This is a genomic window from Halorubellus litoreus (assembly GCF_037081675.1).
GTDB classification, from domain to species: domain Archaea; phylum Halobacteriota; class Halobacteria; order Halobacteriales; family Natrialbaceae; genus Halorubellus; species Halorubellus litoreus.
Genome location: NZ_JAZAQL010000005.1, coordinates 1 through 113,118, shown reverse-complemented (window position 1 = coordinate 113,118; position 113,118 = coordinate 1). Strand labels below are relative to the sequence as shown.

Genomic DNA, 113,118 nt, shown 5'->3' with positions numbered 1-113,118 from the left:
GCGTCACGCCGGCGTCCGCGTACGCCTCCTCGGCGGCCTCGTCCGCCGCCGGCGACCGCGCGAGGTACTCGCGGTCGTGGAGCGCCATCAGGTCGCCACCCTGGCCGGTGCCCGTGATGGCGACCGACGCGTCCAGGTCGTGCTCGGCCGCGAACTCGTCGCTCACCAGGACGACCGCAGCCGCCCCGTCACTGATCGGGCAGGAGTCGTACAGCCCGAGCGGCTCGGAGACCATCGGCGCGTCGATGACGGTCTCCACGTCGATCGCGCGCTGGTACTGCGCTTTCTCGTTGTTCAGCGCGTGCTCGTGGTTCTTCACCGCGATGGCGGCGAGGTCCTCGCGCGTCCCGCCGTACTCCGCGAAGTACGCCTGCGCCATCAACGCGTACGCCCCCGGGAACGTCATCCCCGCGCGGACCTCCCAGAGGTCGTCCGCGGCGATCGCGAGCGCCTCCGTCGCACCCGCCGTCCCCAGGTTCGTCATCCGCTCGGTGCCACCGACCACGAGGACGTCCGATTCGCCGTTCCGGACGCGCTTGACGCCCTCGCGGACCGCGACCCCGGAGGACGCACACGCCGCCTCGAAGCGCGTCGCCGGCGCGTCGATACCCACGGCCTCCGCCATCAGCGGCCCCTGATGGCCTTGGTGTTCTGCGAGCTCTCCCATGAAGTTCCCGTAGAGGAGCGCCTCCACGTCGTCCCGGTCGACGCCAGCGTCCGCGAGCGCGTCACAGCCAGCCTCCGCGAAGAGGTCCCGGCCCGTGCGTTCCGGGGACGCGCCGAACGCCGTCAACCCGACGCCAGCCACTCGTACACCTGACATGGCCTGAACTTCGCCATCGACCACTTAATATGTCGTGGTTAACGGCGCGACGACCGCACGACCGCCACGTGCCGCGAGCGACCTCGGTGCCGTCGGAACCGGCGCCTGTGGCGTTCCGTGACGTGTTTATGCCTGAACCTCCAACGGCGACGTATGGCAAACGAAGGGGTCGACGACGGGGCCGCGAGCGGCGAGGGGAATCGCGCCGTCACCGACCACAAGCCCTCCGCGAGTCTCTGGCCGATGTTCGTCGCGTTCGGGCTCGCCATCGCCGAGGTCGGCGTCGTCGTCGGCGTGTTCGTGTTCACGGTCGTCGGATTCCTGATGTTCACGGGCGCAGTCGCGGGCATCCTCGCCGAGGCCGGGTACGTCGAACGTCCCTGGGTGACACTGGGCGTCCTCGGAACCGTCGTCCTCGCGCTCGGTATCGCCGTGTTCGCTGCGTTCGGCGGCGTCGTCGGCGGCCCCGAACTCGTCGCCGTCCCGAACGCCGTCGCGTACCGCGGGCTGTCGATGATCTCCGCCGGCGCACTCACCATCCTCACCGCGGGCGTCGGCTCGGTCCGCGGCGAACTCGCCTGAGGCCCCACGACGCTCGTCCCGCCAGGAGCGTCCCCATCCCGCTACCGCGAACCGACAACCTATTTGGGCGTCACTCGAAAGCCCCTGATAGCAATGGCACAGCGCGTCTTCACGAAGGACACGATGCTCGACCTCTTGGTGAACATCATCCCACTGGGCATCATGGCCTTCTTCATCGGGTTGTTCGTCCTCTGGGGTCCGTTCAGCTGGGACCCGCTGTACAGCACCCTCATGCTCGGTATCATCGGCGGGTCGTTCGTCCTCCTCGCCATCCTCACGTACGTCTCCGCGGTCGCCATCGAAGGCGACGCCATCAAGAGCGAGGAAGCCGGCCGTGCGGCGCACGCCGAAGCGGAATCCGAGGTCGTCGACACCGCCGAGACGAACGCGACGGACACGTCCGACGAGACGCCGGACGCGACCGGCGACGACGGCACCGACGAACGCAAGGAATCCCCCGAAGAAGCCGTCTGACGTTCTCATCTCACCGTCAAGGACCGGACGGAACTCGACCGACCCCTTCCAGCGGCCGTGCTCGGACGACCGCCGTTCGCTGACGGACTGAAACCGCCAGCGAGATACCGACGCGGCGACGAACCCGAGCCTTTCTTTAGGGTGCAATCCTGACCGTCTTCTATGGGTCTTAGCGGAGAGCTCGCACTAACACTCCTCACGGGCATTCTCGTCCTCGTCGTCTTCGCGCTCGCCACGCGCTTCGACGACTGGCGGACGTACACGCCGCTCGCCGGCGGAAGCGCGCTCGGAGGAGAGACCGGGTACGGACACGACGAGAAGCCCGGTGGTATCGTTCGCTGGTTGACGACTGTCGACCACAAGGACATCGGCATCCTGTACGGCGTCTACGCCATCATCGCGTTCGCGTGGGGTGGCCTCGCAGTCATGCTCATGCGGTTCGAGCTGGCGACGCCCGCGATGGACGTCCTCGGTGGCGTCGGCGGTCGCGCGTTCTACAACCAGCTCCTGACGAGTCACGGCATCACGATGCTGTTCCTGTTCGGGACGCCGATACTCGCCGCGTTCTCGAACTACTTCATCCCGCTCCTCATCGGCGCGGACGACATGGCGTTCCCGCGCATCAACGCCATCGCGTTCTGGCTGCTGCCGCCCGGCGCAGTCCTCATCTGGGCCGGGTTCTTCCTCGCGCCGTTCTTCGACGGTATCGCAGCGTCGATGACGTCGTGGACGATGTACCCGCCGCAGGCGGTCGCACAGACTGCCGCCGGACAGGACGCGATGTCCTACGAGTACGCGGGTCGCGTCATCGCGTCGTCGGAGATCGATACGACCGCGCTGAACGCCGGGACGGACCTGATGCTGCTCGGGCTCCACCTCACTGGCGTGTCGGCGACGATGGGTGCGATCAACTTCATCGCGACCATCTTCACGGAGCGCGGCCCGGACGTCGGCTGGGACAAGCTCGACATCTTCTCGTGGACGATCCTCACGCAGTCCGCGCTCATCCTGTTCTCGTTCCCGCTCCTCGGGAGTGCACTCGTCATGCTCCTGCTCGACCGGAACTTCGCGACCGGGTTCTTCGCGGTCGAGGGCGGTGGAACGATCCTCTACCAGCACCTGTTCTGGTTCTTCGGGCACCCCGAGGTGTACATCCTCGTGCTGCCGCCGATGGGTATCATCAGCTACGTCCTGCCGCGGTTCTCGGGCCGGAAGCTGTTCGGGTTCAAGTTCGTCGTGTACTCCACGCTCGCCATCGGCGTCCTCAGCTTCGGTGTGTGGGCGCACCACATGTTCGCGAGCGGTATCGACCCGCGGCTGCGCGCCGGCTTCATGGCGGTGAGTCTCGCGATTGCGATACCGAGCGCCGTGAAGACGTTCAACTGGATCACGACGATGTGGAACGGGAACATCCGGTTGACGACCCCGATGCTGTTCTGTATCGGATTCATCGGGAACTTCATCATCGGTGGCGTCACGGGCGTGTTCCTGGCGGCAGTCCCCGTGGACCTCGTGCTCCACGACACGTACTACGTCGTCGGGCACTTCCACTACGTCATCATGGGCGCTATCGCGTTCGCGGTGTTCGCGGGCGTCTACTACTGGTTCCCCATCGTCTCCGGGCGCATGTACCAGCGGACGCTCGGGAAGGCGCACTTCTGGACGACGATGGTCGGGACGAACCTGACGTTCTTCGCGATGATCCTGCTCGGGTACGGCGGGATGCCGCGTCGGTACGCGACGTACAACGGCGTCACGGTCGAAGGTATCGTCGGGTACTTCACGAGCCTGCACGTCATCGCGACCGTCGGCGCGTTCATCCTCCTCGTCGGCCAGCTCATCTGGGTGTGGAACATGGTCCAGTCCTGGCTCGAGGGGCCGGTCGTCGGTCCGGACCCGTGGAACCTCAAGGAGGACGGCCTCCCGAGCCGCGAGTTCGACTGGCACGCTGACCGCCTCGAGACGACGCTCGCCGACGGTGGCGAGCCCGCCGAGGACGAACCGATGACCGACGGTGGCGAACCGGTCGACGCGGACGACGACGACGCTACCGGCGACGAGTAACGCGGCGTTACGGTCGGTCTTCTTTCTCGCGTTCCAGTGCTGCTCGTTTCCGACTGGAACGCTTGGTCGTGTGTCGAGCGTCGAGCTGTGACTGTCGGTTCGGGGGCAACGAGAGCTAGCGGCGTGGGTCGTGACGCGTTTCGGTTCGCGCGGGTCGGTACGACCGGTGGATTCGAGGGGGTCGCGGTCAGACGGTCGCGAGCACGAATCCGGTGGTGAACATCATGATGGCGACGAGTGCGAGGACGACGAGCAGGAGCTCTTTCTCGCTCATGAACGGGGGTTGGAGCCGGAATGCCAAAGGCTAATCGTTGCCGGTGCCAAGCGACCGGTGTGACTGAGAACGTTCGCCTGTCGGCGGTGCTCTCCGGGAAGCGCGTGGTGGCGACCGTCTACGTCGGGGTCGTCGCGCTCGCGGGCGTCCTCGGGTACGTTCTGGGTATCATCCTGCCCGCACAGAAGAACGTCGAGATGGCGGAGCTCGGGCCGATCACGTTCGAGATAACGCCGGTGTCGTTCGCGCTGTACGGGATGGTGATGCTCGCACTCAGCCTCGGCGTCCTGCTCGCGCTCGTGCAGGTCGCGAGTCGAGTGGACGACGCGGCCTGAATCGATAATCGAGGCGGCCGTGTACTCGGTATCGTGAGTGTTGCTGCGGGAGGCTCTTCTCGGTGTCAGTCGCCCGCGTCGACGGCGGCCTGGATGTCCTCGACGACGTCTGGGTTCCGGAGCGTCGAGGTGTCGCCGAGGTCGTCGCCGTTCGCGACGTCGACGAGGAGGCGACGCATTATCTTCCCGCTCCGGGTCTTGGGGAGTTCGGGCGTGAAGACGACGCTTTCGGGGCGGGCGATGGGGCCGATTGCGTCCTCGACGCCCTGGATTATCCGCTCGCGGAGCGCGTCGCCGGGGGTGGCGTCGTCCTCGGTGATGACGTACGCGTGCACGGCCTCGCCTTTGACGTCGTGGTCGGCGCCGACGACGGCGGCTTCGGCGACGCCTTCGACGCCGACGATGGCGCTCTCGATCTCCATGGTGCCGAGGCGGTGCCCGGAGACGTTGATGACGTCGTCGACCCTACCGAGGACGGTGATGTAGCCGTCGTCGTCTATCTTCGCACCGTCTTCGGGGAAGTACGTCCAGTCGTCGGGGTCGTCGCTGTCGACGTCGGAGTACTCGCGCCAGTACTCGTCGATGAAGCGCTCGTCGTTCTTGTAGAGCGTGCGGAGCATCCCCGGCCACGGCTTGTTCACGGTGAGGTAGCCGGCGTTCCCTTCGTCGACGGGGTCACCGGCGACGTCGACGACCTCGGCGCCGATACCGGGGAGTGGCGGGCCGGCGCTCCCGGGTTTCATGTCGCCGACGCCGGGGAGCGTGGTTATCATCATCCCGCCGGTCTCGGTCTGCCACCACGTGTCGACGACCGGGCAGTCCTCGTTCCCGATGTGCTTGTAGTACCACTTCCACGCTCGCGGGTTGATGGGTTCGCCGACGGTCCCCAGCAGGCGCAGCGAGGAGAGGTCGTGCCGGTTCGGGTACTCGGTGCCCCACTTCATGAACGACCGGATGGCGGTCGGTGCCGTGTAGAGCTGGTCGACGCGGTACTTCTCGACGAGCTCCCAGAGCCGGTCGCGTTCGGGGTAATCGGGCGTGCCCTCGTACATCACGGTGGTCGTGCCGAGTGCGAGCGGGCCGTACACGATGTAGGAGTGGCCCGTGATCCATCCGATGTCGGCGGCGCACCAGTACGTGTCCTCGGGTTTGACGTCGAGGACGTTCTGGGTCGTCCACGCGGCGTAGGAGAGGTAGCCGCCGGTGGTGTGTTTGACGCCCTTCGGTTCGCCCGTCGTCCCCGACGTGTACATGAGGAACAGCATGTCCTCGGCGTCGCGACTCACGGGTTCGACGTGCGTGCCTTCGTGGCGGTCGACGAGTTCGCCGTAGTCGTGCGCGTGGTCGCCGAGGAAGTGCGTGAGCTCGTCGCCGAGGCGGTCGACGACGACGGTCTCGACGTCGTGGTCGACGCCGCGGAGCCCCTCGTCGGCCTTCCCCTTGTGGTTGAGGGCGTCGCCGCGGCGGTAGTAGCCGTCGCACGTGACGAGGTACTCCGAGTCGGCGGCGTTCATCCGCGTCGCCAGTGCGTTCGCGGAGAACCCGGCGAAGACGACGCTGTGGGGCGCGCCGATGCGAGCGCACGCCAGCATCGCGATGGGGAGTTCGGGGATCATCGGCATGTACAGCGTGACGACGTCGTCCGCTTCGACGCCGAGGTCGCGGAGCCCGGCGGCGAACGCGTTCACCTCCCGGTAGAGGTCCTGGTACGTGTACGTTCGTTCCTCGCCGAGTTCGCCCTCCCACTGGATCGCCGCGCGATTCTTCGCGCCGTTCTCGACGTGGCGGTCGAGACAGTTGTAGCTCGCGTTTAGCGACCCGCCGGTGAACCACTCGAAGAACGGCGGGTTCGAGTCGTCGAGCACGGTGTCGTACGGTTCGTCCCAATCGACGAGCGCGGCCGCGTCCTCCCAGCAGTCGGGCCAGTCCTCGGCGAACTCGTCGTAGATGCCGTCGTCGGCGACGTTCGCCTGTTCGACGAACGATTCCGGCGGCTCGAACGTGTCCTGTGCGGCGAGTCGCGCTTCGAGTTCCACCGCGTCGTCGTCGGTATCGTCGGCCATGGTTCGTCTAGGCCGTCGACCGGACGTATGCTAAGCTTTCCCCCGGCGTCGGTGGTCGGTTCGCGGTGGATGGGCAGTTCGCGTCGGTCGGTAGCTCGCGCCATTGTGAGCGTGCGCCGGTCGCGGCGCGAGCGACAGGTACTCGTGGGTCGGGCGAGGACGTCGGCGAGAAACTCGTCGCGTTCATGGACGAGCACCGCGACGTCCCCGTCGAGTGGTCTCACGAACGCGCGGGCTTCGACCTCGGCGACACGACCGAGATGGACTACCTCTAGAGCCGTCGCGACGCACCTGTATGCCAGTTCCGCCGACCGCGTCGTGCTGGCCGGCTTCTGACCGGTTAGCGTTGCGGTGAAGGTGCTACTCTCTCGTCCTCAGGAAAGCAACAGAAGGGAGCGAGTAGGGCGGAGATACGACAGTCCATAATACTATAAATAAGTAAGCAGATTTAATAAGTTACAGAGAAAAATCAACGGGTGCGCGCATGGACTACGGCCCACGGTTCAGGCTCTTGCCAACCGGTGAACAGCGAGAGATGCTGGGCTGGCAACGTAACACCGTGCGCCAAGTCTACAATCACGCACTCCATCGACTCGACCAACTCCCCGACCAACCCGACAAAACCGTCCGCCAACGTGTCTGGCAAGTCCGCGACGAACTCCCAGACTGGAAAGACAAATGGGCGGCGTGGACCAAGGTGTACTCCACCGTCCTCCAAGCCGCCGTCGAGCGGATCTACCACAGTATCACTAGCCTCGCTCAACTCCGCGACAATGGACACGAGATTGGGGAGTTGAACTGGAAGAAACCACGGGACTTCAAGAGCTTCACGTACCGCCAGAGGGGCTTCGAACTCGACGAAAAGAGTGGTCCTGACGGCCGTGGACTTTTGAACCTCAAGAAAGTACGTGGTGAGACGCTCGAAATCCCGATCCGCCTCCACCGCAGCCTTCCCGACGACGCCGACATCAAGCACGTCTCCATCAAACAGGAGGCAACCGGCGCGTGGTACGCCTCCTTCAGTGTCGAACGAGACCAACCCGAGAAGCCGGACATCCAAGATATTGATCCCGAAGAGGGGGTGGGTCTTGACCTCGGTGTCCTGAACTTCATCTATGATTCGGATGGACGGTCAATCGACCGCCTTGATCTGTCCGATGATCGTGAACGCCTCGGGCGCGAGCAACGGTCGCTGTCACGTAAGGAGTACGAGTCGAACAACTGGGAAAAGCAACGCCGCCGTGTTGCGGAAGTCCATATGGATATGCGGAACAAGAAGCGCGACTTCAAGCACAAGCTCGCGCACTTCTACACCACCGAATATGACGCCGTGTTCGTCGAGGACCTGAACGTGAAAGGGACGTTGGAAGCCGACAGCAACGCCAGAAACAAGGCGGAGGTCGGCTGGCGCGACTTTATCCGAGTTCTCAAGCATCACGGTCGAAAGCACGCGTGTCACGTGGTGAAGGTCGAACCAGCGGGAACGACAAAAGACTGCGCATCGTGTGGTGTTGAGGTGGAGAAACCGCTGTGGGTTCGGATGCACTCGTGCCCGTCGTGCGGGTTCGAAGCCGATAGGGACCACAATGCAGCGTTCAACGTTTTTTTGTCGCGGTCTGGAGGAGCTAGGAGTGGTTCACTCCGAAGAGACGCCCGTGGAGAATACGACCGCTGCGGACACCCTGGAGGTGTCTGCAAGTTGCGTCGTCGAAGCGGGAAGCTTCTGCCTCAAGGAGTCGCCGCAGGTGGCGAGTAGGCAGGAGTAGTTCACCCACGTTCAAGTACGTCGCGTGGACAGTTCGACCAATGACAAGAAGATTCGCGACGGTGCTCGTCGTCGCGCTCGTCGTCCTCGCCGGCTGCAGCGGTGGCCCGGGGACGTCGACCGCGCCGGGAGACCAGACCGACGCCCCGACGGACGCGGGATCGACGGCGACCGACGGCGACCGGAACCGCGTGACGGTTCCCTCGAACCTGATGGCACCGGGTGCGTCCCAGCGCGGCATCGCGAACCCGCGAACGCTCCTGCGCGCGAACGCTCGCGCGCTGTCGAACGTCTCGACGGTATCGTCCACCCGCTACACGGCACTGGGGCCGAACGCGACGGGAACCGTCGAGTACGCGCTCACGCGAACGGCCGGCGGCGACTACGTCTCGTCGCGTCGGAACGTCGGGAACGGGACGCCGACGGGCACGGACGTGTACTTCGCGAACGGCGTCGCGACGACCCGGTCCGTGCAGCCGAACGGGACGACCTACCAGTACGCGGTCGGGCCGACGCGCACGCGCTTCCAGTACGCACGACCGAGTCAACCGCTCTCGAGCGTCTCGCTCCTGTACTTCTCGCTGAGCGACGGGATGCGCGCGTCCGACTTCGGGACGCTGAACGGCCAGAAGGTCGTCAAGTACGAGTCCACGGGCGTGAACGAATCGCGCTTCCGGCAGTTCCGTGGGGCGCTGGGCGTGCCGAACGCGACCGTCGAGGACCTCTCGTTCACGGTGTTCGTCGCGGCGAACGGCGTCGTGCACGACGCGGACGCGACGCTGACCGTCGAGACCGGTTCGGGTGACCGGAAGGAGTTCGTTCTCGAGCACTCCATCGATTCGTACGGGGATGCGTCGCTCGCGACGCCGTCGTGGGCCGACGCCGCGCCGCGAGTGAACGGGTCGTTCGTCGCGAACGGGACCGCGGTCGAACTGGAGAACGTCGGGTCGGCGACGGTGTTCGACCACACCGTCGGCGTCGCGGGGAACGTCACCGGGTCGACGTCGGTCAACGAATCGTTCGCGCCCGGCGACACGCGGTACGTCTACGTCACGACCAGCGGGAACCGGACGACGGTGCACGTCACCGACGAGCGCTCCGCGGTGCCCGCGAACGCCGAACCCCTTCCGCGGCGGAAGACCGCGTCCGTGTTCATCGGGTCGCCGAACGTCAGCATCTCCATCGGACTGATCGCCGACGCGACGACGGCGAACGCGACCGCTGGTGCGAGCGTCGACGGACCGGACGCCATCTTCGGACCGACGAGTCGACGTCTCGTCGACGAACCGACCGCAGCGACGCTCGACGTGCGGGCACGAGCCTAGAATCGAACGAACCGCGACCGAAAGCGTAGAATCGAACGAACCGCGACCGAAAGCGTAGAATCGAACGAACCGCGACCGAAAGCGTAGAATCGAACGAACCGCGACCGAAGCGCGGTCAGGCGAGCCCGATCTGTTCGCTGTACGCGCCGTACGCGTCCTCGAACACTGCCATTATCTCGCCCATCGTCGCGTACTCCTTGACGGCGGCGACGATGGCGGGCATCACGTTCTCGTCGTTCTCGATGGCGTCCTCGAGGTCCTCGAGCGCCGCGTCGACCGCGTCGTCGTCGCGGTCCTCTTTCGTGCGCTCCAGGCGGTCGAGCTGGGTCTGCTCGGTTGCCTCGTCGACCTTCAGGATCTCCGGGCTCGTGTCCTCCTCGATGCTGTACTGGTTGACGCCGACGACGACCTCCTCGCCGGCTTCGACGCGCTCCTGGTACTCGTAGGACGCTTCCTGTATCTCGCGGAGGAAGAACCCCTGGTCGATGCCTTCGAGGATGCCGTCGCGCACGGAGCCGTCGCCCATCTCCTTGATCTCCTCGATGTACGCCATCGCTTGCTGTTCGACCTGGTCGGTGAGCGCTTCGATGGCGTAACTGCCGCCCATCGGGTCGACGATGTCCGCCGCGCCGGACTCCTCGGCGATGATCTGCTGGGTGCGGAGCGCCACCCGGACGGCTTTCTCGCTCGGAAGGGCGAGCGCCTCGTCGAAGCTGTTCGTGTGCAGGCTCTGGGTGCCGCCCATGACGCCCGCGAGCGCCTGCACGGTGACGCGAACGACGTTGTTCAGGGGTTGCTGGGCGGTGAGGCTCTGCCCGGCGGTCTGCGTGTGGAACTTCAGTCGCTTCGATTCGGGTTTCTCGGCGTCGTACCACTCGTCCATCACGCGAGCGTAGATGCGGCGGGCGGCGCGGAACTTCGCGACCTCCTCGAAGATGGAGTTGTGCGAGTTGAAGAAGAACGAGAGGCGTGGCGCGAAGTCGTCGACGTCCAGCCCGCGGTCGATGCCGTCCTCGACGTACCCGAACCCGTCCGCGAGCGTAAACGCGAGTTCCTGGACCGCGGTCGACCCGGCTTCGCGGATGTGGTACCCGGAGATGCTCACGGGGTGGAACTTCGGCGTCTCTTCGGTGCTGTACTCGATGGTGTCCGTGACGAGGTCGAGGCTCGGCTCCGGTGGGATGACCCACTCCTTCTGCGCGATGAACTCCTTGAACATGTCGTTCTGGAGGGTGCCACGGACCTCCTCGCGCGGGACGCCCTGCTGGTCTGCGAGCGCGACGTACATCGCGTAGATGACGGGCGCGCTCGGGTTGATCGTGAAGCTCGTCGAGATCTCCGCGAGGTCGATGCCGTCGAACAGCACCTCCATGTCGCGGAGGGTGTCGACGGCGACGCCCTCCTTCCCGACCTCGCCCTCGCTCATCGGGTCGTCGCTGTCGATACCCATCAGCGTCGGCATGTCGAACGCGGTCGACAGCCCGGTCTGGCCCTCGTCGAGCAGGTAGTGGAAGCGTTCGTTGGTCTCCTCGGCGGTCCCCATCCCGGCGAACTGCCGCATCGTCCACGTGCGCCCGCGGTACATCGTCGGGTACGGCCCGCGCGTGTAGGGTTCCTCGCCGGGGAATCCGAGGTCCTCGTCGTAGTCGAGGTCCGCGACGTCCGTTGGGTCGTACACGCGGTCGACCTCGAGGTTCGACACGGTCGCGAACCGGTCCTTGCGTTCGCCGTAGGAATCGAGGACGGGGTCGAGGGTCGCCGATTCCCACGCCTCGCGTGACTCGCGGATGTCCGCGAGGTCGTCGTCGTCGTACATGCGCGTAAGTATTGCCGGACCCGCCTATAATGGTTCGGTCGCGGCCGACGTCGCCGGCCAGCGGTCCTCGGTGGGCCGCTCAGGTGTCGGCGACGGGTATCGTGACGACGAACACGGCCCCGCGCGGGTCGTTCGGTTCGACCTCGACGTCGCCGCCGTACCCGGTGACGAGCTGGTCGACGAGGTAGAGCCCCATCCCGGTACCCGGGCTGTCGACGCCCTTCTCGCCGCGCCCGAAGAGGGAGTCCTGCATCGAGTCGGGGATACCGGGCCCGTCGTCGGCGACGCGAACGACGACGCACTCCCCGTCGTCGCCCTCGGTTCCGGGCTGGTGCACGGAGAGCGTGACCGTCGGCGTCTCGCGGTCGCTGTGCACGATCGCGTTCCCGAGGAGGTTGTCGAAGACCGAGGAGAGCATCTCGTTCGCGACGACGTGCACGCTCGGGACCGCGCCGTCGACGACGACGCTCGCGTCGGGATACTTCGTGCGCGTCTTCTCGACCTGCTGGTGGAGGACGCGGTCGAGCGCGATCGGTTCGACGGGCATCTCGCCGCCTTCGGTGAGGACCTCCGCGAGGTCCCTGGCTTCACGCGTCAGTTCGATGGTGTGCGCGACCGCTTCCTCGACGTTCCGGAGGGCGTCGTCGTCGACGGTTGCTTCGAGTTCACCGAGCCAGCCCTGCACGACGTTCATGTCGTTCCGGATGTCGTGCCGGAGGACGCGATTCAGGACCTCGAGCTGGTCGTTGAGCGACTCGAGGCGCGCTTCGCGTTCGCGGGCGTCGGTGAGGTTCCGGAGGATTGCGACGACGTACCCGTCGTGGCGCGCGTACCGGACGTCGACGGGAACCGGGTCGCCGTCGACGTTCCGGAGTTCGAACTCGGCTCGGGCCGTGCTCGCGCGTCCGTCCGCGACCTCGCGGTACGCGTCGCGGCCCGCGTTGGTGGAGCCGTCAGCGCCGTATTCGTCGAGGAGGGACTGGTGGGTGACTCCGAGGAGGTCCGCGGTGGGGAGTCCGGAGACCTCGCCGACGCGTGCGTTCGCGTCCACGAGTTCGTCCGCCTCGTCGAAGACGTACACGGCGTCCTCGAGCGAGTCGTGGAACGCCGAGAGGACGCGTGCAGGACCTGTCATGAAGAACCGATACTCGCCTCGTGCCGATATCACTTGCGGGCGTCAGTACTGGCCGAGGAGGCCGTCGCGGCGCGCGCGTCGTTCCGCGAACCGGAACGCGACGACGCCGGCCGCGACGTACCCGACGGCTGTCGCGACGAGGATGGCGAGGTCGAGGACGGGGAGGTTCCAGATGGCGACGCCGTCGGTCATCGCGCGCTGGAGGAGCGTGCTGCCCTGGGAGAGCGGGAGCACCGCGAGCCAGGGGTACTGGTCGGTGGGGGCGGCGATGAGGAACAGCAGCCCGAAGTTGAGGAGCCCGAAGATGTTGTCGATGCGCTTGTAGACGAGTGCGAGTCCGGCGAACACGAACCCGATGCCGAGCGCGCTCGCGACCGTGAGGACGACGAGCGGGACGACCGTGAGGACGTCGAGCGTGAGCGACTGGCCGGTGGTCGCGAGCATCGCGGCGAGGATGGCGCCACCCCACGCGAACGACTCGAGGAGGCGAACGACCGCGTTCGCGGCCATCACTCGCTCGAACCCGTACGGCGACATGTAGAGCTGTTCGAGCGTGCCCCACTGCGCGTCTTCCATGATGGAGCGGGCCGCGCCGGCGAACGCCGTTATGGCCATCGTCCAAACGAAGAACCCGACGATGATACCGGGGAGGCTGTCCGTGATGGCGGCGCCAGCGACCGCCCTGCCACCGAAGAAGATGCCCGCGAAGAACATGTACGTGACCGCGAGCTGCGTGAGCGTGTTCACGGGGTACTCTCGGAGGATGACGTAGCGCTTCCGCGCGAGCGCCTCGACGAGCGTCAGGTAGCTCATCGGTCGTCACCTCCGTCGGTCACCGGCGGGCGTGATGGCGGTCGCTCGCGGTCCCCGCCTTCAGTCGACCTCGACGGCGCGCCGTCACCGCTCGTTATCTGGACGAACACGTCCTCGAGGTCCGGGTCGATGCTCTCGAACGCTTCCAGGGCAGCGCCGCTCTCGCGGACGGCGTCGACGAGGTCGTAGAAGGCGTCCTGATCGGGGAGCACGACCTCGAACCGAGCGATACCGTCGCGCTCCGTCCAGGACTCTATCGTCCCGGCGCGAGCGACGGCGTCGCGAAGGCCCGGTTCGGCGCTCGCGCGGACGCGGTACGCTTGCGTGGCGAACACCTCGACGAGGTCCTCGACGCGCTCGTCGGCGGCGACGCGCCCGTCGGCGAGGATAACCACGCGGTCGCAGACGCGCTCGACGACGTCCATGTCGTGACTCGACAGGACGACCGTGACGCCGTCCTCGCGCGCAAGCCGCCGGAGTTCGCGCTGGAGGTCGAGCGAGCTCTCGACGTCCAGTCCGAGCGTCGGCTCGTCGAGGAAGAGGACGTCCGCGCCGCGAGCGAGCGTGCACGCGAGCGCGACCTTCTGCTTCTGTCCACGGGAGAGCTCGCGGACGGGGACGTCCGCTTTCTCCGCGATACCGAGCGTCTCCAGGAGGTCGTCGTGGCGGTCGCGGACCTCCCCGGGGTCGGCGCCGCCGATGGCCGCGAAGAACCGGAGGTTCTCGCGGACCGACAGCCGCCAGTAGACGTTGCGCGCGCCCTCGAGCATCGCGCCGACGCGCTCGTACGCGCGCCGTGGATGCGCCTCGACGTCGACGCCGGCGACGGTCGCCGACCCCGCCGAGGGCGTGACGAGCCCGAGCAGCATCTTGATGGTCGTCGTCTTCCCGGCGCCGTTCGGCCCGAGCAATCCCACTATCTCGCCGCTGTCGACGCCGAACGAGACGTCGTCGACCGCGAGCACGCCGTCGTCGCCACCGTCGCCGTACTCCTTCCGGAGGCCGTCCGCGGATACGGCGACGTCCGTGCGGCCGTCTCCGGAGCGGGGACTCGATGTCACGTCTCCATCGAAGGGCTCGACGAAGTTCAACGTTTCCTGAAGCGTCGTCCGATTCGAATACTGATAGCTCGGAGGCGGACCGTCACTGCAGTCGCTTCGTCGTCTCCACGAGCGGATGGCGAGCGTAGTCGACGACGTTCACGTCCTCGAGCGACCGCAAGCCCTCGCGTTCGGCGGTCTTGGCCATCCCGAGGTCGATACGTTCGCGGATGACGATGACGTACGCGTCCATCGTCTCCATCCCGAGGCGGTCCGCCGCCATCACGCGATGGTGGCCGTCCGCGAGCAGCATCTGGCCGGCGTTGTCGATGACGACGAGCGGCTCCGCGAGCCCGCGCTCCAGCTCGTACCGGCGTCCCTCCAGTTCGTCCGCGTACACCTTCGTCTGCGTCGGTACGAGCCCCTCCAGGTCGACCTCGCGGCGCTCCTGCTCGAGCGTGATACCGTGGATGTTCTCTAAAGTCCGGCGGAGCTTCCCGACCTTCTCCGGGGTAGCGCGCTCTATCTGACTGCGGATGACGTCCGCGTTCGAGATGATACCGACGAGATTCCCCGCGTCGTCCACGACCGGGAGCTTCTGGATGCCAGAGCGCAGGATGACACGCGCCGCGTCCGTCACCTTCATCTCGGGGTGCGCGACGATGAGGTCCGTCGTCATCATCTTGAAGATGGGCTCGTCGTCGTCCGCCAGCAGGAGATCGCGCGCCGACACGAACCCCTCCACGCGCCGTCGTTCACACACCGGGAACCCGCTGTGCTCCTCGCTGCCCGCGATCATCTTCGAGACCTCCTCGACCGTCTCGTCGGGCGACACCGTCACCACGTCCTGGGTCATGTAGTCCTTCACGTGCGGCGTCCCCCGCCCGTCCCCGTCGTCGCCTTTCATGCGCCGGCCTTCGGCGCGCGCGAACAAAAGCCTCTGGCTACGGGCCAGACCGGACTCCCGGGACGAAAGGCGAGCTCTCCTCGCCCGGGAGCGTCGTTACGGCCAGTCGTCCACGTTCCCGATGGCGTCGTTCAGCGTCGACTTGATGTCGTCGTACGCACCCGTCGTTCGTCCGCGGGCGTTGAACAGCACGGCGACGTCGACGCCGTCCCCGCGCTGATGGAGCATGCTGTGTGCACCGGGAATCGACCCGAACGCGGTGAGCCCGGGGTCGGCGTCGCCTCGTGGCTCGCCTCTGGTCGTGTAGTCGTCGCTGAACGAGAGGAGCGTGCGCGTGTTCGTCACGAGTTCGCCGGCGCCGCCGACCGACTCGATGGGATACCCGCCGTCGGCGCACGGGACGGTGTCGTACTCCTCGAGCGTCATTGCGTTCGGGCAGTGGCCGTTGCTGTGGTACGCGACTTCGCGCTCGGGGCGGTCCGCGGGGAGCGTACTCCCCTCGTAGAGTCGGTTGGAGACGTCTCCGTCGAAGCAGATCGACCTGACGGCCTCGGGGAAGGACTGTCCAGTGGCTCGTTCGACGAGGACGCTGAGGACGAGGTACCCGAAGTTCGAGTACACCGACTTCTCGCCCGGTTCGAACTGGAGTGGTCGTGCGAGCATGTACCGTACGATGTCTCGACTCGTCGCCGGACGGTCCAGGTCGAGCGCGTTCGCGATGGCGAATTGCTCGAAGGTCGGCATGAATCCGGACTGGTAGTAGTCCCAGCCCCCCTCGTGCTCGAGGAGGTGCGAGACGGTGATGTCGTCGAGACCTTCGGTCCGGGACTCGCTCTCGGGAACGGCCAGGTCGAGTATCTGGAAAGGGCGGTCGTCCATCGCCAGTTCGCCGTCGTCGACGAGTGACCGGACCACGGCGGCCGTGAACGACTTCGTGATACTCGCGATGCGGAACGTCGCGTCCGGCCGAACTGGGGCCGTCTGCAGGGGGTCGCTGTGCCCGTATCCGCGCTCGAAGACGACGGTCCCGTCTTTCGCAACGCCGAGCGTCCCGCCAGGGACCTCGTTCTCGACCATGAACGACTGCATCGCGTCGTCGATGGCGTCGAGTTCGGGGACGCGATCACCGGTCGTCGGTCGATGGAAGTCCGCATGGTCGTTCCCGCCGAGGTTCGTGCACCCTGCGAGCGTCGCAGTCAGCGCTGTGCCACCCAGGGACTGGAGGAGTCGTCGTCGTGAACGGCGTCCAACCATCTGTAACCCAGAGGCCCTCGCCTTCGTTCATAAATCGACCGGTCCGAAATTTGACTCGAAACGGCCGGGGGTGGCGACCGTTGCGAGCAATCGACCGAGTCAGTCGTCGTTCACGTCCAGCATGTTCTCGAACCCGAACCCGACGGAGGCGTCGTCGTCCACGTCGGTCCCGCGCGGGCGCTCACGGAGCGCGTCGAAGAACGCCTCCGTCACGACCTCGCGGATCGCCGCCAATCGCTCGTCGTCGGTCTCGAACTCGCCGAACGCGTCCGTTATCGGGACCTGCGCGCCAGCCATGTCCGCGTGCCCGCCGGCACTCCCGATGTGGTCGAACGCGATCCGGAGCGTCTCCCCGAGGTCGACGTCCCGACCACGCGCTCGCGCCGACATCAGGACGTTATCCTCCAGCACGCCGTACACGAGCACCGTCGTGATACCCTCCATCGTCAGGAGCTTGTCGGCGGCCTGCGGGAGCGCGTCCCGGTCGTTGATCGGGCCCGCACACGACACGAGAACGCTCCCGCGGACCTCGCGGTCCTCGATCGCCGCCGCGAGCGTGTTCATCGTATCGCCGCTCACGCTCGGCGACTCCATCTTCGCGAGCAGCGAGACGTCGACGCTCGGCAAGATGGACGCCGCTGCCTCGAAGTCGAGCGTCGACACCTCGCGCGCGAAGTCGTGCGTGTCCACCTGAATGCCGTACATGAGTGCGGTCGCGACCGTCGACGACGGCGTGATACCGTACCGATGCAGATGGTCGAGTACGAGCGTGCTCGTCGCCCCGACGTCCTCGCGGAGGTCCGTGTACCGCGCCGGCACCGCACCACGCGGCGGATGATGATCGACGACGACGTCCACCTCCAGGTCCGGCGGCAGCTGGTCGTTCACGCCCGGACGCGAATGGTCGACGAGCGCGAACCCACCGAACCGCTCCAGGGCCGCCTCGCCGCTCGCGAGGTTCTCCAAGTCCAGGTCGAGGAGGTTCACCATCGCGCGGTTCTCCTGATGACTGATATCCCCGAAGTAACACGGGACCGCGGGCGTCCCGAGCGCCTCCGCGAGCGTCGCCAGCGCCACCGCACTCCCGATCGCGTCCGGGTCAGGGTTGTCGTGCATCACGACCGCGAGGTCGCCGTCGACGTCACGGAGCACCTGCCGGAGGCGGCGCGTATCCTCGGCGCGCTCGCCGACGACCTGCCCGCCGACGGTCTCGACGAGCACCGACGTCGGGTCGACGACCGCGTCCGCCACCGACGCCAACGCATCCCGCTGTTCGCTCGTCGCCCGACTCCCCGCGTACGCCAGCACGAACACGTCACCGTACCGCTCCCGGACCGCGCGAACGATGTCGTAGTTCGCGACCGCATCGTCCGTCGCGACGACCACCGCCGTCGCCCCCGGCAACTCCGCGAGCACCGCCGCGTCCGTCGGGTCGCCGGCCGTCGCCGAGACGTTCTCCGACCGGAGCGCGTCCACGCGACTCTCGCTCTCGCAGACGACCGCGGCGACCCCGCCACGGTCCGCCAGGCGCGCCACCAGGCGCTGCCCGACGGCACCACACCCGAGAACGACCCGCGAAACCATACCCCGGCTACCTCCTCCGGACGCTAAAACCTACCGACCTCGAAAGAACGAAAGAACCGCTGAAACAACCGAAATCGGGCGCCAGGGCGTTCACTGGAAGACAGCCACGGGAGCGGCCGTGCAGTCGGTCAGCCGAAGAACGCCGTCGTCGTGTCGCCCGCGTTCGGCAGCACCGCGTTCGCCGCCTCGATAGCGGTCTCCGCGATGGGGAAGAACCCGGGGAGCAGCAGAACCGTCACGACCGCTGCCGCGACGACCGCCGCGTACAGTCCCGTCGGGCGACCCTGGAGCTCGTACTCCTCGCTGGGTTCCTCCACCCACATCGCCTTCACGACGCGCGTGTAGTAGTAGAGGCTCAGCGCGGAGTTGATCGCCCCGACCGCCGCAAGCCACCAGAACCCGGCGCTGACAGCACCGAAGAACAGGACGTACTTCGAGAGGAAGCCCGCCCCGACCGGGAGGCCCGCGAGCGAGAACAGGAACACCGTCATCGCCGCACAGGCGACCGGCGCCTTCCGTCCGAGACCAGCGTAATCCTCGAACGTCCGACCGACGCCCCAGTACTCGACGAGCGCGATGAACAGGAACGCGCCCGTGTTCATGAACCCGTACACGAACAGGTGCATCATGCTCGCACCGAGGACGGTGTCGCCCTGCGAGGCGACGCCACCGAGCGACGCCAGCCCGATGAGAACGTAGCCCGCGTGCCCGATAGAGGAGTACGCGAGCATCCGCTTGACGTTCTCCTGGGTCGCTGCCGCGAAGTTCCCGAGCGTCATCGTCACGACCGCCAGGATCTGGAAGACGAGCACCCAGTCGATACCGAGGCTCGCGAAGAACCCGGCGGGCGTGAACGCGACCGTGAACACGCGGAACGCGATGACGAACCCGGCCGCCTTCGACGCCGAGGAGATGAACGCACTGATGGGCGCGGGTGCACCCTCGTACGCCTCCGGCGCCCAGAAGTGGAACGGGACGCTCGCGGTCTTGTACGCGAACCCACCGACGAGCATCAGCATCCCGATGCCGAGCATCCCGACGAACTCCGTGCCGCCCGAGAGCGAACTCGCGACCGCTTCGAGCTGTAGCGAGCCCGTGGTCGCGTACACGAGACTGATACCGTACGCGAAGAAGCTCGAGGAGAGCGCGCCGATGAGGAAGTACTTCAGCCCCGCTTCGACGCTCCCACGGTTCTTCTTGAGGAACGCGACGAGCGCGAACGACGGCAGGCTCGCGAGCTCCATCGCGACGAACACGGTCGCCAGCGAGTTCGCGGCCGCCATCAGGCTCATCCCGGTTGCGGCGAGCAGGACGAGCGCGTAGTACTCCGCCTGGTACGCGTGGCCTTCGAGGTAATCGTAGGACGCGAGCGCGACGAGCGCCGTCACGCTGGCCGCGATAGCCATGAACAGCAGACTCATCTGGTCGACGATCAGCTGGTCGCCGAACAGGAGCGCGGCCGACGCGTCACTCGTCGTCGCGAAGTACGCCAGGTAGTACGCGGCGTTCCCGAGCGAGAACACGGCGCCGGCGACCGCGACGGACGCGACCAGCAGCCGGTTCGACCCCTCCGGGTCGACGAGCCACACGAGGAACGCCACCGCGAACGCGCTCGCCGCCGCGAACGCGTGCGCGCCGACACCGAGTCCGAGGAGCGTCCCGCCGGTGAACGCGGCGACCGCAGCCGCGCCACCCGCCGCGACGCCGAAGGTCGCGGACCCGAGCGCGAACGGGAGTCGCGTCGTCCGTCCGACGGAATCGAGGACGAGCACCATCAGGCCCGCCGCCGCGAGGTACAGCGCCGGTCCGAGCGCGAACAAGGACGCGTGACTACTCATCAGGCACCACCTCCGATGCTCGCAACCGGCTCAATCGCCGTCTCGATCATCTCCATGAACAGGTCCGGGAACACGCCGAGTGCGATGACGAGCAGGAGCAGGACGAAAAGCGGCGCGACGTCGTGGAACGCCGCACGCTCGACCTCGTAGTCGGTGTCCAGCCGGAACTCGCCGAACAGCGTCTTCTGCATCGCCAGCAGCAGGTAGCCGGCGACGATGACGATACCGAACATCGCCGCGCCCGTGAACATCGGGGCAGAGGGCAGCACCGTCGACTGGAACGACCCGACGAACACGAAGAACTCCGCGGCGAACCCGCTCATGAGCGGCAGGCCCATGTAGCCGAACGCACCGGCGACGAAGATGCCGACCGTCACCGGCATCTTGTCCGCCATCCCGGACATGTCCGAGACCATGCGCGTGTGCGTGACGTTGTAGATGACGCCGACCGCCATGAACATCAGCCCCGAGATGAGGCCGTGGGAGATCATCTGGAACGTCGCGCCACTGACCCCGATGGTCGTGTACGCGACGAGCCCGAGGATGACGTACCCCATGGAGCTCACGGAGGAGTACGCGACGATGCGCTTCAGGTCCGTCTGCGCGAGTGCGAGCATCGCACCGTAGATGACGGAGACGACCGCGAACACCGCGATGGGGACCGCGAGGTCCGTCGCGATGTCCGGGAGCATCGTGAAGTTGAATCGGAGGAGCGCGTACGTCCCCATCTTCAGGAGGACGCCCGCGAGGAGCACCGACACCGGCGTCGGCGCCTCGACGTGGGCGTCCGGCAGCCACGTGTGGACGGGGACGACGGGCACCTTCACCGCGAACCCGACGAACATCGCGAGGAACGCGAACAGCTTCAGGGCGTCAGCGCCGACGCCCGGCAGGCCGTCCGGTGCGACGCCGCTACGGAGCGCCTGCGTAATTTCGGGCAGGCCGAACGTTCCAATGCTGTCACCGAGGCCGAACACGAGCGCGACGAACCCGATGAACAGCACGAGGCTCGCGACGTTCGTGTACACGAACATCTTGATGGCGGCGTACTTCCGGCGCGGGCCACCCCAGACACCGATGAGCAGATACATCGGGACGAGGACGGCCTCCCAGAAGACGAACCACACGAAGAAGTCCAGGGCAGTGAACACGCCCAGCAGCGACGCCTCCAGGAACAGGACGAGCCCGTAGAACTGGCTCTGGCGTTCGCTGATCGGCGTCCACGCGCTCACGAGCGCGAGCGTCGTCAACACCGTCGTCAGCACGACCAGGGGCATCGCGACGCCGTCGACGCCGACGAACCACTGGAGCGTGATACCGCCGAGGTCGAACCACTCGACCTGACTCATGTACCCGATGGCGGACTCGCCGTCCACCAGGGCGTTCCCGGCCGGCTCGAATCCGCTCCACAGCACCAGACTGCCTGCGAGCGGCAACAGACTCAGCGCTGTCGCCAGCTTCGCGGCGTACCGGTCGGGCGAGACGAGCACGGCGAACGATGCGACCAGTGTTACCGCGAGTAGCGCTTCGATAGCTCCGTTGATCATCTAGAACCACCCTCCTATGGCCGCCATGGCCACCAGTAGCACCAGGAACCCGAGCGTCAACAGGAGCGCGTAGTTCGTGACCAACCCGGTCTGCACGCGCTTGACGCGACGGCCCGAGAACAGGCTCACGCTGGAGACACCGTTGACCGCGCCGTCGATGACGCTCTGGTCGAACGTGTCAGCGGCCTTCGCGAGCGGCATCGTGACGCGCTCGGCGAGGAACACCTGGAACTCGTCCTGGTAGTAGTTGTTGTACAGCACGTCCTTCGCCGCGCCGAGCTTGTCCGTGTGCTCGACGGGCTCCGGGACGTTGTAGAGGCGATACGCGAGCCCCGCACCGGCGAGCGCGAGCGTCAGCGAGACCGCAGCCGAGATGAGGACCGTCCCCACCTCGCCACCGGCGAGCGTGCCGGCAGCGTAGTGCGCGCCCTCGTGGAGCAGGCTCGTGTCACCGTCCGTGTAGTGCGCGACCGACGTCTGCGCCTTCAGGGATTCCGGTCCCTTCAGCCACTTGTGCAGGAAGTCGATGTTCGCACCGGTGACCTTCTTCACCGGCACCATGTTCACGAGGCCGGCGACCGCCGCGAGGATACCGAGGACCGCGAGCGGGCCCTTGACGTTCCAGCGAACGCCGTGGGGGTCCTTCGCGGTGTCACTGCGCGGTTCGCCGTGGAACGTGAGGAACACCATCCGGAACGTGTAGAACCCCGTGAAGAACACGGCGAGCAGCCCGAACGCGTACGCGACGAGCAGGAGCGTGCCCTGCGTCCCCGCGGTCCCGAGCCCGTGGACGAACGCCTCGTAGAGGACCTCGTCCTTCGACCAGAACCCGGAGAACGGCACGATGCCCGCGAGCGCGAGCGAACCCGACAGGAACGTGTAGTACGTGACGGGCATCTTCTCCTTGAGACCACCCATGTCCCACATGTTCTCGTTGTGGTGCATCGCGATGATGACCGACCCCGCCCCGAGGAAGAGGAGGGCCTTGAAGAACGCGTGCGTCATGAGGTGGAAGGTCGCCGCGACGTACCCACCGGCGCCGAGCGCGAGCATCATGTACCCGTACTGGCTGATGGTGGAGTACGCGAGCACCTGCTTGATCTCCTTCTTGACGACGCCCATCGTCGCCGCGAACAGCGCCGTGAACCCGCCGACGAGCGCGATGATACCGAGCGCGGTCGGCGACAGCAGGTAGAACCCGTACATGCGAGCGACGAGGTACACACCGGCCGCGACCATCGTCGCCGCGTGGATGAGCGCGGAGACCGGCGTCGGACCCTCCATGGCGTCCGGAAGCCACGTGTGCAGCGGGAACTGCGCGGACTTCCCGACGACGCCACCGAGGACGAGCAGGCCCAGGATGGTGAACCACAGTTGCGGGTCCATCCCACCGGGGATGACCGCCGTCGCGGTCCCCTCGGTCACGCCGAGGACCTTCGCCGCCTCGACGGGGAACGCCGCCGCGGCCGCGTCGCCCGCGACCGCGAACCGGCTCGTGCCGAACGTCGCGATGATGCCGACCACGCCGATGAGGAAGAAGTAGTCCCCGAACCGCGTCACGAGGAACGCCTTCTTCGCCGCACTCGGCGGCGCGTCCTCACGGAACCAGAACCCGATGAGGAGGAACGAGCAGAGGCCGACGAGCTCGAAGAACATGAACGCCTGCAGGAGGTTGTCCGCCATGACGAAACTGAGCATGGAGAACGTGAACAGACCGAGGCCGGCGTAGTACCGCGGGAGGCCGGTCTCGCCCTCGTCGTTCATGTACCCGAGACTGAAGACGTGCACGAGCAGCGCGATGAGGCTCACGATGATGAGCATCATCGCCGACAGCGGGTCGAGCAGCAGCCCGAAGTGGAGGGTGATGTCCCCGAGCGCGCCACCCGCGTCGAGGATCGTCCACGTGTGGATGTCCTGCACGTACGCGCTGCCACCGGAGACGGTGACGAACACCCACAGCGAGAGCAGGAGCGACCCGGCGGTCGCGAGGATGCCACCGAGCGCACCGCCCTTCGGCATCCGGTCACCGAACGCGAGCGCAATCAGGAACGATACGAACGGGAGCACCGCGATAGCGGGTGCGAACTCGAACGCGAAAGGTGTAGTTCCTGTCATCTTACCATCTCATCCCCGTTGCGTCGGTCACGTCCACGTCCCCGAAGTTCCGGTAGAGGACGAGGATGATGCCGATACCGATGGCGACCTCCGCGGCCGCCAACGCCATCGTGAACAGTGCGAACGTCTGGCCCGTGAGGTTCCCCCAGTAGAGACTGAACGCGACGAAGTTGATGTTCGCCGCGTTCAGCATGAGCTCGACGCTCATCAGGAACATCAGGGCGTTCTTCCGCGTGAGGATACCGGCGAGCCCGATACAGAACAGGCCCGCGGACAGCACGAGGTAGTACTCGGCAGGTACCGCCATCAGGCGTCACCTCCGTCCGTGGACTCCTCGGCGACGTCCGGTTCGCTGCCACCGTCCGCCGCGACCGCACCGCGCGGCGCGGCGTCCTCGGACGACGTGAACAGCGTCACGACCGTACTCAGGCTCTCGCGTCGCGCGAGCGTCACCGCACCGACGAGCGCCGCGACGAGCACGAGGTCGATGATCTCGAACACCGCGAGGAAGCTCTCGCTCTTGAGTTCGTCGGGGAGCTGACCGGACAGCCCGAACATCGCGTACCCGATGGTCTCCGTGATGCTCACCGGCTCGGAGACGACGCCGTACGTCTGTCCACCGGCGGTGACGATCGTCGCGTTCACGCCGGAGTCCTCGGTGAGCAACGTCGACTCGTTCCCGCTCGCCGTCGACACCTGCGCGAACGTACCGTTAGCCGTCGTCTGGATGCTCGCGTTCGATGCGACGCTCGCGTCCCCGATGGACTCGTTCGCCACCTCGGCGTTCTGCGGGAACCCGGCCGCGTCCCCGATCGGTGCACCGAGGAACACTGCCGCCATCACCACGAACAGCCCGACCGCCGCCACCGCCGGCAGCAAACCGCTTGTGTCGCGTAACTCAGGTCTGGTCGTCATCTCTGTACCACCCCGCCTTCAGTATCGCTCTCGCGCGTCAACATCACGGCGAACGTGATGAGGATGAGAACCCCGCCCACGTAGACGAGGACCTGCATCGCCGCGAGGAACTCCGCTTGCAGCATCACGAAGTGAACCGCGACGCTGAGGAGGCTCACCCCCACGAGGAGTGCGGCGTGCCACACGTCCTCGACGAGGACGACCCCGGCCGCCGCCCCGAGGGTCACGACGGCGAACAGCGCGAAAGCGATGGTTTCTGCTAGTGCCATTGTTTCGTTTGCTTACTGATAGTCGACTTCGCCATCGCCCTCACCGATCCACGCACCACGGTCGGGTTCACGGGATTCGAGGGGGTCGATGTCTTTGTACCACGGAACGCTCTTCAGCTGTTCCTTGTTGTACACCAGTTCGTCCTTCGTGTCGCCCGTGAACTCGAAGTTCTGCGTGAGCAGGATCGCGTCCACCGGACACACCTCCTCGCACAGCCGACAGTAGATGCACTGTCCGATGTGGAGGTTGTACTGTTCGCCCTGACGCTGGTCGTCGGTGACGATGTGGATGGTGTCGTTCGGACAGACGTTCTCGCACTGCCGACACCAGATGCATCGTTCCTGACTGAACTTGTGTACCCCACGGAACCGCGCGGAGACCTCCGGCGTCTCCTCGGGGTACTGGACGGTGAACTTCTCACCGTCGAGCGCGTGCTTCATCGTCGTCGCCATGCCTTTCAGGATTCCAATCATGCTATCACCCCGACGAGAACGGCGGTGAGGAGCAGGTTCGCGAACGACAGCACGAGCATGCCCTTCCAGCCGATCTCGATGAGTTGGTCGATGCGGACGCGCGGGACCGCGGAGCGCGCCCACTGCGTGAGCAGGAAGAACGCCCAGATCTTGATCGTGAACCAGATGAATCCGGGGAGGACGGGTCCTGCGGGCCCGCCGAGGAAGAGCGTCGCCGCGATGGCGCCACCCAGGAAGATGTGGAGGAACTCTCCGAGGTAGATGAGGACGAAGTACACGGAGGAGTACTCCGTCTGGTACCCGGCGACGATCTCGGTCGGTGCCTCCGGGATGTCGAAGGGGTTCCGGCCGACCTCGGCGATGTTCGCGATCGTGAACAGCACGAACGCGAACGGGTTCACGAACGCGAACCACGGCGGAATCTGGAGGCCGGCGACCGAGAGCAGCGGCTCCGCGCCGCCACTGATGGTCTGCGCGGCGACGATCTCGCTCATCTGGAGCGACCCGGCGAAGATGACGACCGAGGCGCCCGTGAGGACGAGCGGGATCTCGTACGCGATGTTCTGCGCGATCGCGCGCAGCGACCCCATGAACGAGAACTTGTTCGAGCTCGCGTAGCCGGCCATCGTCAGTCCGAGCGTCGCGATGGACGCGACCGCGAACGCGTACGCGAGACCGGCTTCGGGGTCAGCTATCTGCATGTTGATGCCGAACAGCGACCCCATCGGGATGACCGCGAACGCGAAGAGCGCGGACCCGGCGACGACGAGCGGCGCGAGGTCGAACGCAGGCCGGTCGACGCGCTCGGGGATGATGAGTTCCTTCGAGAGCAGCCGGATCGCGTCCGCCGGAATCGTCAGGAGACCGAACGGCCCCATCCGGTTCGCCGCGTACCGGTCGGTGAACGCCGCCGTTATCTTCCGCTTCGCCCACGGCCCGGCGATACCGGTGTACGTGAGCATGATGGTGCCGATGATGCCGGCACCGACGATAGCGGCGAGGAACTCGCCGGCGACGCCGAAGTTCCCGAGTCCGGTTACCTGACTGATGAACTCGGGGAGCGTCTGCGTCGCCATCAGCGGTCCACCTCCCCGAGGACGATGTCGAGACTCCCGAGGCTCGCGATGAGGTCAGGGACGTACTCGCCCTGCGCCATCTCGGGGAGCGTCTGCAGGTTCGAGTAGCACGGACTCCGGATCTTGAACCGCGCCGGCTTGTCCGTCCCGTCCGCGCGCATGTAGATGCCGAGTTCGCCCTTCGCCGCCTCCACCGCACGGTAGACTTCCGTGTCGTTCTCCGGCTTCAGCGTCCGCGGGACGTTCGACTGGATGGTGCGCTCCTCCTCGGGCCACTCCTCGAGCAGGTCCACGCACTGCTGGATGATCTTCGCGGACTCCTCGACCTCCTGCATCCGCGTGAGGACGCGCGCGTAGTTGTCCATGCCGTCCTCGGTGACGACGTCCCAGTCGAGTTCGTCGTAGTACCCGTAGGGGTCGTCGCGCCGGAGGTCGTAGTCGACGCCGGACGCGCGAGCGACCGGCCCGGTCGCACCGTAGGACTTCGCGACGTCCGGCTCGAGGATGCCCGTGTCGACGCAGCGAAGCTGGAAGATCTCGTTGGACGTGATGAGGTCGTGGTACTCCTCGAGCTTCCCGGGGAGTTCGTCGAGGAAGTCCCGCGTCAGCTCGAAGAACTCCTCGCGGGGCTCGGGGAGGTCCCACGCCACGCCACCGAGCCGGAAGTAGTTGAACATCATCCGCTGGCCGGTGAGTTCCTCGAGGATGTTCTGGACGACCTCGCGGTCCCGGAACGCGTACTGGAAGATGGCGGTGAAGTCGCCGTAGACGTCCAGCGCGAACGTCCCGAGTGCGAGCATGTGCGCGGCGATACGGCAGAGTTCCGCGCCCATCGTCCGGATGACCTGCGCGTACTCCGGGACCTCGATGTCCGCGAGGTCCTCGGCGGCGCGCGCGTACGCCCATTCGTTGAGGAGGCCGGCGGAGACGTAGTCCCACCGGTCGGGGTACGGCATGATCTGGTGGCGGTACGTGCCGTTCTGGCACACCTGTTCCTCGCACCGGTGCAGGTACCCGATGTCGGATTCGACGTCCGCGACCGTCTCGCCGTCGAGCACGGTCTTGACGTGGAGGACGCCGTGGGTCGCCGGGTGGTGCGGACCGATGTTGAGGAACATCGTGTCGTTCTCCTCGTCCCGGTGGTCGTCCTTCAGCGGGTTGTCGTGCTGGCCGAGGGTGACGACCTGCGGGCGGTCCTGGTCGTAGTCCATCGACAGCGGGTGCCCCTGCCACGTCTCGGGCATGAGGATACGCCGCATGTCGGGGTGGTTCTCGTACTCGATACCGACCAGGTCGTACGCCTCGCGTTCGTGCCAGTCGCACGTCCGGTACGCGGCGTTCCCGGACTCACTCACGGGATTGTCCTTCGTTGCAGGGACGACGACGCTGACCTCGTTCGTCGGGTCGTCGTACTGCTTCAGGTGGTAGATGGACTCGTAGCGGTCCTCGTACTCCTGGGCGGTGACGAGCGAGCAGTGATCGAATCCGGCGTCGTCGCGGAGCGCGAGCAGCGTCTCCTCGACGGTGTCCGGGCGAACGACGACCGCGAGGTCGGCGTTCAGGTGCTCCTCGGTGTCGAGCACGCGGTCCCCGAGCAGGTCCAGGATCGCCTGCGGGTCGACGTCGCCGTTCGCGTCGAGCGTGTCGTCGCGTACGGGTTCCAGGCTCATGGCGAATCAGCCCAGTTGTACCGCATCGCGAGGGTTTCCTCGTCGATCTGGTCGGCGAGCTGGTCGACGACCTCGTCGCGCTCCATGTCCCCGAACTGCTCGAGCTCGTAGGGCTTGACCGTGACGGGACTGGATTCCCCGTTCGCGATCCGCTCTTGGAGTTTCGCGACGCCGTAGATGAGCGCCTCCGGGCGCGGCGGGCAACCCGGGACGTGGATGTCGACCGGGATGACCTCTTCTGCGCCCTTCACGACGTTGTAGCCCTCCTGGAACGGTCCACCGGAGATCGTACACGACCCCATGCCGACGACGAACTTCGGTTCGGGCATCTGGTCGTACACGCGCTTCATGCGCGGCGCGAACTTCGAGACGATGGTCCCGGGGACGATGATGACGTCCGCCTGTCGCGGGCTCGCCCGCGGCACGCCGGCGTGGAACCGGTCGAGGTCGTGCTTGATGGCGTACGTGTGGATCATCTCGATGCTGCAGCACGCGATACCGAACTGCAGCATGAACATCGACGACCCCCGCACCCAGTTCATGAACTTGTCGAACTTCGTGAGGATGAACGGGGAGGCGCCGAAGGCCTCGCGGAGCTTCGAGTTGAAGCGGTCGTCGAGGCCGGCTCCCATGCGTGCCTCACGCGTCTTGGTCAGTGCGTCTGTGCTGCCGCCGTCCGTGGTGTTGTCGGAACTCATTGTTTGACGGGGTTACTGTGTCTCGCTCGCCTGCGGGTCGCGCGCCCACTGCACGGCGCCGTTGTGCCACGCCCAGGCGAGCCCCACGACGAGGACGCCGATGAATACGAGCATCGGCGCCAGTACGGTCACGAGCCCGACGCCGTCTTCGAGAGCAGACCGATAGATGACCGTCCAAGGGAAGATGAGGACGGTCTCGATGTCGAAGACGACGAACAGGAGTGCGACCATGTAGTACTGGATGTTGAAGCGGATGCGAGTCCCGCCGGTGGGGACCTCACCGCTCTCGTACGTGGTGCGCTTACTGTCTTCTGGAACGCTCGGCCGCAACAGCGACGATACCAGCATCATACTCAGCGGTATCACCACTGAAACGACCCCGAGCGCCCCGACTGCTATCCATGGATTCATACCGTATACTCCGTATCATCCGTCGGTTTGAAGCGCTCCCATATAAGGGTTGATTCTTGTGGTTTTCGGGTTCTGGCCGGGGTGTCCGTCCGGAAGACGGAGGAATCGACGTGAGGCCGGTTCCCTGGGTTGTTTTGTTTCACCGAGCGCTTGCGCGCACGCGAGAGCGGGGTGGATTGAGTTCTGAGCGCTACGTCTGTCGTGGCTGGTCGCGTCTGTCGGTCGTGGCTAGTCGTGCTTCTCGCGGAAGCCCGGGGTCCCGAGCGTGTGGAGGTCGTGGGAGACGTCGGCGACGTCGGCTTTGAGGCCCTCGTGGTAGTCGACGAGGCGGTCGCGGAGGTCGTCGTGCTCGCGGGCGAGTATCATCGCGGCGGAGAGCGCGGCGTTGAAGCTCTTGCCGGCGTCGACGGCGGTGAGCGGGGCACCCGTGGGCATCCCGATGACGGAGTCGACGGACTTCTCCTGGACGGGGACGCCGACGACGGGGACGGGGTACGCGATGCTCGCGGTCATGTTCGGGAGGTCGGCGGACTTCCCGCCGGCTCCGGCGATGACGACGTCGAGCCCGCGTGCTTCGGCGGTCTCGGCGTACGCGTACATGAGTTCGGGCGTCCGGTGGGCGGAGACGACGAACGTCTCGAACGTGAAGCGCGCGTCGGGCGCGTCGTGGTAGTCGGTCTGTTCGGCGAACCCGAGTTCGTCGACGAGTGCGTCGTACGCGCCCGCCGAGTCGTCGGTCCCCATCATGACGTCGAGGTCGGAGTCCGACCCCATGACGATGCCGACGTCGGGCGTCTCGTCGCTGGGTCGGTCGTCGTCGGCCTGTGCGTGGAGGTCGTCGATGAGCGCTTGCAGTCTGTCTGTCATTGGTTGGTGTGAGGCTTCGCTGGGTGTGGGTCAGTCGAACGCGATGCTGTCGCGGAGGGTGCGGGCGCCGGCGAGCAGGTCGCCGACCGATTCGTCGGCCGTCTGGACGCACGTGACGTGACCCATCTTCCGGAGCGGGCGCGTCTCGCGTTTGCCGTACCAGTGGAGGTTCGCGCCGGGCGCTTCGAGGATGGCGTCGACGTCCGCGATGGCGGCGTCCCGCGAGTCGGTGCCGTCGCCGAGGAGGTTCGCCATCGCGGTCGGGCCGCGGAGGCCGGTGGCGGCGAGCGGCCATCCGAGGACGGCGCGGACGTGCTGCTCGAACTGGCTGGAGTGCGCGCCTTCGATCGTCCAGTGCCCGGAGTTGTGCGGGCGGGGTGCGATCTCGTTGACGGAGATGCTGCCGTCCGCGTGCTCGAAGAGCTCGATGCCGTAGACGCCGCGGCCGTCGAGGACGTCGAGGACGTCGAGTGCGACGTCGCGAGCGCGGTCGCGGACGTCGTCGCTCGTTCGGGCGGGGACGACGGTCTCGCGGAGTATCTGCTCGCGGTGAACGTTCTCGCCGACGGGGAACGCGGCGGTCCCGTCGTCGCCCTGGACGGCGATGACGGAGAGTTCGCGCTCGTAGTCGACGAACGATTCGACCATCGCGTTCCCTTCGCCGCCGACCTCGGCGAGCGCCGCGGCGTGGTCGGTGTCCTCGTCCACTGGGATGTTCCCGCGACCGTCGTACCCGCCGGTGCGCGCCTTCAGCATCGCTGGCGCGCCGAGGTCGTCGAGCGCGTCAGCGACGTCGCCCGGTGATTCCACCTCGCGGAAGTCCGGGACGGGGACGCCGGCGTCGGCGAGCGCGCGCTTCTGGACGAGCTTGTCGTGGATGAGATCGAGCGTCGCGGGCTTGGGGTGACAGGGGACGCCCGTGTCGCGCTCGATGCGTTCGAGCGCGTCCTGGTCGGCGAGTTCGATCTCGAACGTGAGGTAATCCGCGCGTTCGGCGAGGTCGCGGATGGCGTCGGTGTCGTCGAACTCGGCGACGATCTGGTCGCGCGCCGGTGGCGCGGCCGGACAGTCGGTTGTCGGGTCGAGAACGAGGACGTCGACGCCGAGGGGCGAGGCGGCTTCGGCGAGCATCCGTCCGAGCTGGCCGCCGCCGACGACCCCGAGCGTCGGGCCGGGCGTCGAGAGCGTGGTCATCACGCGAGGGGTTCTGGGGGCCGGCGCTTAACGGTTCCTCCTTTCATGCGCGCGACCGGCGGCCGTGATGGCCGCGCGGTCGGTCGCGTTCGTCGACCCGCCGACTGCTGGCTCGTCGAGCGCGCCGGCGACATCGGTGTCGCGGTCGACGAAGACGGTGACGGTGACGTTGCGCTGGGTGAGGTTGAACGTCGTCCGGTCGTAGCCGCCACCGAGTACCGTGGAGACGTTCCCGGCGAGCTGCGAGCGGACGACGACGACGGGCGGGTCGGTCGCTGCGAGGTCTTCGAGGCCGGCGAGCGTCCGCGCGCTGTCGGTCGTGGCGTTCATCGCTTCGGTGTACCACGGGAGCGGCAGGCGGTTGTACCAGCCTTCGTTCGCTTCGACGAGTTCGTACTCGCCGTCGTCGCGCTGCGTGTAGACGTCGCCGACGGGGAGGCGGTCGACGCGGTCGGGGTTCTCCAGGTAGAAGTACGCGCCGTAGTAGACGACGTCCGGGCCGTCGTCGTTCGCCGCGGCTGCGGCGTCGACGCGTTCGAGGGTGTCGCGGACGTCGTCGGCGGGCTGGCCGTACTGGACGAGCGGGTTGTCCTGGCTCTGCGGGTGGAGGTACGCGGTGCCGGCGGCGGTCGTGAGGGGGACCGCAAGCGCGACGCAGAGGACGATGGCGGCGACGCCGGCGACGCCGGGGTCGCGGTCGCGCGCTGCCGTCGCGAGGCGTCTGGCGACCGCGGCGAGGGCGACCGCGGCGGGGATGGCGAGCGGGACGACGACGTGGACGGCGTGCCAGGGAGCGTTCACGAGCATCGCGAGCGGGGTGACGAGCGCGGCGAGACCAGCCCAGACGAGTGCGAACTCGACGAGTTCGTCGCGCTCGCCGTAGCGGTTCGCGAGGAACCCGAGGACGCCAGCGGTGACGACGGTGAGGCTCGTGACCGCGAGCGTCAGGAGGAGCGGGAGCGTGAACGTGAGGTAGTCGTTGTGGTTGCTCGCGACCCAGACGCCGTAGTAGTCCGCGAGCGGATGGACGAGCCCGGCTTCGACGAGCGCGGGGAGCGCGAGCGGGTCCGCGAGCGAACTCCAGAGGCCGAGGCCGTCGGGGTTCCGTGGTGCGAAAAGGAAGAGCGTCAGCACGAGGAACCAGACGGTTGCGAGGACGCCGGGCGCGCGCCATCGGCGGACGCGCGCGCCGAGGTCGGTGCCGCGGAGGAGGACGCCGACGATGCCCGCGGCGGCGGCGACCCACGTGAGCGCGAACGCGACGTCGCGGCTCCCGGTCGCGAGCGGCGACCCGAGGAAGCCGGAGGCGCCGACGTACGCGGCGACGACGCCGCCGACGAGCCAGACCGCGTTCCGGTCGACGATGCGGTCGGCGTCCTGGAGCGCGAGTCCGGCGAGGAGCGCGACGACGGCAACGAGGATGGCGACGACGACCGTCGAGAACGGCCCGAACGCGAGGACGACGACGGGGTTGAAGACCGCGACGACCGCCATCTCGGGCGTGCCGCGCGCCCGGACCGCGGCGACGAGTTCGCCGCCGCGGCGATGGTCGAAGACGGGTCGTCGGGCGACGGCGCGGAGGAACGCGCGCTGGTCCGCGACGACGAGCCCAGCGGCGACCCAGAACGCGACGTAGAGGAGGGCGTTGGCTTTCGACGCGAACGCGAGCGCGCCGAACGTGCTCGCGGCGTACAGGTACCGCGGGTTCCCGCTGTGTCGCGTGCGGACGAGGAACCCGAGCGCGGCGAGCGCGAACGCGGCGACGAGGACGTCGTTCCGGAGGTATCGCGAGTAGTAGACGAGCACGGGGTTCGCGGCGAGGAGGACGCCGAACGCGAGCAGTTCGCTGTCCCGGAGGTGGTCGCGGAACAGCCACGCCGCCAGCGGGAGGAGGCCGCCGACGACCGCGACGGGGAGGCGCGCGACGAGGTCGGACGCGCCGACGAGTTCGAAGAGGACGCGGTCGACGTGGTAGAGCAACGGGCCGTGCGTGACCGGGCGGTACTCGAAGACGCCGGTCGCGGCGTACCGGAGGACGTCGTACCCGAGGCGCGCCTCGCCCCAGGACGCGATGCGGTCGCCGAGCGCGAGCAACCGGGCGAGCGTTCCGGCGACCGCGAGCGCGAGCAGCGCGGCGAACGTGCCGCGTCGGTCGGTCCGACGAGAGGTCATCGTCCCCCACCTGTTCCCCGGAGGGTAAGGGCTTTGCCAATCCCCGTGACCGCGGACCGCGCGCCCGAAGCGATTCGCAACCCACGATGCTGTGGCAACGTTTGCTCGGGCGTCCGGTCCCGGTAGGTTCTTGTGGCGTCTCGGCAACCGGTGGTGTATGGCACGGCTCGGACTGGTGGTTGCCGAATTCAATCGGTCGGTCACCGCGGAGATGGAGGACGCTGCGCTGTCGGCGGCCGAGGCGCGCGACGCCGAGGTCGTCGACGTCACGTCGGTCCCCGGCGCGTACGACTCGCCGCTGGCGGCGGACCGACTGGCGCGACGGGACGACGTCGACGCGGTCGCGGTCGTCGGCGCGATCGTCACCGGCGACACGAACCACGACGAGGTCATCGGGAACGCGACCGCCCAGAAGCTCACGGACGTGAGCCTGGAGCGGGACACCCCCGTGACCCTCGGCGTGACCGGGCCGGGTATGAGCGGTGCGGAAGCCAGGGAGCGCGTCGAGAACGCCGCGCACGCGGTCGACGGCGCGCTCGACCTGGTCGCTGAACTCGAGGACGACTCATGACCATGGATTTCGCTTCTCGCGTCGAACGCGTGGAACCGAGCGCGACGCTGGCCATCTCGAACGCCGCCTCCGAACTCGAAGCGGAGGGGCACGACGTGGTGGACTTGAGCGTCGGTGAACCAGACTTCCCGACCCCGGAGAACGTCGTGCAGGCGGGGAAGGACGCGATGGACGCCGGCCACACCGGCTACACGTCCAGTAACGGCATCCCCGAACTGAAGGACGCCATCGTCGACAAGCTCGCGGACGACGGCCTCGATTACGCGACCGACGAGGTCGTGGTGACGCCCGGCGGCAAGCAGGGCCTGTTCGAGGTCATCATGAGCCTCATCGACGACGGCGACGAGGTCGTGCTCCTGGACCCGGCGTGGGTGTCATACGAGGCGATGGTGAAGATGGCGGGCGGCACGCTCAGTCGCGTGGACACGTCGCCGTACGACTTCCAGCTCGAACCGGCGCTCGACGAACTCGCGGACGTCGTGAGCGACGACACCGAGTTGCTCGTCGTGAACTCGCCGAGCAACCCCACCGGCGCAGTGTACTCGGACGCGGCGATGGAGGGCGTGCGGGACCTCGCCGTCGAGCACGACGTCGCGGTCATCAGCGACGAGATATACAAGGAGATCACGTACGGCGTCGAGTCCACAAGCCTCGGGAGCCTGGACGGGATGGGCGACCGCACCATCACCCTGAACGGGTTCTCGAAGGCGTACTCGATGACGGGGTGGCGGCTGGGCTACTACGCGGCGCCCCAGGCGCTCGTCGACCAATCCAGCAAGCTCCACTCGCACTCCGTCTCCTGTGCGGTGAACTTCGTGCAGCACGCGGGCGTTGAGGCACTCCAGAACACCGAGGACGCGGTCGCGGAGATGGTGGAGGCGTTCGAGTCCCGCCGGGACCTCCTCGTGGACCTCTTCGACGACCACGGCGTGCACGCGGCGACGCCCGACGGGGCGTTCTACCTCATGCCCGAGGTCGCCGACGACGACCAAGCGTGGTGCGAAGCCGCCATCGAGGACGCGCACGTCGCCACCGTCCCCGGGAGCGCGTTCGGCACGCCCGGCTACGCGCGACTGTCCTACGCCGCGAGCGAGGAACGCCTGAAGGAGGGCGTGCAGCGACTCGCCGACGAAGGTCTGCTGTAAGCACGCGGTACCGAGCGGTCCGCTCCGGATTCTCTCCTGTTTGGTTCGACAGCGTCCCCTCAGCCAGTGGTCAGTTCCGCGCCCCCTCTCGGAGGTCCCGGAGGATCGGCGCGAGGCTGTCTCGGACCACGATGTACGCGAACCCGAGGAGGACGGCACCCAGCACTGCCCCCCACGCGGCGAGGACGGTGTCGCCCGACCGGAGCATGTCGAACGCGAACCGCTCGACGTAGGCGCCGCCCACCGAGAGGGAAACGCCGACCGAGCCGAAGAACAGTACCTGCAAGAGTTCGGGGACGACCTCGCCCACAGTCGATAGCATGCCCGGCGGTTGGCAATCAGTATCTGAAGCCCTTTCGGTTTTCGCAACCGAAACTACTTTTATATCCGAGGTTGCTCGTAACGCTATGACCGGTCGATACGGCGACCTCGACTATCCCTCGCTCACGAAACGCAGCTTCCTCCTCGGCGTGTGCCTCCTGATCGTCGGCGAGGTCGGTGATGCCTTCCTCAGCCAGTACGGCGGCACGGTGCCGGCGTGGGAACACCAGTTGCTCGTCAGTGCAGCCGTCCTCGGCGTCCTCATCGCGCTCTGTTCACCGTTCGTCTTCGGTATCGTCCTGCCGTTGACGGAGTGACGTCACTCCGCTCGCGTGTGGTTCGCGTCGCGGGACTCGAATGCAGCGACGAGATCCTCCGGGAACGTCCCGGGCGAGAAGATGGAGACGACGTCGCCAGCGTCGATGCGAGTCTCCCCGTTCGGCGTGATGCGCTCCTCGCCGCGCTCGATACTGACCACCAGCACCTCGTCCGAGAGCAACCCCTCGTCGTTCGCGTCTTCGAGGGTTAGCCCCCGTATCTCCGCGTCCTCCGAGACCGTGAACTCGACGACCTCCGCACCACCGACGACGTTCTGGAAGTCCCGGACCGCGGACTGCGGTTCGTCCCCGTTCGGCGCGAACGACTGGTAGGGGCGGAACGACTCGTTCCGCAGGATGTCCTCGCGTTTGATGGTCGCGCCGAGGTCCGAGAGCACTCGCGCGATGCGGTCGATGTCGTCGGTCGTCTCCCCCACGGCCGTGATGAGGAGGTTGTCCTGGCCCGCGAGGAGCTCTCGGACGTTCACCACGCCGCGCTTCGAGAGCGCCTCGGACGCGATAGCCGACCGCTCGCTGACGGGCACGGTGCACGTGAACTGCGTCACGACCTTCCCGTCGGTCGCCTCGTAGTCGACGTCGGCGTGATACCCGCGGATGATGCCGTTCTCCTCCAGTTGCCGGATGCGGTTCCGGATGGTCGCGGGCGTGACGTCGACCTCCTCGGCGATCATCGGTGCGGACGTGTTCCTGGCGTCCGCCGCGAGATGATACAGTATCAGTTGGTCGATCTCGTCGATGCGGTAGTTCACGTCCGAACGTACTCTCGGTCCGAAGAAATGCATTACGCACCCGGTACCACGGCGGACGCGACGCCCCAGCCCAGTCCTGGTTAGCGAACTGTCGAAGACACGACAGCCCACCCACTAGAATCCTCAATGCCTAATACACGCCCTCCTCATTATCTATTAGCAAATTCTATACCCTGCTAGTTTTTGTATCCTCATTCTAGAGGTGGTGGTATGGCGACTGAAGACGGTCTGTCACCGATGGAACGATTGCGGTCGCACTACGACCACGAGGAACTCACCTGCGCCGAGTGCGGGTACGAGGACGACGACGGCCACTGGCAGAGTGAGACCAACGGCAGCGAAGTCCACTACTTCCACGAGTGCCCGCAGTGCGGCGCCGTGCGCGAACACACCCTCTCCATCTCGGGCGACTGACGCACCGCACGAAAACACTCGCATCACTCGATACTGATGGTAGAACACACACGCACGCTCGATTTCAAGGTCGCGTTCGCTATCGGCCTCGGAACGATGATCGCCGCCGGTATCTTCTCCCTCTCGGGGACCGCCGTCGCCGAGATCGGGTCGAGCGCGGTCGTCGCGTTCGTCATCGCGGCACTCGTCGCGAGCGTCACCGCCGCGGCGTACTCCGAGTTCGCGTCAATCTACTCGGAGAACGGCGGCGGCTACCTCTTCTGCTCGCGGACGTTCGAGGACCGCGACCGACTCACGTACGCCATCGGGATGTCGCTATTCCTCGGGTACACGGGGACGACCGCGTTCTACCTCGCGACGATGGACGAATGGGTCGTCCGCTTCGTCCTCCCGGAATCACTGCACTTCCTTCCCCACGGCACGACGGCGGTCCTCGCCGCGGTCCTACTTGGCGTCCTGAACGCTCGCGGGACCGAGGAATCCGGGACGTTCCAGCTCATGGTCACGGGCGCGAAGGTCGCGGTACTGTTCGCGTTCGTCGGCGGCGCGTTCGCGTACCGCGGGCCAGCGAGCGCCGTCGACACGTTCGCCGGTGGGTTCGCCCCGCTACCGGGTGCGGTCGACGTGCTCTCCATCGCGGCGCTCGCGTTCATCACGTTCTTCGGGTTCTCGGCCATCGCGGCGAGCGCCGGCGAGATCATCGAACCTCAGCGGACGGTCCCGTACGCGATAGCCGCCAGCATCGCCACCGTCACGGTCCTGTACGCGTTCGTCATCGTGGCGATGGTGAACTCCCCCGTCCCCGCGGAGGTCATCGCGCAAGAAGGCGAGACCGCGATGGGGCGCGTCGCCGCCTCGTTCCTCGGCCCGGTCGGCCGGAGTCTCATCGTCGCCGGCGCCATCTTCTCGATGGTCTCCGCGTCGAACGCCTCCATCCTCGCCGCGTCCAGCATCGGGTCACTCATGGGACGGCAAGGGCAGGCACCCCGGCAGTTCTCCCGCATCCATCCGTCGTTCGGGACGCCGTCGTGGAGCATCGCCGCCGCGACGGGCGTCATCGTCGCGCTCATCGTCGCGTTCATCGCGGTCTTCCCCGCGCACGGCGCCGCGCTCGCCGGACTCCACCTCGGTCTCGACGCGCTCACCGGGTTCGCCACGCTGAACCTCCTGCTCCCGCTGGCGGTCGTGAACGGCGCGCTCGTGTACTCGCGCCGGCGGTTCCCGGACGTCGAGCGCGGGTTCCGCGTCCCGGGCGTGCCGGTCGTCCCCGCCGTCGGCATCCTGGCGAACCTCGCACTCATCTACAACCTCCCACTGGACGGCGTCGCAACGGGCGTCCTCCTCACGCTGTCGGGCGTCCTCCTCTACGTCGCGTGGGGCGGGGCGCCCGATGCCGACGAACTCGTCGAACGCGTCGTCGAACCAACGGGGTCTTCGGCGGCGACCGACACCGAACGCACCGTTCCGGAGGACCGCTTCACGGTCGTCGTCCCGGTGGCGCGTCCGGAGCGCGCGGCCGGGTACGTCCGGCTCGCGGCCGCTATCGCGACGGCGCGCGGCGAGGACCCCTACGTCCACGTCTTGACGGTCACGGAACTCCCGGACCAGACGCCGAACGAGTTGGTCCGTGACACCGCGACCGAGCGCGTCCACCGGATCGAGGAGAGTCTCGCCGACGCCGGCGTCGACGTCGAGTACGCCGTCGAGGGGCACCTGAGTCGCGACGTCGCGTTCGACATCGTGCAGACCGCGCGCGACGAACGCGCCGACCTCCTCCTCATGGGATACCCGGAAGACCGCCCGGACCTCACGGAAGCGGTCGAGTTCAAGGCGCCCTGTGACGTCGTGTACGCGGGCCGCGAGACCACCGTCGAAGACCTCGGCACCGTCAACATCGGCGTCGGCGGCGGCCCGCACCAGCAGGCCCTGCTCTCGCTCGCGGACGCACTCGGACACGCCGGCGCCGACGTGAACCTCGTGAACGTCCAACCGACCGGCGACGGTGGGACGCGAGAGGACCCCGCGCAATCGCTCTCCGAGCTCTCGCGCGTGGACGCCGTGGAGGTGGCGAACGTCACCGCTGGCTCCGTCGCGGACGGGCTCGTGCAGACCGCTGCTGAGAACGGCGGCGTGCTCCTCATCGGCGCGTCGCGCGACCGCCGACTCCGCCAGTGGGTGTTCGGGAGCACGCCGGACAGGGTCGTCGACCGCGCGCGAGCGTCCGGGACGCCGGTCCTCGTGTACGCGAGCAAGCAGCGGTTCCACGAGCGCCTGGAGGACTACCTCTTCCCGGTCTATCGGTACGTCCGCAGGCGCCTGCAACAGCCCGAGCAGGACGGGCGCTCGGCACCGTCGCACGCGGACTGACAGCGGACTCGCGAGGGCGCTATCATCGGCCACGCTGACGGTTCTATCCCGTGGCGTTCGTGAACGTCAGGCAGTACGAGTGGTCGTAGCCGTAGCCGAACGTGCCGTCGCCGTGGTCGCGGTCGGTGCCCGCGTCCCAGCCGACGACGACCTCGCCGTCGTAGTGGAGGACGTTCGAGACGCGGTCGGCGACGTCCCACGCGAGCGTCGTCACCCGCTCCTCGTACTTCATGTTGGAGACGTCGAGGACGACGCGAGCGCCGGGCGCGAGGACGGACTCGACGCGCGAGAACGCGCGCTCGATGTCCTCGAGGTACTCGTCGTACGTGCTCTCCCCGGCGTAGTTCTCGAAGGGGTTCCGGGTGTCCGTTCGCTCCATGAACGGCGGCGACGTGAAGCACACGTCGCACGCGGGAACCCACGTGTCGTCGAGGTCGAGGACGCTCCCGTGATGGACGACCTCCGCGTCCCCCGCCGCGTCGCGAGCGTGCTCGACGCGGTCGGCGTCGTACTCGATACCGTAACCCTCGCGGTCGAGTCGCTCGGCGACCGCGAGCGTCGTCCCGAATCCCGCGAACGGATCGAGAACGCGGTCCCCGGGCTCTGAGTACTCGCGGAGGAACCGTTCGACGAGCGCGTGCGGCGTCCGGAACTCGTCGTCGTGGTCCGCGGGGAGCGCGGTGTCGTGTGCGTACTCGAGGGACAGGAACGTTCTCACGAGCCAGTCATCCGGACTCTGCGGAATCAGTGTTGTGGACGCGTGCTACCGCGCGACACGACTGGGCCTGTCGTCGTGCCCGTTCCACGAAAGCGCTGCCACCGGCGGAAACACCATTACGGTGGTCGCCGTGAGTGTTCGTATGAATTCGTCCGACCGAGTGACCGTCGAGGACGTGATGTCGTCACCGCTGGAGACCGTGTCGAAGGACGCGACCGTCATGAAGGCGACCAAGCGCATGCGCGAACTGGACATCAACGCGCTCGTGGTGCCGACGAACCCGCGCGGTATCATCAGTAGCACGGACGTCCTGGACGCCGTCGCCGAGGGCCGGAACGTCTCCGAGCTCACGGTCGGGGACGTGATGACCGAGGACGTCGAGACCGTCAGCCCGGACCTCTACATGGAGGAGGTCGCTGCGATGATGACGACGTACGGCATCAAGCACCTGCCCGTGGTCGACGACGACTACGTCGGCATGATATCGTCGACCGACGTCACTGGCACCATCTCGTGAACCGCTAGTCGACCGTTCAGTCGCCGCGTTCGTCGAGGATGCGGTCGATGATGCGACCCGTCGACAGGAGTTCGTCGTCGTACCGCTTCTCGCGAGCGCTCGCTCGGCGAACCTCGCAGTCGATACCGCGATCCTCGAGTGCCGCCTGGATGCTCGATTCGTCGTGATGCTGGTCGTGCCCGAGCACGACGTAGTCCGGGTCGATGCGTTCGATGGGCACGAAGATGTCCTCGCGGTCCCCGAGGTGCGCTTCGTCGACGACGTCGAGCGCGGCGACCATGTCCCGGCGCTGGCGGTCGGCGAGTATCGGTTTCTCCTTGTGCGTGACGTTCCCGCGCCGTGCGATGATGACGTGGAGTTCGTCGCCGTACGACGCTGCGTCTTCGAGGTAGTGCACGTGCCCCGGGTGGAGGATGTCGAACGTGCCCTGTGCGATTGCTCGTGTCATCTAGTAGGTGTCTCCTGACCGTAATTCGTCGTCGATGTCGTACTGGTCGAAGTCGAAGAACGCTTCCGGGTCGTCGAGGTCGACGTCGAGGACCGGGAGCGTCGCCGGTTCGCCTTCCTGGTCGAACGCGCGCCAGTCGCTCGTCCGGTACGGCGCGCCCATGATGACGTGCACGCTCCCGGACGTGAACGTCGCCAGGTCGGCGTCACTCGGCCGGAGGACGCCGTTCGGATGCGAGTGAATGGACCCGACGGTCCGCATGTCGTTGGGAATCATGTTGTTGTCGACGGTCGCACTCATCTCGTTCGACGTCGTCCCCGGGATGACGAGGACGTCCGTCACCACGTAGTCGTCCGGGTGGATCTCTTCGCCGAGGTCGAACTCGCGCGCCGGCGTCCCACGCATGAACCCCATGTACTCGTTCGGGTGCGTGTCCTCGGCCGACGAGAGCGCGAACTCGAGCGTGTCCCGCGCGATACCCGCGACGTTTCGCGACCGGAAGAACCGGTCGAACAACCCCATGCCCGCATCTCGTCGTCTCGGCTACCTGAACGTTGCGGATGCGGACTCCACGAGCGTACGGCGGCCACCAGGCCGCCGTTTCCCCGGCGCGGTGTCGTTCGCGGTGCGGTAGTCCAGTCGGCCACGTCGCTGTCGTCCCGGTTGCGGATGCGGACTCCACGAGCGTACGGCGGCCTCCAGGCAGCCGTTTCGGCGGTGTGGTCGGGCGTGCGGTGGCTGCTGTGGTGGCGTTGTGAGTGCGAGTGGGGAGTGGGTTTGCAGGGTGGAAGTGGCGGTTTCTGGCGGGGCGGGGCGTCTTGGCAAGGATTAAACGGCGGCGGAGCAAATCCGGGGTTAACATGACTGCTGAATCTGCCGGCGGGGCGGAGCGTCCGGTCGTCTTCGATCTCGCTCCGGCGTGTACCGTCGACGACGTGGATGCGGACGTGCCGTACCTGGCGACGGTGAACGGTGTCGTCGAGTACGGGGTGTTCGTTGACCTGTCGGAGTCGGTGTCGGGTCTCGTGCACGAGTCGAACCTGGACGGGTCGTATTCGGTCGGTGACGAGCTCGTCGTGGAACTGGAGTCGGTGCGGGACAACGGCGACCTGTCGTTCGTGCTCGCCGACATTTCGGGCGAGTACGACGTGGAGCGTGCCTCGGAGGACGTGGCGTTGACGGCGACGAGTGCGTTGTCGACGCAGCTCGGTGATCGCGTGCACGTCGAGGGCGAGGTCACGCAGATCAAGCAGACGGGCGGGCCGACGGTGTTCCAGGTTCGCGACGAGCACGGCGTGGTTCCGGCGACGGCGTTCGCGTCCGCTGGCGTGCGCGCGCACCCCGAGATCGAGGTCGGTGACGTGGTGCGTATCGCGGGCGAGGTGGAGAAGCGCGAGGGCACGCATCAGATCGAGGTCGAGCACATCGAGACGCTCGAAGGCGACGACGCGGACGCGGTCTACGAGCGCTTGGAGAGCGCGATGCTGGATGCGGCGGAGCCGAACGACGTTGAGCCGCTCGTGGAGTGGGAGGCGTTCGAGAAGCTCCGCCCGGACCTGGAAGCGGTCGCGCAGGAACTCCGGAAGACCGTCATCGAGGGCCGCCCGATTCGACTGCGGCATCACGCTGACGGTGACGGGATGTGCGCGAGCGTTCCCGTGCAGGCGGCGTTGGAGGCGTTCATCGAGGACGTCCACGAGGACGCCGACGCGAAGCGCCATCTCTTCAAGCGCTTGCCGTCGAAGGCGCCGTTCTACGAGATGGAGGACGCGACGCGCGACCTGAACTTCGCGCTCGAGGACCGCTCGCGGCACGGCCAGAAGCTCCCGCTCCTCCTGATGCTCGACAACGGAAGCACGGCGGAGGACGTGCCGGCGTACGAGACGCTCGCGCACTACGACATCCCCATCGTCGTCGTCGACCACCACCACCCGGACCCGGACGCGGTCGACGACCTGCTGACGCATCACGTGAATCCCTACTTGTACGACGAGGATTACCGCGTGACGACGGGGATGATGTGCGTGGAGCTGGCGCGCATGATTCACCCCGAGTTCGCGGACAAACTCGACCACGTCCCGGCGGTTGCGGGGCTCGCGGACCGGTCGAAGGCCGAAGCGATGACGGACTACCTCGAACTCGCGAACGAAGCGGGCTACAGCGAGGACGACCTGCGTGACATCTCGGAGGCGCTCGATTACGGCGCGCACTGGCTCCGGTACAACTCCGGGCAGCACCTCATCGACGACGCGCTGAACGTCCGCTGTGACGACCAGGAGCGCCACGAGGAGCTCGTGGACTTCCTCGCGTCGCGGTCTCGCGAGCGCGTACAGACCCAACTCGACCGTGCGATGGAGCACGTCGAGCACGAAGAGCTGGAGAACGGCGCGCAGCTCTACCGAATCGACGTGGAGAATCACGCGAAGCGCTTCACGTACCCGGCGCCGGGGAACACGACCGGCGAGATCCACGACCGGAAGGTCAAGGAGACCGGTGACCCCGTCATCACGATCGGGTACGGGCCGGACTTCGCGGTGTTGCGCTCCGATGGCGTTCGACTGGACATCCCGAACATGGTGACGGAACTCACCGAGGAGGTCGCGGAAGGCGGCGTCTCCGGCGGCGGCCACCTCGTCGTCGGCTCCATCAAGTTCGTGAAGGGCCGCCGCGAGGAGGTTCTCGACGCGCTCGTCGAGAAGATGGCGGATGCGGACATCGACGAGGACGTCTCCAGTCTCTCCGCCGTCGACGACGTCTGAATCGGAATCGGTGAAGTCGGTGCGTCTCGCGGTCTCTCTTGTTCGCGGTCAGTTCTCGAAGTGGATGCGTCGCGCGAGCGCTGCGAGGAGGACGAGGACGGCGAGGGCGGTGGCGGCCGCGAGCCACGTGGGGAGGGGTGTCTTCGTGCCGCCTTGCCAGTCGCGGTCGAGGGCGTCGGCGTAGTAGTCGGCGACGGCGTCGCCGTGGAGGGCGACGGCGACCTCGCGGTTCTCGCGGAGCGAGTGGTCGTTCCAGTTGATTGAGCCGAGAACGACGGTGTCGTCGACGACGACGCCTTTCGCGTGTACCTTCCGGAATCGGCCGTCGGGGTCGACGAGTCGTGCGTCGAGCGGGAGCGATTCGCGGTCGGCGATGGCGTTGAGGGCGTCGACGACGGCTTGGTTCTCTTCGCGTGCGTACCACGCCGAGGAGAGGAGGATGCGGACGTCGACGCCGCGGCGGGCGGCGGCGATGGTCTCGCGAACGAGGACGCCGTCGCGGGTGGCGGTCATCTGGAGGACGTGCACGCGGTCGGTCGCGTTCCGGAGGCGCGCGGTGAGCGCCGCCTCGGCGTTGTCGGGCGCGACGAGCACGGTTACGCGCTCGGCGGTGACGTTCCGCGAACGGACCCGCGTGGGGTACGTGGCGTTCGCGGGCCGGGTGGCGGGGTCGCCGGCGTCGACCGTGACGGTCGTCCAGTTCCGCGCGTCGGGCGCGGTCCAGTCGCCCTCGAAGACGTCTTCGAGCGCGCTCGCAGTCTCGGCATCTCGGAGGACGACGCCCCAGCCGCGGTTCGCGTGGCCGCCGGTCCCCGAGGGTTTCCAGTTCTCCGTGAGGACGACCGCGACGTCGTCGGCGACGAGGTACTTCGCGTGATGGTAGTCGTAGCGGGCGCGGTCGCCGCCGAGTGCACGGACCGTGATGCCGGCGTCGGCGAGGTCCTCGAGGACGTTCACCTGGCGTCGGGTGACGCCGCCGACGGGTGCGTCGTCGACGAGCACGCGGACGTCGACGCCGCGGTCGGCGGCGCGTCCGAGCGCGGTCGCGACGCGTTCGGACGCGAACGTGTACCCGGCGAGGGAGACGCTCGTCGACGCGTTCCGGATGGGTTCGAGGGGGACGGCGACGTCCGGGGTGACGAACGCTCGCGCGTCGACGCTCGCTGCGGTCGCTGGCGCGTGGTCGGTCGCGCCGAGCGCTCGGAACGTGCCGTCGACGTACCGTTCGCCTTCCGGCGCGTCCTCGTACGCGACCGCGTGCGCCGTCGCGCCGTTCGGTCGGGCGAGCACCAGACGTTCGCCGCCGTTCGACAGCGCGAACCCCGCTGCGGTGACGCCGGGAACGTGCGGTCCGCTCGCCTCGCTCCCGTCGCTCTCGTTCGCTCGGGCGTGACTCGACGCTGACGCGCTCGCTCGGAGGCGGCGGGCGGCGGAGACGTTCGCCGCGACGAGCACGAACCCGGAGACGGTCCGGTTCGGGAGCGAGACCGTGGTCTCGCCGTCGGTTAGCGCCCAATCACCGACGTGCGTGCGCTCGGGGAACGACAGCAGGACGTACTCGCCAGCGTCCCCGTCAGCGACCGGGTTCGGGTAGACCGCCGCGACGCGCGGCCCGGACTCGTTCTTCCCGGGGGCTCCTGGTAGCGAGGACGCACTCACCCCCCCAGACGCCGCGAATGCAGCGGCTGGCGCGGATGTCGATTCGACATCTCCCACGGGGCCGGGACCGGTGCCGGTCGCTATCGCTGGCGCGACGAGCAGCCAGACCAGGGCTATCGCGAGCGCACGCCGTCGTGACACGCCGACCGTGGCCGCGGCTCCACATAAGAACCCTCGGGCGTAGCGGACGCTGTCGGGGTCGATGCACGAACGCGTCGAGAACCGTCCGTCGAACGCGTGGTGAGAACGAGCGACGCGTTCAGGCGACCTTCTCGGCTTCGGCCTGCACGATGAACGCGCGGTCGTCGACGTACCCGGAGACCTCCTCGAGCGCGGCCTCGGTCCCGATCTGGTTGAGTGCCCACGCGGCGCTGGCGCGCACGCGGTCGGCCTCGTCCTCGTCCGCGAGGACGTCCGCGAGCGGGCTGATGGCGCGCGTGTCACCGATGAGGCCGAGTGCGCGAGCGGCGCGCGAGCGCGTGTCCTCGCTGTCCGCGACGAGCTTGTTCGCGATCGGCTGGGTCGCCTCTTCGGTCCCGATCTCGCCGAGCGCGCGGAACGTCGCCTTCTGGAGCTCGGGGTCGGAGTCCGCGTCCACGTAGTCGACGAGCGTCTCCACGGGCTCCTCGCTCCCGATCTTCCCGAGGATGCGGATCGCGGCCTTGTCGCGACGCTGTGCGCGCTGACTCATCTCGTCGAGCGCCTCCTCGGGGCCGAGCTTCTCCAGGACCTCCATGCAGTGACGCTCCATGAAGTCGGAGTCCAGGCGGTCGAGGACGACGAGCACGCCCTCCGCGTCGAAGTTCTTCTCGTAGACCTTGAGCGCGTGCCACTCCGGCGGGAAGTCCTTCCGGTGGTCGACCTGGTCGTAGACGCCGTGGTAGTCGAGTTGCTCGCGGATGGAGAGGTCGTCCCACTCCTCGGCGTCCTCGACCGCGGCCTGGAGCGTCTCGGTGGCTTCCAGGAGCGTGGCGATGAGTTCGGCGTCGTCGTCCGCGTCGAGGCCGGCGCTCTCGATGGCGTCGGCGACCGCTTCGAGCGCGTCCGCGAGCGCTTCGGGTTCCTCGTCGTCGACGTCGAACGAGTCGTCGAGTGCGTCTCCGGCGTCGTCGACGAACGTCTCGACGGCTGCGAGGACGTCCTCGTGGCCGTCCTCCGTCCAGCGCGTGTCCGCGACCGTGCTCGCGACGTCCCCGAGGTCGCTCGCGACGTCCTCGGCGTACGGGCCGCGTGCCTCCTCGAGGTCGCTCTGGACGTCCTCGATGTCCGCGACGAGTTCCTCCTCGGGCGCGTCCTCGTCCTCATCGTCGGGTTCGGGGAGGTCGCTCGCCTCCACGTCCGCTTCGAGCGACTCGACGTCGGCCTCCACGTCGTCGAGGTCGGCTTCGGTCTCCGCGGCGTCGAGGAGCTCCTGGAGTTCCTCGAGTCGGTCGCGGAGTTCCTCGACGCTGTAGTCCGTCTGTTCGGCGTCGTCGGCTGCCTCGCCGTCGGCGTCGCCGTTCTCGGGTTCGTCCTCGCTCATGGGCGAACACCAGCCGTGTGAGTCATACGGGAACGTCGGGCCAGCGGTTTCCTAAGCGTTTCCATACAGGTTCGCGACCGCGGGGTCGTCATCGCGCCAGTAGAACCACGGCCCAGCCACGAGGTACGCGACGCCGAGCGTGAGGATAGCGTAGGGAAACGTCCGCCCGAACGCGTACGGGACGAGGACGGCGAGCGCGTGCACGACGCCCATGAGGAGTGCGTCGCGCGCGAGCAAATCCGGGTACGTGACCGTGGACACCATGAGGTAGACGAACGCGGCCGTGGCGGCGAGGAGGACGCGCGGGTCGGTGACGCCGGAGAGGACGGCGGCGGCGAGGATGGTCGCGGCGAGCGTCGTCTGCACGCCCTCGGTGTGGTCGTCGGCGGTATCGTACGCGGTGTAGAGGCCGAGGCGGACGACGCCCATCGCGACGAACAACGCCGGGACGGCGAGGACGAGCGCGAGAAGCGGCTCGGGATCGGTGACGCTGAGCGCCCAGGCGTCGCGGACGGTCACGTACACGACGACCGCTGGCGCGACACAGAACGACGCGACGTCCGCGAGCGAATCCAGGTACGGGCCGGCCGCCGACCCACCCGAGTAGCGTGCGACGACGCCGTCGAGGCCGTCGGCGATGCCGGCGAGGAGGACGAGTCTCGCCGCGAGTTCCGGGTCCGCGAACGCCACGACGACCGCGACGAACCCCAGGCAGGCGTTCGTCGTCGTGACGGCGTCCGCGAGACTCAATCGCCCGACGAACCGCGGCAACATATCGAACGACTGCGTGAAGCGCACCAATAGGACTTGCGTTCTCCCCGCCCGCAGGCGCGTCACTCCCTGCCCGGGGCCAAGCCACGCCGGATTCGCTGACCGGGCGGACGCGGTGGTTCACGGGTCGAACGTGCCCCGGGAACCGCGGTGCATTTGTCCGGGAGGCCCCAAGCGGCGCGCATGAACCGCCGTTCGGTCCTCGCGTCCGGCGCACTCGCGACAGCGGGCGCACTCTCGGGTTGCCTCGCGGTCTTCAACAGCACCGGTAGCGCGAACGACGACTTCGACGTCGGGATGGGTGACAGCGTCTACGAGCCCGCCGAGCTAACGGTCTCCGTCGGCGACACGGTCGTCTGGAAGAACACGAGCGGTCGTTCGCACACCGTCACCGCGTACGACACCGGCATCCCCGACGGCGGCGCGTACTTCGCCTCGGGGGGGTTCGACGACGAGCAAGCGGCGCGGGACGCGTGGACGCGCGGCGCCGGCGGCATCGTCTCCGGCGGCACCTACGAGCACACGTTCGAGACCGCGGGCGAGTTCGAGTACTTCTGCATCCCGCACGAGCGCCAGGCGATGGTCGGCAGCGTCGTCGTCGAGGAGTAGCGCCGGTACTCCGCGGGGAGGCGACCGACCGCGTCGTCACTCACTACTCCACTCACCACTACTCGCACCACTACACGTAGCACTACCCACACCACGGTTGCACGTGAAGAAAGGTGCCTCGGGCACGCGAACGCCGCGTTCCCGGGAGTTCGATTACTCCTCGTCGTCGGGTTCGATCTCGTCCGCGACCTCCTCCTCGTCGACGTCGACCGCCGTCTCCTCCTCGGCGGCGACCTCCTCGGGACGCGCCTCGAGCGTCATCTTCTGGATCTCGACGCGGCGCAGCGGGTAGATCGTCTTCGCGTCGCTGTAGATCGCCGAGGACATCCGGCCCTCGACGACGCTGTCGACGAGCGCCTCGAACGTGCGCTCCTCGGCAGCGGCCTCGACCTGGTCGATCATCGTCCGACGGATGGCCTTCTCCTGGCTCGCGTCCGCCTTCTTCGTCGTGAACGCCACGGGCTGAATCTGGACGCGGTAGTCGTCCGTCGACAGCACCGTGATGTACGCCTCGACCTTCGAGGCGCCACGGCGCACGAGACTACGGAGGTAGTCTCGCGTGAGTTCGTGGGACACGAACTCGGTGTACGCCGCGTCGCTCCCGACGTCGTTGATCTTGAACGTGAGCTTCGTGTTGTTCTCGCTGGCGTCCTGCTTGAGGTCGCCGAGCGTGGTTTCGATGGTGCGACCGAGCACCTGGTCCGGTTCGTCTGCGGGCGTGGTACCGAGTTCCTCGCGACCGAACTGCTCGGGCGCGTGAATCGTGTACCAGCGTTTCTGGTCCTTCTTACGGGAGACTGATCGTTCGCTCATGTGTTGTGGTTGGCTGGTTGGTTGGCAGTCTGTACGACCTGCTCCGCGACGCCGACGTTCACGACGTAGTCGTCGACGGTCGACTGGAGACCGCTCGTCGTCTCGCGCTCGATACGCGTCACGACGCGGCCGTCCTCGACCGTCGTCTCCATCTCGCTCGTGTTGTCCGGTGAGAGCGCCGCCGCAACGAGCGCGGCGTCGTCGTGGGTCGTCTCGATGGTCGCGGTTCTCATAGTGCAGCCCTCAGCGAGTCGACGAACTCGTCCGTGTCGCAGTCGATGGTCGCGTAGCCAGCGTCGGCGGTGCCGTCGTGCTCGCCACCGGTCTGCGTGGTGACGCGCGCGAGCACGTCGCCGACGCCCACGTCGGGCGTCCCGGCGACTGCGACGGCGTCTCCAGCAGGGTCGATGGCAGCGACGGCGGGTTCCGGCGAGCGGTAATCGCGGACGAGGCGCGCGGTCGTCGCGAGCGGCGCGTCCACGTCGTGGACGACGACGACGCCGTCGTGACGAGCGCGCTCGCACGACTCGACCGCCTCGTGGGCGGCCGTCGCGTCCTCGCGCCACGCCGACAACGCGCTCTCGCGGACGTCGTGCCCGAGCGCCACCGCGACGCCCGTGCCCGGGGCGCTCTCCGCGAGCACCGCGAGCACGTCCGCGTACCCGGCGACGGTCGCGAACGGCGCGTCCGCGTCCGCGAGCACGTACGGGCGGAGTGCACGCTCGACGGCGTCGCCCGAGCGCGCCGGCGCCTCCGCGGCACCGGTCGCGGCGATGGCGACGAACGACGCGACCCGTCGACGGTCGTCGTCGGACAGGTCGGCGTCGCCCGTGACCGCGTCCGCATCCACGGATAACGCACCGAGCGCGTTCCGCGCAGCGTCCTCGTCGCCCGAGAACGACGCGTGCACGAGCGTCGAGTGCGCGAGCGCGTCCACGACGTCGTCGACGGGACCCGCGACGCCGGGGCGACGGTCGAGCCGTCCCCCGGCCTCCGCGGACTCGACGAGTCGCGCGCTCGAGCCGGCACCGGGCGTCACGCCAGCAGCGGCGACGCCGACGAGCGCCAGCACCGAGTCCGCGGTCGCACCGAGTTCGCCAGCGAGCCGCCACGCCGCGACGCTCGCCGGCTCCTCGTCGGGGTCCAGATGCACGGCGTCGCTCGCACGCGAATCGCCGACGACGACCGTCACGTCGCCCGCCGAGGCGTCCTCGACGCGGCGCGTCCGGTCCTCGATGGTGCGTCCGACACTCACCTGGAACGGCGTCCCGCGAGCAGCGAGCACGCGACCGAGCAACCCAGCAGCCGCCACCGCATCGCCGCTCGCGCGAGCGACGACGCGCACGAACGGCGCGTCGGCTACCTCGGTCGCGATGCTCGCCGCGTCTAGCCCGCCATCGGTACCACTGCGACCTGACTGCGACATTCGACGATTAGTCGTCGTACCCGAGGAGTTCCTTCACTTCCTCGTGCTCGTACGTGAAGTCCTCGTCGAGGACGTCACCGCGATAGTACGAGACGAGTCGGCGCACCTTCGACTCCGCGTTCTGGAGCGCGCGCTTGTTCGACGCGTCCAGCGGATGCTCGTTCATGTGATCGCGGAGACGCACGGCGCGCTCCATGAGGTTCCGGAGGTCCTCCGGGAGCTCGTCCGTCGCATCGTGCTCCTCGAGGATCTCCGTGACCTTCTTCCCAGTCGCGAGTTTGACGTCAGGCACCGGCGTGCCCTGAACGCCCTCGTCGCGTAGCTTCATCCCAATCTGGGACGGGTCGTACCCTTGTTCTTTCAGTTCGACGACGCGGTCTTCGACAGCGTCCGCGTCGACGTCGCTCCACTCCGGCGGTTCGTCCGCCGCGGGCTTGTCCGAACCGGACGAGCCTCGACGGCGCGTGTGCATTCGAGCCATTGTTGAGGATAGGAACCGCAGCGGCGCAGATAGTTACCCGACCGCCACCCCACGCTGCGCGCAGGGCTCGCGGTCGGGACGCACTATCGCAATCCCAAGCCACCCAAGCGGGCAGCGAGTCAGATTTGCGACCGTGCCGTTCCCGCCAGAACCTCCGACGAGCGCGCCCAAAAGGGTTTCCAAACGAATCCCAGCACCACGGCAAACCCTCCCACGACAGCAACGCGATTCGAGGGGTTTATCAATCACCCACGGACAACGTAGTCATGCGAACGCGGGCTTGTAGATCAGCGGTAGATCATCCCCCTGGCACGGGGAAGGCCTCGGGTTCAAATCCCGACAAGTCCACTTCCTCCGTTCACTACGTTCACGGAGTCAGTGGGCTTGTCGTATCCCCACTCGCTCGCTGCGCTCGCTCGCGGGGATCCCGACAAGTCCACTACTTTTCGCGACGCCAACCGACGAGCGTAGCGAGTCGTCGGAGTCGCGGAAATAACTACGACGCAGTCGGGATTTGAAGTCCTACCAGTCGCGCGCAGCGAACGCAGTGAGCGAGCACGTCTGGTTTCGGGTTCGAATCCTCGGCGGGTTCACTCGCATTTTCGCGACGCTAACCGAAGAGGACAGCGTCGGCGCCGAACTGTTTTGCCCCGACGTACTCGTGGTGGCCTCGCGTTGGTTCGGGTATGTTCGGTAGTAAGCTCGTGCGGAAGGCCGCGAAGAAAGGGAAGGACAAGTACGGCTGGAAGGGCCTCGTCGCTGCTGGCGTGCTCGCGTTCGTCGGGAAGCGGTTCGCGAAGAAGAAGCTCAAACGCAAGGTCGCCTGACGGGAACCGTATCGGGCCGCATCCACCGGGAACCTGTTGGTGGATGCGAACAATAGAACTGTTGACGTTACTTCGCCGCCTCGTGGAATAAATACGTTCGTGGGCCGACACGAGTCGGTTTTGTACCTGGTTACTCGCGCCGGTAGATGCGGAGTCGGCCGTCGAGGACCTCGAAGGCCGACTTGAGCTGGGGCGGGATCGTCTCCGCCTTCCCGATGACGAGATACCCACCGGGCTTCAGCGAGTTCGCGATAGTGCGGAGGATGGGTTGCTTGTACTCGTTGTCGATGTAGATGAAGAGGTTCCGGCAGACGACGAGGTCGAACCCGCTCTTGGCCTCGCCGTTGATGAGGTCGTGCTTCGCGAACGTCACCTTCCGACGCACCTTCTCGCGCATCCGGAACGAGTCACCGTCCCGGTCCACGTACGCGTGGAAGTTCGAGAGGAACGACAGTTGTTCCTCGATGTCCACCGTCCGCGAACTGTTGTACTCGCCGTACTGCGCGGTCTGCAGGGACTCGTCGTTGATGTCGGTCCCGTAGATGTGGAACTTCTCCTCGTCGACGCGCGGGTCGTCGATGGCGAGCATCGCCAGCGAGTACGGTTCGCGGCCGTCCGCACACGCCGCACTCCAGACGTGCACGCGATCGTTGTTCTCCGAGAGGTCCCGGAGGACGCCACGGATACCCTCCCAGACGTCCGGATTCCGGAAGAACCCCGTGACGTTGATCGAGAACGAATCCAGGAGCGCCTGGGCTTCCTCGTCGTTGTCCTTCAGGAACTCGAAGTACTCCTCGTAGTCCGACACGCCCGTGCGACGCATCCGACTGGAGAGGCGCCGTTTCAGGTAGCTGTCGTTGTAGTGGCTCGTCGCGAACCCGATCTCGTCCTCGACGTACGCGGTGACTTGCTCGTAGGCGGCGTCACCGCTCACAGCTCGACCACTCCGTGATCGCCGTCGGCGGTTCGAACGGTGAGCGTGCCGGTGCTCGTGTCGAACTCGACCGTGCGACCACGCTGCCCGCCCGTATCCTCGGCGATGATCGGGACGCCGAGCTTCCCGAGTTCGTCCTTCGCAGCGGCGGTGTTGCGTTCGCCGACGCCATCGCCGAAGGACTCGAACTCGAACATGTCGCTCCCGCCCGCGATCTTCGCCTCGACGCTCGTGTACGCCGCGCCCTTCTCGACCATCCGCCGAAGCATCGCGCGGATCGCGGTATCGGCGTACTTCCCGGGCTTCTCGTCCGCACCGTCCGCGGCGTCGCCGTCGGGCAGCATCACGTGCGCGAGCCCACCGATCCCCGAGTCCGGGTCCCAGAGCGCGACCGCGAGACACGACCCGAGCCCATAGGACTTCAGGGTGTCTTCGGCGTCCCTACCGCGGACGACGAACTCCGAGATACCGACCTGCACCGGTTCCGGCGCGCCCGGTTCGCTCCCGTACGTCTTCATGCGTCCTCCATCGTCATGCGTTCTCCAGTTCGTCGATCGAGACGTCAGCTTTCGTCTCCGCGTCGGCGACCTTGTCGACGTCGAGTTCGTTCAGCGCGCGTTCCAGGTCGTCCTGGTTCGGGATGGCGTAGATCGAGCAGTCGAACTCGCGGTCGTTCGCACGCATCACGGTGTCGAACACGAACGCGAACTCCTGGTCTTCGCCGAGCTGGATGACGACCGGGTCGATGACTGCGGCGCCGTAATCGTGGATGTACTCCGGCGGCGAGTGGTCGATCGTCGTCCCGAGGACGTTCGCCCACCCGTCGATGAACCCGCTCGCCATGATGTTCCCGAGTTCCTTGATCGCGGAGACGCCGAGGTCACCGAACTCGTCGTCGGGTGGGCTCGGCACGGTCGCCTCCACGACCTCGCGCGCACTCGACTCATCGAAGAGGAAGAGGAGGTACCCGGATGGGTTCCCGTCGAGTTCGTGCGCGACGCCGACGAGCATCTCGTCGTCGATCTCCTCGGGGATGGCTTCGAGACTCGCGAAGTTCAGCTTCCGGACCTCGACTTCGGTCTCGATGCCGGTGAGCGTCGTGATGTTCGACGCCACCTCCTTCGCGCCCTGTTTCGCCATCTCGTCGAACGCGGCGAGTTTGTCGTACTCGATCCCGATCGAGTTCGGGTCGCGATGCCGGTCGAGGACCGCTGCCATCGACTCGCGTTCCGGGAACAGGTAGTGCCGGAACTCGATCTCCGTGTCGACCGCCTCGATCTTGCTCTGGAACAGGAGCGCGAAGTCGTCCGCGTCCGGCGCCTCGTCGAGGTCGCCGATGAAGTCCATGGCGGTCCGGCCTTCGACGAACTCGGGCGTCTCCACGTCGATACCGGTCTCGAGGACGTCCGCCCAGCCGTCGATGAACCCGGCGTTCATGATCTGGCCGACCTCGGTGACGGCGCTCCGGCTCATGTCGTCGAACTCGTCGCCGGTGTCGTCGAGGAGCGTGGAGACGACGCGCAGCGCGCTCTCGCGGTCGAACACGATGACGGAGTGGCCGTCGATGCCGTCGGACAGTTCGACGCGGACGCCGACCTTGTCGGTGTCGTCGTCGAACTCCTTCTGGATCTCCGAGCCCCGCATGAAGTTCAGTTTCGTGACGCCGACTCGCGTCTCGACGCCAGTCATCCGCGTCAGGCGGCCTGCGGCGAGGCCGGCGCCTTCGCGCGCCATCTCGTAGAACGTCCCAAGTGCCTTGATGTCCAGTTTCATTGGGGCCGTGCCTCGATCGCGTTGACCATCTCCACGAACTCCTCGAGGTCTGGGAACGCGTAGATCTCGGCGGCGATGTCGTAGCTCGGGACGGTCAGGTTCGAGTCGAAGAACAGCGCGAGGTCCTCGCCGCCCAGTCCCGCGGTCCGTTCGACGATGTCGCCCGCTGGCGCGTACACGAGCTGCGGTGTCGCGATGTCGATAGTGCGGCCGAGGACGTCGGCCCACCCGTCGATGAACCCGCTCGCCATCATGTTCCCGAGTTCTTCGACTGCGGAGCGCGCCATCTCGCCGGACACGTCACCCATGTCGTCCACCATATCGGACAGCATGAGCGCGGTCACCTTCTTCGCGGAGGATTCCGGGAAGAGGATGAGTACGTGCCCGTGTGGCGGCTCCATCAGCCGCACGCGGACGCCGACGCGCTTGCCATCGTCGAGCTGGGACTTGATGTCCTTCACGTCGATGAAGTTCGTCTTCGTCACCTCCATCTGGGCGTTCTCGCCCGTGAGTTTACTCATGTTCTCGGCGACGCCGTTCGTCCCCACCTTTGCCATTTCGTTGATGAAGCTAAGCTTCCGGATGTCGACCATCAAGCTCATGGTTTGTTCTCTCTCATAGCGTTTTCACGTCGAGGATGTTCACGACCTCGCCCTCCCCGAGGACGGTCGCGCCCGAGAGCCCGGGGATACCCCCGAGGACGTCGTCGTACGGTTTCACGACGACTTCCTGTTGGCCCTGAACGCGGTCGCAGTGCAGCGCCACGTCCCTGACGTCCCCGCGGACGTGCAGGAGCATGCCGCCGCCGTCCGCTCGGGCGCTCCCCGGCGTACCGAGTGCGTCTCCGAGGCGTACGAGCGGGGTCTCGTCCCCGTCGTCGGTTCGAACGACCTCGCGGCCGTCGCCTTGTTCCACCGCTGCGGCGGAGCCGATGTCCCGGACGACTTTCGTCGGGATACCGAACTCTTCGTCGCCGCATTCCACGAAGAGGACGTCGTCGATGGCGACCGACACCGGCAGCACGAGCCGTATCGTGGTGCCTTCGCCGAGTTCGCTCTCGATCTCGACCTCGCCGTCGAGGTCTTCGACCGTCGACCGGACGACGTCCATCCCCACCCCACGGCCACTGACGTCGGTGACCTCCGAGGCCGTCGACAGCCCCGGATGGAACACGAGTTCGTGTGCGTCGTTGTCGGATAGTTCGTCTGCTTCTTCGCGACTGAGGATGCCCTCCTCGACGGCTTCGTCGCGGAGGACGTCCGGGTCGAGGCCGCGGCCGTCGTCGCTGACTTCGACGACGACGCGGTCCCGTGCGCGTCGCGCTTCGAGCGTCACGGTTCCCGTGTCCGGTTTGTCGAGTTGCTCGCGTTCCTCGCGGGATTCGATGCCGTGGTCGACGGCGTTCCGCACGAGGTGCACGAGCGGGTCGCTGATCTCGTCGAGGATGGTGCGGTCCATCTCGACGTCTTCGCCTTCCAGCTCGAAGTCCACGGACTTCCCCTGTTCGCGCGAGACGTCACGCACGACGCGGGGGAGTTTGTTCGCGGTCATCTTGAGCGGGACGAGACGGATGTCCATCACGGTGTCCTGGAGTTCGCCCGTGATGTCTTCGAGTTCGTCGAGGTCGTCGTCGAGTTGCGCTGCGCCCGCGTCCTCCTCGACGGAGCGACGGAGGCGGACGCGGTTCGTGACGAGTCCCTCGACGAGGTTCAGGAGCCGGTCGACCTGGTCGACGTCGACGCGCACGGACTGCACCTCCCCGTCACCGCTTTCGTCGCCCGACCGCGGGAGCGTGGAGTCGACGAGCGCGCGTGCGTCGTCGGGGTCCATCTCGCCTTCGGGCGCCGCCGCGTCGGCGGCGTCCTCGGGGGCTTCGTCGAATCCGCCGGCGTCCATGCCGTCGTACTCGACGCCACTCGATGCGGCGTCGTCGAAGCCGGCGTCGGTGCCGAAGTCGCCGGTCTGCACGTCGCTGTCGGCGGTCGCCGCTTCGTCGCCTGGTTCGTCGAGCTGGAACTCGCCGACCTCGACGCTGTCGAGGTCGGCTTCGTCGACGTCCGCGAGCGGGCCGTCCGTCGAGGACGCTTCCGTCTCCGCGTCGACGTCGGGTGCGTCGTCCGCGCCGAAGTCGAGGTCCGCGTCGGTCTCGAACCCGTCGCCGGTCTCGACGTCGAACGAGTCGTCGGCCTCGACGGCGAACGAGTCGTCGGTGTCGAGGTCGCTGCCGGGGTCGTCGCTACCGACGTCAGCGTCGAACGAGTCGTCGGCGCTCGCGGGCGTCTCGGTGCCGTCGAACGGGTCGTCGACGTCGTCGAACGACGTGTCGCTGTCGGGGTCGGCAGCCCCGAGCTCGAACCCGTCGTCGTCGAGGCCGTCGCCGCCGGCGGCGTCCGCGGTCGCTGGGTCGTCGAACCCGCCGACGTCCGGCGCGTCCCCGAGCCCGTCGTCCGCGGCGGGTGCGGTATCGGCGGTATCCGCGTCGGCGGTCGCGTCTGCCGACTCGGGTACGTCCGCATCAGCGGTCGCGTCCCCCGTCTGCGCATCGTCGGGGGCGTCACCGGCAGCAGCGAACTCGTCGGCGACGCCGTCGTCCACGGCCGCGTCGACGTTCGACGCGTCGGCTTCGACGGCTTCCGCGTCCGCCTCGATGGCATCCGCGCCCGCGTCCGCCTCGACCGCGTCTGCGTCGGCTTCGACGGAGTCGTCGTCCGCGTCGGCTTCGTCGAACCCGGTGACGTCGTCGACGAGGATGTCGTCGACGTCGCCGTCGTCGACGTCCATCTCGTCGTCGCCGAAGAAGTCCTCGTCGCCCTCTTCGAAGTCGTCGCCGAGGAGTTCGTCGAACCCGACCTCCTCCTCGTCGCTGTACTCGTCGAACTCGAGTTCGTCCAGTTCGTCCTGGAGCTCGTCGAACCCGACGGGGTCGACCTCGTCCTTGAGTTCCGCGAACGTCGCCGCGGCGTCCTCGACCTGCTCCGGGTCCTCCGCGTCGCCGGCGTCGGCAGCGGCGTCGTCGCCGGTCGTCGGTTCGTCACCCGCGAGGTCGTCGTCTCCAGCGAGGTCGTCGCCGCCGAGGTCGAGCTCGTCGTCTCCAGCGATGTCGTCGCCGCCGAGGTCGAGCTCGTCGTCACCGGCGAAGTCGTCGCCGAGGTCGAGCTCGTCGTCACCCGCGAGCGGGTCGTCCGCCGGCTGGTCGTCCGCCTCCAGGTCCTCGCCGAGGTCGAGGTCGTCGAACGACCCGGCCTCGCCGAGGTCGTCGAACCCGGACACGTCGTCCATCTCCTCGACGAGCGCGTCCAGGTCGTCGTACTCGTCGAACTCGCCGAGGAGCTCGTCGACGCTCATGTCCTGCGCGACGTCCTCGTCGATCTCCGCGGCCGGGTCGTCCGGGACCGGACTCGCCGACGCACCCGCAGCACCAGCGGACGCGTCCGCGACTGAGTCCGCGTCCTCGTAGCGTGTCGTGACGTCCGTGATGATCCAGTCGTCGACGGCTTCCACGGGCTCCAGCGCCGCCTCGATGGCGCTCGGCGTCACCGCACTCCCGAACACCGCGTCGATGCGGCCGCTCGCATCGTCCGCCTCGACGACGTCCCGCGGCGGCGTCGTCCCGAGGAGGTCGAACGCGTCCTCGAGCGCGTCGACGACGAGCGCCGCGTTGTTCACGCTCTCGTCCTGCACGACCGAGAGCCGGACGTGATACACCGTGTGGTCCGGTTCGTCGAGGTCGTCCAGGCCGCGGACCGCGTCGTCGAGGTCGTCCCCGGACGGATCCGTGATACCGGGCGCGCCGGTCGCCGCCGCCTCCACCGCGCGAAGGCGGTCGATGGTGTCGCTCGGGTCCGTCCGGATCTCGCCGTGTTCGCGCACGTCGTCGAGCATCGACTCGAACTCGTCGACCGCATCGAACACGTCGTCCATCAGGTCCGCCGACACGGCCATCTGGTCCGCGCGAACCGCATCCAGCAGGTCCTCGATAGCGTGTGCGAGGTCGCTCGCCTCCTCGAACCCCATCGCGCCCGCGTTCCCCTTCAGGGTGTGCGCCATCCGGAAGATGCGGTCCATCGCCTCCTCGTCCCCGGGCTCGCGCTCCAACTCCAGGAGCGCGTTGTTCAGCTCGGTGACGTTCTCTTCTCCTTCCTGCACGAAGTCGCGTACGTACTCATCCATGGCTCGAAGCCTCCTGAGCGAACGCGTCACAGATAGCGCCCGGCACGTCCGTGGCCGACCGGACGTGGTCGACGCACCCCGTCGCGATCGCCTTCTCGGGGATGCCGAACACCGGACTGGACGCCTCGTCCTGCGCGATTGTCGTCCCGCCTGCTCGTTTGATCGCTTCGATACCCGCGGCGCCGTCCTTCCCCATCCCCGTCAACGCCACGCCGACGAGTGGGTCCGACACGCGCTCCGCAGCGGTCTGCATCGTCACGTCGATCGCGGGACGGACGCCGTGCACGCGCTCGCCCTCCGTCAACCGCAAGCGGAGGTTCCCGGCGACGTTCGACGTGACCTCGAGATGATAGCCGCCCTTCGCGACCACGACCTCGCCGTCCCGCACGCGCTGTCCGTCCGACGCTTCGGACACGTCGAACGGGAGGAACGAGTCGAGGCGCGCGGCGAGCCGGTCCGTGAAGCTCTCCGGCATGTGCTGGACGACCAACACCTTCGGGTCGAGCGTCACCGGGAGCGAACGCAGGATGCTCTCGAGTATCTTCGGGCCCCCAGTGGACGCCCCGATGACGACAGTGGGGTGCTCGACGAACGCACGGTCCGGTTCGACCGACGACTCGCTCGCACCGCCCGACCGGTCGGTCGCCGCCGGTCGACTGGACGGCGTCGTGCCCGTCGACCCCGCAGGGGCCGCGGCCCGACGTTCCGTCGGCGCTATCGAGGACAGGTCCGCGCCGGCGACCGCTTCGACCTTCTCGACGATGCGGTCGCCGAGCGATTCGAGCTCGCGCGTCACCTCACCGCCGGGTTTCGCGAGGAAGTCGACGGCGCCACGCGCGAGCGCGTCGAGCGTCGCCTCCGCGCCCTTCTGCGTGTGCGCGGACAACATCAATATCGGTGTCGGCTTCGACGCCATGATGCGCGACACGGCCTCGATCCCGTCCATCCCGGGCATCTCCACGTCCATCGTGATGACGTCCGGGTCGTGTTCGTGCACCATCTCGATGGCTTCCTGGCCGTCGCTGGCGCTCAGCACACGGTACCCGTGGTCCGCGACCACGTTCCCGATGACAGTGCGCATGAACTGCGAGTCGTCGACGACCAGCACGCTCGTCATGCAGGCACGACGTCCTTCAGCGCCTTCCTGACGCTGGGTTCCTCGAACGGCTTCGTCACGTACCCGTCCGCGCCGGCCTTGACCGCGAGCTTCATCTTCTCGCGCTGGCCGACGGACGTGCACATGATGACCCGCGAGTTCGGGTCGAGTTTCTTGATGGCGGCTGTCGCCTTGATGCCGTTACACTTCGGCATCACGATGTCCATCATGACGATATCCGGTTCCTGTTCTTTGTACAATTTCACCGCTTCGGCCCCGTTGGACGCCTCTCCGAGTATCTCGTAATCGTCCTCCAGAATCTGTCTGAGGAGATTCCGCATAAAATGAGAGTCGTCCACGATGAGCACCCCTGTCGACATTCGGTTAATACACCAAGCATCGTTAGACGAAGCAAAAACATAAATGCTATTGCCCGGTTATCATGCCCGATAATCGGCGTTATGGAGTCGCTACTCTCCGAGAGTAGGGTTTCAAGGGGTTCCTACCGATGCTGTCGCGACGTGGCTATGACACGTTCTCCCGCGCTCCGTCGTCGCTACCAGCTCACTGCGTCGGGCCGGACGCTTCGATGACGCCTTCGACGTCGACGAGGCCGACCGGCTCGGTTCGCTCGCCGTTCTCGACGCGGTGGAGGAGGCCGGCGACGAGCGGATGGTCGGCTGCCTCGTCCGTCGCGTCCTCGCTCGGCGTCACGTACTTGAGCGGGAACAGTTCGACGCCGTCGACGGTATCCACTCGGATGCCGGCGGATTGCCGGTCCTGGGGCATGTCGAAGACGATGATCCGCTGGTCGTTCTCGGGGGGTTCGTCGACGCGCGTCGGGAAGTGACTGCGCGCGTCGATTATCGCGGTGATCTCGCCGCGCAGGTCCATGATGCCGTCGATGGCGTTCGCGGCGCGCGGGACGCGCGTCAACTCGCCGACCTTGACGATGTTCTTCACGGCGTCGACGTTCATCGCGAGGCGGCGGTCGCCGACGCGGAACACGACGAACTGCTCGACTTCGTCGGGCTCCCCGTCGCCGCCAGCGCGCTCCGTCTCCGGGTCTCTGGTCTCCTCGTCGGACGGCGAGGAGACCTCGACGTCCTGTAGTTCGTCGGGGAGGTCCGCGGACATTCTCGTGTTCGCTAATCCGTATGCACGGATAAAAATCTGCCCCCCGACCGGTTCGTTCGGCGGGGTCGCGCGGTTCGGGTGAGGTCACGCGGTTCGGGTGAGGTCACGCGGTTCGGGTGAGGTCACGCGGTTCGGGTGAGGTCACGCGGTTCGGGTGGGGTCGCGCGCTTCGGGCGGCGTCCCCGGGTCGCGTGACTACGCGCAGGCGGCGTGGGTCACCACGCGCAGGCGGCGGTGAGGACGTACGCGAACGCGAGGACGACCATCGCGTGGACGGTCACGGCTGGCGATTCGACGCGCCCGTATCGGTGTGCGCCGACGACGAGGAGGACGATGGTTGGGGCGGCGAGCGCGAGGAGTTCGTGGGGCGCGAGTCCCGTGGCGACGAGCGCGGTGACGCCACCGAGACCGAGTATAGCGGTGAAAATATAGAGTCGTCTGAGCGTGCGCGCGTCGAGTGTGACGGCGAGCGTGCGCTTCCCGACCTGGGCGTCGGCGCGTCGGTCGGGCCACTGGGTGGCGAGGAGGTTCGTGAACACGATGGCGGTGAACGGGAGGAAGGTGAGGACGTCGACGACGTCGAGTGCCGTGCCGGTGACGGCGACGCCGTACAGGGGGAGTGCGAGGCCGCCGAGGAGGGCGTTCGTGAGTTCGCCGAGGCCGCGCCACGCGAGTCGCGGCCCGAGCGAGTACGCGACGCCGGCGACGAGGATGACGGCGAGGAGCGCGGTTGCGGTCGCTGGGAGCCCGGCGACGGCGCTCGCGAGGAGTGCGACGACGGCGAGTGCGCTCGCGCCGACGAGTGCGCGCCACGCGAAGGCTCTGTCCAGCCCGGTGGCGTGGAGGACGCCGCTGCCGCCGGAGTACGGCGTGCGGGTGGTGAGCGCGTCGGTCTCGTAGTCGGCGTACTCGTTCGCGTAGTGCACGGCGACCGCGACAGCGAGGAGCGCGCCGACCCCGACGAGGACGTTCGCGTGCTCGCCGCCGCGGGCGACCGCGACGAGCACGCCGAGCGCGTAAACGACGCAGATGAGCGCGAGCTGGTCGGGGCGCGCCATTCCGGCGAGCGCGACGGCGTACCGACGCCGGCGACTTCGACGCTCTGTCACGGTCGTCAATTGGGGCGAGACGACCGTATGCGTGTCGGCGAGTTGCGGAGTGGTGCCCCGCGGTGGCGGTCGTCGTGGACCGCCGAGACGCGCACCACACCAGTCGGAAGTTTCAACCGTGATAATCGTGAATGGGTTCGACATGAGTTCGAGTGGGCGGACCGACGACGTCGCCACCAGCGTCCTGACGGCCCTCGGCAACAAGTACAGCGCCGAGATCCTCTGTGCGGCGCGGACGCCGACGTCCGTCCAGGACCTCAGCGACGAGCTGGGCGTCCCCATCGCGACGTGCTATCGTCGCATCGAGGAGTTGGAGTCCGTGGGACTCCTCCAGTGCGAGGGCCGACAGCTCTCGGACGAGGGGCGGCGAACGAACGTCTACCGGCGGACGCTCGACGAGTTCGCCATCGAGTTCACGGGCGAGGGACCGACCCTGTCGACCGAGGACCGGTCGGCCGCGAAGAACCAGATTCAGGAGCAGATGGAGTGACCGCCGCCCAGCGTCACCGGACCGGCTGGTGACGGTGGCCGCGGTCCGCTCGCGACCGTGCTCGTGTCGTCGATTCCTTCGGGACGAACCTGCGACGAGCGACGCGCTCGCGGCGGATGAGCACGTTCAAGTGCACGTGGGAGAAGCGTGGAGTATGATTGAGCGAATACCGTCGGCGTCCGCGGAGCGTCTCGAGGACGCGCGACGGACGCTGTACGTGGGCCGGGACCGACCGTTACGCATCTCCGCCGGGCACCGCATCCAGCACCACGACGGGAAGTGCTCGCGCCCGCACGGCCACAACTACGAGATCGCGGTCGCGATCACGGGCGACGTCACCGAGGAGGGCTGGGTCGTCGACAAAGGCGACGTGACCGACGTCGTCGACGAGTGGGACCACCGGTTCCTGCTCGAAGCGGACGACCCGCTCGTCGACGCGTTCGAGGAGGCTGGCGACGGGGACGCGGTCGTCACGCTGGAGCGCCCGCCGACGGCGGAGGTCATGAGCGTCGTCCTGGAGACGAAGCTGCTGGACGCGCTCCCGGAGTCGGTCGCTGACGTTCGCGTGCAGGTCGCCGAGACGAGCGAACTCACTGGCGGCAGCCCGCTCTAGGGATGCCCGTCACCGACAGCATCGACGACGGCGACGACGGCGAGGACTCGGACGCGACGAGGGCTGCAGGCGACGACGCCACCGCCCCGGAGGGCGACGCGCTCCCGGTGAACGAGCTGTTCGAGTCCCTCCAGGGCGAGGGCAAGCTCGCTGGAACGCCGTCGGTCTTCGTCCGCACGAGCGGCTGTAACCTCCGCTGCTGGTACTGCGACTCCTATCACACGTCGTGGGAGCCGACGCACGCGTGGATGAGCCTCGACGACGTCGTCGCCGAAGTCGAATCCTTCGACGCCGACCACGTCGTCCTCACCGGCGGCGAACCGCTCGTGCACGACGCGAGCGAGACGCTCCTCGAGCGCCTCGCCGACCGCGGCTATCACACCACCGTGGAGACGAACGGCACCATCGCGCCCGACGCCCCGATGGACCTCGCCTCTATCTCGCCGAAGCTCGCGAACAGCGTGCCGACGCGCGAACGCGACCCGAAGGGCGACGGCGAGTGGGCCGACCGCCACGACGACCGCCGCATCGACCTCGACGCCCTGACCGCGCTCGTGGAATCGTACGACAGCCAACTGAAGTTCGTCGTCTCCGAGGCCGACGACCTCGCGGAGGTGAACGCGCTCGTCGAACGCATCCGTGACGCGACGACGGCGACCGTCCGCGACGCGGACGTCCTCCTGATGCCCGAGGGCGCGACCCGCGAGCGACTCGCCGAGACCCGCGAGCGCGTCGCCGACCTCGCGCTCGAACACGGCTACCGGTACACGCCACGCCTGCACGTCGACCTCTGGAACGACGCCCCCGAAACGTGACTCCCTACGAGCACGCCATGACCGACGACATCACCGACCAAGCGGACGCATCGAACGACGACCAGGACGCGACCGACGAGCGCGACGACGAGACCGCAGAGAACGACGCCGCGAAGACCGGAACCGACGAGAAGCGCGCGGTCGTGCTCGCGTCCGGCGGGATGGATTCGGCGACGGCGGCGTCCGTCGCCGCCGACCGCGGGTACGAACTCTTCCTGCTGCACACGTCGTACGGTCAGAACACGGCGGACCGCGAGTACGAGTGCGCTCGTGCGCTCGCCGACGCGGTCGACGCGGTGGACTTCCTGCACGTCGAGACCGGGCACCTCGCGGCCATCGGCGCGTCGAGCCTGACCGACGACGAGATGGCGGTCGCCGACGCCGACCTCGGGGACGACGAGGTACCGAGTTCGTACGTGCCGTTCCGGAACGCGAACTTGCTCGCGATGGCCACCTCGTACGCGGAGGCGAACGACTGCGAGGCGGTGTTCATCGGCGCGCACAGCGAGGACTTCTCGGGCTACCCCGACTGTCGCCCGGCGTTCTTCGATGCGTTCCAGGGCGTCGTCGACGCGGGGACGAAGGACGATACCGACGTCGAGATCCGCGCGCCGTTCGTCGAGTGGTCGAAGACCGACATCGCCGAGCGCGGCCTCGAACTCGGCGTTCCCTACGAGCACACGTGGAGTTGCTATCGCGAGAACGAACCGGCGTGCGGGACGTGCGACGCGTGCGCGTTCCGCCTGCAGACGTTCCAGCGCCTCGACGAACGCGACCCGATCGCGTACGCCGAGCGCCCGGACTACGTCGACGACGCTGACTGAGTCGGAGGCCGCAGAACGAGGGTGATAGCGCTCGACGACCGGTATTTCACTTGCACCGGGGGTGTGGGGTTCGGTCGCGACGCGGCCGCGCCCTGCCTCGCTCGCTACTCGCTCGGACTGGCCGTCGGGTCGTCCTCGGCCGGGCCGGCGTCGCGTTCGCGCGCGAGGACGGTGACGGCGATGCCGGCGAGCGCCACCGCGCCGCCGACGACGGTGAGCCACCCCGGGACCTCCGCGAAGATGACGAGCGCGAGCACCGCCGCGCCGACGGGCTCGCCGAGGAGTGAGACGGAGACGACCGCGGACTCGACGCGTTCGAGCAGCCAGTTGATGACGGTGTGCCCGAAGAAGCCCGGGCCGATAGCCATCGCGGCGAACAGCACCCACTCGACGGCTGGATAACCGAGGAGGTCGTGGTCCTGCGCGAGCGCGGTGACGAGGAGCGCGACCGTGCATGCACCGTAGACGACGGTCGTGTACGGGAACACGCGAACGCGCTGGCGGAGCGACCGCCCGACGAGGACGTACGCCGCGGCCATCACCGCGGAGGCGACGGCGAGCGCGTTCCCGAGCAGCGGGTCGGAGACCGTCGAGGACCCCGAGGCGTCCAGCCCGATGAGTGCCGCGCCGACGACCGCGACGACGATACCGAGAACCATCCGGGGCGTGATGCGGTCCGAGAGGACGAGCCACGCGCCGATGGCGACGAACACGGGCTGGGTCTGGACGAGCGTCGCGCTCGCGGCGATCGTGGTGAGGTCGATGCTGACGAACCAGAGCGCGAAGTGCGCGGCGAGCGCGACGCCCGCGACCACCGCGATCGCGAGGTCGCGTCGCGATATCTCGCGGAAGTCACCGGGATTCCGGTGGACTGCGAGCGGCGCGACGAGCGCCGTCATGAACAGCACGCGGTAGAACGCGATGACGGTACTGGGGGCGTCCTCGACGGCTCTGACGAGCGGCGCGCTCGTCGACACCGCGAGCACCGCGACGGCGAGGCCGACGACCGGTCGCTCCACGACCGCGCGCCGCACCCGACTGAACACACCTCCACGGTACGCGGACGGCCTCAAACCCGTTCCGGTACCGGCGAACCCGCGACCCCCGGTCCGGAGTCGGACCGCGGCCTCGCGGCGCGTGGCTCGCTACTCGGCGTCGCCGGGCGTGTCGAAGTCGTGGAAGTGCTCGCCCTCCTCCTTGCTCAGGACGTCGAGAGCCGCGGTCGCGCCGTCGCCGGCGGAGATGACGGCCTGCCACTCCTGGTCGCGGACCATCGCACCGGTCGCGTAGCAGTCCTCGATGGACGTCTCCATCGAGAGGGTCACGCTGACGGTGCCGTCGTCGTCGAACTCGCACCCCATCGCCTCGGCGAGGTCGCGGTCGGCGCCGGTCGCGAGCACGACGTAGTCGCCCTCGTAGCGACCGTCGACGTCCTCGGTCGTGTGGACGACGAACCCGTCCTCCGTGGTCTCGACGGACGTGACCGCTTCGCCCTGATGGCGTTCGACGCCGTACGAGTCCGCCTGTTCGCGAGATTCCTCGAGGAACCGCTCGCCGTCCATCGATTCGATGCCGAGATAGTTGAACAGGTGGGCCTTGTGAAGCCACGTCTCGTCCGTGTCGAACACCTTCGTCTCCTGCCCGTTCTTCGCGGTGAACAGCGCCGCGCTCAGGCCAGCGGGACCGCCACCGACGACGAGAACTCGTGCCATGCCATCACACAACGTGCGCTGGTGGAAAAAGCGTATCCGTCCCGGAACCGCGAGCGGGCCCCCTGCCGGTCCGCGTCGCTACTCGAGAAGACGCTTCGTGCGCTTGTGGCGGTCGCGGAACATCCCCTCGAACCCGACCTTCGCGAACGGCCCCGCGAGGTCGCCGAGCCCACCGAGGGGGAGCCGATAGTCGACGCGGTCGCGAACGACGGTGTCGTCGCCGTCGGCGTAGAACATGTGAGTGTGCCGCCACTCCCGGAACGGCCCGCCGCGCATCTCGTCGACGAAGTACGCCGACCCCTCGCTCTCCTCGCGCTCGACGATGACGGACGTCCAGGACTGCGCGGGCGTCACCCCGAACGGACGCATCCGCATCTCGATCTCCGCACCCGCCTCCAGGACGTCCGGGTCCACCTCGCCATCAGGTCCGCGGACCGCCAGCAACTCCAGTTCCATGAACGCCGGCGTCAACGCCTCCAGCCCCGACGCGTTCGAGTGGAACTCCCAGACAGCGTCGAACGGCGCACGAACCCGGACCTCCCGCGTGAACGTCGGCATACCCGGGAATTGACACCCGACGGGCATAACGCCGCTGGTCGGGGAACCCACGCCCACGACTCCTCGCGCGACCCAGAACACCAACCGCACCCAGAACACCAACCGCACCCAGAACACCAACCGCATCCAGCCCAACGACCTCTGCGACGACGCCCGACAGTCGACCCGCGTCGTTACTTCAATCGCTCCTGGAGGAACGACGGATGCGCTGCAGTCACGCCATCGATAGCGAGGATCTCGTCCTCGATGATCGCCCCGAGAGAGTCGCCGTCCTCCGCACGCACCTCCGCCATCAGCATGTGATCACCGCTGGACGTGTACAGCGACTCGACCGCGTCGAGCGCCTTCAACTTCCGAGTGTCCTCGACGTACTTCTCGCTCGCCACCTCGATACCGACGAGCGCGATCGACTGACTCGCGAGCTTCTTCGGGTCCACGTCCGCGGAGTACCCCACGATGACGCCCTCGGACTCGAGTTCCTTGATGTACTTCCGGACCGTCGGCTTCGAAACCCCCGCCCTCTCCGCGATCTCCGCGTGAGAGGCCTGCGCGTCCTCCTCGAGGATGGAGAGGATGCGGTCGGCGGTCGACTGCGTGCTCATATATGTAGAAGAAATTTGCGTCGGTGCGAAAGAAGCTTTCGGACCACCGAACTCCCCCTCGCAAGTCGAGAACCACGGCCTGCGAGCGCAGGCCGCGACCCGACCGATGGACGCGACGACGCAGCCGCGTTACGTGTGGCGGTCGAGCAGGTCGTAGCTCCGCTCCCACTCGTAGTCGTCGTCGAAGTACCGCTCCGCGAGCGGCTCCGCGGGCATCTCGCCGATGTCCTGCTTCTGCTGCTGGTAGGACACCGACTCGTCGTCGACGTAGAACCGACCCGTGAGGACCTCGCCCTCGTAGAGCGCCTCCTCGGCCTTCGTCATCATCTCCTGGGCTTCGGTGCGCGAGCCCAGGTCGAAGTCGTAGTCGTCGGACTCCTGGATGTCGATGTAGGGCACGTACTGGCGCGCGTCCTTGTTCCACGTCGGGCACTGCGTGAGGAAGTCGATGTGCGCGAACCCGTCGTGCTCGATGGCCTCCTTGATTATCTCCTTCGCCTGGTTCGGGTTCACCGCGGCCGTCCGCGCGATGTACGTCGCCCCGCTCGTCAACTGGAGCGAGAGCGGGCGGATCGGCGTCTTCGTGTTCCCGTGGGGCTGGGTCTTGGACTTGTGCCCCTTCGGACTCGTGGGACTCGTCTGCCCCTTCGTCAGCCCGAAGATCTCGTTGTTGAACACGATGTACGTCATGTCGTGGTTCTCGCGCGCGGTGTGCATCGTGTGATTCCCACCGATGCCGTACCCGTCGCCGTCACCGCCCGCCGCGATGACCTCGACGCCGGGGTTCGCGAGCTTCGCCGCACGCGCCACGGGCAGACTCCGCCCGTGGATCGTGTGGAACCCGTACGTGTCCAGGTAGCTGTTCAGCTTCCCCGAGCACCCGATGCCCGTCACCGTCAGGACCTCCTCGGGCGTCTTCCCGACCTCCGGGAGCGCCTGCTTCAGCGCCTTCAGGACGCCGAAGTCACCGCACCCCGGGCACCACGTCGGCTGGGGTTCGAGACCGGGCGTGAACTCCTCCCGGTCGATCTCTCGCTCGTCGTCGACTGCGTTGAATGCACTCATAGGTTAGTCACCTGCTGCAGGTTCGATGCGGACCTGCGCCTGCAGGTCCGACGTGTCGCCACCGTTGACGTTCGCTTCGAACCCCTCGACGACCTCCGCCGGCTCGAAGGGGTTCCCGTTGTACTTCAGGAGGCTGGTCATCTTGTCGCCGAACCGACCGAGCTCCTTCTGGGTGAGGCCGCGGAACTGCGCGGTCGCGTTCATCTCCACGACCATCGCCTCGTCCACGCTCTCCAGCCACGCCGTGACCTCCTCGACGGGGTACGGCATCATGTCCGACACGGACAGCGCCTTCACGGAGTGCCCGTTCTCGTTGAGCCGGTCGACGGCTTCCTTGACCGCGCCCTGACTCGACCCCCACGTGAGGATGCCGTACTCGGCTTCCTCGGGACCGAAGTACGTCTGCTGGGAGTCCTCGTCGAGTTCCGCGCGGATCGCTTCCTTCTTGCGCTTCCGACGGTCCATCTGTGCGACGCGGTTGTCGGGGTCCTCGCTGATGTGCCCGCTCGGGTTGTGCTCGTTCCCGCTGGCGAGATACCGGCCGTTCTGCTGGCCGGGGAGCGACCGTGGACTCACGCCCTCGGGCACGCCGTCGAAGTTCTCCTCGGGGTCGTGCTGGAACCGCTGGAACTTCCCGGAGTCCTCGTGGGCGGCCTCGAGGAGTTCCTCCTCGGTGAGCGTCGACCCGAGGTCGGGCGCGGGCTCGCGGTCGAAGAACTCGACGTCGACGTTCGTGTTCTCGCCGCCGAGCTTCTGGTCGTAGACGAGGATCGTGGGGATCTGGTAGTCCCATGCGATCTCGAACGCCTTCCGCGTCTGCTCGTAGGCTTCGCGGATGTTCCCGGGCGCGAACACGACGCGCTGGCTGTCGCCCTGGCTCGTGTAGAGGACGTGCTCGAGGTCGGCCTGTTCGGGCTTCGTCGGCATCCCCGTGGAGGGACCGGCGCGCATCGCTTCGACGAGCACGAGCGGCGTCTCGGTCTGCTCGGCGAGACCGAGGGGTTCGCTCATGAGCGCGAATCCACCGCCGGACGAACCGGACATCGCTTTCGCACCGTTGTGGCTGGCGCCCACGGCGAGCGCGGCTGCGGCGATCTCGTCCTCGACCTGCTCGGAGATGCCGCCCATCTCCGGAAGGTTCTGGCTCATGATGGTGAAGACGTCCGTCCACGGCGTCATCGGGTACCCGGCGATGAACCGGCAGCCGGCGTCGATGGCGCCGTACGCGATGGCGTTCGAGCCCGAGAGCAGCGCTTGCTCGCTCTCGTACTCGCCGGTGGGCGCACGGAGGTCGTGTGTCATCTCCGTGTTCTCCTTGACGTCCTCGTAGGTGTCCTCGAGGATGGTGACGTTCGCGTCGAGGATGTCGCCCGACATTGCCTCCTGCATGATCTCCTTGATGTGCTGGAGGTCCATGTCGAGGAGCGCGGCGGTGGCGGCGACGCCGGCGGTGTTCCGCATGACCTCGCGCCCGTGTTCCTTCGCGATCTCGCGGAGGTCCATCGGGTAGAGGTGCCAGCCGTTCTCCTCGGCTCGCTCCTCGAGGTCGAGTTCCGCGACGTCGTCCTCGTCGAGCAGGCCGGTGTCGTAGACGATGACGCCGCCCTCGCGGAGGTCGTCGAGGTTCTCGCTGAGTGGCTTCAGCTCCTCGTTCCCGTAGTAGGCGTTCTCCTTCGGGTTCCGCGCGAAGGAGTCGCCGAGGGCGAGGAGGAAGTTGTATCCGTCGCCGCGGGACCGCACGTCGTCGTCGGACGCGCGGATCTCGACGTACGTGTGGCCGCCGCGGATTCGAGAGGGATAGTGACGATGCGTGAAGATGTTCAGCCCCGAGCGCATCAGGGCCTTCGCGAAGTTCTGGCTCGTCGAGTCGATTCCGTCACCGGAACCGCCAGAGACGCGCCAGATGAGGTCGTCGTCAGTCATTGTTGGTAGTCACGGCCCATGCTGGACCTAGGTGTTTGGAGATTCACGAGAAACCGACTAAAGCCTTTGCTATCCATTAGCACACAATAATTGTGAAGAACCGGGGAACAGTTTCCGCGTTTCCGCAGACGGCGCCGACCCGGACTATTCCAAACGAACGTTCATCCGGGACGCGTCGACCTCTCGAAGAACCGACGAAAACGGGCGAATCCTACTCGTTACGCGGACTGCTCGGATGATAGTCGGTATCGTACTCGCCGACGTCGCCGTCGACCCGGTCGGGGTTAATGCGCCCCGAGAGGAGCATGAAGTCGACGAGCGTCAACGCGAGCATCGACTCGACGACCGGCACGCCCCGCGGCGGCAGCACGGGGTCGTGGCGGCCGATGACCTGCTCGGTCTTCTCTTCGCCCGTCTCCCAGTCCACGGTCTGCTGCTCTTTCGGGATCGACGTCGGCGCGTGCAGCGTCACCTCGCCGTAGATGGGTTCGCCCGACGAGATACCGCCCTGGATGCCGCCGTGGTCGTTCTCGACCGGGACCGGGTTGCCGTCGTCGTCGAACTCCCAGTCGTCGTTGCGCTCCTTCCCCGTCCACGTCGTCGCCTCGGTCCCGAGGCCGAACTCGAACGCGGTCGTCGCCGGCACCGCCATCATCGCCTGCCCGAGTCGCGCCGAGAGCGAATCGAACCGCGGCGCCCCCAGGCCCACGGGGACGCCCTCCGCGCGGAACTCGATGCTCCCACCGATGGAGTCGCCCTGTTCCTGGTACTCGTCGATGCGCTCGCGCATCGCCTCTGCGGTCTCGGGATGCCCGCACCGCACCGGGTTCTCCTCGCTGTGCTCGACCATCTCCGCGAAACTCACCGCTGGCGCCTCGATGTCGTCGATCTGATTCACGTGCGCCTTCAGCTCGACGCCCTCGCGAGCGAGGAGCTTCTTCGCGATAGCGCCCGCGGCGACCCAGTTCACGGTCTCGCGCGCCGACGACCGCCCACCACCGCCCCAGTTCCGCGTCCCGAACTTCGCAGAGTACGTGAAGTCCCCATGGGACGGCCGCGGCGCCGTGATGAACGGCTCGTACTTCCCGCTGCGAGCGTCCTTGTTCTCGATGACCATCCCGATGGGCGTCCCCGTCGTGTACCCGTCCTGGAGCCCGGACTTGATGGAGACCGCGTCCGGCTCCCCGCGACTCGTCGTGATCTTCGACTGCCCCGGCTTCCGCCGGTCGAGGTCCCGCTGGATGTCCTCCTCCGAGAGCTCCAAGCCCGCGGGACACCCCGAGACCGTCACGCCCATCGCCTCACCGTGGCTCTCGCCGAACGTCGTCACCTGGAAGAGCCGCCCGAACCGATTCCCGTTCATGCACGCCCCTACGCGCCCTACCCTTTCAACCCTGCCCTAGGTGCAATTCCGGCCCGCGTCCCAGACAACGGACCACTCACTCCGCAGCCGGGAATTCATGGGTGATGCCGCGGCAAGCGCCGGCATCGTCTGACCGACGCCGCCGGCGAGCCTGGACGGGAGCGTGACGACCTCGTCGGCGACCAGCAGCGACCGTCACCTGTCAGCCCATACGCCACGGAGACCCTCGAAGCGACCAGTCGCTACGATAGCGCCTCGGCGACGTCGTCGAGTCGACCCGCGGCGAACGGCACGAGCATCTCGTCGGGGTGGAGGCCGCCGTGCATCCCGACGAATCGCAGACTCTTCGCCGCCGCTCCCACGGCGCAGTAGACGCCGAGTTCGGGATGGAGAACGACGAGGTCGCCGACGCGACGCTCCGTCTCGGGACTCAGCGGGCCGTCCCCGTAGAGGTCCTGTGCGAGCGCGTCCTCGCCGTCAAGGACGAACGCGCCGACGTCGTTCTCGAGAACACGCCGAACGGCGGCCGTCGCGTCGTCGCGCACGTGCAGTTCGACGCTCCGCGGGCCGCCGGAGAGGTACACCGGCGACCCGTCACTGAAGCGTTCGAGGCCGTCGACGACCGTCGGGTACTCGGTGAGATCGACGTTCCGGTCCGGGACGGTATCTATCTGACCGTGGTCCGCGGTGAACGCGACGAGCACGTCGTCGTCGGCGTCGACCGCGGCCTCTGCGGCGGCGACCGCGTCCGCGACCGCGGTCCACGTCTCGTCCACGACGTCCGCGTACGCCGGGGAGTGGTTGCCGTCGTGGTGGCCGCTCCCGTCGATCTGCGGGAGGTAGACGTAGACGTAGGCCGGGTCGTCGGCGTCCTCGACGGCGTCCGCGACCGTCGCGGGGAGCGTCGCGAGGTCCTCGCCGTCGTACTGCGAGGCGGTTGCGCCCGAGTACGACGACGGGAACGGCGCGACCGTCCGGCAGTCGACGCCCCGTTCGTCGAGCCCGGGATACATCGCGTCGGCGGCGAACGCGTCCTCGGCGTCGTACGCGGAGACGTCGCTTCCGCCGGTGCCCTCGAACCTGAGCCCGAGGAACGAGGCGTCGAGAGCGGGGTCGTAGACGTCCCACCCGAGGACGCCGTGCTCGGCGGGATAGGCGCCCGTGTTGAGGGTCGTGATTGCGGCGGCGGTTTCGCTCGGGAACACGGACGTCAGCGGCGTCACCGTCGTCGCGCGCTCGACCGCCGAGACGACTGAGTGGTCGCGGTGGTCGTGCCACTGCGCGAGCCCGAACCCGTCGACGAGGAACAGGAGGACGTAGTCGACGTCCCGTTCGTCGTCAACCGAAACGCCAGGGACGTCGTCGTAGACGTCAGCGGGGAGGGCTCTGGTACCCGTTGGTTCGCCGAGCGCGCTCGTGAGCGTCCTCGGGACGTTCCCGAAGCAGTAGTCCTCGTACGCGGGGTAGAGCCGCGGCCCCTCCGTCTGGAACCGCTCGCGGAGGTCGGCCTCGACGTCGTCGCGGAGCATGTCGCAGCGAACGGAATCTGCGTACATGAAACCGACGCAGGCATGGGACTGTTTCACGAATTCCGCATCGCTCGGGGTCGTCCACGTACTCAGTCAGTCGAGGGGGTGAGCGTGCGCGCCGAGGTCCTCGAGGACCCCGAAGAATCCGGGGAAGGAGACGTCGACGTGCTCGCAGCCATGGATGGTGGTGTCGCCGTCGGCGACGAGTGCGGCGACGGCGAGCGCCATCACGATGCGATGATCGGCGCGGCCGTCGACGGTCGCACCCTCGAGGGTCGTCTCGCCGCCGTGGACGGTGAGCGCGTCCTGCTCTTCGGTGACGCTCGCGCCCATCTTCGCGAGTTCCTCCGCCATCGCGGTGACGCGGTCTGTCTCCTTGTACCGGACGTGCTCGGCGTTCTCGATGCGCGTGTCGCCGTCCGCGACCGCACCGAGGGCGGCGATTGTCGGGAGGAGGTCCGGCGTGTCGCCGACGTCGACCGTGACGCCCGCGAGGTCGGCCTGCTCGACGGTCACCGTACCCGCGTCGCGGTCCCAGTTCACGGGCGCACCCATCCGCTCGACGATGTCGATGATGGCGGCGTCTCCCTGCGCACTCGGGACCGCGCCTTCGACGGTGACCTCGGGGTCGCCGGCGACCGCGCCAGCCGCGAGGAGGTACGACATCGACGAGAAGTCACCGGGGACGCGGTACTCGCCGTCGGCCGCGGCGTACGGCTGCCCGCCGTCGACGTGGTAGCCGGCGACGGCGTCGGCGGTCTCGCCAGCGGTCGCTTCCGCCGCGACGCCGAACGCGTCGAGGACGTCGAGCGTGATGTCGACGTACGGCGCGGACTTCAACTCGGTTTCGAGGGCGACGTCGACGCCGTCGTCGGTGAGTGCGCCCGCCATCAGGAGCGCGGTGACGAACTGCGAGGAGACGTCCCCGGGGATGCTCGCCGTTCCACCCACCATCGGGCCGTCGACGACGAGCGGCGCCTGTCCGTTCGAGCGCGTGCTCCGCGCTGTCGCGCCGAGCTGTTCGAGCGCGTCCAGAAGCGGGCCCTGGGGGCGCGAGCGGAGCGACGAGTCGCCCGTGAGGACGGTCGTGCCGTCGACGAGTCCCGCGACCGCGGTGACGAGTCGCATCGTCGTCCCGCTGTTCGCGCAATCGACGACGTCGTCGGGCGTGCCCGGTGACCCGGAGAGGCCCTCGACGACCGCCTCGGTGCCGTCCTCGGCGAAGGCGACCGACCCGCCGAAGGCCTCCACGGCGCGAGCGGTCGCTCGCGTGTCCGCACTCACGAGCGGGTCGTGAACCGTGGCGCCGTCGCCGAGACCGGCGGCGAGGATGGCTCGATGCGTGTAGCTCTTCGAGGGCGGGGCGCGTGCAGTCCCCGAGACCGACGAGGGAGAGACGTGTGCGTCCATGCCCCAGCCGTGGACCCCAGGTGGGTTATGGGTACCGACGGCGACAACGTCCGCCGGTCCGGAAGCGCGACGGCACCCATCGCGTTCGAACCGGGTTCCGTCGGCGAGCGACCCAAGTTCGTCGGGCACCATCGTCCTCGTATGCCAGTGGAATCGCCGGATCCGCGGACCGTGGACGTCCTCGTCGTGCACGCCGACGACGTCGTCGCGGCGCTCGCGGCGACCGCGCAGGGGCGCGAGACCGTCCTCCGGGTGACGCCGCCGTTCCGACGACGACAACGTGCCCGCATCCACGTGCCCGGAGAGATGAAACCCAAACAGGCGGTACCGCCGGAGAGCAACCCGGCCGGGGAGACCGCGCTGAGCGACGGGACTGACGTCGACCCGCTCCTCGTTCCCGCAGACGCATTCGTCGACGAGCACGCCCCGTCGTTCCCCCGAGCACCCGACACAGAACCGAAACCAGCCGAATCCCCGGAGTACGACGTCGAAGAACACTTCGACCGTCACGAGGACGCGGTCGCCGACTGGCGAGAGCGAGTCCCCGAGCACTTCCGCGAACGAACTCACGTCACCGGGCCGAACGACGAGCGCTGCGAGTTCGAGGTGCGGTACCTCGGGGCAGTGAAACAGTAGACGTAAGCCCGACCGTTCCGAGGGTACGCGCATGGACCCGGACTTCGCCGCACTGGATGCGTACCTCGACGAGCACAACCTCGACGGGTACGCGTTCGCCGACGACGAGTCGAACTCCGACCTCTACTACACGACCGGTTTCGGCGCACCGGACCCGTTCGTCGGCGTGTACACGCCCGACGAGACCGCCATCCTCGTGTCGTCGCTCGAGTACGGTCGCGCGAAGAAGGAGGCGCGCGCCGACACCGTGAAGCGCCGCTCCGAGTACGAACCGCGCGAGAAGCAAGCCGAGTACGGCGAGGACCGCGTCCAGCAGAAGGTCGTCTCGGAGTTCCTCGCGGACGTCGGCGTCGAGTCCGTCGCCACCCAGCACGGATTCCCCGCTGGGCTCGCGGACGGCCTCCGCGAGGAGGGCGTCACGGTCGACCCCGAGTCGACCGCGAGCGGTGTCGTCACGGACGTCCGTGCGGTGAAGACCGAAGAGGAACTCGAGTACGTGCGCGAAGCCCAGAAGGCGAACGAGAACGCGATGGCCGCCGCGGAGGCACTCATCCGCGAGGCGACCGTCGAGGACGGCGTCCTCCAGTACGAGGGCGAACCGTTGACGAGCGAGCGCGTCACCGAGGAGATCGAGGTGGCGCTCATCCGCGAAGGGTGTGCGCTCGACGAGACCATCGTCGCGTGCGGCGCGGACGCCGCCGACCCCCACGACCGCGGGAGCGGTCCGCTCGAAGCCGGTGAGACCATCATCATCGACATCTTCCCGCGGAACAAGGCGTCGAAGTACCACGCCGACATGACGCGGACGTTCGTCAAAGGCGAGGCGACCGACACCCAGCGCGACTGGCACGCCGTCACCGACGAGGCGCGGAAGGCCGCCCTCGACGCCGTCGAAGCCGGCGCGACCGGCGAGGAGGTGAACCAGGCGGTCGTCGACGTCTACCAGGACGCCGGTCACCCGACCGTCTTCACCGACCCCGACACCGAGACCGGATTCATTCACTCGACCGGACACGGCGTCGGCCTGGACGTCCACGAAGCCCCCTCGATATCGCTGAACGGCGAGGAACTCGAAGCCGGACACGTCATCACCATCGAACCCGGCCTCTACGACCCCGCCGTCGGCGGCGTCCGCATCGAAGACATCGTCGTCGTCACCGAGGACGGCTACGAGAACCTCACTGACTACCCCATCGAGCTCGAAGTCGAGTAGGTCCCTGGACGTCGGCGAGTGGCGGTATCGAACGGCTTTTCTCCCGCGGTCGGCTACTCGCGTCCAGATGCGAGTACTCGTCGTCGGCGCCGGGACGATGGGTCGCTGGTTCGGGGGGCTCGTGGACGCACGCGTCGCGTTCGCGGACGCCGACCCCGCCGCGGCCGACCGCGCAGCCGCAGCCGTCGACGACGCCGAGACGGCACCGCTGGACCCGAACGACGCGGCCGCTAACGCAGACGCGGACGGGGCGCGGTTCGACGTCGTCTGCGTTGCAGTCCCGATGACGGTCGCACCCGACGTCATCGCCCCCCAAGCGAGTCGAGCGACCAGCGCGGTCGTCGACGTCGCCGGCGAGATGGGCGGCCCGGTGAGCGCGATGCGCGAGCACGCACCCGACCTGGAACGCCTGAGCCTCCACCCGCTGTTCGCCCCCGAGAACGCCCCCGGCTCGATCGCAGCCGTGCACGACCAGCCCGGTCCCGTCACCGATGCACTCCGCGACTCGCTCGCCGCGAGCGGGAACGACGTCTTCGACACGACCGTCGACGAGCACGACACCGCGATGGAGTCAGTGCAGGCCGCCACGCACGCCGCGATCCTCGCGTGGCGGCTCGCCACCGACGACGTCCGCGAGGAGTTCCACACGCCGCTCTCGCGCGAACTCGCCGACCTCGCCGCGCACGTCACGAGACAGGAACCACGCGTCTACGCCGACATCGCCGACCGATACGCGGCCGGCCGCCACGCCCTCGCGGACGCAGTCGCGCGGCTCGCCGACGCCGACCATGACGCCTTCCTCGACGCGTTCGCCGACGCCAGCGAACGCGCCCATGACGCCACAGACACCGCGCACGACGCCACGGACACCACCCACGACGACGTCACCGACCACCGATGACGAACGACGGACAACCGACGAGAGACACAGGGACCACCGATGACAGATAGAGACGCCATCCGGAACAACGCGAAGTACCTCCAGAACGTCCGCCCGATCGACCCCGAGGAGATCTGCGAGTACGTCGACGGCCACCCCCATCCCGCGGTCGTGAAGCGAATCCTCCACGAGGAAGCGGTCGACCTCGGACTCGTCCAACAGGCCGACGGCACGTTCGTGCCCGTCAACGAGAACCCCATCGAGTACCGCCGCGTCGACGTCGACAAGTTCCCCGTCGGGTACGCGCGAACGTTCGAGGACGAACTCGTCGCCGCGTACGGCCCCGACTGGCATCGCGGCGACAGCGGCGACGCGCTCCGCGAGACCATCCGCCGGATGAAGGACGACTACTACCACCAGCGCGACGTCACGTACGACCAGCAGGCCGCGCTCGCGTACGGCTGCTATCACCTCCCCGACTTCTACGCCGCCATCCAGTACGTGCTCGCCGACCTCACCGAGAAGAACCTGCTCGGTCGCGACCTCCGCGTCCTCGACGTCGGCGCCGGCGTCGGCGGCCCCGCACTCGGCCTCCACGACTTCCTCCCGAACGACGCGCTCGTCGACTACCACGCGCTCGAACCGAGCGCGAACGCGGACGTCCTCGAATCGATGCTCGACGAGACCGGCGACAACTTCCACACCACCGTCCACCGAGACCGCGCCGAAGACTTCGACCCTCGCGCAGACGCGGACCAAGCATGGGACCTCGTCGTGTTCGCGAACGTCCTCAACGAACTCGCCGACCCCGAAACCGTCCTCGAGACGTACACGAACGCGGTCGCCGACGACGGCGCACTCCTCGCACTCGCCCCCGCCGACCAGAACACCGCCACCGGCCTCCGAACCGCCGAACGGGCCGTCGTCGAATCGACGAACGCGACCGTCTACTCGCCGACCGTCCGCCTCTGGCCCGGCCACGAACCCACCGACCGCGGGTGGACGTTCGACGTGAAACACGACCTCGACGTCCCCGACTTCCAACGCCGCCTCGACGACGCCACCCCCGAATCCGACGCCGAGCACGCACCCGGCGAGTTCGTGAACGTAGACGTCCAATACGCGTACAGCATCCTCCGCCGCGACACCACCCGCCGCCTCGACGTCACCGCCACCACGAACAAGTACGCTCGCATGGCCGAGACCGAGACGCACGTCCCCAACCGCATCAAAGCCATCGCGGTGAAACTCTCCCACGACCTCACCGACCACGACGACGCCAACCCCCTCTACAAGGTCGGCGACGGCAGCGAGGCCATCGACCACTACGCCGTCCTCACGAACGAAACCGCACTCAACGACGACCTCCGGCGCGCCGACTACGGCGACCTCCTCACGTTCGACGGCGCCCTCGCCCTCTGGAACGACGACGAAGAAGCCTACAACCTCGTCGTCGACGAACACACGACCGTCGACCACGCACCAGCACCACTCTGAGCCCCCAGCGAACTCACCACACCACCCGACCGCGGACACCCGCGACCAGCACGCTTAACCACCATACACCCACAGACTGGGACATGACGGACGCCGAACGCTCCATCCTCCTCACGAACGACGACGGCATCGACAGCCCCGGCCTCCACGCGCTCGCCGACGCGCTCGACGACCACGGCGACGTCACCGTCGTCGCCCCAGCCACCGACCAGAGCGCCGTCGGCCGCAGCATGAGCACGACCGCGGAACTCACCGAGCACGAACGCGGGTACGCCGTCGAAGGTACACCAACCGACTGCGTCGTCGCCGGCCTCACCGAGTTCATCGACGACCCGGACCTCGTCGTCGCCGGCTGTAACCGCGGCGCGAACCTCGGCCACTACGTCCTCGGCCGCTCCGGCACCGTCTCCGCCGCCGTCGAAGCCGCGTTCTTCGACCTGCCAGCGATCGCAACGAGCCTCTACGTCCCCATCCCCGACGACGTCCAGTTCTCCGACGTCCAACCCGAGAAACGCGACTATCGCGAGGCCGCCACGGCGACCGCGTACCTCGTCGAACACGCGATCGACTCCGGCGTCTTCGACCACGCCGACTACCTGAACGTGAACGCCCCGATGCCCGAGAACGGCCCCGCAGACATGGAGATCACGCGCCCCTCGCACTCCTACCACATGGACGCCACGCACGAGGACGGTCGCATCGTCCTCCACGACCACGTCTGGGAACGCATGGCCGACGGCGACCTCCCCGACGAACCCGGAACGGACCGGCACGCGATCGTCAACGGGAACGTCAGCGTCAGCCCCCTCACCGCCCCCCACACCACCGAACACCACGAAGCCCTCGACGCACTCGCGAACACGTACACCGGACGATAACGCTTACGCCACCGACGACCCAACACACGCCACATGTCCACCGTCGAAATCGAATTCTGTCTCCCTTGCGGGTACCTGAACCGCGCCGAAGACGTCCAACACGTCATCCTCGAATCACTCGGTGAAACCATCGACGAGATTACGCTCGTCCCCGGCGACAACGGCGTCTTCACCGTCACCGTCGACCAACAGAAAGTGTTCGACATCGCAGACGACGACTACAACGTCGACCAGATCGTGCGAGACGTCAGGAACAACACCTAGACGCGCCGCCGACGCCGCCCCAACAAGACCCCGACGACGACTATCAGCAACAATAACACACCAACACCACCCAGAACACGTCTGAAAGCCTGGTCACTTACGCCGAACGCCCCGTTCTCAGACACGCTCTCGTTGACGTAGGTGTGTTCAGTAACGCGTTCAAGTTGTAGTGGCTCAAATGGGACCCTTTGGAATTGTACGTTCCCGGGACGACCATAGAATTCCACTTGAGTGCTTAATGGTCCAGTCTTATTCAGGAGCATAGCATGAGCACGTATTTCTCCTTCCACTGATTCGCCCTTATCTATCGGCAAAATTATTGAACTTCGTGTGATATTCTCTCCCTCCGTAGGTCGAACTTCAATATAATCTGCTTGAACGCCAGGTGTCCAGATTTGATAATAGATTGGATAATAATACTCCGAGTCCGAACGAACAGTAATCGTCAATCTCCCAGCGGTATGATTCAGACGCTCAAAATCTATCTTTTTGATTGTGGGACGTAGATATCGCCCGTTGTATTTTCTGGGCACGGTAAAATTATAAGCAATGCTAGCAACTTCGTTTCTCGTGTAGATTGTTAGGTTCCTATATATATCCCCCGCATAATAGTCATTAATAATTTTTTTCTTATATTTTTTTGTCTGCCCCTGGGACAAAGTCCACATTTGATTGGTTAATTGCTTATCGTTGAGGTAGAGAGCGAATCCAACGCTAGTTTGGTTATCAGCGAAGTGGTCTGCCTTCACACGAACGGTATGATTTGAGAGGTTCACACTGATCAAATATTCCGTACCACGACTTCGAAAGCTCCGCTCGATAACTTCCTCCGGTTCTGATTCTTGGACCACATTATTATCCGTACCCGTCTCATTAATCCCCGACGCTCCAGGTGCTGTAGGTACAGCAGCAACTACGAAAAGACCCAAGAGCAGGATGGATGTCTTATTCATTGCAGTCCTCGGTATCGTTGTCGCAGGCGGTGATTCGTGCTTTCGCGGCTTCGATCAGTTCTTGTTTCGTCGCGTGTTCAGTCATCTCGACAGTTATCGTAAATTGTCTTTTTTCATCTGGTCCTGGTCCGTGGACGAGCGTGCCGCTGACTGTGGCGTACGTCACCTGCACGTTTGATTTGTCGTCGTAGGTGTCGACCACCTCGGTGACGTTCCCTTCTTTCGTAAGTATCCACTTCGGGTGCTTCTCGATGCTCCCGATTCGCTTGTCTTCGGCTTTCACGATTCCACGAGCCTGGACGATTGTCGAGACGTTGGTGAACGCTGTCCACTCTTCTCGTGATTTCTGCACGGTCTTCGAGACCGAGTGCCGAGTCTTCGTCAGGGTGCGTTCCTTCGGAATCTGCACGAGGTACTCCGTGTGGTATCGCTTGGGTTCGGATCGGACCTGGCGAGTGTTCCCCGTCGCTGTATGTCCATTAGAGAACGCTTCTTTCGCCCAGTACTGGTGCTGGACTCTTCGGATGACCTCTCGCTCGACGGTTACTGTGCGTTCGACCATCTTCGTCTTCTTGACCGTGATCGTCCGTTCGCGGTAGTAACACCCGATACGCGGGGGACACACCTCCTCTTCGATCGTCTTCTCGACAGTGACAGTCACCGGGACCTTCTTGGTCACTTCCTTCTCGACAGTTACCTGCTTGGTCGTCCAATACCGGTACTGGCGTTCCTTCACGTAGGCGTTCGGATTAGAGAGGACCCGTCTCGACTGTCCTGTCGGCCTCCCCTCCGTTACATTCTGTTTCCACTCCGCAACGACCACCGTCTTCGTCTCTTCGTATCGTTCTTTCCCGGCATAGGACCACTCAGGTTTCGACGCAGCGAACTGTCTTGCGACGGACCCACGACTGAAGTTTCTCAGGTTCTCTTCGGTGTATGTTTCGCGCTCTCGGTTCTGGATGGAGACTGAATCGACGACCTGTATTCGCTTTTCGAACGACCAATCCTGACGAACTAGTTGTCGGTATCTACTCCGGTCAGTGAGTTCGATTTTTTGATTACCGCTGTCGTTCTTGACGCGATATGCTGTTCGTTTCAACGAAAGATTCCGAACCTTGTTCGAGAACCGCAACTTGACGTCTCCAAGTTCCTGAGACACGTGGATTCGTTCTGGATTCTCGACGTTGTAGAGCGTAACCCAGTTCTCACTCTCATTCAAGTCTCTCGCTTCCACGCGGACCGTCGCTACCCAGCGATGCAAGCGATGTTTGATTGCGTTATTCCCATCCACCTCGTTCGGCGGAATCTGTCGCTTCTCCACGGAGAGAATATCGACAGCACTCGAATTCGTCCGTGCACCGAGCGTGATGTTGTATCGCTTCGGATTCTTCGTGAACGCGTAGGAATCAGTCCGAACCTCAAGGACCACGTCCTCACTGCGATTGTACGGCCCACTAGTTGTCATTTGTTGGCCGGTTATTCTCGGGATATAATAGGGGAGGAAGCTACCAAGTTCTTCAGATGTAGCTCCCGTTTCGTCGATAATCCGAACACCAGCAGTGTCTGTGGGGGTAAGTTTAGCGGCCCAATTATTCATTTTCAGATGGTCTGCCCCGTCAAGCCAGTTAATCCGCATTGTATGACCATCTGGATCGAATGATTGGCTCGCGTCAACAATCATCCCCCAATTCTGAACTAGTTCTTCCTTGGTTCCTTCAGTAGGGGAAGTTAATCGTAGTTCAGGCGGACTCGCTGTGACATTAAAACCGGAACGAACTGTGGATGTAATCTGGTTCCTGATGAACAGCTTAGTGTTAACTTGGTATCTTCCAGGCGTGTCCCCTGCCCATTCCGTCTCAACAGTGAGGGTGTCCGACTCCTCGTCGTACGACCGTTCTTTCTCACCTAAACGGATTGATTTGGTTTTATCTGGCCTACTATTTATTGAGACTTGGTTAGGATTATACCCGTTGAGGTCGATTTTGACGACGTGGGTTGCGGTGTAGCGGTCTGGGTCGATTCGGGGGTGGTAGGAGTCGACGGGTGTGTCTTGGAAGCCGATGGAGACGATCTCTGGCCCCGTGGACGTATTGACTGTGTGGCTGGTGGTGCGCGTCTGGCCGCGGTCGTCGGTTGCTGTCAGTGTGACGGTGTAGGTCTGGTTCGGGGCGAGGTTCTCGTATCGGTAGTGGTCTCGGACTTGCTCGGGTTGGAGTCGTCTCATCGGCGGATAGCTGAGCTGGAAGTCGTTCTGGTCGCCGACGGTAACGGTGACGTCTTTCAGGTTGCCGTAGCCGTCTCGTACCTCGAAGTCGCCCGAGATGACGCTGCTTTCGGTCGTGGGGTCGTCGAGTATCGGGGTCGGTGCGGGGTCTGCGATGACGTCGGTGGTGCCGTCGCTGAACGTTGCTGTGTCGGTCGAGTCGTCCGTGTACGTGACTTTGGCTTCGAGTGAGTGGCGTCCTGCTGTCCAGGTGGCGTCGATGGCGGGGTTGGTCGTCTGTGGGTTGCCGTTGACGATCCATTCGATGCTACTGATGTCTTGGGGGTGGGCGTTGGACGCGATACCGTAGGATGCGTCGAGCGGATGGTCGCCCTTCACGAGTTGCGGGCCAGTGACGGTCGGGTCGAACTGGCTGGCGAGCGTGCCATCCGAACCGTTCGGCGTTCCGTCTCCAGGCGAAGAACCGTTCCCAGGGTCGGGCGTGGGTGTGATGATTGGTCCAGGGTCGCTTGCGTTCGGTGGGTTCGTGGGGTCGGTCTCGTTCCCATCGTTCGGTGGTGGTGTCGCGTTCGCTGCGTTGACGGTGACCTGGAGGCCGTCGGTGGTCGTCCGTCCGATTTCGTCTGTCACGATGACGGTGACGGATTGTTCTCCGGTGTCTGTGAACTGTCTCGTGATCGTTGTCGTGTTGTCGGCCGGGATGAGGGTCTCGTTGATGCGCCAGGTGATGTTTTGGACGGGTTCGCTCCCGGCGGTGACGTTCGCTTGGAACGTCGTGGGTGTCTCGGTCGTCGTTCGTAGTGGCCCGGTGACGTTCACGGTCGGAGGGTCGTCCGGTGTGACGGTGACGTAGAGGTAGTCGGTTCGCGTGGCACCGTCGTCGTCGGTGACGGTCAGTGACACGTTGTACGTGCCTTGGTTCGTCGCTCGGAAGCGTGTGCGTTCGCAGGTCGTGCAGTCGGGTTCGATCGTGTTGCCGTCCGGTGTGTCGATACGCCAGGCGTATTCGTCGATGGTGCCGTCGGGGTCGCGGCTGCCGGTTGCGTCGAGGAGGACGGTGCTGCCTGCGGTGACGTGCTGGTCGAGTCCAGCGTCGGCGTTCGGAGGTTCGTTCGCGGGCGAGTGGTGGACAGCGGGGAGTGTCGGTGTGGTGATGAGGAGAACCGCCACCACAATATTCCATGCCATCTGTGTCGGAATTAGATTCGTTCCTTGGTATAAATCCGCGGAAGTTACCAGAGACGATTCAAAATGGTAACGTGAAGGGGTGCGGCCGGCCGTCGTTACGGCTCGGGCTCGGTGAGGCGGGGAAAGACCGAAGAATCAGTCCGAATCCGCAGAGGGACCGTATTCAGTCGTCGTCGTCGTTGTCGGGGTTGCTCTGGGCGAACGAGAACATGTCGTCGGCGGTCGCGTCGTCCTCGTCGTCCTCGTCGTCCTCGTCGTCCTCGTCGTCCGCGTCGGTGCCGTCGGTTGTGTCCGACTGGTCGGCGGTGCCGTCCGCGTCGGCGTTTGCTGCGTCGTCGCCGATGGCGTCGCCGTCGCTCCCGAAGTCGAGGTCGCTGGCGCCGGCGAGCGGGTCGTCGTCGGGGATCTCGCCGTCGTCGGACGAGTCAGCGTCGTCGTCGCTGGGTTCGTCGTCGGCCAGCGGGTCCTCGTCGAAGCTCAGCGCGTCCTCGACGCCTTCGTCGAGGGCGTCGTCGTGCTCCACGTCGTCGGCGGCGTCCTGACTGTCGGGTTCGCTGGTCTCCGCGGGGTTCCACGGTGAATCGTCGACGTCGCTCGTCGCTTCGGACTCGTCGACACCAGTCGTCGCTTCAGCGGTCTCGGCGGGCCCTTCGCCACTCGACGTGCCGAGGTCGAGGTCGTTCGCGCCGGTGTCCTCTCCGAGGTCGTCGTCCTCGTCGGTCTCGCCCGCGAGGTCGTCGCTTCCGGAGTCAGCGGCGTCGGTTTCGTCCAGATCAATGGGCTCGCTGCTCTCGACGCTGTCCGTGCCACCGAAGTCGCTGGTGTCGAACGCGTCGGTTCCCAGGTCGCTCTCGACGTCATCGCTCGCCGCGTCGTCGACGTCGGACTCAGCGTCGAAGTCGGTGTCGTCGACGTCGGACTCAGCGTCGAAGCCGGAGTCGTCGATGGTGTTCGCGTCGTCTTCGACCGACGCCCCTGCTTCGGGTTCGTCCGCACGGGAGTCGATTGTGTCCGATTCGTCTGCCGAGTCCGGTTCGTCCGCGAGCGGGTCGTCGAGCGTCTCCTCGAACGATGGCGCGTCGTCGACCGTCTCGTCGACACCACTGAAGCCACCGTCGGCATCGTCGGCGTCGGTGGAAGCCTCGTCACCGCCGAACGCGTCGTCTTCACCGCCGAACGCGTCGTCTTCACCGCCGCCTGAATCGTCCTCGTCTTCGAACGTCGCGGGCGTCCCGAGACCGCTCTCGGAATCGTCCGCGTCGGACGCGTCGCCAGCGGGTTCGTCCGGGAGGTCGCCGAGCGGGTCACCGCCACCGACCCCACCTGCGGGGTCGGCGTCGTCGGACTCGCCCGCGGGCCCGTCAGAGAGGTCATCGAAGGCGCCGCCGGCGTTCGCGGCCGGTTCAGCGGACGCAGGCTCGGGGTCAGACGTAGCGTCGTCGGCCTGCTGGTCCGGGGCTTCGAGTTCGGGTGCGTCCGTCGCATCGCCACTGAGTTCGCCGACTGCCGCGGCCGCATCCGCTTCGACGTCCACGTCCGTCTGCGTGTCGGCCAGCAGTTCGGATTCGTCCACGTCGAACCCAGCTGCTTCGTCCGTCTCCGTGTCGAACCGGTCGAGTGCCTCGGACAGCCGCGACGCCTGGTTCGCCAGATCGCTCGCACTCCGAGACACCTCGGTAAGTGCCGTCGTCTGCTCCTCGGCGGCCGCGGCGACGTTCTCCGCCTCCGCGGTCGTCTCCTCGCTGATCGTCGCCGCGTCGTCGACCATCGCGACGACCTCCTCCGTCGACGCCGCCTGCTCTTCGGTCGCCGCCGAGATCTCCTGGACGCCCGTGTTCGTCTCCTGAGCGTACCCGGCAATCTCGTCGAGCGCTTCGACCGTGTCCTCGACGGCTTCGGTCGTCGCCGCGATCTGCTCGCTCGCCGCTTCGACGCCGCGAACGGACTGCTTCGTCTGGTCCTGGATGCGCTCGAGGCGCTTCTCGATGTCCTCCGCAGCGTCCTTGGTCTCCTCGGCGAGGTCCTTGACCTCGCCCGCGACGACCGAGAACCCTTCGCCGGACTCGCCGGACCGCGCAGCCTCGATGTTCGCGTTCAACGCGAGCATGTTCGTCTGCTCTGCGATCTCCGTAATGAAGTCGATGAGCTCGTCGATCTGCGCCATCTCGTCCTCGAGTTGGCCCATCTGGTCGGTGACGACCTCGCGCTCGTCCTCGAGCTGACTCATGCGGTCGATCGCTTCCTCGGCAGCGTCGCGGCCGTCGCGACCCGTCTCCGCGGTGCGTTCCGCGAGGTCCGCGACCTCGTTCGACGAGGACGCGATCTCCTCGATCGTCGTCGATAGCCCACTCATCTCCTGACTGACGTCCTGGAGGCTGTCGTTCTGGCGTTCCGCGCCGTCACTGATCTCCTGGATGGATTCCGTGACCTGCTCGCTCGCGGATCGCACCTCCTCGCTGGACGCCGTGACCTCCTCGCTGGAGGTCGCGACCTCGTTCGCGAAGTTCTTCAGGTGCGCGGTCGTGCGCTCGATCTCCGCGATCATCTCGTTAAACTCCTCGGCGATCTCGACCATCGCATCGCTCTCGGACTCCCCGTCGAGACGCTGCGTGAGGTCACCGGCCGCGCACGCCTGCATGACGTCCGCGTACTCGTCGGCTTTCCGCTCGAGGTGCCGGTTCATCTGCTCGGCTTCGGCGCGAGCGAGCTCCGCTTCCTCGCGAGCGTCACGCGCCTCCTGGATCTGATTCCGGAGGGCGTCACGCATCTCAGCGAACCCGTCGTAGAGCCGACCGATGCTGTCGATGCGTTTGGTCTCGAAGTCGACGTTCAGGTTCCCTTGCTCCATCTGGGAGGTCTTCGAGGTCAACCGGTCGATGGAGGACGCGGTGTTACGACCGATGATCATCCCGATGAGGAGCATCACTGCGATGGACCCGAGCGTCGCGAACAGCCCGTACTGGTTGACGGTCTCCACGAACCCGTACGCTTCGCTCTCGGGCGTGTGCGTGAGGACGTACCATTCGGGACCCTGCGTGTTCACGGACGCGTAACTCACGACGTACTCCTCTTGTTCGTACTCCGAGGGCACGAACTGGGCGAGGTCTCCGCTCGGAACTCCCAACGAGAGGACCTGGTTGCCGTCCTTCGTCGTGGCGTTCGACGTCACGCCGTCGACGATGTCCTGATTGTCGTACGTCGCGCCGACGAGTTCGCTCTCACTGGAGAAAGCGACCTCTCCGGTCCTGTCGTCGTAGACCGTCGTGAATTGCCCGTCGCCTTGCGTGAGCGTATCACTGAAGCTGTCGGTGTTCACGACGTAGACGACGACGAGGTTCGCGCGACCGGGGAGCGAGTGCGTGTACGCGAGTGCGCTCTCGTTCTCGCCGGTGAGCATGTAGTCGATGGTGTAGCGTTCGGTGACGGCGCCCTGGGTGCCGGAGATGTTCCGGTTCGCCCAGGGTTCGTCGAGTTCGCTCAGCCGCATCCCGTCGTACTGCGTGGTCGAGGACGCGTTGACGGTGCCGGAGCTGGTGTCGACGAAGTGGACGCGCATCCCGTTCGAGAAGTCGGAGACGCGGTCGCCGAGAACGTCGCCGATCTCGTCGTCCGACTGTGCGTCGTTGATGCCCTGTGATTGGATGAGTGAGGTGAGGACGGCTTGGTTCTTCTCGTGCCAGGACACGAGGTTCTGTGCTTGTTGGTTCGCGACGTTGTCCAGTCCGCCGTTGACTGACGTTCGGACTTCGTCGGTGATCTGTGTCGTGGCGCCAACCCCCACTGCCCCCACGACCACTCCCATCAACAGAAGTGCGATCCCGAATTTTAACGCATAACTTCTGCGGATAAAGTTCGGCGTAACTGTTCGCAACGGGCCCAGCATATGTGCAAAACGGTGGCCTTTGGGCTATAAAATCCCTCCGGCCGTTATCACCCATGAAAACCTTAGCAGGCTTGTAATTACAGGCAAAGTCATTATTTTTCAATGCTGTTAAATTGGAAGTCAGTTTGGCGTTACCGGCGGTCGAGTTGCTGCATCCGCGGTCGGGGTCTCAGGCACGGCGACGCCGTCGCCATCCGACTCGTGAGGAAGGTTGAAGCGCGGGAGTCTCGTACTCGCGAGCGAATGCAACGGGAGGCAGTTGCGTCGTTCGTCGACCGGGCCGCGGCAGCAATCGAGGCGACCCCGGCGATGGGGAAGCGTAACACGGAGTTACGCGTGGTGGAGCCGTTCCTCTCGATGCTGGGTTGGGACGTCCGTTCCCCGTCGGTAACGGCGGCGTACCCGGCGCCGAACGGGACGACGGTCGACTACGCGCTCTGCCCGGAGCGAACGACGGGCGCGTTCGTGCTGGTGTCCGCAGCCGAGGACGAACTCTCCGAGGAGCGCCGGCGTGCCCTCGTCGCGGCGATGCAAGCCGCTGACGTTCCTCGCGGGTTGTACACGAACGGTCGACGGTACGCGCTCGTCGCACTCGATGGTTCCGGGGTCGAATCTGGAAGCGATGCGGTTGGTCGCTCGGTGGAGCACGTGGAACTGGCGCTCGACGCGCTCCCGACCCGACTGGAGGCGGTCGACGCGTTGTCGTTCGACGCAGTGGCGGCGGCCGTCGGTATCGACAGGGCGGCTGTCGCGGAGGCACTCGTCGCCGCAGACCGGGACGCCGTGGATGCGGTCACCGAACGCGTCGTCGACGTCGCGCGCGAGCACGGTGGTGATTCCCCGTCTGACGCTATCTCGGATGGCGCTATGGATGCTGTGGCGTCGGACGTCCGACCGATCGCTCGCCGGTTCCTGCGTGCAGTCGTCGACGAGCTCGCTCCCGAGGGGGTCGACCCGGCGACAGATACGGACGCGCTCGGGGACGTTACGGTCACTGGACAGGACAGTGAGGCGTCGCCGGGGCTGGACGCGAGCGAGACGCAGGAGTCGACCGGCGAGAGCGTCGGGGACGACGCGTCGGACGGTCCTCGCGATGGCGTCACTGACCGGGACGGAGTCACCGACCGGGATGGAGCTGCCGACCGGGACGGAGTCACGTCGTTGTCGCGAGCGAGTGCGAGCGAAGGTGCGTCCACGGACAGCGAGTACGTCCTCCGGTTCTTCGAGGACGGCCGGTCGGTCGGTGCGGTCGGGAACCCGAACGTCGACGCTGCGCTCGCGCAGGGCGTCCGGTACCTGCTCGAGGAGCGCGGTATCGGGCCGCGAATCCAGTTCCCGTACGCGCCGACGGCCGACGACCGAGCGTTCCTGCATCGGGAACCGATGCATCCGGACGGCAGTCGGATGCAGTCTGCGATCGATATCGGCGGCGTCTACGTGGCTACTGGCCAACCGGTGAGCGACCTGCGGTCCGCGGTCGAAGCGCTCGCCGAACGCGGCGGCCTTCGCGTGATGTTCTCCGGCGACTGGGCGTGACCGGTGGAGCGCAGCGGATTCCAGATCGGTCCCCGAGTGGAAGCGGTCCGAATCGGGGGGAAGCGAGTGCTCTTGAGCACCGACGGACAAGGGACGGGTATGAACATGCTCGTGGAGGGCGAGTGGCGCGAGGACGCGTACGAGTCGACCGACGACGACGGCGAGTTCGACCGCCAGGAGACGAGTTTCCGGAACTGGGTGCGCGACGACCCCGACGCACGGTTCACGCCGGACGCGGGCCGGTACCACCTCTACGTCTCTCGGGCGTGCCCGTGGGCGCACCGCGCTGCGATGGTGCGGGCGCTCATGGGGCTCGAGGACGTCATCTCCATGGACGTCGTCGACCCGTACCGCGACGCCGACGGCTGGCAGTTCACGCCGTCGAAGGACGACTGCACGTACGACACCGTGAACGGCGCCGAGTACCTCCGCGACGTGTACACGGCTGCCGACGACGAGTTCACGGGACGGGTCACCGTCCCCGTGCTCTGGGACCGCGAGGAGGGAGTCATCGTGAACAACGAGTCCGAGGAGATAATCAAGATGTTCGCGGACGCGTTCGGCTCGTTCGCGTCGACAGACGTCGACCTCTATCCGCCGGCACTCCGCGACGACGTCGACGACGTCATCGACGCCATCTACGACCCCATCAACAACGGCGTGTACCGCGCCGGGTTCGCTGATTCGCAGGCCGCACACGAGCGGGCGGTGACCGAGTTGTTCGACGCGCTCGAGCACTGGAACGCGGAACTGGGGGACCGCCGGTGGCTCGTCGACGAGCAGTTCACGCTCGCTGACGTCTGCCTGTTCACGACGCTCGTGCGGTTCGACGAGGTCTACCACACGCACTTCAAGTGCAACGTCGCGAGAGTGACCGACTTCGACGCGCTCTGGGGACACACTCGCGACGTCTACCAGCTCCCGGGCATCGCGGCGACCGTGAACATGGCGCACATCAAGGAGCACTACTACACGACGCATACGGACGTCAACCCGAAGCGACTCGTTCCGCTCGGACCGGACCCGGCGTTCGACGCCGAGCACGACCGGGGCGAACTCCCGGGTGAGTCCCCCTTCGAGTCCTGACCGACGCGGTTTCGCGTACGTATAGCGCTCATTACCACCACCCATACCCATTGGCGCCCATCTGTCACAACCCACTTTCGAACAGGCACGAGTCCGATAAAACCTAGTCGATATTTGTTCGAAGAGACGCCAGCCGACGATCGGAGCGAACCCACCGCAGTATCCGACTTATCTGTATGAAAAGTCTTAATTTTTGCCCTTTATAATTGGTATGATACTAAGAACACGGCCAGCACACTTTTGTTATATCATGCTCTTAACGTGCGTAACAACTGATTACCAGTATGTATTCAACTCGCCCCCCCGGAGTCGGCACCGGCGATCGAGCAGCGTCCGCGATTGTCGGCCTCGTCCTCCTCTTCGGGCTCGTCATCGCGGGCGCCGGCATCATCTTCTGGGCGGGCATGGACGCCAAACAATCAGTCCAGTCCGCGTCAGAAGTCGACACCGCAGAGACGTCCCTCCAAGAGGTAAGTACGAAACTGTCCACGCTCGCGTTCAAAGGTGACGGCGCCGTCACCTCGTTCGACCTCAGCGGGAAGGACGCGAACGACGTCAGCATCGTCGACGACGGCGAGATACACTTCGAACTGAACGGGAAGTCCGCGTGCTCCGCGACGGTCGAACTCGGCTCTATCATCTACGAGAACGACAACGGACAGACCGTCGCGTACCAGGCCGGCGCCGTCTTCAAGAAGACGGATGGTGGCGTCAGCATCGTTCAATCGCCGTCCATGGAGTACCGGACGAAGGTCATCGACGGCACGAACGTCCGAACGCTCCGCTTCCCGATAACGAACGTCAGCGGCGACGTCCACAGTAGCGGGACCGTCACCGCAACCGCGAACACCTCGAAGTCCGGGCGATTCCAGAAGGACCTCTGCCTGACCGGCTCGAACACCGACGAGATAGAGTACGTCCGCGAGATCAAGATCACGGTCGACGGCAGTTCGTACTACAAAGCCTGGGAGCGGTACTTCCGCGAGGAGTTCGGCGCTGCCGGCACGATATCCGTCGACGACGCGAACCAGAAGGTCAGCGTCGTCGCACCGCTGGGTTCCGGCGTCACCCCAGACCAGTTCGAGATCGACGACGAGGAGATCTACGGCGCCATCTTCTCCGGCTCCTCGGCCGGCGAACTCCTCCTGCAGACCCAGCACGCGGCCGTGAACAGCTACGACAGCGCGGACGGCCCCTGGGGCGGCTCCGACCCGACGTACGGGAGCGAAGGGACCATCATCACGCGCGGTAACGTCGAAGTCCAGGCGAACGGCGCGATGGTCGACGGGAACGTGTACGCCGAAGGCGAGGTCGACCTCTCGAACTCCTGCGCCGGCGGCGCGGCGAACTGCGTCAGCGGTGACGTGTACGTGAACAACTCGACGGCCGGTGCTGGCGGCCCGACGACCGCGCTCTACCCGACGTCGAAGAGTCAACGCGAAGACGCCATCGGTGGCTCATGGGGGAACGGCACCATCGTCCCCGACGTCCCGACGATGGACGCGACCATCGACGACACGCTCTCGACCGTCGACGAGTACAACAACAACGACGACGTCAGCGTCGTCAACAGCGAGCAGATACAGTTCTCGAGCGGGAGCGCAACCGTGGAGAGCGGCGTGTACTACCTCGACGAGTTCACGGTACCGGACGGGAACACGCTCACGCTCGACACGTCGAGCGGCGACATCGTGTTCGCCGTCGACGGCGACGTCGACATCGGCGACGACGCGCGCGTCGAGGTCACTGGCCCCGGGCAGGTGCGGACGTTCATCGGCGAGAGCACCACGAGCGGGAACCAAGTGACCGTCGGCGGGAAATCGACGGTCACCGTCACCGACAGCGGAACGCCCACGTTCCGCTCGAACGCGTTCTTCCTCGCGTGCAAAGCAGGCTGTAACGCGAAGTTCGAGAAAGGAAACGGCGGGACGGACACGCGCTTCACGGGCGTCATCTACGGGCCCGGCGACGCCGCCGACGACGGCACCGTCGAACTCGGGAAGTTCACCGAGGTCTGGGGCGCACTCGTCTCCGGGACCGTCACGTTCGAACAGCAGTCCGAGTTCCACTTCGACACCACCCTGAAGAACAGCGAACTGGACGAAGACGGCGACGGCGTCCCCGACGTCATCGACGACGACAACGACTTCCCGGACGGCGACGGCGACGGCTTCAGCGAGAGCGAGGACGACTGCCCGAACGTCGCCGGCACCGGCGAGAACGGCTGCGCGGGCGTCACCGAAGACGAGGACGCGAACACGCTCATCGTCAACCAATCCAGCGCCACCATCACCGTCGTCGGCTCCCAGATCGCGAACGAGCGCGTCACCACCAAGCCCGTCGAGACCCGCCACCCGCTGAACGTCGAACTCGTCATCGACGACTCCGGGTCGATGTACTACGGGAACGCCGACCCCAACAATCCCTACCGCACCCAGTCGTTCGGTGACTGGAGCGACTGGGAGACCATCAACAAGGCCGACTACGCCGGCACGGGATACTACGAGGACAGCCCCGAGCCTGGCTACGAGTGGGAGGTCAAGTACGAGAGGTGCGAGAACTGGAAGGAGACCGGGAACGGTTGGAAGTGCACGAAGTACGAAGACGAGACCACCACGGAGATAATAACGGCCTTCGAGAGCCTTCCCGCGGCCGTCGACAAGCAAGACGAGGTCCGGCGTCACCAGCGCACGAGCTGGACGGTCACGGTCCCCGAAGACGAGGTGTACATCGGCTACACCCAGTATGGGGGCGGCGCCACCGAGCGGTTCTTCCCCGGAGACACGTTCTCGAACGCCGAGTACGAGTACTACTACGCCTTCGACATCGGGAGCGACCCGTACTACGAGCGCCTGGAAGCCGGGAAGTCCTTCGTCGGTCAGATGCAGTCCAAGGACCGCGTCGGCGTCCTCCAGTTCGAAGCCGACGTCACCCGGAAACACGGGCTTTCGAACGCCTGGACGACCATCAACGCCTCGATGAAGAAACCGAACTGGGGCGCCAGCGGGAGCACCAACATCACGGGCGCACTCATCAGAGCGACGAACAACCTGAACGACAGCGCCGACACCCGTGACGACCTCGCAGTGAACCACACCATCGTCCTCCTCACGGACGGCACGCAGACCGTCAGTCCCGGCGACGCGGACAACGACGGCGACTACGAGCCCGCCTGGAAGGAAATTCAGGGGCTCGCGAAGCAAGCGCACTCCGCGAACATCACCATCTACACCGTCGCACTCGGCGAGGGGAGTAACACGAACAAGACGCTCCTGAAGCAGATCGCGAACACCGGCGACCCCGTCACGGACGGCGAGTTCTATCACGTCGAAGACGCCGGCGACCTCGAAGAGAAGTTCGGAGAGATCGCGACGCGCGCGAAGACCGAGAAGACCCGGATGATACAGCACGCGAACACGACGACGACCATCCACCTCGGCGGCGACCAAGTGTCGTTCGACGGGAACACGAACCCCGAGAGCGGCTTCCCGTCGAAGACTGTCGACTCGAACCTCGAGCCCGGTGACGCCGTGCACTTCGCGACCACGATGTACAACTGTAACGGGAACACCACGTACGACACCATCACGAACACCACGAACGGGCAGACGTACAACGAGACGTACTGCACGAACAACGCCGGGACCGCCGAGGAGTCAACGCACGCGAGCGACTCCAAGCACCAGATCTTCACCGACGGCGACGCGATTCCGAGCGTCCAGACCGACGCCTGGTACAAGGACGACGCGAACAACACCGTCAAGGAGATGGTCGAGAACTACAACGCGTCGCTCGTCGACGGCGACGAGTTCACGCTCCCGGAGAACGACGCCATCATCCTCGTCAACATCAGCGACGACGAACCGAACGACCACGACTTCATGGTCATCCACTTCGACGCGAACGACCAGGCACCGCCGGACCCCGAAGACCAGGACGTCGACGCGCCCGACGACGATGACGACGACGACAGCGACACCGACGGGGACGGCACCTCGAACGACTACGTCATCTCGCTCCCCTCCAGCGACGTGAACGTCAGCGCCGGCAACCCCTCGCTCGCACCCGCGGCAGCGAGCATCACCGGACCGCAGGACGTCCTCGACAGCACCACGAGCACGCTACCGAACGCACCATCGGCACCGGCAGCCAGCGTCCGCGACTGACGGCGACGGGGAGTCGCCTCAACGGAGGGCGTTGCGCAGGTCGCGGGTCCACGGGTCTCCGTGCCCGGCCAATAGACGGATGTCCCCGAGATTTCTGAGGTTCGAACGCGACGCTCGTGCTTGGTCGTGGTCGGCGTTCCACCACTCTGGGAGGAGTTGTGGCGTATTGCCCCGCCACGTTTCGAAGTCCACGGTAGCCAGGGCATCGCCCCAGGACAGGACGTCGCGATCGGATAGATAGAAGGCGACCTGGCTCTCGGTGTAGTCGGGATGCGCGTGGGTGAGCGGACACGCCTCGATGTCGGCGCGGTCGTAGCCAAGTCCGTCGAGTTGCTGGAGAAACTCCTGCCAGTGCGTCGGGAACCCGGTATCGATCACCGTCAGCGCGTCGTCGTCCTCGATAAGATACCAGTTGACGCGAGCGCTACCGCATCGATACACGCCTTCGGTCAGTTCGGAACTCGTCGTACGAGTCTCCGAAGACCGAGCATCAGGCCGATGATGGCGAGCACGAACGCGGTCTGAAGGAGACCCCACCGCAGTGCCTTCCCGAACGACGCGTCGAGTCGGTCGGGATCGTGACTGCTCACACGGGCTAGTTCCGGTTGCGGAACGTGTTACGATTCGCCCATTGCGACGAAGCCACAATCGACGTCAGAGTCTTCTCGACTGGTGGTTGTAATATGTCGGTGGGGTTCGAAGACAGAGGGTATCGTCGTGGCCGGGTCGGGGATTTTTCTGAGAACCCCAAATAATAAATCAGTTGATGAGACAGGTCGGGTGTGTCCTTTGAAGAGTTAACGTATTCGAGACGTTCCGTTTTGAAAGCTGGTTTGATTGGGAGTCCAATGCTCACAGCAGGCTGCCTTCGACTCGATGAAGGAGACCAATCAGCTACGGCTACCTCGGAGACAGCGAGTGGGACCGCTCCTGAGTCGGAGACTGCAACCAGTGCTTCGTCTGTGTCGGATAGTGAGGAAGAGCCAGCATCAGGAACTGATGAAGGTGATGGGGCGTCGACTGAAGGCACTGCTGAGGAGCCGAATGGGTCCGTGGTTGTCCCTGATCAGGAGACTGACGGGAGCTACGTCTCGGTTGCTAAAGTCCAGACGAACGTCGAGGCGATCATTCAGGTGTATGACGGGAACGGTGACTTCCTTGCGAACCCCGGCATTCGTTTCGAGCCCGGTGAAACCCGGAACGACGTCAGGATTGATTTCGAGTCCACGCTTTCGGCCTCGACGGAGGTGACTGTCAGATTGTTCTGGTGTGAAGAATCCGGTCCGGACACCTGCAATGGCCCGACCATTGCGACGGATACTGCAACCCTGTCAGTCACAGGAACGAGTGCAACCCAGACAACGACAACCGCACCATCCGGCTTGGTCGTACTCGACGACCAGGAAACGGATGGAACCTACGTGACAGTCAGTAAAGTCCAGACGAACGTCGAAGCCATCATTCAGGTGTACGACGCGAACGGTGACTTCCTAGCCAATCCAAGGATCCGCTTCGAACCGGGTGAAACGCGGAACGACATCAGAATCGAATGGGAGTCCGCGCTCTCGAACACGCAAGAGGTGACCGTCAAGTTGTTCTGGTGTGAAGAGTCCGGGCCAAATACTTGCAACGGCCCTACTATCGCACGGGATACGGCGACCTTGACTGTGGACTGAACCGTCGTCACTCCGGAGGTATCTCAGAGGAGGAGCGTCTCAGTCTTCGGTCGTTCGAACCGCCTTCTCAGCGTGGTCCGTCGCCACGTAGTACGTGTGGTTGCGATGTGTTTCGTCTTCGGGCTTGACTTTCCGGTCGCTCCGTTTGTTCGTACTGCCATCTGACTCGGTGACCACCCCCGTCTGTCGCAGTGCGCGATACAGGTGGCGGACGCGTTCGAACTCCATATCCAACTCCTCGGCGGTCGTGCGCGGGCAGTCCGGGCCGGCGCGCGCGAGCCGTTCGACGAGCATCCGACCCTCGGGGAGATGCCGCAGGACGTTGACTCGCCCGTCGGGTTCGTCGAGGAACCGGAGCAGATGGTCACCGTCGCGCGACAGTCGGTAGTACGTGTGATGCTGACGGACTTCGTCGGCTTGCTTGGCTTTCACTCGACGTTGTTTGACCGTGCCGGATTCGACGCGTTCGAGCAGCCCTGCCGTTTCCATTTCCTGGCAGAGCGATTCGACGTGCTTGCGTTCTGCATCGAGGTGACCGGCCATCGACCGCGGGTAGTTCCCTTCGACGGCGTCGAGATGATAGCAGATGAGGTATGCGACGGGGTCGGCCGGGAGCGGCGCCAGTTGGTCGACGATTCGTTGTTTGCGTTCGAGGTGCGCTTCGAGTTCTTTCGCTCGCTCGTACCGAGCTTCCGCGTTTGTCGCGGGGTCGGCATCGAGATCGAGCGTGATGTCGATCGGGTCGCCTCGTGGTGTGTCGAGCGTGACGGTGAGGTCCCCAGACTCCCAGTGGTCTCCAGACTCGCTGTGAGCTTGCTCCAATGATTGCTGGACTCGCTGGTAGCGAGTCATGATCGTATCGGCTTCCAGGCGGAGGCGGTCGATCTCGGCCTGTGAGACCATGCTATCTGTGTGATGCCCGCCTTTCTGTTTGAAACCACCGTGTCCGCTGGCCAGCGGTCAGACCCGTGAACATGGCGGAATCAAATTGAGTTGGGTTTCTCGGGGGCGGTCTCTCGAACCCGGTCCTCGTACTGACCCATGGTTTATGTTGCTGTGCTGTCAATCAAATGTTGGCGAATCGCATGACATCGGCGACCCTCGTTCCGCGGCGTGATGAAATCACATCGGCGAAGAGGGGTTCCCTTTATAAACGCCGTACTGCCGTCTGCGAAATGGTGCCAGTCACGCAGAATCATGGGCGCTGCAGGATTTGAACCCGCGGCAGCTTGGTCCGAAGCCAAGTACTCTGTCCAGGCTGAGCTAAGCGCCCTGTGTCTATCGGGAGTCGGCAGAGCGATTTAAATGATGTGGTTTCGGGGCGGAATCGGGGTGCTTTTTGGGGGGCCGTGGGTGGACTGGGGTATGTCGAGTGTCGTCGAGACGGGCCGTGGGTTGGTGGAGTTGACGCGGCCGTCGAACTCGGTCGCCGCTGGCGTGTTGACGTTCCTGGGGGCGTTCGTCGCCGGTGGCGTCGGTGACGCCCCCGTGGCGACGGGTGCTGCGGTCGCGGCGACCGTGTTCGCGACGGGAGCCGGGATGGCCATCAACGATTACTTCGACCGGGAGATAGACGCCGTGAACCGACCGGAGCGAGCGATCCCGCGGGGCGCTGTGAGTGCGCGCGGTGCGTTGGCGTGGAGTGCGGTGCTGTTCGTCGGTGCGGTCGTCGCCGCGGCCGTCCTCCCCGTTCTCGCTATCGGTATCGCGGTGGTGAACCTCCTGGCGTTGATCGCGTACACGGAGTGGTTCAAGGGCTTGCCTGGGGTGGGGAATCTCGTCGTCGCGTACCTCACGGGGAGTACGTTCCTGTTCGGTGGCGCGGCGGTGGAGGCCCCGCTGGCTCCCGGTGTGCTGTTCGTGCTCGCGGCGCTGTCGACGCTGAGTCGCGAGATAATCAAGGACGTCGAGGACGTGGCTGGCGACCGCGAAGAGGGACTGCGGACGCTCCCGATAGCGGCGGGGGAACGAACCGCGTTGCACGTCGCGACGGTCGCGCTGGTGGTGGCGGTCGTCGCGAGCCCGATACCGTTCGTGCTCGGGACGTTCGGCGCTGCGTACCTCGCGCTCGTCGTTCCCGCTGACCTGGCGATGCTGTACGCGGCGTCCGAGGCGTACGAGGACGCGACAGTCGGCCAGACGCACCTGAAGTACGCGCAGTTCCTGGCGGTCGTGGCGTTCCTCGTCGGTCGAGTCGCCCCCTCGGGAATCGTCCCGACGTAACGGGGTTCCAGCGACCGACACCACCCCTCCTGTCAGCCGGCTAAGTGACCCAATCAAAACTTCTATATGCTGGATACTGTATTCTCTTATCAACCGAAGCGCCGTGGGCGCGCCGTGGTGGGGGCGACGTCTGCTGCGATAGTCATTCGCCATGTACGAACTGCCAGAGGAACTGTCGGACGCTCCATTGCCGGCTGGGACGAACCTCCTCGTCGCCGGGCCGCCATTGACGGGTAAGCGCGACATCGCATTCGAGATACTGGCGACCGGTGCGCGAGCCGGCGAAGGGTCGATCGTGGTGACGACGAAGGACGACGCGGAGAAGGTTCTCGAGGACTACGCGGGGTTCGTCGGCGACGTCGAGGACGTCGACGTCGGCGTCGTGGATTGCGTGACGAAACAGCGAGGGGTCGGGAGCGTCCGAGAGGACCCACGCGTGAAGTACGCGTCCTCGCCCGTCGACATGACCGGTATCGGTATCAAGCTCTCGGAGTTCCTGGAGGAGTTCTATCAGGTCCGCGGGCACGAGCAGAACCGCATCCTCCTGCATTCGATATCGACGTTGTTGATGTACTCGGACCTCCAGACCGTGTTCCGGTTCATGCACGTGTTCACGGGACGCGTGCAGAGCGCGGACGGCTTGGGCGTGTACGTCATCGACTCGACGGCGCACGACGACCAGACGATGAACACCCTCAAACAGCTGTTCGATGCGGTCGTCGAGGTGACCGACGACGGTGACGGCGAGCGAACCATCGAGACCGCTGGCTTCCCGAGCGTGAACTGACCGCGCGGACGAAGGCCGCGGTCCTCCGGGCGAACGCCCCAGATCAGAGGGGCGTTGTCCGTTGCGTGCACGACGGCGCTAGCCTTTTGCGGTCCGTGAGCGTCTATCTACACATGGCTGTCTCGACAGATTCGGCGTTGCGGGACGTACTGGACGTGGAGACCATCGCTGTCGTCGGCTGTTCGTCGACGCCGGGGAAGGCCGCGCACGACGTGCCGCGGTACCTGCTCGACCACGGCTACGACGTGATTCCCGTGAACCCGTACGCCGAGGAGGTGTTCGGTATCGACGCGGTCGATTCGCTCGCGGACGTCGACCGACGCATCGACCTCGTGGACGTGTTCCGGCCGGGCGACGAGGCGCCCGATATCGTGGACGCGGTTCTGGAACGCGACGACGTGGAGACCGTGTGGCTGCAACTCGGTATCACGCACGAGGACGCCGGCCGTCGCGTCGAGGAATCCGGGCGGAACTTCGTCCAGGACAGGTGCATCAAGGTCGAGCATTCGCGTCTCGTCGACTGACCGGACGTCGAAGACGCCGCGTCGCGCCGCACGTTCGCGCCCCGCGCCCCGCGCTTCGCGTTCGCGTCGCGGTCAGCCCTCCCACTCTTCGTAGTCGCGGTAGACGCCTTTCGAGAGGTAGCGTTCGCTGGAGTCCGCGAACACGGTGACGACGGTGTCGTGGGGTGCGTCGAGGTCCCCTGCGGCGATGCGGTCCGCTATCTCGCGGGCGGCGAGACTGTTCGCGGCGGCCGAGGACGCGACGAGCTGGCCTTCCTCGGCGGCGAGGCGCTGCATCTCCTCGTGAACGACGCGGTCGTCGAACGAGAGGAGTTCGTCGACGACGTCCGGGTCGAACAGCTCGTTCGTCGCGGGGTCGTGCGTCCCGATGCCTTCGACCTTGTACTCGCCTTCCTCGGGGTCCTCGCCGAAGAACGCCGAGTACATCGAACCCTGTGGTTCGACCGCGGCGACGACGACGTCGTCGTTCTGCTCGCGGAGGTACTGCGCCATCCCCATGAGCGTTCCAGCGGTCCCGCAGCCGGCGACGACCGCGCCGACCTCGCCGTCGAGCGCCTCGTGGACCTCCGGCCCGGTGGTCTCGTAGTGCGCTTCGACGTTCAGCGGATTCTTGAACTGTTGTGGGACGACCGCGTTGTCGAGCTCCTCGGCGAGCTGGTGCGCGCGGTCTATCGCGCCACCCATCCCGTCCTCGGTCGGCGTGTTGATGACTTCGGCGCCGAGTGCACGCATGAGCTGTTGCTTCTCGAGACTGAACCGTTCGGGGACGACGAACATCGCCTGCACGTCGAGTTGCGTCGCTGCGGTCGCGAACCCGATACCGGTGTTGCCGGCGGTCGGTTCGATGACGGTCCCACCGGGTTCGAGCGTGCCGTCGTCGAGCATCGCTTCGAGCATGTACTTCCCGATGCGGTCCTTGATGCTCGCGCCGGGATTGAACGATTCGAGCTTCGCGTACACGGGCACGTCGTCTGGCGAGGCCTGCACGCGGACGAGCGGCGTCTCGCCGACGGTGTCGTTCACCGACGCGAGGGGTTCGCGGTACGTGGTCATCGCGTTGGCAAACGTTGCCGGCTGTGTTATGTCCTTCTCATTCCGCGAGGCGACTGTCGGTCGTGACCTTCCGCGGCGGGGACGACTCAGGCGTTCGAGTTCCCGTCGGTCGTCGCGGCCGCGTCGTCGTGCGAGACGTCCGTCGCGTCGTCCTCGCTCGCTTCGACGCCCGTTCCCTCGTCGGTCGATTCGGCGCCCGTTCCCTCGTCGGTCGCATCGTCGGCGTCCTCGATGGCGGCCTCGGCGACGACCGCGTCCACGTCGATACCGCGGTCCTCCGCGAGCGCCTCGATGACGACGCGCTGGTGCTCGACGGCGTTCTCCAGTTCCTTCACGCGCACTTGCGTGTCGTCGACGGTGTCCTCGACGCTGACGACGCGCTCGTGGACCTCCTTCAGTTTCACGTACAGCTGTTCAGCTCGGTCGGCAAGCGTCTGGATCTTCTTCGCGGTCGAGCCGAGTCCCATGCGCGAGAGCAAGCGAGCCACGCAGTAGTGCCTTCCCCTTCGCGTTCACAGCCCGCACCGCACGCAACCAGTTCCAGCAGTTGACGCGACCGACCCGGCGAACGCCGACGGTTCGACAACGTGGTACTTAACGGGGTGCGGGGCGGACTCCCCGGTATGGTCGAGGTGGAAACGCCGGCGACGGTCGGCGTCGTGTCGGCGGCCGCGTACGCGGCCGGGATGATCGTTCCGTACGTCGCGGGTGGCGTCCCCGGGAGTGCCGTCCAGACGTACTACACGGAGTTCGGGGTCGTCGGCCCGCCGTACATCGCGGTGCTCGCGCTCGTCGCACTCATCGTCCTCGCAGCCGGTCGGCAGGGGCGGACGGCGCCGGACATCGCGGCGGGCGTTGCGCTCGTCGTCGGGTTCATGGTCGTACTCCTGACCGCGATGTGGGCGTTCGGCGGGGTCGCCGACCTCGTCGGGAGCCTCTCGACGGCGGCGTGGCTCGCGTACCACCGGTGGGTGCTGCTCGCCGCCGCGGTCGGCATCCTCGGCGGCGCGCTCTGGTTCGCGGACGCCATCGGCGTCCTCCGCCCGAGACCCGAGCCAGCGTCCTGACTCCCGACTCCGCCCGCTGCGGCCCGACTCGTGGCCGTCGACCGCGTCGAGTCGATAGCGCCGACGCCGACGTCGACGCCGGCACCGATTTCTCGCAGTGAGTCGAAAGGCACTTACCGGCGAGGCGGTTACTCTGGAGTGGACTAGGTCGGGCAGTTAGGCCCTGCTCGCTACCCCCGGTATGGTCTTCAGGGGGGACTGAACCCTGGGCGCGTGCGGACAGACCCGAGCGGGCCCCGGGAGCTGACATAGAAGCCTCGTCCGTCGGGGATGGCGGTCGTCGGGCGTCGTCCGCAGGGACGGCGTTCCCGACGTTAGTCGGTGGTAATGGGTCAGGCACGGAAGTGAGCAGCCCACCGCCGGACAGCGATCGCTCGACGGGTCGCGGGGTGGAGGAGGCAACCGGGACCCCCCGTTCGGGAACGCCGTGCAATCTCAGGCGTCCACATTCATACCGCTTCTACGACTCGCGAGCGGACGCTATGACCTCGGCAGTTCGTCCGGATGGGCATTGGATTCCAAAGCGAGCGTGCTCGCGAGCTTTCGCGGCCGAAGGTGTTTCTGTGCGTGGTGCGTCCGTGTTGGTATGCGCGACCTGGACGACATCGACATGGAGATCCTCGAGTTGCTCGCCGACGATGCGCGTCGCGCGTACAGCGACATCGGTGACGTCGTCGGGCGGTCTGGGCCGGCGGTCTCCGAGCGCGTCCGGAAGCTGGAGGAAGCGGGCGTGCTTCGGGGGTTCACGGTGGACGTGGACCGGTCACAGCTTCGGGACGGCGTTCAGGTGCTCGTCGACGTCACGGTTGCGTCCGGCCGTCGAGAAGCGGTCCGGGACGCGTTCCGAGCGACCGAACCCGTCGAGCACGTGTTCACGACCGCGAGCGGGGACGTCGTCGTACAGGCGTCGCTTCCGAGCTCGGACGCGTACCGCTGGGTGGAGGACGTGCTCGACCCGAGCGACTTCGAGGCGGTCGCGGTGACCCTCCTCGCGGACGTCGAGTGGACGCAGTCCGTGGGCGCGACCGACTTCGCGGTGTCGTGCGCGGAGTGCGGGAACACCGTCACGAGCGAGGGGACGAGCGCGACGCTCGGCGACGACAGCTACCGGTTCTGCTGTTCGTCGTGCGAGCGCGCGTTCGTCGACCGCTACGAGGACTTCAGCGACGCCGCCTGACGGAGAGCCGTCCCACGTGACCGCCGGTGACGCCCGGTGACTTTGGGTTCCTAAGTTCGAGCCCGCTGCGACGAACGGACTGGAAGAACAAACCGGTTGAAAGAGGAACCCGTACTAGTACCTATGACAGAACGAACCGTCCACGTCGACATCACGGGGATGTCCTGCGCGAACTGCTCGGAGACGGTCGCGTCGGCCGTCGAGGGCGTCGACGGCGTCGTCGACGCGTCGGTGAACTTCGCGACCGACGGCGGGCGCGTCACCTACGACGACGACGAGACGACGCTCGCGGCCATCTTCGACGCGATCGAGGACGCGGGCTACACGCCGATCACGGACACCGTCACGGTCGCGGTCACGGACATGTCGTGCTCGAACTGCGCTGACACCATCCACGACCGCCTCCTCGAGGTACCGGGCGTTGTCGACGCGTCGGTGAACTACGCGACCGACGAAGCGACCGTCGAGTACGCGCCCGACGCGGTCGACCGCGCCACGCTCTACGACGCCATCGAGGACGCCGGCTACTCGCCGGTCCGCGACAGCGCCGGGAGCGGCGACGGCGAGAGCGGCGGCGCGGACGGCGACGGCGAGTCCGGGCGCGGCGAGCGCGAGGAGTCCGCCGCGGACGTCGCGCGCCGCGAGGAGATCGAGCGCCAGAAGCGCCTCACGATATTCGGCGCGGTCCTCTCCACCCCGCTCCTCGGGATGCTCGCCGCGCACCTGTTCGCGCCCGACCTCCTCCCGGACACGATTCCCGGCCTCGGCATCCGGTTCGAGTGGCTCGGGTTCGCGCTCGCGACGCCCGTCCAGTACGCGCTCGGGAAGGAGTTCTACGAGAACTCCTACACCGCGCTCGTGAAGAACCGCACCGCGAACATGGACGTCCTCATCGCCCTCGGCTCCTCGACCGCGTACCTCTACTCGGTCGCGCGCCTCCTCGGGTTCCCCGGTGCCGGGTTCTACTTCGACACCGCCGCGCTCATCCTCGTGTTCATCACGCTCGGGAACTACCTCGAAGCGCGCTCGAAGGGCCAAGCCGGTGACGCACTCCGCGAGCTCCTCGAGATGGAGGCCGACACCGCCATCCTCGTCGACGACGACGGGAACGAACGCGAAGTCCCCGTCGAGGACATCTCCGTCGGCGACCGCATGAAGGTCAAACCCGGCGAGCAGATACCGACCGACGGCGTCGTCGTCGACGGGCAGAGCGCGGTCGACGAGTCCATGGTCACCGGCGAATCCGTCCCGGTCTCGAAGGAGCCCGGCGACGACGTCGTCGGCTCAACGATCAACGAGAACGGCGTCCTCGTCGTCGAAGCGACGAAGGTCGGCAAAGACACCGCCATCCAGCAGATCGTCCAGACCGTCAAGGACGCCCAATCCAGGCAGCCCGACATCCAGAACGTCGCCGACCGCATCAGCGCGTACTTCGTCCCCGCCGTCATCGTGAACGCGCTCTTCTGGGCGGTCGTCTGGGGGCTCGCCCCGCAGTTCATGGTCGACCTCGTCGGCGGCCTCCTCCCGTGGGGGCTCGTCGGCGGCGGCCCCGTCGCCGGCGCAGGCGGCGCCGGTGGCGTCGGCGTCCTCGAGTTCGCCGTCGTCGTGTTCGCGTCCGCGGTCCTCATCGCGTGCCCGTGCGCGCTCGGCCTGGCGACGCCCGCGGCGACGATGGTCGGCACCAGCATCGGCGCCAGGAACGGCGTCCTGTTCAAGGGCGGCGACATCCTGGAGCGCGTCAAGGACACCGACGCCGTCGTCTTCGACAAGACCGGGACGCTCACGAAGGGCGAGATGACGCTCACCGACGTCGTGGCACTCGACGACACCGGCGCACGCGCCGACGGCGGTGACGCAGCCGCCGACGGCGGAACGGTCGCCGCGAAGGACGAAGCGTCGTTCGACGAGGACGAGGTCCTCCGGCTCGCCGCGAGCGCCGAATCCGCGAGCAGTCACCCGCTCGCCGACGCCATCGTCGACGGCGCCCGCGACCGCGGCCTCGACGTCGCGGACCCCGAAGACTTCGAGAACGTCGCCGGGAAGGGCGTCCGCGCCACCGTCGACGGGCAGGACGTCCTCGTCGGGAACACGACGCTCCTCCGCGAGCACGACGTCGACCCCACGCCGGGCGACGACGCCCGCGAGGGACTGGAAGCCGACGGGAAGACCGCGATGCTCGTCGCCGTCGACGGCCGCCTCGTGGGCGTCCTCGCCGACGCCGACACCGTCAAAGACTCGTCGAAAGCCGCCGTCGCCGCACTCCACGACCGCGGCCTCGACGTCCACATGATCACCGGCGACAACGAACGCACCGCGCGTGCCGTCGCCGACGACCTCGGCATCGACCCCGGGAACGTCCGCGCGGGCGTCCTCCCCGAGGACAAGGCCGACGCCGTCGACGCCATCCAGGACGACGGCACCCGAGCGATGATGGTCGGCGACGGCGTCAACGACGCGCCCGCGCTCGCGACCGCGTTCGTCGGCGTCGCCATCGGGTCCGGGACCGACGTCGCCATCGAAGCCGCCGACGTCACCCTCATGCGCGACGACCCCATGGACGTCCTCAAAGCCATCCGCGTCAGCGAAGGCAGCCTCGCGAAGATCAAACAGAACCTGTTCTGGGCGCTCGGCTACAACACCGCGATGATACCGCTCGCCTCGCTCGGGTTCCTCCAACCCGTGCTCGCCGCCGGCGCCATGGCGCTGTCCTCGGTGAGCGTGCTCGCGAACAGCCTCCTGTTCCGTCGGTACGACCCCGACGAGGACTACGAACTACTGGGCTTCCTCAAACCCTGACACAATGCACCGAAACACCAAGCTCGCGCTCGCCGTCGGCGGTCTCGCACTGCTCGTCCTGTTCGCCGCACCGCTGCTCGCGTTCGCCCTCGGCGGCATGGGCGGCGGCATGTGGGGGATGCCGATGGACGGCTGGATGTGGGGCGGCGGAATGCACGACGGTCGCTTCGACGGCACCCTCCCCGTGTGGTTCGCGCTCGTCGGCATCGCATCCCAGCTCGCGTTCGTCGCGCTCGTCGTCGCCGGCGGCTACCTCCTCTACCGCGCCGTCACTCGCGACCAGCACGACCGCGCGCTCGACGAACTCCGTGCCGCGTACGCGCGCGGCGACCTCGACGACGACGAGTACGAACGCCGCAAGGACCGCCTCGAGAACGAGAACTGACCCGGCGAGCCTAGCCGCCTAGCACGAACCCAGTTCCGGCCGGCACCGCGACACGCGAACATGGCCGTCGAAGCACTGCTCCGCGACGTCCTCACGAACACCACCGCACTGTACGCGTGGGCGGTCGTCGTACTCGCCTCCCTCGCCGTCCTCTGGTACGACGTCCGCGAGAACAACGACGAGATCGCGAGCCTCATGCAGTTCGTCTGGACGCTCACCGTCCTGTACTCCGGACCGCTCGGCCTCGCCGTCTACGCGTGGGCCGGCCGGAAACAGATAGCCCGGGACTCGCTGTGGCGGCGGAGCGCGCGCTCGGTCGCACACTGCTACTCCGGCTGCGGCGCCGGTGAAGTCCTCGGCATCACGCTCGCCGCAGGCATCCTCGCACTCCACCAGCTCGGAGTCATCGCCGTCACGTTCACCGCCGCGTACACGTTCGGGGTCGCGCTCACCGTCGGCCCGATGATGCAGGACGGCGTCGCGTTCGGCGACGCCTTCCGCGACGCCATCATCACCGAGACACCGTCCATCACCGTCATGGAGGTCGCCGCCATCGGCACCGACATCTACCTCGCCGAAGGCGCGACCATCACCGAACCGCTGTTCTGGAGCGCGCTCGCGTTCTCGCTCACCGTCGGCCTCGTCGTCGCCTACCCCGTCAACGTCGCACTCGTCCACCACGGCGTCAAGGACGGCATGGCGAACCCGCGCGACCGCGCCACCCCCAGCTAGGGGCGTCGAACAGCGAAGAAAGACCGGTCGCAGCGCCGTCAGTCGTCCGCCGCCGTCACCACTTCCTCGGAGACGTCGAGCGTCCCCGACAGCTCGCGGTTCGGGAACGGGATGTCGATGCCCGCGTCGTCGAACCGCTCCTTGACCGCCTGCACGTACTCACCGCGCACCCGCACGAAGTCCGAGCGCGCCGGGTCCGCGATCCAGACGCGAGACTTCAGGCCGACCGACGAATCACCGAGCTCCGTCAATCGGACCGACGGCTCCGGGTCCGCGAGGATACCGTCGTGCGCCTCGGCCTCCTCGAGGATGATGTCCGTCGCCTCGTCGATGTCGTCACCGTACCCGATACCGAACAGGAACTGCATGCGGAGCTTGTCCTTCGCAACCGGATTCTTGATGACGCCGTCCGTGAGTTGCGAATTCGGTACCGTCAACAGCTCGTTGTCGAACGTCCGCACGCGACTCACGCGCAGACTGATGTCCTCAACGACACCCGAATGACCATCCCACTCGATCCAGTCGCCGATGCGGAACGGCTTGTCCGTGAAGATGAAGATACCCGCGACGAAGTTCGCGATCACGTCCTGCATCGCGAACCCGATCGCGAGCGTCGCCGCCGCACCGATCGTCGCCAGCGCCGTCAGGATGTTCCCGAACCCCGCGAACGCGAACGCCACGCCGAGCGCCGCGAAGTACACCGCGAAGTTCACGAGCTTCTTCAAGGGAACCTTCGCGTGCCGGTCCAGCCCGCGACGGTCCAGCAGTCGGTCGACCAACGGGAGCACGAGGACGCGCCCGACGACGACCACTGCGACGAACGCCACCACGAACAGGATACCGTCCGCAACCGTCTCCGCGTACGCCTCCGGAATCCCGAGGTCGTTCATCGTCTTCGCTAACCCCGACAGCCCAGTCTGCAGCTGAATCACCGATACAGCACCCCCGTGTTCCCGCGGGTCTCGAAGAGCTCCGCGTTCGTCAACTCCGCGAGCTCCTCCGCGAGCTCCTCGGTCGACGTCCCACCCCTCGCCGCCCGAAGGAACTTCACCTTCACCATATCGCGAGCCGCCAACTGGTCCGAGAGCTCGTCGACCACCGACTCGATACCTGCCTTCCCAACCCACACCGTCACGTCCAACTCGTGGGCCTCCTTCCGCATCTCCTCGTCGTTCATAGTCGTCTGGTAGCGTAAACGCGGGCGCGGCTTAAACCCTTAGCCGAATCAGTAGCAGGGACGCCCGCTGCCCACGCGGACGCTCACCCGTCGACGCACGCTTCCCGCCAGCACTCGCTCACTCGTCGTACGGATACCGCGCCTGCGACCCACAGTCACACGTCACCACGACGTGCCCGGACCGCGTGCGCACGCGAGCGTTCCGGCCCGGCCGGAGGAACGCATCGCAGTCGTCGCACGTGAACCGACGGAAGTCCCGCGGAAGCGACAACCGCTGGCGTTCAGCGAGCCGGCGCGCCAACCGCACGTACTCGCGAGCGCGCTCTGCCTCCCCCACAACCGTCGCCTCCCGCGCCAGCACGTGCAACCGCTCGATCCGCTCCGCAGCGACGTTCATACCACCAATACCAGACTCACCCGGGTAAACGTTCTTCCTCGCACCCGCCCGAATCACTCACACCCTTCGCTCAGACACGCATATACCACGGACACGTTCCGCTCAGACACGCATATACCACGGACACGTCGTCGCGTGGGCGCACGAGCAACGCAATCCGGAAAGACTACACGCACCCACCGACCAGCGACCACAAACGGATGCGCGTCCTCAATCACCTCGAACTCGAATCCCAACTCCATCGGTCGGGCATGGGTACCGCCGCCGCCCAACAACGGAAATCACTCGCACGCGCCGACGCCGACGTCGACGTCATCACGAGCCCCTGGCGAGACGGCAACGCCCTCGACGCCGCGTTCGCGAACCTCGCCTTCGAAGAATCGTTCTTCGAGGACTACGACGTCGCACACCTCAACATGGCCGGCCCCGTCAGCCTCGCACTCGCCCGCCACGCCAAAGCGAACGACGTTCCACTCGTCCTCCACACGCACGTCACCGCCGAGGACTTCCGCGACAGCTTCCGATTCTCGAACGCCGTCGCCCCCGCACTCAAAGCCTACCTCAAACGCTTCTACTCGCAAGCAGACCTCGTCCTCTGCCCGAGCGAATACACGAAAGGCATCCTCGAATCCTACCCCGTCGACGCCCCCATCGAACCGATCACGAACGGCATCGACGTCGACAGCCTCGACGGCCACGAACGCTTCCGCGACGAAACGCGCGACGAATACGACCTCGACGGCACCGTCGTCTTCGCCGTCGGGAACGTCTTCGAACGCAAAGGCCTCACCACGTTCTGCGAACTCGCGAAAGCCACCGACCACGACTACGCGTGGTTCGGGCACTACGACGACGGCCCGCAAGCCAGCAAGACCACCCGCAAGTGGACCCAGGACCCACCCGAGAACGTCACGTTCACCGGCTGGGTCGACGACAAACGCATGGCGTTCGGCGCCGGCGACATCTTCTGCTTCCCCGCGAAAGTCGAGAACCAAGGACTCGTCGTCCTCGAAGCGATGAGCTGCGGGAAAGCCTGCGTCCTCCGCGACATCCCCGTGTTCCGCGAGTACTTCACCGACGGCGAAGACGCCATCCTCTGCTCGGACTTCGACGAGTTCGTCGACGCCGTCGACCGCCTCGCCGACGACCCCGCCCTCCGCGAACGCCTCGGCGAGAACGCCAAGGAGACCGTCCAAGAGCACTCGCTCGACCACGTCGGGAACCGTCTCGTCGACGCGTACCGGCGCGTCATCGACGACTGACGCGTCGCCGACGTGACGGCTCGCGGACTATCGAAGCCACTAAGCCACCGAACACACTTTCGCCAACAATGACACGGGTCGCCGCCTTCACCGACACCTACCACCCCACGGTGAACGGCGTCACGTACACCATCGAAGCCTGGCGCGACCACTGGAACGACCACCACGGCCGCATGGACGTCGTCTACCCCGGGACCGACGAATACACGCCCAACGCACGCGAACACCCCGTTCGCTCCCTCCCGTTCCCGTTCTACGACGGCGTCCGCGTCGGCGCACCACGCGTCCCCAAGACCGTCCCACGCGCCGACGTCGTCCACGCCCACACCGCATTCGGGCTCGGACTCGCCGCCCGCCGATACGCGAAGAAACACGACCTCCCACTCGTCGCCTCCTACCACACCCCGACAGCCGAATACGCCGAATACATCTCCTCCAACGACAGCGTCCTCGCAGGCCTCTCCACCGCGAGCGAGACCTACGAACACTGGTACTACGAGCACGCCGACCTCGTCATCACCCCGAGCGAACCGACGAAACGCCACCTCGTCGACGACCTCGACGTCACCACGCCCGTCCACGTCGTCTCCAACGGCATCGACACCGACCGATTCCAACCCACCGACGGCGACGCCTTCCGCGAGCGCTTCGACCTCGACGGCACACTCATCGGGTACACCGGCCGCCACGGCTACGAGAAACGCCTCGAAGACATCATCGACGCCACCGACGGCATGGACGACGTCACCGTCGTCTTCGGCGGCGACGGCCCCGCCCGCGACGACCTCGAAACCCGCGCCAGAACGGCCGACGTCGACGTCCGCTTCCTCGGGTTCCTCGACCGCAGCGACCTCCCAGCGTTCTACACCGCACTCGACGCGTTCGCGTTCCCCTCACCCGTCGAAACGCAGGGGCTCGTCGCGCTCGAAGCCAACGCCTGCGGCACCCCCGTCGCCGGCATCGACGCCGGCGCACTCGCCGACACCATCGAACACGGCGAGACCGGCTACCACTACGAACCAGGCGACATCGACGGCTTCCAGACCGCCATCGAACGCACACTCGACGACCACGACCGCCTCGCAGCGAACTGCCTCGACCGCCGAGACACCTTCAGCATCGAACACGCCGTCACCGAACTCCGCACCCACTACCACACCATCACGTAGAAAACCCCACAGATAGACCGTCACGCGGAACTCACCGGGCGCGAACGACAACCCCACCGCGAGCCCCTCACAGAGCGCAAGCACACCAACCACCATCGCACACGTCGACACCACCACGAGCGCCCCGCTCGCACCAGCACCCACCACAGGACCCGCAACCACCACCGAGAACCCAACCACTCCACACGCTCCCGACACCGCGTACCACCGCGGCACCACCAGCAACACCACCCCCACCACCAACACGGACAACGACATCCTTCCCCACGACACACACCCCCACAGTAATAGCGCTGCCGCTAGATGTTAACGAACCGAGAAGAACGCGACCGCAGCCAGCGACTCAGTCGTCCTCGAGCGCGTCCGCGATCCGCTTCAGCGCACGCGTCTGATCACGCATCTCATCACGCATCTGGCGGATCTCCCGCACGAGCTCCTCGTTCCCCGAATCCTCCTGCGCACCAGGTCCACCACCCATCCCACCAGGACCGCCACCACCGGGACCACCACCCATCATCCCACCCATCATCTGCGCGAACGGATTCCCGCCACCGCCGCCCATCCCGCCGGGACCGCCACCCATCCCACCAGGACCACCTTCACCACCCATCATCTCCTCCATCCGCTCCCGTCGCTCCTCGTCACCCTCCTCCTCACGACGCTCACGGATCTCCTCCACTCGCTCACGGAACGACTTCTCCTCAGAATCCTCACTCGCCGCCTCATCACCGTTCTCAGAGTTCTCGTCTGCCATACCACACACTCCGCACTCCCCGCCGAAAAGGGTTTTCGTCCCCACCCATCCACCACCCACGAAACACAACCCCAACCACCGGCACGGCGCGCGAGCCGACCGCACCGTCGAGCCCACGGCGAGACGGTGCGTCGACGCGTGCGAGGGACACCGCCCGGGCCGGGCGAGCACCGCGAGCCCGGCCCCGCAGTGTCGGCTGGGGAGGACGAGGCCCACAGCTGTCCCCCACCACGCAACTTCACCGACAGCGTCGCCACTCATCGAACAACACACCCACGCACAACCCAGACCAGCATCGCCACTCATCGAACAACACACCCACGCACAATCCAGACCAGCATCACCACTCATCGAACAACACACACACGCACAACCCAGACCAGCATCACCACTCCCTCTGTAAAGACAAAAAGCCCACCACCCCACAACAGGGGTGGCAGGCTCAAAGTATGAATAG

Annotated in this window: 103 protein-coding genes, 2 tRNA genes, 1 other RNA gene and 1 pseudogene (1 of these 107 only partly in view); 42 read left to right on the top strand and 65 right to left on the bottom strand. The window is 66.4% G+C overall.

Annotated features, from left to right (window positions below; genetic code table 11):
- On the bottom strand, window positions 1-823 hold the 5' portion of the coding sequence (locus tag VYJ16_RS19845) for a thiolase domain-containing protein (RefSeq protein WP_336352057.1). The gene continues 347 nt to the left of window position 1, outside the view; 823 of the gene's 1,170 nt are visible here — the first part of the coding sequence; the start codon lies at window positions 821-823; its stop codon lies beyond the left edge, outside the window.
- Between the two features lie 153 nt (window positions 824-976).
- On the opposite strand from VYJ16_RS19845, the gene VYJ16_RS19840 reads away from it, so the two are divergent.
- The 4 genes from VYJ16_RS19840 (at window position 977) to VYJ16_RS19825 (ending at window position 4,552) form a co-directional block, all read left to right on the top strand.
- Window positions 977-1,405: a DUF7541 family protein gene (locus tag VYJ16_RS19840; protein WP_336352056.1), complete on the top strand. Its 429-nt coding sequence runs from the start codon at window positions 977-979 to the stop codon at window positions 1,403-1,405.
- Between the two features lie 93 nt (window positions 1,406-1,498).
- The gene (locus VYJ16_RS19835; RefSeq protein ID WP_336352055.1) at window positions 1,499-1,879 is read left to right on the top strand and encodes a DUF6684 family protein; all 381 of its coding nucleotides are present in this window, start codon (window positions 1,499-1,501) and stop codon (window positions 1,877-1,879) included.
- Window positions 1,880-2,041: 162 nt separating this feature from the next.
- On the top strand, window positions 2,042-3,943 hold the full coding sequence (locus VYJ16_RS19830) for a cbb3-type cytochrome c oxidase subunit I (protein ID WP_336352054.1): 1,902 nt from the start codon (window positions 2,042-2,044) through the stop codon (window positions 3,941-3,943).
- 333 nt (window positions 3,944-4,276) lie between these two features.
- Window positions 4,277-4,552 (top strand): DUF7520 family protein, encoded by a 276-nt coding sequence (locus VYJ16_RS19825; protein WP_336352053.1) that lies wholly within the window; start codon window positions 4,277-4,279, stop codon window positions 4,550-4,552.
- 65 nt (window positions 4,553-4,617) lie between these two features.
- Here VYJ16_RS19825 and acs read toward each other — a convergent pair whose 3' ends face one another.
- Window positions 4,618-6,615, bottom strand: coding sequence for an acetate--CoA ligase (gene acs, locus VYJ16_RS19820; RefSeq protein WP_336352052.1), 1,998 nt, complete (start codon window positions 6,613-6,615; stop codon window positions 4,618-4,620).
- A 65-nt stretch (window positions 6,616-6,680) separates the two neighbouring features.
- On the opposite strand from acs, the gene VYJ16_RS19815 reads away from it, so the two are divergent.
- The 3 genes and pseudogenes from VYJ16_RS19815 (at window position 6,681) to VYJ16_RS19805 (ending at window position 9,705) form a co-directional block, all read left to right on the top strand.
- Window positions 6,681-6,890 carry a hypothetical protein gene (locus VYJ16_RS19815; protein WP_336352051.1) on the top strand — a complete coding sequence of 70 codons (210 nt, stop codon included), beginning with the start codon at window positions 6,681-6,683 and terminating at the stop codon, window positions 6,888-6,890.
- 209 nt (window positions 6,891-7,099) lie between these two features.
- A pseudogene (locus tag VYJ16_RS19810) lies at window positions 7,100-8,381 on the top strand (RNA-guided endonuclease InsQ/TnpB family protein).
- A 40-nt stretch (window positions 8,382-8,421) separates the two neighbouring features.
- Window positions 8,422-9,705 carry a DUF7537 family lipoprotein gene (locus VYJ16_RS19805; RefSeq protein ID WP_336352050.1) on the top strand — a complete coding sequence of 428 codons (1,284 nt, stop codon included), beginning with the start codon at window positions 8,422-8,424 and terminating at the stop codon, window positions 9,703-9,705.
- A 115-nt stretch (window positions 9,706-9,820) separates the two neighbouring features.
- Here the strand turns inward: VYJ16_RS19805 and VYJ16_RS19800 are convergent, their stop codons facing one another.
- The 21 genes from VYJ16_RS19800 to VYJ16_RS19700 all read right to left on the bottom strand — a co-directional run bounded on the left by VYJ16_RS19800 (window position 9,821) and on the right by VYJ16_RS19700 (window position 33,500).
- Entirely contained in the window at window positions 9,821-11,521 is a 1,701-nt protein-coding gene (locus VYJ16_RS19800; protein WP_336352049.1) for an acyl-CoA mutase large subunit family protein, read from the bottom strand.
- A 79-nt stretch (window positions 11,522-11,600) separates the two neighbouring features.
- On the bottom strand, window positions 11,601-12,656 hold the full coding sequence (locus tag VYJ16_RS19795; RefSeq protein ID WP_336352048.1) for a PAS domain-containing sensor histidine kinase: 1,056 nt from the start codon (window positions 12,654-12,656) through the stop codon (window positions 11,601-11,603).
- A gap of 42 nt (window positions 12,657-12,698) precedes the next feature.
- Window positions 12,699-13,469: an ABC transporter permease gene (locus VYJ16_RS19790; RefSeq protein ID WP_336352047.1), complete on the bottom strand. Its 771-nt coding sequence runs from the start codon at window positions 13,467-13,469 to the stop codon at window positions 12,699-12,701.
- Complete coding sequence (locus VYJ16_RS19785) at window positions 13,466-14,530, bottom strand: ABC transporter ATP-binding protein (protein WP_336352046.1); 1,065 nt, start codon at window positions 14,528-14,530, stop codon at window positions 13,466-13,468. The genes VYJ16_RS19790 and VYJ16_RS19785 overlap by 4 nt, the downstream gene beginning before the upstream one ends.
- A gap of 82 nt (window positions 14,531-14,612) precedes the next feature.
- On the bottom strand, window positions 14,613-15,416 hold the full coding sequence (locus VYJ16_RS19780) for a CBS pair associated ParBc domain-containing protein (RefSeq protein ID WP_336352045.1): 804 nt from the start codon (window positions 15,414-15,416) through the stop codon (window positions 14,613-14,615).
- Between the two features lie 96 nt (window positions 15,417-15,512).
- Window positions 15,513-16,670 (bottom strand): serine hydrolase domain-containing protein, encoded by a 1,158-nt coding sequence (locus tag VYJ16_RS19775; RefSeq protein ID WP_336352044.1) that lies wholly within the window; start codon window positions 16,668-16,670, stop codon window positions 15,513-15,515.
- 99 nt (window positions 16,671-16,769) lie between these two features.
- Window positions 16,770-18,254, bottom strand: coding sequence for a DHH family phosphoesterase (locus VYJ16_RS19770; protein WP_336352043.1), 1,485 nt, complete (start codon window positions 18,252-18,254; stop codon window positions 16,770-16,772).
- 128 nt (window positions 18,255-18,382) lie between these two features.
- Entirely contained in the window at window positions 18,383-20,092 is a 1,710-nt protein-coding gene (locus tag VYJ16_RS19765) for an NADH-quinone oxidoreductase subunit N (protein WP_336352042.1), read from the bottom strand.
- Window positions 20,092-21,639, bottom strand: coding sequence for a complex I subunit 4 family protein (locus VYJ16_RS19760; RefSeq protein WP_336352041.1), 1,548 nt, complete (start codon window positions 21,637-21,639; stop codon window positions 20,092-20,094). Before VYJ16_RS19760 ends, VYJ16_RS19765 begins: the two co-directional genes overlap by 1 nt.
- Complete coding sequence (nuoL, locus tag VYJ16_RS19755) at window positions 21,640-23,754, bottom strand: NADH-quinone oxidoreductase subunit L (protein ID WP_336352040.1); 2,115 nt, start codon at window positions 23,752-23,754, stop codon at window positions 21,640-21,642.
- A 1-nt stretch (window position 23,755) separates the two neighbouring features.
- Window positions 23,756-24,061: an NADH-quinone oxidoreductase subunit NuoK gene (gene nuoK / locus VYJ16_RS19750; protein WP_336352039.1), complete on the bottom strand. Its 306-nt coding sequence runs from the start codon at window positions 24,059-24,061 to the stop codon at window positions 23,756-23,758.
- Complete coding sequence (locus VYJ16_RS19745; protein ID WP_336352038.1) at window positions 24,061-24,669, bottom strand: hypothetical protein; 609 nt, start codon at window positions 24,667-24,669, stop codon at window positions 24,061-24,063. The genes nuoK and VYJ16_RS19745 overlap by 1 nt, the downstream gene beginning before the upstream one ends.
- Window positions 24,666-24,938, bottom strand: coding sequence for an NADH-quinone oxidoreductase subunit J (locus tag VYJ16_RS19740; RefSeq protein ID WP_336352037.1), 273 nt, complete (start codon window positions 24,936-24,938; stop codon window positions 24,666-24,668). Before VYJ16_RS19740 ends, VYJ16_RS19745 begins: the two co-directional genes overlap by 4 nt.
- Window positions 24,939-24,950: 12 nt before the next feature.
- Window positions 24,951-25,412: a NuoI/complex I 23 kDa subunit family protein gene (locus VYJ16_RS19735; RefSeq protein WP_323676685.1), complete on the bottom strand. Its 462-nt coding sequence runs from the start codon at window positions 25,410-25,412 to the stop codon at window positions 24,951-24,953.
- Window positions 25,409-26,488, bottom strand: coding sequence for a complex I subunit 1/NuoH family protein (locus tag VYJ16_RS19730; RefSeq protein ID WP_336352036.1), 1,080 nt, complete (start codon window positions 26,486-26,488; stop codon window positions 25,409-25,411). Before VYJ16_RS19730 ends, VYJ16_RS19735 begins: the two co-directional genes overlap by 4 nt.
- Window positions 26,488-28,158 carry an NADH-quinone oxidoreductase subunit D gene (locus tag VYJ16_RS19725; protein WP_336352035.1) on the bottom strand — a complete coding sequence of 557 codons (1,671 nt, stop codon included), beginning with the start codon at window positions 28,156-28,158 and terminating at the stop codon, window positions 26,488-26,490. Before VYJ16_RS19725 ends, VYJ16_RS19730 begins: the two co-directional genes overlap by 1 nt.
- The gene (locus VYJ16_RS19720) at window positions 28,155-28,856 is read right to left on the bottom strand and encodes an NADH-quinone oxidoreductase subunit B (protein ID WP_336352034.1); all 702 of its coding nucleotides are present in this window, start codon (window positions 28,854-28,856) and stop codon (window positions 28,155-28,157) included. The genes VYJ16_RS19725 and VYJ16_RS19720 overlap by 4 nt, the downstream gene beginning before the upstream one ends.
- 12 nt (window positions 28,857-28,868) lie before the next feature.
- The gene (locus VYJ16_RS19715; RefSeq protein WP_336352033.1) at window positions 28,869-29,267 is read right to left on the bottom strand and encodes an NADH-quinone oxidoreductase subunit A; all 399 of its coding nucleotides are present in this window, start codon (window positions 29,265-29,267) and stop codon (window positions 28,869-28,871) included.
- A 228-nt stretch (window positions 29,268-29,495) separates the two neighbouring features.
- Window positions 29,496-30,134 carry an AIR carboxylase family protein gene (locus VYJ16_RS19710; protein ID WP_336352032.1) on the bottom strand — a complete coding sequence of 213 codons (639 nt, stop codon included), beginning with the start codon at window positions 30,132-30,134 and terminating at the stop codon, window positions 29,496-29,498.
- A 30-nt stretch (window positions 30,135-30,164) separates the two neighbouring features.
- Window positions 30,165-31,328: a 5-(carboxyamino)imidazole ribonucleotide synthase gene (locus VYJ16_RS19705; protein ID WP_336352031.1), complete on the bottom strand. Its 1,164-nt coding sequence runs from the start codon at window positions 31,326-31,328 to the stop codon at window positions 30,165-30,167.
- A gap of 27 nt (window positions 31,329-31,355) precedes the next feature.
- The gene (locus VYJ16_RS19700; protein ID WP_336352030.1) at window positions 31,356-33,500 is read right to left on the bottom strand and encodes a flippase activity-associated protein Agl23; all 2,145 of its coding nucleotides are present in this window, start codon (window positions 33,498-33,500) and stop codon (window positions 31,356-31,358) included.
- Between the two features lie 157 nt (window positions 33,501-33,657).
- Here VYJ16_RS19700 and ribH point away from each other — a divergent pair, with 157 nt between their 5' ends.
- Together ribH and VYJ16_RS19690 are read left to right on the top strand one after the other, a co-directional pair.
- The gene (gene ribH / locus VYJ16_RS19695) at window positions 33,658-34,071 is read left to right on the top strand and encodes a 6,7-dimethyl-8-ribityllumazine synthase (protein WP_336352029.1); all 414 of its coding nucleotides are present in this window, start codon (window positions 33,658-33,660) and stop codon (window positions 34,069-34,071) included.
- On the top strand, window positions 34,068-35,216 hold the full coding sequence (locus VYJ16_RS19690; protein WP_336352028.1) for a pyridoxal phosphate-dependent aminotransferase: 1,149 nt from the start codon (window positions 34,068-34,070) through the stop codon (window positions 35,214-35,216). The genes ribH and VYJ16_RS19690 overlap by 4 nt, the downstream gene beginning before the upstream one ends.
- Before the next feature lie 70 nt (window positions 35,217-35,286).
- Here the strand turns inward: VYJ16_RS19690 and VYJ16_RS19685 are convergent, their stop codons facing one another.
- Window positions 35,287-35,538: a DUF8151 family protein gene (locus VYJ16_RS19685; RefSeq protein ID WP_336352027.1), complete on the bottom strand. Its 252-nt coding sequence runs from the start codon at window positions 35,536-35,538 to the stop codon at window positions 35,287-35,289.
- Window positions 35,539-35,623: 85 nt separating this feature from the next.
- Between VYJ16_RS19685 and VYJ16_RS19680 the strand changes: the two genes are divergently transcribed.
- The gene (locus tag VYJ16_RS19680; protein WP_336352026.1) at window positions 35,624-35,854 is read left to right on the top strand and encodes a DUF7860 family protein; all 231 of its coding nucleotides are present in this window, start codon (window positions 35,624-35,626) and stop codon (window positions 35,852-35,854) included.
- A gap of 2 nt (window positions 35,855-35,856) precedes the next feature.
- On the opposite strand, the gene VYJ16_RS19675 is transcribed toward VYJ16_RS19680, so the two are convergent.
- On the bottom strand, window positions 35,857-36,624 hold the full coding sequence (locus VYJ16_RS19675; RefSeq protein WP_336352025.1) for an Lrp/AsnC family transcriptional regulator: 768 nt from the start codon (window positions 36,622-36,624) through the stop codon (window positions 35,857-35,859).
- 210 nt (window positions 36,625-36,834) lie between these two features.
- Between VYJ16_RS19675 and VYJ16_RS19670 the strand changes: the two genes are divergently transcribed.
- Window positions 36,835-37,038, top strand: a complete 204-nt coding sequence (locus tag VYJ16_RS19670; RefSeq protein WP_336352024.1) for an HVO_0649 family zinc finger protein — start codon at window positions 36,835-36,837, stop codon at window positions 37,036-37,038.
- Between the two features lie 36 nt (window positions 37,039-37,074).
- Window positions 37,075-39,405, top strand: a complete 2,331-nt coding sequence (locus VYJ16_RS19665; protein ID WP_336352023.1) for an amino acid permease — start codon at window positions 37,075-37,077, stop codon at window positions 39,403-39,405.
- Between the two features lie 43 nt (window positions 39,406-39,448).
- Here the strand turns inward: VYJ16_RS19665 and VYJ16_RS19660 are convergent, their stop codons facing one another.
- The gene (locus VYJ16_RS19660; RefSeq protein ID WP_336352022.1) at window positions 39,449-40,123 is read right to left on the bottom strand and encodes a DNA methyltransferase; all 675 of its coding nucleotides are present in this window, start codon (window positions 40,121-40,123) and stop codon (window positions 39,449-39,451) included.
- 142 nt (window positions 40,124-40,265) lie between these two features.
- Between VYJ16_RS19660 and VYJ16_RS19655 the strand changes: the two genes are divergently transcribed.
- Window positions 40,266-40,640, top strand: coding sequence for a CBS domain-containing protein (locus tag VYJ16_RS19655; protein WP_227130630.1), 375 nt, complete (start codon window positions 40,266-40,268; stop codon window positions 40,638-40,640).
- A gap of 16 nt (window positions 40,641-40,656) precedes the next feature.
- Here the strand turns inward: VYJ16_RS19655 and VYJ16_RS19650 are convergent, their stop codons facing one another.
- Window positions 40,657-41,088, bottom strand: a complete 432-nt coding sequence (locus tag VYJ16_RS19650; RefSeq protein ID WP_336352021.1) for an FAD synthase family protein — start codon at window positions 41,086-41,088, stop codon at window positions 40,657-40,659.
- Window positions 41,089-41,610, bottom strand: a complete 522-nt coding sequence (locus tag VYJ16_RS19645; protein ID WP_336352020.1) for a Mov34/MPN/PAD-1 family protein — start codon at window positions 41,608-41,610, stop codon at window positions 41,089-41,091. It lies immediately after the preceding gene.
- Between the two features lie 338 nt (window positions 41,611-41,948).
- On the opposite strand from VYJ16_RS19645, the gene VYJ16_RS19640 reads away from it, so the two are divergent.
- A complete protein-coding gene (locus tag VYJ16_RS19640) occupies window positions 41,949-43,847 on the top strand; it encodes a Hef-associated nuclease (protein ID WP_336352019.1) in 1,899 nt (632 codons plus the stop codon).
- Between the two features lie 48 nt (window positions 43,848-43,895).
- Here VYJ16_RS19640 and VYJ16_RS19635 read toward each other — a convergent pair whose 3' ends face one another.
- The 3 genes from VYJ16_RS19635 to VYJ16_RS19625 all read right to left on the bottom strand — a co-directional run bounded on the left by VYJ16_RS19635 (window position 43,896) and on the right by VYJ16_RS19625 (window position 47,802).
- Window positions 43,896-45,647, bottom strand: a complete 1,752-nt coding sequence (locus tag VYJ16_RS19635; RefSeq protein ID WP_336352018.1) for a phospholipase D-like domain-containing protein — start codon at window positions 45,645-45,647, stop codon at window positions 43,896-43,898.
- Window positions 45,648-45,765: 118 nt separating this feature from the next.
- Entirely contained in the window at window positions 45,766-47,028 is a 1,263-nt protein-coding gene (locus VYJ16_RS19630) for a HEAT repeat domain-containing protein (RefSeq protein ID WP_336352017.1), read from the bottom strand.
- Between the two features lie 51 nt (window positions 47,029-47,079).
- On the bottom strand, window positions 47,080-47,802 hold the full coding sequence (locus VYJ16_RS19625) for a protein sorting system archaetidylserine synthase (protein ID WP_336352016.1): 723 nt from the start codon (window positions 47,800-47,802) through the stop codon (window positions 47,080-47,082).
- A 180-nt stretch (window positions 47,803-47,982) separates the two neighbouring features.
- On the opposite strand from VYJ16_RS19625, the gene VYJ16_RS19620 reads away from it, so the two are divergent.
- The gene (locus VYJ16_RS19620) at window positions 47,983-48,408 is read left to right on the top strand and encodes a plastocyanin/azurin family copper-binding protein (protein ID WP_336352015.1); all 426 of its coding nucleotides are present in this window, start codon (window positions 47,983-47,985) and stop codon (window positions 48,406-48,408) included.
- Between the two features lie 153 nt (window positions 48,409-48,561).
- Here the strand turns inward: VYJ16_RS19620 and VYJ16_RS19615 are convergent, their stop codons facing one another.
- Genes VYJ16_RS19615 through VYJ16_RS19600 form a run of 4 tightly spaced genes read right to left on the bottom strand, consistent with a single transcriptional unit; the run spans window position 48,562 to window position 51,128 of the window.
- Window positions 48,562-49,221 (bottom strand): 30S ribosomal protein S3ae, encoded by a 660-nt coding sequence (locus tag VYJ16_RS19615; RefSeq protein ID WP_336352014.1) that lies wholly within the window; start codon window positions 49,219-49,221, stop codon window positions 48,562-48,564.
- Window positions 49,218-49,454, bottom strand: a complete 237-nt coding sequence (locus VYJ16_RS19610) for a KEOPS complex subunit Pcc1 (protein ID WP_336352013.1) — start codon at window positions 49,452-49,454, stop codon at window positions 49,218-49,220. Before VYJ16_RS19610 ends, VYJ16_RS19615 begins: the two co-directional genes overlap by 4 nt.
- A complete protein-coding gene (locus VYJ16_RS19605) occupies window positions 49,451-50,647 on the bottom strand; it encodes an exonuclease RecJ (RefSeq protein WP_336352012.1) in 1,197 nt (398 codons plus the stop codon). Before VYJ16_RS19605 ends, VYJ16_RS19610 begins: the two co-directional genes overlap by 4 nt.
- Window positions 50,648-50,654: 7 nt before the next feature.
- A complete protein-coding gene (locus VYJ16_RS19600; protein ID WP_336352011.1) occupies window positions 50,655-51,128 on the bottom strand; it encodes a 30S ribosomal protein S15 in 474 nt (157 codons plus the stop codon).
- Window positions 51,129-51,404: 276 nt separating this feature from the next.
- On the opposite strand from VYJ16_RS19600, the gene VYJ16_RS19595 reads away from it, so the two are divergent.
- Together VYJ16_RS19595 and VYJ16_RS19590 are read left to right on the top strand one after the other, a co-directional pair.
- Window positions 51,405-51,476: transfer RNA gene (locus tag VYJ16_RS19595), tRNA-Ala, on the top strand.
- A 338-nt stretch (window positions 51,477-51,814) separates the two neighbouring features.
- The gene (locus tag VYJ16_RS19590) at window positions 51,815-51,955 is read left to right on the top strand and encodes a hypothetical protein (protein ID WP_336352010.1); all 141 of its coding nucleotides are present in this window, start codon (window positions 51,815-51,817) and stop codon (window positions 51,953-51,955) included.
- Between the two features lie 130 nt (window positions 51,956-52,085).
- Here VYJ16_RS19590 and VYJ16_RS19585 read toward each other — a convergent pair whose 3' ends face one another.
- The 9 genes from VYJ16_RS19585 to VYJ16_RS19545 form a co-directional block, all read right to left on the bottom strand.
- Window positions 52,086-52,889 (bottom strand): CheR family methyltransferase, encoded by an 804-nt coding sequence (locus tag VYJ16_RS19585; protein WP_336352009.1) that lies wholly within the window; start codon window positions 52,887-52,889, stop codon window positions 52,086-52,088.
- On the bottom strand, window positions 52,886-53,407 hold the full coding sequence (locus tag VYJ16_RS19580; protein WP_323677444.1) for a chemotaxis protein CheD: 522 nt from the start codon (window positions 53,405-53,407) through the stop codon (window positions 52,886-52,888). Before VYJ16_RS19580 ends, VYJ16_RS19585 begins: the two co-directional genes overlap by 4 nt.
- A 13-nt stretch (window positions 53,408-53,420) precedes the next feature.
- The gene (locus VYJ16_RS19575) at window positions 53,421-54,662 is read right to left on the bottom strand and encodes a chemotaxis protein CheC (protein ID WP_336352008.1); all 1,242 of its coding nucleotides are present in this window, start codon (window positions 54,660-54,662) and stop codon (window positions 53,421-53,423) included.
- On the bottom strand, window positions 54,659-55,264 hold the full coding sequence (locus VYJ16_RS19570; protein ID WP_227130614.1) for a chemotaxis protein CheC: 606 nt from the start codon (window positions 55,262-55,264) through the stop codon (window positions 54,659-54,661). The genes VYJ16_RS19575 and VYJ16_RS19570 overlap by 4 nt, the downstream gene beginning before the upstream one ends.
- Before the next feature lie 13 nt (window positions 55,265-55,277).
- The gene (locus VYJ16_RS19565; RefSeq protein ID WP_336352007.1) at window positions 55,278-58,832 is read right to left on the bottom strand and encodes an ATP-binding protein; all 3,555 of its coding nucleotides are present in this window, start codon (window positions 58,830-58,832) and stop codon (window positions 55,278-55,280) included.
- A complete protein-coding gene (gene cheB / locus VYJ16_RS19560; RefSeq protein WP_336352006.1) occupies window positions 58,825-59,949 on the bottom strand; it encodes a chemotaxis-specific protein-glutamate methyltransferase CheB in 1,125 nt (374 codons plus the stop codon). Before cheB ends, VYJ16_RS19565 begins: the two co-directional genes overlap by 8 nt.
- Window positions 59,946-60,308: a chemotaxis protein CheY gene (gene cheY, locus VYJ16_RS19555; RefSeq protein ID WP_227130611.1), complete on the bottom strand. Its 363-nt coding sequence runs from the start codon at window positions 60,306-60,308 to the stop codon at window positions 59,946-59,948. Before cheY ends, cheB begins: the two co-directional genes overlap by 4 nt.
- A gap of 184 nt (window positions 60,309-60,492) precedes the next feature.
- Window positions 60,493-61,065 carry a chemotaxis protein CheW gene (locus VYJ16_RS19550; protein ID WP_336352005.1) on the bottom strand — a complete coding sequence of 191 codons (573 nt, stop codon included), beginning with the start codon at window positions 61,063-61,065 and terminating at the stop codon, window positions 60,493-60,495.
- Window positions 61,066-61,280: 215 nt separating this feature from the next.
- Complete coding sequence (locus tag VYJ16_RS19545; RefSeq protein ID WP_336352004.1) at window positions 61,281-62,174, bottom strand: prenyltransferase; 894 nt, start codon at window positions 62,172-62,174, stop codon at window positions 61,281-61,283.
- A 142-nt stretch (window positions 62,175-62,316) separates the two neighbouring features.
- Between VYJ16_RS19545 and VYJ16_RS19540 the strand changes: the two genes are divergently transcribed.
- From VYJ16_RS19540 to queC, 4 genes are all read left to right on the top strand, one after another.
- Window positions 62,317-62,664 carry a helix-turn-helix domain-containing protein gene (locus VYJ16_RS19540; RefSeq protein ID WP_336352003.1) on the top strand — a complete coding sequence of 116 codons (348 nt, stop codon included), beginning with the start codon at window positions 62,317-62,319 and terminating at the stop codon, window positions 62,662-62,664.
- Between the two features lie 154 nt (window positions 62,665-62,818).
- Window positions 62,819-63,277 carry a 6-pyruvoyl trahydropterin synthase family protein gene (locus VYJ16_RS19535; RefSeq protein ID WP_336352002.1) on the top strand — a complete coding sequence of 153 codons (459 nt, stop codon included), beginning with the start codon at window positions 62,819-62,821 and terminating at the stop codon, window positions 63,275-63,277.
- 2 nt (window positions 63,278-63,279) lie between these two features.
- A complete protein-coding gene (locus VYJ16_RS19530; RefSeq protein ID WP_336352001.1) occupies window positions 63,280-64,092 on the top strand; it encodes a 7-carboxy-7-deazaguanine synthase QueE in 813 nt (270 codons plus the stop codon).
- Window positions 64,093-64,109: 17 nt separating this feature from the next.
- Complete coding sequence (gene queC / locus VYJ16_RS19525) at window positions 64,110-64,916, top strand: 7-cyano-7-deazaguanine synthase QueC (protein WP_336352000.1); 807 nt, start codon at window positions 64,110-64,112, stop codon at window positions 64,914-64,916.
- A 104-nt stretch (window positions 64,917-65,020) separates the two neighbouring features.
- On the opposite strand, the gene VYJ16_RS19520 is transcribed toward queC, so the two are convergent.
- From VYJ16_RS19520 to aroA, 9 genes are all read right to left on the bottom strand, one after another.
- Window positions 65,021-65,962, bottom strand: coding sequence for a DMT family transporter (locus VYJ16_RS19520; RefSeq protein ID WP_336351999.1), 942 nt, complete (start codon window positions 65,960-65,962; stop codon window positions 65,021-65,023).
- 99 nt (window positions 65,963-66,061) lie between these two features.
- Window positions 66,062-66,628, bottom strand: coding sequence for an FAD-dependent oxidoreductase (locus VYJ16_RS19515; RefSeq protein WP_336351998.1), 567 nt, complete (start codon window positions 66,626-66,628; stop codon window positions 66,062-66,064).
- 78 nt (window positions 66,629-66,706) lie between these two features.
- Entirely contained in the window at window positions 66,707-67,186 is a 480-nt protein-coding gene (locus VYJ16_RS19510) for an SRPBCC family protein (protein ID WP_336351997.1), read from the bottom strand.
- A 173-nt stretch (window positions 67,187-67,359) separates the two neighbouring features.
- Window positions 67,360-67,788: an HTH-type transcriptional regulator LrpA1 gene (lrpA1, locus tag VYJ16_RS19505; RefSeq protein WP_336351996.1), complete on the bottom strand. Its 429-nt coding sequence runs from the start codon at window positions 67,786-67,788 to the stop codon at window positions 67,360-67,362.
- Window positions 67,789-67,917: 129 nt separating this feature from the next.
- Window positions 67,918-68,853, bottom strand: a complete 936-nt coding sequence (locus VYJ16_RS19500) for a thiamine pyrophosphate-dependent enzyme (protein ID WP_336351995.1) — start codon at window positions 68,851-68,853, stop codon at window positions 67,918-67,920.
- Between the two features lie 3 nt (window positions 68,854-68,856).
- The gene (locus tag VYJ16_RS19495) at window positions 68,857-70,776 is read right to left on the bottom strand and encodes a 2-oxoacid:acceptor oxidoreductase subunit alpha (protein WP_336351994.1); all 1,920 of its coding nucleotides are present in this window, start codon (window positions 70,774-70,776) and stop codon (window positions 68,857-68,859) included.
- A gap of 211 nt (window positions 70,777-70,987) precedes the next feature.
- Window positions 70,988-72,139 (bottom strand): chorismate synthase, encoded by a 1,152-nt coding sequence (aroC, locus tag VYJ16_RS19490; RefSeq protein WP_336351993.1) that lies wholly within the window; start codon window positions 72,137-72,139, stop codon window positions 70,988-70,990.
- Window positions 72,140-72,381: 242 nt separating this feature from the next.
- Window positions 72,382-73,695 (bottom strand): alkaline phosphatase family protein, encoded by a 1,314-nt coding sequence (locus tag VYJ16_RS19485; protein ID WP_336351992.1) that lies wholly within the window; start codon window positions 73,693-73,695, stop codon window positions 72,382-72,384.
- Between the two features lie 66 nt (window positions 73,696-73,761).
- Complete coding sequence (gene aroA / locus VYJ16_RS19480; RefSeq protein ID WP_336351991.1) at window positions 73,762-75,078, bottom strand: 3-phosphoshikimate 1-carboxyvinyltransferase; 1,317 nt, start codon at window positions 75,076-75,078, stop codon at window positions 73,762-73,764.
- 141 nt (window positions 75,079-75,219) lie between these two features.
- Here aroA and VYJ16_RS19475 point away from each other — a divergent pair, with 141 nt between their 5' ends.
- The 6 genes from VYJ16_RS19475 to VYJ16_RS19450 all read left to right on the top strand — a co-directional run bounded on the left by VYJ16_RS19475 (window position 75,220) and on the right by VYJ16_RS19450 (window position 80,446).
- The gene (locus VYJ16_RS19475) at window positions 75,220-75,714 is read left to right on the top strand and encodes a DUF8009 family protein (RefSeq protein ID WP_336351990.1); all 495 of its coding nucleotides are present in this window, start codon (window positions 75,220-75,222) and stop codon (window positions 75,712-75,714) included.
- A 31-nt stretch (window positions 75,715-75,745) separates the two neighbouring features.
- The gene (locus VYJ16_RS19470) at window positions 75,746-76,927 is read left to right on the top strand and encodes a Xaa-Pro peptidase family protein (protein WP_336351989.1); all 1,182 of its coding nucleotides are present in this window, start codon (window positions 75,746-75,748) and stop codon (window positions 76,925-76,927) included.
- 67 nt (window positions 76,928-76,994) lie between these two features.
- Window positions 76,995-77,828 (top strand): prephenate dehydrogenase, encoded by an 834-nt coding sequence (locus VYJ16_RS19465; protein WP_336351988.1) that lies wholly within the window; start codon window positions 76,995-76,997, stop codon window positions 77,826-77,828.
- 39 nt (window positions 77,829-77,867) lie between these two features.
- Window positions 77,868-79,304, top strand: a complete 1,437-nt coding sequence (locus VYJ16_RS19460; RefSeq protein ID WP_336351987.1) for a small ribosomal subunit Rsm22 family protein — start codon at window positions 77,868-77,870, stop codon at window positions 79,302-79,304.
- 83 nt (window positions 79,305-79,387) lie between these two features.
- Complete coding sequence (surE, locus tag VYJ16_RS19455; RefSeq protein WP_336351986.1) at window positions 79,388-80,182, top strand: 5'/3'-nucleotidase SurE; 795 nt, start codon at window positions 79,388-79,390, stop codon at window positions 80,180-80,182.
- Window positions 80,183-80,215: 33 nt separating this feature from the next.
- Complete coding sequence (locus VYJ16_RS19450) at window positions 80,216-80,446, top strand: SelT/SelW/SelH family protein (protein WP_227130591.1); 231 nt, start codon at window positions 80,216-80,218, stop codon at window positions 80,444-80,446.
- On the opposite strand, the gene VYJ16_RS19445 is transcribed toward VYJ16_RS19450, so the two are convergent.
- The 3 genes from VYJ16_RS19445 to VYJ16_RS19435 all read right to left on the bottom strand — a co-directional run bounded on the left by VYJ16_RS19445 (window position 80,443) and on the right by VYJ16_RS19435 (window position 88,613).
- Window positions 80,443-81,399: a hypothetical protein gene (locus VYJ16_RS19445; protein ID WP_336351985.1), complete on the bottom strand. Its 957-nt coding sequence runs from the start codon at window positions 81,397-81,399 to the stop codon at window positions 80,443-80,445. The two genes, VYJ16_RS19450 and VYJ16_RS19445, sit on opposite strands and share 4 nt — an antisense overlap.
- Window positions 81,392-84,811, bottom strand: coding sequence for a PKD domain-containing protein (locus tag VYJ16_RS19440; RefSeq protein WP_336351984.1), 3,420 nt, complete (start codon window positions 84,809-84,811; stop codon window positions 81,392-81,394). Before VYJ16_RS19440 ends, VYJ16_RS19445 begins: the two co-directional genes overlap by 8 nt.
- Window positions 84,812-84,974: 163 nt before the next feature.
- Window positions 84,975-88,613 carry a methyl-accepting chemotaxis protein gene (locus tag VYJ16_RS19435; RefSeq protein WP_336351983.1) on the bottom strand — a complete coding sequence of 1,213 codons (3,639 nt, stop codon included), beginning with the start codon at window positions 88,611-88,613 and terminating at the stop codon, window positions 84,975-84,977.
- Between the two features lie 324 nt (window positions 88,614-88,937).
- Between VYJ16_RS19435 and VYJ16_RS19430 the strand changes: the two genes are divergently transcribed.
- From VYJ16_RS19430 to VYJ16_RS19420, 3 genes are all read left to right on the top strand, one after another.
- Complete coding sequence (locus VYJ16_RS19430; protein WP_336351982.1) at window positions 88,938-90,230, top strand: hypothetical protein; 1,293 nt, start codon at window positions 88,938-88,940, stop codon at window positions 90,228-90,230.
- A 99-nt stretch (window positions 90,231-90,329) separates the two neighbouring features.
- Entirely contained in the window at window positions 90,330-91,316 is a 987-nt protein-coding gene (locus VYJ16_RS19425; RefSeq protein ID WP_336351981.1) for a glutathione S-transferase family protein, read from the top strand.
- Between the two features lie 284 nt (window positions 91,317-91,600).
- Window positions 91,601-95,482 (top strand): vWA domain-containing protein, encoded by a 3,882-nt coding sequence (locus VYJ16_RS19420; RefSeq protein ID WP_336351980.1) that lies wholly within the window; start codon window positions 91,601-91,603, stop codon window positions 95,480-95,482.
- A gap of 18 nt (window positions 95,483-95,500) precedes the next feature.
- On the opposite strand, the gene VYJ16_RS19415 is transcribed toward VYJ16_RS19420, so the two are convergent.
- Window positions 95,501-95,923: an MBL fold metallo-hydrolase gene (locus VYJ16_RS19415; protein ID WP_336351979.1), complete on the bottom strand. Its 423-nt coding sequence runs from the start codon at window positions 95,921-95,923 to the stop codon at window positions 95,501-95,503.
- 407 nt (window positions 95,924-96,330) lie between these two features.
- Here VYJ16_RS19415 and VYJ16_RS19410 point away from each other — a divergent pair, with 407 nt between their 5' ends.
- On the top strand, window positions 96,331-97,158 hold the full coding sequence (locus tag VYJ16_RS19410; protein WP_336351978.1) for a hypothetical protein: 828 nt from the start codon (window positions 96,331-96,333) through the stop codon (window positions 97,156-97,158).
- A gap of 39 nt (window positions 97,159-97,197) precedes the next feature.
- On the opposite strand, the gene VYJ16_RS19405 is transcribed toward VYJ16_RS19410, so the two are convergent.
- Both VYJ16_RS19405 and VYJ16_RS19400 read right to left on the bottom strand, forming a co-directional pair.
- Window positions 97,198-98,061, bottom strand: coding sequence for a DUF2250 domain-containing protein (locus VYJ16_RS19405; protein WP_336351977.1), 864 nt, complete (start codon window positions 98,059-98,061; stop codon window positions 97,198-97,200).
- A 295-nt stretch (window positions 98,062-98,356) separates the two neighbouring features.
- A tRNA-Arg gene (locus VYJ16_RS19400) sits at window positions 98,357-98,431 on the bottom strand.
- Window positions 98,432-98,523: 92 nt separating this feature from the next.
- Here VYJ16_RS19400 and VYJ16_RS19395 point away from each other — a divergent pair.
- From VYJ16_RS19395 to VYJ16_RS19385, 3 genes are all read left to right on the top strand, one after another.
- Window positions 98,524-99,381: a geranylgeranylglycerol-phosphate geranylgeranyltransferase gene (locus VYJ16_RS19395; RefSeq protein WP_336351976.1), complete on the top strand. Its 858-nt coding sequence runs from the start codon at window positions 98,524-98,526 to the stop codon at window positions 99,379-99,381.
- Between the two features lie 151 nt (window positions 99,382-99,532).
- Window positions 99,533-100,168 carry an RAD55 family ATPase gene (locus VYJ16_RS19390; protein ID WP_336351975.1) on the top strand — a complete coding sequence of 212 codons (636 nt, stop codon included), beginning with the start codon at window positions 99,533-99,535 and terminating at the stop codon, window positions 100,166-100,168.
- Window positions 100,169-100,281: 113 nt separating this feature from the next.
- Entirely contained in the window at window positions 100,282-100,692 is a 411-nt protein-coding gene (locus VYJ16_RS19385) for a CoA-binding protein (RefSeq protein WP_336351974.1), read from the top strand.
- Between the two features lie 72 nt (window positions 100,693-100,764).
- Here the strand turns inward: VYJ16_RS19385 and VYJ16_RS19380 are convergent, their stop codons facing one another.
- Together VYJ16_RS19380 and VYJ16_RS19375 are read right to left on the bottom strand one after the other, a co-directional pair.
- A complete protein-coding gene (locus VYJ16_RS19380) occupies window positions 100,765-101,745 on the bottom strand; it encodes a PLP-dependent cysteine synthase family protein (RefSeq protein ID WP_336351973.1) in 981 nt (326 codons plus the stop codon).
- A gap of 86 nt (window positions 101,746-101,831) precedes the next feature.
- The gene (locus VYJ16_RS19375; protein ID WP_336351972.1) at window positions 101,832-102,212 is read right to left on the bottom strand and encodes a DUF5798 family protein; all 381 of its coding nucleotides are present in this window, start codon (window positions 102,210-102,212) and stop codon (window positions 101,832-101,834) included.
- Window positions 102,213-102,368: 156 nt separating this feature from the next.
- Here VYJ16_RS19375 and VYJ16_RS19370 point away from each other — a divergent pair, with 156 nt between their 5' ends.
- The 6 genes from VYJ16_RS19370 to VYJ16_RS19345 all read left to right on the top strand — a co-directional run bounded on the left by VYJ16_RS19370 (window position 102,369) and on the right by VYJ16_RS19345 (window position 107,902).
- Window positions 102,369-102,812: a DUF7548 family protein gene (locus VYJ16_RS19370; protein WP_336351971.1), complete on the top strand. Its 444-nt coding sequence runs from the start codon at window positions 102,369-102,371 to the stop codon at window positions 102,810-102,812.
- 136 nt (window positions 102,813-102,948) lie between these two features.
- Window positions 102,949-103,261, top strand: an RNA gene (ffs, locus tag VYJ16_RS19365) — signal recognition particle sRNA.
- Window positions 103,262-103,398: 137 nt separating this feature from the next.
- On the top strand, window positions 103,399-103,989 hold the full coding sequence (locus VYJ16_RS19360; protein WP_336351970.1) for an AsnC family transcriptional regulator: 591 nt from the start codon (window positions 103,399-103,401) through the stop codon (window positions 103,987-103,989).
- A gap of 123 nt (window positions 103,990-104,112) precedes the next feature.
- On the top strand, window positions 104,113-106,785 hold the full coding sequence (locus VYJ16_RS19355) for a heavy metal translocating P-type ATPase (RefSeq protein ID WP_336351969.1): 2,673 nt from the start codon (window positions 104,113-104,115) through the stop codon (window positions 106,783-106,785).
- A gap of 4 nt (window positions 106,786-106,789) precedes the next feature.
- Window positions 106,790-107,170: an SHOCT domain-containing protein gene (locus tag VYJ16_RS19350; protein WP_336351968.1), complete on the top strand. Its 381-nt coding sequence runs from the start codon at window positions 106,790-106,792 to the stop codon at window positions 107,168-107,170.
- A 60-nt stretch (window positions 107,171-107,230) separates the two neighbouring features.
- Complete coding sequence (locus tag VYJ16_RS19345) at window positions 107,231-107,902, top strand: DUF4396 domain-containing protein (RefSeq protein WP_336351967.1); 672 nt, start codon at window positions 107,231-107,233, stop codon at window positions 107,900-107,902.
- 38 nt (window positions 107,903-107,940) lie between these two features.
- On the opposite strand, the gene VYJ16_RS19340 is transcribed toward VYJ16_RS19345, so the two are convergent.
- The 3 genes from VYJ16_RS19340 to VYJ16_RS19330 form a co-directional block, all read right to left on the bottom strand.
- Window positions 107,941-108,792 carry a mechanosensitive ion channel family protein gene (locus VYJ16_RS19340; protein WP_336352249.1) on the bottom strand — a complete coding sequence of 284 codons (852 nt, stop codon included), beginning with the start codon at window positions 108,790-108,792 and terminating at the stop codon, window positions 107,941-107,943.
- A 38-nt stretch (window positions 108,793-108,830) separates the two neighbouring features.
- Window positions 108,831-109,079 (bottom strand): YhbY family RNA-binding protein, encoded by a 249-nt coding sequence (locus tag VYJ16_RS19335; protein ID WP_336351966.1) that lies wholly within the window; start codon window positions 109,077-109,079, stop codon window positions 108,831-108,833.
- 118 nt (window positions 109,080-109,197) lie between these two features.
- The gene (locus tag VYJ16_RS19330; RefSeq protein ID WP_336351965.1) at window positions 109,198-109,476 is read right to left on the bottom strand and encodes a ribonuclease P protein component 4; all 279 of its coding nucleotides are present in this window, start codon (window positions 109,474-109,476) and stop codon (window positions 109,198-109,200) included.
- A gap of 200 nt (window positions 109,477-109,676) precedes the next feature.
- Between VYJ16_RS19330 and VYJ16_RS19325 the strand changes: the two genes are divergently transcribed.
- The gene (locus VYJ16_RS19325; protein WP_336351964.1) at window positions 109,677-110,738 is read left to right on the top strand and encodes a glycosyltransferase family 4 protein; all 1,062 of its coding nucleotides are present in this window, start codon (window positions 109,677-109,679) and stop codon (window positions 110,736-110,738) included.
- 68 nt (window positions 110,739-110,806) lie between these two features.
- Entirely contained in the window at window positions 110,807-111,907 is a 1,101-nt protein-coding gene (locus VYJ16_RS19320) for a glycosyltransferase (protein WP_336351963.1), read from the top strand.
- Between the two features lie 343 nt (window positions 111,908-112,250).
- On the opposite strand, the gene VYJ16_RS19315 is transcribed toward VYJ16_RS19320, so the two are convergent.
- A complete protein-coding gene (locus VYJ16_RS19315) occupies window positions 112,251-112,661 on the bottom strand; it encodes a hypothetical protein (RefSeq protein WP_336351962.1) in 411 nt (136 codons plus the stop codon).
- Window positions 112,662-113,118 lie beyond the last annotated feature (457 nt).

What these genes read in the sequence shown, in the direction of transcription:
- VYJ16_RS19600 (WP_336352011.1), bottom strand. Translation starts at nt 51,128, where the DNA reads ATGGCTCGAATGCACACGCGCCGTCGAGGCTCGTCCGGTTCGGACAAG.
- VYJ16_RS19470 (WP_336351989.1), top strand. Translation starts at nt 75,746, where the DNA reads ATGGACCCGGACTTCGCCGCACTGGATGCGTACCTCGACGAGCACAAC.
- VYJ16_RS19580 (WP_323677444.1), bottom strand. Translation starts at nt 53,407, where the DNA reads ATGAAGACGTACGGGAGCGAACCGGGCGCGCCGGAACCGGTGCAGGTC.
- aroA (WP_336351991.1), bottom strand. Translation starts at nt 75,078, where the DNA reads ATGGACGCACACGTCTCTCCCTCGTCGGTCTCGGGGACTGCACGCGCC.
- VYJ16_RS19550 (WP_336352005.1), bottom strand. Translation starts at nt 61,065, where the DNA reads ATGTCCGCGGACCTCCCCGACGAACTACAGGACGTCGAGGTCTCCTCG.
- VYJ16_RS19500 (WP_336351995.1), bottom strand. Translation starts at nt 68,853, where the DNA reads ATGAGTGCATTCAACGCAGTCGACGACGAGCGAGAGATCGACCGGGAG.
- VYJ16_RS19340 (WP_336352249.1), bottom strand. Translation starts at nt 108,792, where the DNA reads ATGAACGACCTCGGGATTCCGGAGGCGTACGCGGAGACGGTTGCGGAC.
- VYJ16_RS19620 (WP_336352015.1), top strand. Translation starts at nt 47,983, where the DNA reads ATGAACCGCCGTTCGGTCCTCGCGTCCGGCGCACTCGCGACAGCGGGC.
- VYJ16_RS19680 (WP_336352026.1), top strand. Translation starts at nt 35,624, where the DNA reads ATGACCGGTCGATACGGCGACCTCGACTATCCCTCGCTCACGAAACGC.
- VYJ16_RS19770 (WP_336352043.1), bottom strand. Translation starts at nt 18,254, where the DNA reads ATGGTTTCGCGGGTCGTTCTCGGGTGTGGTGCCGTCGGGCAGCGCCTG.
- VYJ16_RS19430 (WP_336351982.1), top strand. Translation starts at nt 88,938, where the DNA reads ATGCAACGGGAGGCAGTTGCGTCGTTCGTCGACCGGGCCGCGGCAGCA.
- VYJ16_RS19320 (WP_336351963.1), top strand. Translation starts at nt 110,807, where the DNA reads ATGACACGGGTCGCCGCCTTCACCGACACCTACCACCCCACGGTGAAC.
- VYJ16_RS19350 (WP_336351968.1), top strand. Translation starts at nt 106,790, where the DNA reads ATGCACCGAAACACCAAGCTCGCGCTCGCCGTCGGCGGTCTCGCACTG.
- VYJ16_RS19315 (WP_336351962.1), bottom strand. Translation starts at nt 112,661, where the DNA reads ATGGCAGACGAGAACTCTGAGAACGGTGATGAGGCGGCGAGTGAGGAT.
- ribH (WP_336352029.1), top strand. Translation starts at nt 33,658, where the DNA reads ATGGCACGGCTCGGACTGGTGGTTGCCGAATTCAATCGGTCGGTCACC.
- VYJ16_RS19360 (WP_336351970.1), top strand. Translation starts at nt 103,399, where the DNA reads ATGCGCGACCTGGACGACATCGACATGGAGATCCTCGAGTTGCTCGCC.
- VYJ16_RS19405 (WP_336351977.1), bottom strand. Translation starts at nt 98,061, where the DNA reads ATGGTCTCACAGGCCGAGATCGACCGCCTCCGCCTGGAAGCCGATACG.
- VYJ16_RS19765 (WP_336352042.1), bottom strand. Translation starts at nt 20,092, where the DNA reads ATGAGTAGTCACGCGTCCTTGTTCGCGCTCGGACCGGCGCTGTACCTC.
- VYJ16_RS19380 (WP_336351973.1), bottom strand. Translation starts at nt 101,745, where the DNA reads ATGACCACGTACCGCGAACCCCTCGCGTCGGTGAACGACACCGTCGGC.
- VYJ16_RS19370 (WP_336351971.1), top strand. Translation starts at nt 102,369, where the DNA reads ATGGTCGAGGTGGAAACGCCGGCGACGGTCGGCGTCGTGTCGGCGGCC.
- VYJ16_RS19640 (WP_336352019.1), top strand. Translation starts at nt 41,949, where the DNA reads ATGACTGCTGAATCTGCCGGCGGGGCGGAGCGTCCGGTCGTCTTCGAT.
- VYJ16_RS19575 (WP_336352008.1), bottom strand. Translation starts at nt 54,662, where the DNA reads ATGAAACTGGACATCAAGGCACTTGGGACGTTCTACGAGATGGCGCGC.
- VYJ16_RS19700 (WP_336352030.1), bottom strand. Translation starts at nt 33,500, where the DNA reads ATGACCTCTCGTCGGACCGACCGACGCGGCACGTTCGCCGCGCTGCTC.
- nuoK (WP_336352039.1), bottom strand. Translation starts at nt 24,061, where the DNA reads ATGGCGGTACCTGCCGAGTACTACCTCGTGCTGTCCGCGGGCCTGTTC.
- VYJ16_RS19745 (WP_336352038.1), bottom strand. Translation starts at nt 24,669, where the DNA reads ATGACGACCAGACCTGAGTTACGCGACACAAGCGGTTTGCTGCCGGCG.
- VYJ16_RS19590 (WP_336352010.1), top strand. Translation starts at nt 51,815, where the DNA reads ATGTTCGGTAGTAAGCTCGTGCGGAAGGCCGCGAAGAAAGGGAAGGAC.
- VYJ16_RS19330 (WP_336351965.1), bottom strand. Translation starts at nt 109,476, where the DNA reads ATGAACGTCGCTGCGGAGCGGATCGAGCGGTTGCACGTGCTGGCGCGG.
- VYJ16_RS19655 (WP_227130630.1), top strand. Translation starts at nt 40,266, where the DNA reads ATGAATTCGTCCGACCGAGTGACCGTCGAGGACGTGATGTCGTCACCG.
- VYJ16_RS19440 (WP_336351984.1), bottom strand. Translation starts at nt 84,811, where the DNA reads ATGGCATGGAATATTGTGGTGGCGGTTCTCCTCATCACCACACCGACA.
- VYJ16_RS19345 (WP_336351967.1), top strand. Translation starts at nt 107,231, where the DNA reads ATGGCCGTCGAAGCACTGCTCCGCGACGTCCTCACGAACACCACCGCA.
- VYJ16_RS19795 (WP_336352048.1), bottom strand. Translation starts at nt 12,656, where the DNA reads ATGACAGGTCCTGCACGCGTCCTCTCGGCGTTCCACGACTCGCTCGAG.
- aroC (WP_336351993.1), bottom strand. Translation starts at nt 72,139, where the DNA reads ATGAACGGGAATCGGTTCGGGCGGCTCTTCCAGGTGACGACGTTCGGC.
- lrpA1 (WP_336351996.1), bottom strand. Translation starts at nt 67,788, where the DNA reads ATGAGCACGCAGTCGACCGCCGACCGCATCCTCTCCATCCTCGAGGAG.
- VYJ16_RS19485 (WP_336351992.1), bottom strand. Translation starts at nt 73,695, where the DNA reads ATGTACGCAGATTCCGTTCGCTGCGACATGCTCCGCGACGACGTCGAG.
- VYJ16_RS19690 (WP_336352028.1), top strand. Translation starts at nt 34,068, where the DNA reads ATGACCATGGATTTCGCTTCTCGCGTCGAACGCGTGGAACCGAGCGCG.
- queC (WP_336352000.1), top strand. Translation starts at nt 64,110, where the DNA reads ATGACCGACGACATCACCGACCAAGCGGACGCATCGAACGACGACCAG.
- VYJ16_RS19650 (WP_336352021.1), bottom strand. Translation starts at nt 41,088, where the DNA reads ATGACACGAGCAATCGCACAGGGCACGTTCGACATCCTCCACCCGGGG.
- VYJ16_RS19410 (WP_336351978.1), top strand. Translation starts at nt 96,331, where the DNA reads ATGCTCACAGCAGGCTGCCTTCGACTCGATGAAGGAGACCAATCAGCT.
- VYJ16_RS19435 (WP_336351983.1), bottom strand. Translation starts at nt 88,613, where the DNA reads ATGGGAGTGGTCGTGGGGGCAGTGGGGGTTGGCGCCACGACACAGATC.
- VYJ16_RS19725 (WP_336352035.1), bottom strand. Translation starts at nt 28,158, where the DNA reads ATGAGCCTGGAACCCGTACGCGACGACACGCTCGACGCGAACGGCGAC.
- VYJ16_RS19395 (WP_336351976.1), top strand. Translation starts at nt 98,524, where the DNA reads ATGTCGAGTGTCGTCGAGACGGGCCGTGGGTTGGTGGAGTTGACGCGG.
- VYJ16_RS19625 (WP_336352016.1), bottom strand. Translation starts at nt 47,802, where the DNA reads ATGTTGCCGCGGTTCGTCGGGCGATTGAGTCTCGCGGACGCCGTCACG.
- VYJ16_RS19630 (WP_336352017.1), bottom strand. Translation starts at nt 47,028, where the DNA reads ATGAGCGAGGACGAACCCGAGAACGGCGACGCCGACGGCGAGGCAGCC.
- VYJ16_RS19510 (WP_336351997.1), bottom strand. Translation starts at nt 67,186, where the DNA reads ATGCCGACGTTCACGCGGGAGGTCCGGGTTCGTGCGCCGTTCGACGCT.
- VYJ16_RS19335 (WP_336351966.1), bottom strand. Translation starts at nt 109,079, where the DNA reads ATGAACGACGAGGAGATGCGGAAGGAGGCCCACGAGTTGGACGTGACG.
- VYJ16_RS19355 (WP_336351969.1), top strand. Translation starts at nt 104,113, where the DNA reads ATGACAGAACGAACCGTCCACGTCGACATCACGGGGATGTCCTGCGCG.
- nuoL (WP_336352040.1), bottom strand. Translation starts at nt 23,754, where the DNA reads ATGACAGGAACTACACCTTTCGCGTTCGAGTTCGCACCCGCTATCGCG.
- VYJ16_RS19540 (WP_336352003.1), top strand. Translation starts at nt 62,317, where the DNA reads ATGAGTTCGAGTGGGCGGACCGACGACGTCGCCACCAGCGTCCTGACG.
- VYJ16_RS19605 (WP_336352012.1), bottom strand. Translation starts at nt 50,647, where the DNA reads ATGTCGCAGTCAGGTCGCAGTGGTACCGATGGCGGGCTAGACGCGGCG.
- surE (WP_336351986.1), top strand. Translation starts at nt 79,388, where the DNA reads ATGACGGACGCCGAACGCTCCATCCTCCTCACGAACGACGACGGCATC.
- VYJ16_RS19835 (WP_336352055.1), top strand. Translation starts at nt 1,499, where the DNA reads ATGGCACAGCGCGTCTTCACGAAGGACACGATGCTCGACCTCTTGGTG.
- VYJ16_RS19515 (WP_336351998.1), bottom strand. Translation starts at nt 66,628, where the DNA reads ATGGCACGAGTTCTCGTCGTCGGTGGCGGTCCCGCTGGCCTGAGCGCG.
- acs (WP_336352052.1), bottom strand. Translation starts at nt 6,615, where the DNA reads ATGGCCGACGATACCGACGACGACGCGGTGGAACTCGAAGCGCGACTC.
- VYJ16_RS19670 (WP_336352024.1), top strand. Translation starts at nt 36,835, where the DNA reads ATGGCGACTGAAGACGGTCTGTCACCGATGGAACGATTGCGGTCGCAC.
- VYJ16_RS19730 (WP_336352036.1), bottom strand. Translation starts at nt 26,488, where the DNA reads ATGGCGACGCAGACGCTCCCCGAGTTCATCAGTCAGGTAACCGGACTC.
- VYJ16_RS19570 (WP_227130614.1), bottom strand. Translation starts at nt 55,264, where the DNA reads ATGAGCTTGATGGTCGACATCCGGAAGCTTAGCTTCATCAACGAAATG.
- VYJ16_RS19760 (WP_336352041.1), bottom strand. Translation starts at nt 21,639, where the DNA reads ATGATCAACGGAGCTATCGAAGCGCTACTCGCGGTAACACTGGTCGCA.
- VYJ16_RS19800 (WP_336352049.1), bottom strand. Translation starts at nt 11,521, where the DNA reads ATGTACGACGACGACGACCTCGCGGACATCCGCGAGTCACGCGAGGCG.
- VYJ16_RS19830 (WP_336352054.1), top strand. Translation starts at nt 2,042, where the DNA reads ATGGGTCTTAGCGGAGAGCTCGCACTAACACTCCTCACGGGCATTCTC.
- VYJ16_RS19445 (WP_336351985.1), bottom strand. Translation starts at nt 81,399, where the DNA reads ATGAATAAGACATCCATCCTGCTCTTGGGTCTTTTCGTAGTTGCTGCT.
- VYJ16_RS19530 (WP_336352001.1), top strand. Translation starts at nt 63,280, where the DNA reads ATGCCCGTCACCGACAGCATCGACGACGGCGACGACGGCGAGGACTCG.
- VYJ16_RS19705 (WP_336352031.1), bottom strand. Translation starts at nt 31,328, where the DNA reads ATGACCACGCTCTCGACGCCCGGCCCGACGCTCGGGGTCGTCGGCGGC.
- VYJ16_RS19420 (WP_336351980.1), top strand. Translation starts at nt 91,601, where the DNA reads ATGTATTCAACTCGCCCCCCCGGAGTCGGCACCGGCGATCGAGCAGCG.
- VYJ16_RS19840 (WP_336352056.1), top strand. Translation starts at nt 977, where the DNA reads ATGGCAAACGAAGGGGTCGACGACGGGGCCGCGAGCGGCGAGGGGAAT.
- VYJ16_RS19325 (WP_336351964.1), top strand. Translation starts at nt 109,677, where the DNA reads ATGCGCGTCCTCAATCACCTCGAACTCGAATCCCAACTCCATCGGTCG.
- VYJ16_RS19615 (WP_336352014.1), bottom strand. Translation starts at nt 49,221, where the DNA reads ATGAGCGAACGATCAGTCTCCCGTAAGAAGGACCAGAAACGCTGGTAC.
- VYJ16_RS19425 (WP_336351981.1), top strand. Translation starts at nt 90,330, where the DNA reads ATGAACATGCTCGTGGAGGGCGAGTGGCGCGAGGACGCGTACGAGTCG.
- VYJ16_RS19710 (WP_336352032.1), bottom strand. Translation starts at nt 30,134, where the DNA reads ATGACAGACAGACTGCAAGCGCTCATCGACGACCTCCACGCACAGGCC.
- VYJ16_RS19535 (WP_336352002.1), top strand. Translation starts at nt 62,819, where the DNA reads ATGATTGAGCGAATACCGTCGGCGTCCGCGGAGCGTCTCGAGGACGCG.
- VYJ16_RS19645 (WP_336352020.1), bottom strand. Translation starts at nt 41,610, where the DNA reads ATGGGGTTGTTCGACCGGTTCTTCCGGTCGCGAAACGTCGCGGGTATC.
- VYJ16_RS19465 (WP_336351988.1), top strand. Translation starts at nt 76,995, where the DNA reads ATGCGAGTACTCGTCGTCGGCGCCGGGACGATGGGTCGCTGGTTCGGG.
- VYJ16_RS19740 (WP_336352037.1), bottom strand. Translation starts at nt 24,938, where the DNA reads ATGGCACTAGCAGAAACCATCGCTTTCGCGCTGTTCGCCGTCGTGACC.
- cheY (WP_227130611.1), bottom strand. Translation starts at nt 60,308, where the DNA reads ATGTCGACAGGGGTGCTCATCGTGGACGACTCTCATTTTATGCGGAAT.
- cheB (WP_336352006.1), bottom strand. Translation starts at nt 59,949, where the DNA reads ATGACGAGCGTGCTGGTCGTCGACGACTCGCAGTTCATGCGCACTGTC.
- VYJ16_RS19390 (WP_336351975.1), top strand. Translation starts at nt 99,533, where the DNA reads ATGTACGAACTGCCAGAGGAACTGTCGGACGCTCCATTGCCGGCTGGG.
- VYJ16_RS19475 (WP_336351990.1), top strand. Translation starts at nt 75,220, where the DNA reads ATGCCAGTGGAATCGCCGGATCCGCGGACCGTGGACGTCCTCGTCGTG.
- VYJ16_RS19385 (WP_336351974.1), top strand. Translation starts at nt 100,282, where the DNA reads ATGGCTGTCTCGACAGATTCGGCGTTGCGGGACGTACTGGACGTGGAG.
- VYJ16_RS19775 (WP_336352044.1), bottom strand. Translation starts at nt 16,670, where the DNA reads ATGGTTGGACGCCGTTCACGACGACGACTCCTCCAGTCCCTGGGTGGC.
- VYJ16_RS19780 (WP_336352045.1), bottom strand. Translation starts at nt 15,416, where the DNA reads ATGAAAGGCGACGACGGGGACGGGCGGGGGACGCCGCACGTGAAGGAC.
- VYJ16_RS19495 (WP_336351994.1), bottom strand. Translation starts at nt 70,776, where the DNA reads ATGACTGACGACGACCTCATCTGGCGCGTCTCTGGCGGTTCCGGTGAC.
- VYJ16_RS19715 (WP_336352033.1), bottom strand. Translation starts at nt 29,267, where the DNA reads ATGAATCCATGGATAGCAGTCGGGGCGCTCGGGGTCGTTTCAGTGGTG.
- VYJ16_RS19450 (WP_227130591.1), top strand. Translation starts at nt 80,216, where the DNA reads ATGTCCACCGTCGAAATCGAATTCTGTCTCCCTTGCGGGTACCTGAAC.
- VYJ16_RS19805 (WP_336352050.1), top strand. Translation starts at nt 8,422, where the DNA reads ATGACAAGAAGATTCGCGACGGTGCTCGTCGTCGCGCTCGTCGTCCTC.
- VYJ16_RS19685 (WP_336352027.1), bottom strand. Translation starts at nt 35,538, where the DNA reads ATGCTATCGACTGTGGGCGAGGTCGTCCCCGAACTCTTGCAGGTACTG.
- VYJ16_RS19610 (WP_336352013.1), bottom strand. Translation starts at nt 49,454, where the DNA reads ATGAGAACCGCGACCATCGAGACGACCCACGACGACGCCGCGCTCGTT.
- VYJ16_RS19375 (WP_336351972.1), bottom strand. Translation starts at nt 102,212, where the DNA reads ATGGGACTCGGCTCGACCGCGAAGAAGATCCAGACGCTTGCCGACCGA.
- VYJ16_RS19735 (WP_323676685.1), bottom strand. Translation starts at nt 25,412, where the DNA reads ATGATTGGAATCCTGAAAGGCATGGCGACGACGATGAAGCACGCGCTC.
- VYJ16_RS19720 (WP_336352034.1), bottom strand. Translation starts at nt 28,856, where the DNA reads ATGAGTTCCGACAACACCACGGACGGCGGCAGCACAGACGCACTGACC.
- VYJ16_RS19790 (WP_336352047.1), bottom strand. Translation starts at nt 13,469, where the DNA reads ATGAGCTACCTGACGCTCGTCGAGGCGCTCGCGCGGAAGCGCTACGTC.
- VYJ16_RS19565 (WP_336352007.1), bottom strand. Translation starts at nt 58,832, where the DNA reads ATGGATGAGTACGTACGCGACTTCGTGCAGGAAGGAGAAGAGAACGTC.
- VYJ16_RS19460 (WP_336351987.1), top strand. Translation starts at nt 77,868, where the DNA reads ATGACAGATAGAGACGCCATCCGGAACAACGCGAAGTACCTCCAGAAC.
- VYJ16_RS19665 (WP_336352023.1), top strand. Translation starts at nt 37,075, where the DNA reads ATGGTAGAACACACACGCACGCTCGATTTCAAGGTCGCGTTCGCTATC.